A 115343-nucleotide genomic window follows, 5' to 3' on the forward strand; every position below is an offset into this window, starting at 1 on the left:
CGGGTTCTTCCGCCTGTTCCGCTGACTGTCCGTGCCTGAAGGGTGTCCATATCCCCATCAGGCTGCTGAGCTGGGTGTTTCCTGTGGATGGAGAAGTCGTTGGGGTGGCGTGGTGTGGGTCTTGCCGGTGTCAGGGTGCAGGTCTTCGGGCTGGCCCAGCCGAGGGTCTGTCAGAAGGGCGGACGGTGTGCTCGATGTCGAAGGGCCGCAGGTAGGCCTGCCGCAGCCGGTTGGCGTCGGCTTCCGTGGCGTCGGCGGCAGACCCCCAAGCCAGACCGGCTTGGGGGTGGCGCCGCTGGGCAGGTGGTCGATGTCCAGGCGAATCACGGTGCCCTCGATGATGGGGAGGATGCCGTCGGCCGCGGCCCAGGAGGATCGGTGGGTGCGCCTGGGGTTCGGGGGGCCGTAGAGGCGGGTGTCAGTGACGGTTTCGGTATCCGGGGTGCCCCAGGTGTCAGGCTGGCCGACGACGAACTCGCCGCCATGCCGGGGCGGGCAGCCCCAGGTCCCGGGTGGGCAGGGCGGGACGGCCCTGCGCAGGGCGCGGTAGAAGGCCGGGATCGACCCATCACCGCAACGCGCGGACCGCTCATGGGCTGCTTTCCTCAAAGCGCAGGCCTCCGCAATCGTGGCCACCGACCTCTTCCACATCGACACCGTCCCCTTGCGGCGCTGGTTCGTACTGTTCTTCATCGACCATGGCGCCCGCCGCATGCACATCGCCGGCATCACTCGACACCCGACCGGCCCCTGGATCACCCAGCAAGCGCGGACCTACCTCATGGACCTGGGCGACCGCGCAGAGTCGATCAAGTTCCTCATCCGGAACCGCAGCGCCTACTTCACCAACAGCTTTGACACCGTCTTCCAAGCAGCCGGCGTACGCGTCATCCCCACACTGCCCGCTGTGCCACGGATGAACGCGATCGCCGAACGCTGGATCGGATCATGCCGACGCGAGGCCACCGACCGCATCCTGATCACCGGAGAGCGCCACCTCCGCCTCGTCCTCGACGAGTGCACGGAGCACTACAACAGTCACCGGCCGCATCGGTCCCTCGGACAACGGGCGCCAGGCCGACTCACCGAGTCCGAACCAATTATCGCCACTGGCAAAACCCGCATCTCCCGACGCGATCGACTCAGCGACCTCATCCACGAATACTCGCAGGTCGCATAGGGGTGACATAGTTTCCGGCACGCACAGGCCGCAGCGTATGACAGCAGGCCGCAGCGCCCATATATGCGTCAGGTGACTGCTCCCGGATGTTCTGCAGCACGCAGATGGGAGTCCTGAAGCGGCTCACGGTGGCCTTGACGGAGAAACGAGACACAGCGTCCGTTGTCGGCGTCGGCGACCGCGCAGCGCCTGACAGGCCTGCACTCGTCAACGATGGTTTGCGGTTCCAAGAGGCTACGCAGTGCACGGACTTGGGACGGACAGCCGCCAGGTGCCCAGAAGGTCACACGACATTCGACGCATCTCGACACAGCTGTCGTCGAGCCGCAGGTTTCCGCGCACCGCGTGTTCGCTCGGCTCGTCCGCTCGCTCAAGAGCAGCCTCGTGGGCCTGCTCCCGATCGGCCATGCCGTCGACGAGGTAGAAGTGGCGTACGAGCCGACCGCACGGTGTACGGAACCCGAGTCCGACCAGCCACAAGCATCCAGTGGCCATGACAGCGCCTTCCGGTCTGGATGAGGTTCCCCGGAGCTTCCCCTTGATCGTGGACACCTGAAGAAGTGCGGGTCTGCGGCCGAGTTACGCGGAGCGGCCGAATCCTGGTCGGGCGAGAGGTTCGGGAAGACCTGTGATCCGAATGCCGGCGTGGGTCTTGTAACGCCTGTTGATCCCGATCAGCAGCGCGGTGATCCGCTCGCAGACACCGCTCATGTCCAGCAGGCCGCAGTCGACGGTGCGCAGCCCGGGGATACGGTCGATGAGATCCGCGGCCAGGACCTTGTCGGCCGTGTGATCGCCGCAGAGCAATACGTCCTCGTCCAGCCGGAGCTCGATGTCCTGCAAGGTGGCGGCGCTGACCGTCTGCAGAGCCGAGACCACGCTTGTGCCGTCCGGCAGCAGGGCCTGGGCCTGTTCGGCGGCAGAACCGGCCCAGGGGACGATGGGACGCAGGCCGCGGGGGCCGACGGGCAGAAGGGGCGCGGTCGTGTCGATGACCAGTTGTCCGGGCTGGATGGCTTTCGCAATGGAGCGCATCGTCTCGACGTGTGCGCTGAAGGGCACGGCGACGACCACTGCCGCCGCGCCTTCGATCATGGTGGTGTTGTCCCCGCCGACCGCTCCGGGGAGTTTGTCGGCGCAGCCCTGCGCCGCTTCTGCACGCCGGGATCCGATGCGGACGTTGACGCCGCTGTGGGCCCACCGGGTGGCGAGCCCAAGACCGAGGGCGCCGGTGCCGCCGACGATGGCGACGGTGTTCTCGTGGTGCGTTGTTGTGGCGGGGAGCGGGTCCGGCTGAGTGACTGTCATGGGTGATCGCCTTCGGTCGGCTGGTTCGGGAGAAGAGAATGCTGGTCATTCGCTGAGGGGGTGGCTCTGTGCGTTGTGTGCGGGGCCGATCCACACGCTCTTGACGTTGGTGAACTGACGGAGTCCGAAGGCGCCCAGCTCGCGTCCGTAGCCGCTGCGCTTGATGCCGCCGAACGGCAGCCGCGGATCGGAGGCGACGATCCCGTTGACGAACACCGCGCCGGCCTCGATGCCGGGAATCAGGCGATCGGCGCGCTCGAGGTCGGTTGTCCAGAGCGCGGCGCCGAGACCGAATTCGGTGGCGTTGGCGATGTCGACGGCCTGGGCCGGGTCCTTCGCGGAGACGACGGCGGCCACCGGCCCGAACGTCTCTTCCGCTGCGACAGCCATCGTCGGGGTGACCTGGTCGAGGACGGCAGGCACATAGAAGTACCCGGGACCGTCGGGGACCGTGCCGCCGGTGACGACGCGGGCGCCCGCCGCGGTGCTGCGCTCGACCTGGTCGACGAGGTCGGAGCGAAGACCGGACCGGGCGAGCGGGCCGATCGTCACGTCTCGGCGGAACGGGTCGCCCACGGTCAGGGCAGCGACACCGGCGGTAAACGCATCGGTGAATTCCTCGACGACCGTTTCCTCGACGATGAACCGTTTGGCGGAGATGCAGCTCTGCCCGGTGTTGTGCATGCGTGCGCTGACCGCCGCCGCGGCGGCGGCCGGGACGTCCGCGTCGGCGAGGACGATGAAGGGGTCCGAGCCGCCGAGTTCGAGGACCTGTGGCTTGAGGTGGTGCGCGGCCATAGCAGCGACGGCAGAGCCCACTTCGGTCGATCCGGTGAGGGTCACGGCGTGGATGCGGGGATCGGCTATGAGGTCCGGCACCGCGTCGGGGCCGACGAGCAGCGTGGTGAACAGACCGGGCGGGCAGCCGGCCCGGTTCCAGATGTCGGCGATGGCCAGGGCACAACGCGGCACGTTCGAGGCGTGTTTGAGCACGGCACCGTTGCCGGCCAGCAGCGCGGGCGGCGCGAAGCGGAACACCTGCCAGAGCGGATAGTTCCAGGGCATGACTGCCAGGACGAGGCCCAGCGGGTCGAAGGCGACGTGGCTGCGGGCGGCCCCGGTTGCCACGGGCTGGTGCATCAGTAGTTCCGGTCCCTGCGTCGCGTAGTACTCGCAAGCCCAGGCGGACTTGTCGACCTCGGCTTCCGCTTCGGCGATGGGCTTGCCCATCTCCTCGGTGATGAGTGCGGCGAGTTGGTCCCGTTCGGCGCGCAGTAGCGCGGCGGCCCGCTTGAGGTGCTCGGCCCGTGCCGGTACGGGTATCGTCCGCCACCTCCTGGCGGCGAGGGATGCCCGCTCGACTGCCGCGTCGACAGCTGTCGGCGAGTGGGGGGTGAACTGGGCGATGACTTCCTCGGTGGCCGGGTTGACGGAGTTGATCTGGTGAACGGCCATGGTGGCCTCACTCCTTGGGGGTTGACGTGATGGTCCGCGAAGGGCGGGCATGTCCGCCGGTCGGTGTCTCGGGGCGCTCCTCGCGTGGCCGGATCAGGCGACGGAAGTGCGGCCGACCAGCTCCGGATCGGGGCCGCTCCACAGCACGTCGTCGCCGGCGACCCGCTCGTGCGCGGCGGGCGAGGCAAGCGCTTCGAGGACTTCGCCGGCGACCTGCTCGTACCATCGCGCCACTTCGGCGGGATAGTCGGCGTAGCTGCCGTTCTCCCGCAGCACGGGCCCCTCGACGGTCGGGATGTCCGTGACGCCGTCGTAGGTGACGGTGTAGGGCTTGCCCAGACGGGTCGCTGTGGGCGCGTCGATGGTTGCGTCCAGCTTGATCCACCGGCCGTTGAGGAAGGCTTCGCCGAGCGAGTGCCAGGGCAGTGGCCGTCCGGCCGGCCCTCCCCACAGGGTGCGGACCTCTGGTGAGAGGAATTCCATCTTCGGGGCGTGGAGCGCCTGGAACGCGATGCGGGCAGGGATGCGGGCGGCCCTGGACAGGGCGACGAACGAACTCGCCTTGCCCATGCAGAAGGCGACGCCGTGGGCGAGGACGTCGCTGGCCGCCGATTCGCCCTCGGCGAGATAGCGGAACGAGGCGAGGATGTCGTAGGGCAGGTCGCGGACGTAGTGGTAGATGCGGCCCAGTCGTTCGCTGTCGGTGGTGGCACCGTCCGTCAGCTCTCGTGCGGTGGATACCACGAGCGGGTGGTCGGAATCGATGTAGGCGGTCGGCCTCAGGTACGCCTCGTCGATGGGGGCGAGCTCATTGTGTGCGGTCGTCTCGGAGGTCACGGAGTAGCCCTTCGTTGAGTCGTTGGCGTCGTGGTCGCGCGGCTGGGTCAGGTGGGTTGCGTGTGCCGTGCGGGCTTGATGTGGGGCAGGATCTGCTCCCCGACGACGTCGAGATAGCTCGAGTCCGCGACGTCCGGGATGGTGAACAGGAAGTGGTCGATGCCGGCATCCTGGTAGGCGCGGATGCGCTCGACACAGGCTTCCGGCGTCCCGGTGATCAGTCCGGTGTCGGGAATCGACTGGAAGCGGGTACGCAGCTCGTCCTGCTGTGCCGAGGAGTCGGTCGGTGCGAGCAGGGTGGTGATCGACAGGCGCAGGGTCGCCGGATCGCGGCCGATCGCCTCGCACTCACGGTCCAGGAACGCGCGGCGCTCCGCGCACTTCTCGGCGGGCCACCATCGGACGTTGATGCCGTTGGCGTGCCGGGCGGCGATGCGGTGGACCCGCAGCCCCTCGCCGCCCACCCACAGGGGCGGATGCGGCTGCTGGAGCGGGGGCGGATCGCAGACCGCCCCGTCGATGCTGTAGAAGTCGCCGTGGAAGGTCGGGTGCGGGTCGGTCCACACCTGGCGCATCACCTGGAGCGACTCGCCGAGCGCGGTGACCCGGTCCCCGGTCGGGGGGAACGGGATGCCGTAAGCCTCGTACTCCTGCTGGAACCAGCCCGCTCCCATGCCCAGGTCCAGTCGGCCGCCGGAGATGACATCGAGGGTGGCGGCCATCTTGGCGAGCACGGCGGGGTAGCGGTAGGAGTTGCACAGCACACTGGTGCCCAGGCGCACGGTGGTGGTGTCGCGGGACAGGGCCGACAGCGCGGTCCAGCATTCGAGCAGCGGGACCGACGACGAACGGCTCTGCTGGGCATCGCCGTCGCTCTCGGGTCCGGCGGTGATGCCCGCGTCCCGGACGTAGTCGTCGGGGCTGAGGGTCAGGAAGTGGTCGCACAGCCACACGGAGTCGAATCCGTAGGACTCGGCGGCCTGCGCGGCGCGGACCATGCCGGGATAGTTGCCCACGGCGAGGCCGCGGATGGTCAGGGCCAGGATCAGCCCGATGTGCGGCTCGGGCTCGTGGGCGGGACCCGCGCCGGAGGGATCGTCGTCGTTCATGGACGTCGCCTTTCTGTCATGTCGGTCATGCCGACCGGGGCACCGGAGACGGTGCGGGGAAGCGTCACGGTGAATCCGTAGCGTTCCGGGCGGTAGTGGAAGATCACGACTTCCAGTGGACGGTCGTCGTGGCCGAAGCTGACCCGCTCCAGGACGAGCACGGGTGCGGACTCGTCGATCTCCAGCGCCGCGGCGACGTCCGGAGAAGCCGCGGCCGCGTGGATCTGGTGCTGGGCCTGCGCGATCCGCACCCCCAGGCGCTGCTCCCACATCGTGTACGTGGTCTCGGTGGTGGGTTCGCCGGAGCGCAGCGGCCCGGCCGCCTCCAGCACCCGCGTCGGGAGGTGGATCGTGACGAGCGCGACCGGCTTCTCCCCGTCCCCGTACCGGCGCCGGATCGTCAGTACCTCGGACTCCCCGAGGACCTGCGCGACGTGGGGCGCAGCGGATTCGACGCCAAAGCCCAGGACGTCGATGTGCGGTGTGACGCCCTGTTCGAGCAGGACCTCGGTGATGGTGCGCACGCCGGAGGACAGCTCCTGGTCCACCGGTTCGGAGACGAAGGTGCCCAGTCCTTGCTTGCGTACCACCCAGCCCTGCGACTCCAGTGCACCCACGGCGGCACGGACCGTGATGCGGCTCAGACCGGTCTCAGCCATCAGCTCCCGTTCCGTGGGCAGCCGCGTTCCCGGCGGCAGCTGCTGCTTGAGGATCAGTGCTTTGATCTGCTCCGCCAGCTGCGTCGTCGCCGGTGTCCGGCCCCGTTCGATCCGGAATCCGGCGGCCGACAGGTCGAAGCGGGGCTCGTTGCCCATGTCAGATGTCATAAGTCGTATTGAACCCGGCAGCAGGCCCGGACGCGTAACAACCCCTTCGGGTGTCACGGCCGGCGGGGCCACCGAACCCTTGACGCATGTCATAAGACGTTTTATAACGTCTTACATCTGGTGGGCGCAAGTAGCCCCCGCCGGGAATCAAAGGAGTCCCCGTGTCAGACCAGAACCACGTAACCGTGATCGCCCGCTTCACCCCGGCCTCGGACCGCGCTCCGCAGCTGCAGGCCCTGCTCGAAGGAATGATCGCCCCGACCCGCTCCGAGCCGGGATGCCGCTCCTACGACCTCTACACCACCGAAACGGAAGCCCCGGACTTCGTCCTCCTGGAGCGCTACCAGGACACCGCAGCCCTGGAGGCGCACCGCACGACGGCCCACTACAAGGCCTACCGCGCCCAGCTGTCCGACCTCCTCGCCAAACCGGTCGAGGTTTCCGTCCTCAGGCCGGTCAACGTCATCGGCTGACCACGGGCACGTCACGCGTCGCGCGACCGCTCAAAGGAGAGCACCATGTCCGACCTGCAAAACGACGTGTCGCCCCCCAGAACTCCCGCCCCCTCCCCAGCCGTGCGCCACATCGACAAAAGCAGCCGCCGTGCGCTGTTCGCGTCCTGGCTGGGATGGACCTTCGACGGGTTCGAGACCTACGCCCTCGTCCTCGTCGGCCCCACGGCCGTCATGGCGGTGGGCACCCAAGCACAGCTGGCAGACCTTCCCACCTACGTCAGCGGCCTGCTTGCGGCCACCCTCGCCGGCTGGGCGCTCGGCGGGATCCTCGCCGGCTTCGCGGCCGACCGGCTCGGCCGACGCCGCACCCTCATCCTCTCCATCCTCTGGTACGCCCTCTTCACCGGTCTGACCGCACTCGCACCCGACTACTGGTGGCTGCTCACCCTGCGCTTCATCACCGGCATGGGACTGGGAGCGGAGTGGGGCAGTGCCACCGCCCTGATCGGCGAACTCTGGCCGGACCGTTCACGCGGACGAGCCGCCGCGGTACTCCAGTCGGGCTTCGGCGTCGGCGCAGTCATCGCCGCACTGGCCTGGTACCTGCTGGAGCCCGTGGGCGACAACGCCTGGCGCTACCTCTTCCTGATCGGCACGCTCCCGGCACTCATCGTCCTCTACGTACGGCGGGCCGTCCGCGACCCGGAGATGTGGACCTCGGTCCGCGACCGGCGGCGCAAGGCCAAAGCCGCCCAAGAAGCCGGCAACACCGTCGCAGCCGCAGACAGGGAACTCCTGCGCTCCCCCTTCACCGCCGTCTTCAGCCACGCCCGCCTACGCCGTCGCGGGCTGCGGCTGCTCGTGCTGACTGTCGTGTCGGTCATCGGCCTGTACGCCGTGTCGGCCTGGATCCCCGCATACACCGCCCAACTCGCCAAGGACACCGGCGAGACGGGCACCCGATGGGGTGCCAACGCCGGCCTGGTGTTCAACGGCGCCTCCGTACCCGGCTACCTCCTGCTCGGTTACCTGGCCGACCGCTGGGGCCGAAAACCCACCATGCTCCTCTACTACTCCGTATCCGCGGCCGTCGTCCCGGTCTTCTTCTTCGCCGTCCACACCCCGCAGGCGGCACTGGCCGTGGCAGCCGTGGCCGGGTTCTTCATCCTGGGCCAGTTCGCCTGGATGCCCATCTACATGCCCGAGCTGTTCCCCACCTCGGGTCGCGCCACAGCGATCTCCGCGGTGTTCAACTCCGCGCGCATCGCGGGCGCGCTGGTCACCCTCGGCACCGGAATGCTCATCAGCCTGCTCGGCGGGATCACTGCCGCTGCCACGGTCGTCGGAGTGGTGATGTACGTCATCGCCATCGCCACCGTCTGGTTCGTCGGACCGGAGACCAGAGGACAACCCCTCCCCCGGTGAACGAACTCCCGGTTCCCACCGGCCACGACCGCACAACGGCAGCCGGTGGGACCAACTGCGAACTCCACCTGGCCGGTCAAGCACCACCCCGCCCTGGGCCAGGAGCACCGAGCCGCATCACGGCCCCTGGACCCGCCGAGCGCAAGGCCGAGAAGGACGACTCGTCCGCGTCGTCCGCCGGCCACAAGCCGGACCGGGCACTGGTCTGATCCGCCCCACCACCAGGAAAACCCCCGCGAGGCGGAACCGCTCGCCCCGCGGACACGTACGAGATCTGGAGAACCGACCGTGGCCCCTACTGCGAACTCCCTGCGCCGGGCGCTGAAAAGAGCCAGGGACGGAGTGGCCCTCGACGTCGCCGAGGCGGCCGTGCTGCTCCAAGCGCGCGACGAGAACCTGGTCGACCTCGCCGCCTCCGCCGCCCGGGTGCGCGACGCGGGTCTCGAAGCGGCCGGCCGCCCAGGCGTGATCACGTACTCCAGGAGCGTCTTCATCCCTCTCACCCGCCTCTGCCGCGACACCTGCCACTACTGCACCTTCGTCACCATCCCCGGCAAGCTGCGCCGGGCCGACCACGGCATGTTCCTCTCCCCGGACGAGGTCCTGGACATCGCCCGCAAGGGCGCCACGCTGGGCTGCAAGGAAGCCCTCATCACCCTCGGCGACAAGCCGGAGGACCGCTGGCCCGAGGCCCGTGAATGGCTCGACGCGCACGGCTACGACGACACCCTCGCCTACGTACGGGCGATCTCCGTCCGCGTCCTGGAGGAGACCGGCCTGCTGCCGCACCTCAACCCCGGCGTGCTGACCTGGACCGACTTCCAGCGCCTGAAGCCGGTCGCGCCATCAATGGGCATGATGCTGGAGACGACGGCGACCCGGCTGTGGTCGGAGCCCGGCGGCCCGCACCACGGCTCCCCGGACAAGGAACCGGCGGTACGGCTGCGGGTCCTGGAGGACGCCGGCCGCTCCTCGGTGCCATTCACCTCGGGCATCCTCATCGGCATCGGCGAGACGTACGAGGAGCGCGCCGAGTCGCTGTTCGCACTGCGCCGGGTCGCCCGCGCCTACCGCGGCGTCCAGGAACTGATCATCCAGAACTTCCGTGCCAAGCCGGACACCGCGATGCGCGGCATGCCCGAGGCGGAACTGGACGAGCTGGTCGCCACGGTGGCCGTCGCCCGGCACATCATGGGCCTCGCCGCCTGCCTCCAGGCACCGCCCAACCTGGTGGACGACGAGTACGAGCGGCTGATCGGTGCCGGCATCGACGACTGGGGCGGCGTCTCCCCGCTCACCATCGACCACGTCAACCCCGAACGCCCCTGGCCGAAGATCGAGGAACTAGCCCGGCGTTCCCTCGCGGCCGGCTTCGAGTTGCGGGAACGTCTCTGCGTCTACCCGGAGTTCGTCCGGCGCGGCGAGCCCTGGCTGGACCCGCGCCTGCTCCCGCACGTCACCGCCCTCGCCGACCCGGAGACCGGACTCGTCCGCGAGGCCGCGGTGGTGGAGGGGCGGCCCTGGCAGGAGCCCGATGAGGCGTTCACCGCCTCCGGCCGCACCGACCTGCACCGCACCATCGACACTGAGGGCCGCACCGGCGACCGCCGCGACGACTTCGACGAGGTGTACGGCGACTGGGGCGCCCTGCGCGAGGCCGCCGCCCCCGGGATGGTCCCCCAGCGCATCGACACCGACGTCCGCCAGGCGCTGGCCACCGCCGCCGACGACCCGACCCGGCTCACCGACGCCGAGGCGCTGGCCCTGCTGCACGCCGACGGGCTCGCTCTGGACGCGCTGTGCCGGGTCGCCGACGACGTACGCAGCTCAGCGGTCGGCGACGACGTCACGTACATCGTCACCCGCAACATCAACTTCACCAACGTCTGCTACACCGGCTGCCGCTTCTGCGCCTTCGCCCAGCGCCGCACCGACGCCGATGCCTACACCCTCTCCCTGGACCAGGTCGCCGACCGCGCCCAGCAGCCTTGGGAGGTCGGCGCGGTCGAGGTGTGCATGCAGGGCGGCATCCACCCGGACCTGCCGGGCACCGCGTACTTCGACATCGCCCGAGCGGTGAAGAGCCGGGTGTCCGGGATGCACGTGCACGCCTTCTCACCGATGGAGGTCGTCAACGGCGCCACCCGCACCGGCCTGTCGATCCGGGAGTGGCTGACCGCCGCGAAGGAGGCCGGCCTGGACTCCGTCCCCGGCACGGCCGCCGAGATCCTCGACGACGAGGTCCGCTGGGTCCTCACCAAGGGCAAACTGCCCGCCGCCACCTGGATCGAGGTCATCACCACCGCCCACGAAGTGGGCATCCGCTCCTCGTCCACGATGATGTACGGCCACGTCGACCAGCCCCGCCACTGGCTCGGCCACCTGCGCACCCTGGCCCGCATCCAGGAACGGACCGGCGGCTTCACCGAGTTCGTCACCCTCCCCTTCGTCCACACCAACGCGCCCGTCTACCTGGCCGGCATCTCCCGCCCCGGCCCCACCGTCCGCGACAACTGCGCGGTGACCGCCATGGCCCGGCTGCTGCTCCACCCTCACATCCCCAACATCCAGACGAGCTGGGTCAAACTGGGCACAGAGGGCGCAGCCGATATGCTCCGGTCCGGCGCCAACGACCTGGGCGGCACCCTGATGGAGGAGACCATCTCCCGGATGGCGGGATCCTCCTACGGCTCCTGCACGTCGGTCCGGGACCTGGTCTCGGTGGCGGAGGCGGCGGGGCGCCCGGCCAGGCCGCGGACCACGCTGTACGGGGAGGTCCCGGAGGAGCGCAGGCGGGCCGCCGAGGCCTCCGACGGGCACCTCCCGGAGCTACTCCCGGTCCTGGACGCGTGATGATGTCCGGCTCACCAGGCAGCCGCTGGACCGTGCTGTTGCCGGTCAAGCCGCTCGCCCTGGGCACCGCGAGAGTGGCCGGCATGGGCGTGGCCGCGGCCACGCCCATGAGCGCACGCAGGACGATGATGCCCGGGGACGAATCGAGGAAGCCGGCCACCGACGTCGTCACGGCGAAGGCCCCCGTCCCTCAGGCCAGCATCCGCTTCAGGCCGAACCTGTCGCCGGTGCTCCCCGCCACCGGCAGGAATCCGGCGAAGGTGAGGGCGTAGGCGTTCAGGAACCACTGCTGTTGCGCGTTGCTCGCACCGAGGTCGCTCTGCATCGTGGGCAGTGCCACATTGCGGATCGTGCTGCCAACAGCACCGCCGAAACCGTCAGCGTCAGCGCGAACGGCGCCCGGACGGGACGGACGGTGGTCCGCTCGGTGCCGGTCATCGCTGGAACCCCTGCTTCCCGTCCGGCAGGGCGACCACGCACTCGACCTCGATCAGGAACTCCGGGGCGAACAGCTTCGCCACCCCCACCAGAGTCGACGAGGGCGGCGGGGAACCGTGCAGGGCACCGAGGATGCCCGGGACCAGATGCGGTTCGTGATCCACGACGTAGACGGTCTCCTTGACGATGTCCTGCCGCTGCGCGCCGAGGGCGTCGAGCAGGCGGTCGATGCGGCGGGCCACCTGCGCGGCCTGTGCCGTGTGATCGCCCTCCCCGACGACGCGGCCCTCCTCATCCCAGGCCACCTGTCCGCTGATGAACGCCAGACCGAGCCCGGCCGGGACCGATACCTGGCTGACCAGCTCCGGAAGGCCGAAGACACCGTCCGGTTCGATGCGGTGGATCATGCGTGCTTCCTTTCGGGCTGAGGAACGCCGAGCCGCGGATTCTCGGGCTGCGGATTCTGTGGCTGCGGATTCTCGGGCCGCGGGTGGTGCAGGGCGGCGACGGCGTTCCCGGCCTCGGCCGCGAGGGCGGCCGCGGCGGTCTCGTCCGAGGCCCACCCGACGTAACCGTCCGGCCTGATCAGGGCGGCGCTGACGCCGGCCCATGCCGCGCGGGACTGTTCCACCGGCCGCGGACAGCGGTACCGGTCGAGGCGGGCGGACGCGTCGTCGGAAGAGAGGCCGTCGACGCCGAAGCCGTCGACGCGAGCGAAATCGATCAGTACGGGGCGCCCGCCCTGGAGAAGGTCGAACAGGTGCTCCGTGTCCGACAGCCGCAGGTTCGGCGCCCGGTGGCCCGTCAGCGGATGGCGCCGGCCGGGCAGGGAGTACGTCACCGACAGTCCGGACAGACGCTGCGCGAGGGCGTCGTTGAGCTGCGGCTGTTCCGCGATCAGCTTGCCCAGCAGGGACCTCAGCGCGGTTCCCTGCGGCGAGAAGGCCGACATGATCGCGGTCTGCGCCTGGGTGTGCTCGATCGTGTCCTCCCCCACCGGATGCCGTTCTTGGTGGTAGGTGTCCAGCAGCTCTTCCGACGCCCGGCCGCTGACGGTCGCCGCCAGCTTCCAGCCGAGGTTCATCGCGTCCTGGACGCCCACGTTCAGCCCGACACCGCCCATCGGCATGTGCTGATGAGCCGCGTCACCCGCCAGCAGGACCCGGCCCTTGCGGTAGTGCCGGGCCACCCGGCTGGTGTTGCCGTAGCGGGACAGCCAGGAGGGGCTGTGCATCCCGTAGTCCGTGCCGGCGATGCGCGAGACCCGCTCGCGCAGTTCCTCCAGGGTGAGTTCGCCCGGCCGCCCGTCGCGAAGGTCCTCCGGCGAGTGCACCACGATCCGGTGCCGGCCACCGGACAGCGGGACGATCATGAACGTGCCCCGCGTCGTCCACTGGCTCGTGACCGGGCCGGGCGGCGGATCACTGAGCACCACGTCGCCGAGTGCCCCCAGCGCGGTGGCCCCGGTCCCCTCGAACTCGATCCCCGCGCACTGGCGCACCACGCTGCGCGTGCCGTCGCACCCGACCACATAGGCGGCGCCGAGCACGTACGCGCCGTCCGGCCCGTCGACCGACACGGTCACCGTGTCGCCGGCATCCACGCAGTCGGTCACCTTGTGTCCGCGACGGACGTCCGCGCCCATGGCCACGGCGCGCCGCTGGAGCAGTTCCGTCGTGCGCGCCTGCGGGACCGTGAGCGTGTACGGGAAGTCGGTGTCCAGCCGCCGGAAGTCGAGGCGGTCATCGAGGACCGCGAAATGCCCGCTGGGTATCCGGCCGCCTTCCGCCAACAGGTCCTGATGCGCGCCGCGGAGCGCGAAGGTCTCGATCGTGCGGGCGTGGAGCGTCAGCGCCCGGGAATTCTGGTCGATCTTTGGATCCTGCTCGAGGACCACCGTGCGGACCCCGGCCAGCCGCAGTTCGCACGCCAGCCACATGCCCGTCGGCCCGCCGCCGACGATGACGACGCTCTCATCCATGCCGCACCTCTCTCTATCACTGACCAAGTAACCGTCGACGTCAGATATACTCGATCAGTGACCAAGAGACAAGCTGCCGCCCGCACCAAGGTCGGGATCACCCTCGACCACGTGGTCGGCGCGGCGTTCGACGTACTCGACCGGGGCGGCGTCGCCAAGCTCTCCACCCGGGCCATCGCGGCCGAACTCGGGGTCAGCATGAACACCGTCATGTGGCACATCCGCACCAAGGACCGGCTCCTGGACACCATGGCCGAGGCCGTCCTCGGGGAAGTCGACCTGGACGGCCTGCCCGAGGACTGGCACGACCAGGCGGCCGAACTGCTGGGACGGCTGCGCCGGGCGATGCTCCGGCACCGGGACGGCGCCCTGCTCGTCGCGGGCACCTTCCCCGCGGAACCGCGGACCCTCGCCTTCACCGACCGGCTGCTGACCGCCCTTCTGCGCGGCTGCCCCACCCGCAAAACGGCCGCGTGGACGGCCTGGAACCTCTTCTACTTCACCCTGGGCCTGGTCCAGGAGGAACAGGCGGCACCCGCCGACAACCGCGACCGTCTGCGCGCACACGTGACCGAACGGCGCTTCCCCGGACTGAGCTCAGCACTGGACGACTTCACGTCCGTCGACTTCGCGGCACGCTTCCGGTTCGGCATCGAGCAGATCCTCCACTCCGCCTCGACCGGGGCAGCACCCGAGCACTGAACGATGAGCCCGCGCCCGACCCCCGGCACGGAGCGGACCCCCGCCGCTTCAAGGAACACCTCGCCACCCCCGGCGGAGTTCCCAGCCGACACGGTGGCACCGGCCCGTCCGCCGAGCCGACCCGCCTCGCGCGTTGCCACCGAACCGGGCATGCACCACCAGACGCCGCAGCAGCGGACCAAGACCACGCAGAGCGCGGAACGGCCCGAGGAGGCTGCGGCATCGGTGAAGGACGCGAAGAAGGCGGCCTTGCGCAAACAGGTCCACGAGCTGGAGACGGAACGTTGACGGCGCTCTTCGAAAGCGGCTGCATGCACGGCACCGTGCTGGTCGACGTCGAGGCCGGCAGGGACGTGGACGTGCTGCCCGACCGCACCTCCGAGACGTTCGCGGCCTGGCTCACCGAGCATCCCGGCGCCGAGATCATCTGCCGGGACCGGGCGAGCGCCTACACCAAGGCGGTCAGGGAAGCCGCCCCCAGTGCCCCCGAAGTCGCTGATCGCTGGCACCTGTTACAGAACCTCTGCGCCACAGTGGGGAAGACCTGCCACCAGCACCGCGACTGCCTGCGCAAACGCGCCGAGGAGGAGACGGTGACCGAAGTGCCGGAGCTGCCCCCAATGCTGTTGCCTGAAGGGTGTCAATATTCCGATCAGGCTGCTGAGCCGGGCGTTCCCTGTCGATGGTGAGGCAATCGGAGTGGCGTGGTGTGGTACTCGTTGAGCAGTCCACCGAGTACCTGGTGGCGCCTGATTGTGCCAGCAGGTAGGGGGATGATGTTCGGGTCGTCGTCCGGGGCTCGTAGGTCCAGGCTGCGGTGGGGCCGTCCCGCGTTGTAGTGCTCGGCATACGTGGTGAGGACGGTGCGCAGATGTCGTTCGCCGGTGATCAGGAGGCGGTCGGTGCACTCGGTGCGGGCTGTGCGTATCCATCGTTCGGCGAACGCGTTTGACCTGACGGCTGTGCCGCTGCCGGCGAAGACGGCGTCGAAGGCGGCGGTGAACTTGCTGTCCCGGTCACGGATGAGGAACCGGAAGCACCCGGCCCTGTCGCCGAGGTCCATGAGCAGATTGCGGGCGAGTTGAGTGGCCCATGCGCCGGTCGGGTGGGCGGTGACGCCCAGGACGTGAACGCGCCGGGTGGCGATCTCCATGACGAAGAAGACATGGAGACGTCGGAGGAAGACCGTCTCCACGTGCATGAAGTCGCAGGCAAGCAGCGTGTGGGCCTGGAAACGGAGGAAAGTACGCCAGCTCTGCTCGGAGGCGCGCTGCGGTGCGGGCGGCAGACCGGAGCGGCGCAGGACGCGCCGAACCGTGGCGGCGGCAACCCGATGGCCAAGCCGTCGAAGTTCACCCTGGATCCTGACGTACCCCCAGGTCGGGTTCTCTCTTGCCAGGCGCTGGATGAGCGCAACTGTCTCTTCCGGCAATGGTGGACGACCGGGTCCGACCGCCGTCTGGCGCCACTTCCAACGCACCAGACGATGGTGCCAGGCCAGCAGCGTGCCTGGAGTGACCAGCCGATGGCAGCGTAATGCGGGTGGCAGGCGCCGTGCGAGAGCGGAGAGCACGGCACGGTCAGCCCATGAGAGCCGCGGCCGCTCGACCTGCCGACGCAGCACAGCGACCTCATGGCGGAGAGCGAGGATCTCGGCGTTGTTCGCGGGGGCAGACCGGCCCAGTAAGAGCAGGCAACCAAGCAGTCGGCAGAAGATCAGGTAGAGCCGTCGCAGACCCACAATCACCGATCATGCCCATACTTGGACGATCGCAGGTCAACCACCGTACGCCAATAAAGACACCCTTCAGGGACGTCCACGGCCGACACGCCGACTTCGGGAACCGCTGGTCGGAACACGCCTCTGTTGAGTCAGACCGTGGCCGGACGCCGGGCCGGCGGCACACCCCGAGCGGGCCAGCCCCGGGGGCGGCAGGGAACCTCACGAGCCATCCAACCCAGCGTCCTACAGCACGCTACGAGCGGCCAACCCGACCGCGCACCGCTATAGCCAATACAAGTCGGGAACCTCACCGAGTCACAGGTCGCCCGCCCTGACCAGTCCCGAAGGCGTGGGAGCTGTCATGAAAAGGCCTCTGCGTCCTTCAATCCGGGATAGACGTCGACGGAGTGGAGCCAGGATCATCCCGGCTCCACTCCAGGTGCGGGCACTGTAGGTCTTCAGCGATTCACCCTGGGTTCGTGGCATGTCCCATCAGGTGCGGGTCCAGCGTTGGTTGCTGCCGTTCGAGCAGGAGTAGAGCTGGACCAGGGTGCCATTGGCGGTGCCGCCTGCGACGGCGTCGAGGCAGAGGCCGGACTGGACGCCGACGATGGATCCGTCGGAGTTGAGGCGCCACTTCTGGTTGTCGCCGCCCCAGCAGCCGTAGATCTGGACCTTGGCGCCGTTGCCGGTGCCGGCGGCGTCCAGGCACTTGTCGCCGTAGACCCTGAGCTCGCCGGCGTCGGTGTACGTCCACTGCTGGTTGGTGCCGCTGTGGCAGTCCCACAGGTTGACCTGGGTGCCGTCGGTGGTGCTGGTGCCGGGCACGTCCAGGCAGCGGCCCGAACCGACACCCTTGATCTGTCCGGAATCCGCAGGGGGCGTGGTGGAGCCGCCGTTGAGTGCGCCCAGGACGGCGGTGTAGGCGGGCTTCTTGCTGCCGTTACCGTTGAACAGCAGCGGCGTCTGCTCCGATCGCCAGGAGTCGGTGTCGCGCACCCCCCAGACGGTGATGCCGAGGCAGCGCGGGACGGCCAGGCAGTCGTTGGTCACGTTGGCGTAGGTCGTGGCCGGGGCGCCCTGGATGTCGAGTTCGGTGAGGGCCACGTCGACACCGAGGGCGGCGAAGCTCTGCAGGGTGGTACGGAAGTTGCTGTTGTACGAGCTGTCGTTGTTGAAGTGCGACTGGAAACCGACGCAGTCGATCGGCACGCCGCGCTGCTTGAAGTCTCGGACCATGGCGTACACGGCCTGGGTTTTGGCCCAGGTCCAGTTCTCGATGTTGTAGTCGTTGTAGCAGAGCTTGGCGGCCGGGTCGGCGGCGCGCGCGGTGCGGAAGGCGACCTCGATCCAGTCGTTGCCGGTGCGCTGCAGGTTGGAGTCGCGCCGGGCTCCCGAATTGCCGTCGGCGAACGCTTCGTTCACGACGTCCCACTGAGCGATCTTGCCCTTGTAGTGGGCCATGACGCCGTTGATGTGGTCGATCATCGCCTGGCGCAGTGTGCTGCCGCTGAGGCTCTGCATCCAGCCGGGCTGCTGGGAGTGCCAGGCCAGGGTGTGACCGCGCACCTTCTTGCCGTTCTGCACCGCCCAGTTGTAGACGCGGTCACCGGCGCTGAAGTTGAACTGGCCCCGCTGCGGTTCGGTGGCGTCGATCTTCATCTCGTTCTCGGCCGTCACCATGTTGAACTCACGGCCCGCGATCGTCGTGTACGCCGAGTCGCCCAGTCTGCCGGAGGCGATGGCCGTGCCGAAGTAGCGGCCGCTCTGTGCCGCAGCGGCGCCGAGCGTGCTCTCGGCGGCGTGTGCGGTCGGCGGCGTGACCAGTGCGGCGACCGTTGCGAGGACGCTGACGACCAGCGCCAACAGCAGGCCGCGGAACTTCCGGCGGCTAACCGGTCTGGGAAGGGCATACGAGCCCATGACTGTGCCTCCAAGTAGGAATCACGGAAGGAATGCAGGCGCAGGGGGGTGCCTCGTCCGCTCCCCCTCGGCGGACGGACACCGGAACGTGACGGGGGTGGCGCAGGCTTTGGTGCGCGGAACTGTCGTGCGGTACCGACACGGTTCGAGATCTCGAACTATGACCGGCTTCTCAAGCAGGGATGATTGAGGCATTGACGATGACTCGTCAACACTCCTCGCAGAAGAAGTTTCCGTTCCTCGTCCGAAAATTTCCGGACCCCGGCGAGCCCGACGGCGAACCCCCGTCGTCGCCGGAGGCGCTATTTGTGGACAGATCGGCGACAGGCCTTGACCAAAGGGCCCCACATTCCTAGCTTGTGGCGCCAGAGCATCCGGAATTTCTTCGAAATGTTCCGTGATTGCTCCTGCCCCCGGGCACGTCCGCTCCGCGGTTCATCGGGGTCACGTCACCACCGCCCCCAAAGGAGGCCCTCTGATGTGGTTTCGCCACCCGCCCCCGGCCCGTCCAAGACGCTTACTCGCCGTCCTTGCGCCTTTGCTGCTCGTGGCCACCTTCCTCGGTGCCCAGCCCGCCGACGCGGCGACCGTAGACCCCAACGCCTCGTATGTGCTGGTCAACCGCAACAGCGGCAAGGCCCTGGACGTCTACAACATGGCGACCGGCGACGGCGCCCGCATCACCCAGTGGACCAGGAACGATCAGAACCAGCAGCAGTGGCAGTTCGTCGATTCCGGGGGCGGCTACTACCGCATCAAGTCCCGCCACTCGGGCAAGGTGCTGGACGTCTCCAACCGGTCCACCGCGAACGGTGGTTCGATCGTCCAGTGGGCCGACCTGAACGGCACCAACCAGCAGTGGCGGCTGGCCGACAGCCCGGATGGCTACGTGAGGCTCATCGCGCGCCACAGCGACAAGGCCCTCGAAGTACAAGGTGCCTCCACCGCCGACAACGCGAACGTCGTCCAGTACGACGACTGGGGCGGCACCAACCAGCAGTGGCAGCTCGTCAAGGTCGGCGGCAACGACCCCGGCGCGTGCGATCTTCCATCGACCTACCGGTGGACATCAACGGGCGCGCTGGCGCAGCCCAAGCCGGGGTGGGTCTCGCTCAAGGACTTCACCGTCGTCCCCTACAACGGCAGGCAACTCGTCTACGCGACGACGCACGACACGGGGACGACATGGGGTTCGATGAACTTCGGCCTGTTCACCAACTGGTCGGAGATGGCATCGGCCGGCCAGAACACGATGTCGGCTTCCACCGTCGCGCCCACGCTCTTCTACTTCGCACCGAAGAACATCTGGGTGCTCGCCTACCAATGGGGTGGCACCGCCTTCTCCTACCGGACGTCGAGCGACCCCACCAACCCGAATGGCTGGTCGTCCCAGCAGGTGCTCTTCTCCGGAAGCATCTCCGGCTCCGGAACCGGGCCCATCGACCAGACGCTCATCGCCGACGGGACGAACATGTACCTGTTCTTCGCCGGTGACAACGGCAAGATCTACCGGGCCAGTATGCCGATCGGGAACTTCCCGGGCAGCTTCGGCACGAACTCGACAGTGGTCATGAGCGATACGACGAACAATCTGTTCGAAGCCCCGCAGGTCTACAAGCTCCAGGGCCAGAACCGCTACCTCATGATCGTCGAGGCGATCGGCTCGCAGGGCCGCTACTTCCGCTCGTTCACGGCCACCAGTCTGAACGGCTCGTGGACGCCCCAGGCCGCGACCGAGAGCAATCCCTTCGCCGGCAAGGCCAACAGTGGCGCCACCTGGACCAACGACATCAGCCATGGCGAACTGATCCGCACCAGCCCCGATCAGACCATGACCGTCGATCCCTGCCATCTGCAGTTGCTCTACCAGGGTCGCAGCCCCAACTCCGGCGGCGACTACGGCCTCCTGCCCTACCGTCCGGGTCTGCTGACTCTGCAGCGCTGACGGCGTGACACGAGCCGAGACGGTGGGGGTGAGCGGGGTCGGGGACCGGCGCGGTGGCTGATGCACCGATTCCGGTCCCCGGCCTCCTCAGGAGTGCCGTGTGCCCGGCATCGTGTCCCAGAACGCGCACTGGTGTTCCGTCGAGTACCGGTCGTCGTCGATCAGGGCACTTCTGCCCCCGGCCCGCAGCGACAGCATCAGGCCCTTGCCGCTGTGATAGCCGGGCCAGACCATCTGCCCGGCGGCCGGCCGGCCGGTCTTCGTGAAGGCGCCCCAGTACCGCGTCATCTCGTGGGCGAGTCGGCGCTCGTCGGCGTTGAACAGCGGGGCGATGGGTGTGCCGTTGTTGAAGCTGGGCCAGATGTAGGCGAGTTCCGCGGCGTGGCCGGCCCAGACGTAGCCGGGGATCTGCGTCAGGCCAGGGCCGGTCCGGTGGTCGAACTCGTACGCATAGGTGCGGGTGTACCGCTCAAGGGTCCGGGCGAGCGAGCGGAGCCCGCACCCGCCGATCCCCGCGACACTCCCCGAGTCCGTCATGATCCCGCCGACGAGGTACGCCGCGGTGTACCGGTCGGACGTATCGGGCCAGGGGTAACGGGCGAGGACCTCGTCGGCGCGGGCGCCGGCGAGGTTCTGGACGAAGGCGAGGTAGGCCTCCTTGCCCGCGCCCATGTAACCCGCGGCGAAGGTGCGGCGCTCGTCACGGTTGGCACCGACCACCACGGGCACGCGGGTGAACCTCCCGCTGTCCAGCGCCTCGCGCGGTCCGGTCGGGAACGTCGGGGTTCCGTCCACGAAGCCGGCCGAGAAGGTCCGGCTCGCGTCGAGGAGCGTACCCGCCGAAGCCGACCGCAGACAGTCGAGGACGGCCGCCTGAGCCGTGGCGTCGCAGCCCGCCTGCCGGGCGAACGCCGTCCCCGCGGCCTCCGCCCGGTCCTCCGGTCCGCTGCGACAGGAGCCGCTCTGGATCATGGCGCGGGCGAACAGCCCGCGCGAGCCGGGCGACACGAGATGACCGCAGACGGACCAGCCGCCCGCGGACTCTGCCCTTGCCGGAAATCTCATCCGCCCTGGTGGGGCCGCTTGTTGGGTCCCCGAGATCTTGGCCGCGGTCGCTCGATCCGACGCTCTGGCGCAGCTGCCGTCAGCGCGTCATGATGATCGATCGTGCTGCTCCGACTGGCTTACTTGGGTGTATCGAACGCGTTCGCGATGCTTCGTCTGCTGCCGATGACCCACCGGGACAAGGACGCGGAGATCCTCGCACTGCGCCACCAGATCACCGTGCTGGAACGCCAGCTCGGCAAGGACAAGATCCGGTTCACATCCAGCGATCGGGCGTACCTGGCGGCGCTGATGCACCGTCTGCCACCGCATGTCCTGCGACAGTTACGGCTGCTCGTGCACCCCGACACGGTACTGCGTTGGCACCGCGACCTCGTCGCACACCGCGATGCCTCCTCCTGCCGGCCCAAACGCCCGGGACGACCGCGCACCGTGCGCTCGATCCGCATCCTGGTGCTGCGGCTGGCGAAGGAGAACCCGAGCTGGGGTTACAGACGCCTGCACGGCGAGCTGCTCGTGCTGGAGGTGAAGGTGGGCGCGTCCACCGTCTGGGAGATCTTGAAGGAGGCCGGCATCGACCCGGCGCCCGAGCGGAACTCCAGTACCTGGGCCAGCTTCCTTCGTGGCCAGGCTGATGCCCTGCTGGCCTGCGACTTCATGGAAACAGTCACCCTGTCGGGGATGCGGATGTACGTGCTCGTGGTGATCGAACACGGCAGTCACCGGATCCGGATCCTGGGCGCCACCGCGCACCCGATCGCATCCTGGGTAGCACAAGCGGCGAAGAACTTGGTCATGGACCTCGAAGACCTCGGCTGCCGGGCACGGTTCATGATCCGGGACCGGGACGGGAAGTTCCCCGACCTGTTCAATGCCGTCCTCAACGACGCGGGGATCGACGTCGTGCTCACCGGCATCCAGATGCCAAGGATGAACTCGATCATGGAAAGATGGATACAGACCTGTCGCCGCGAGCTCCTGGACCGGACGTTGATCTGAACCAACGACATCTCCTCGCCACCCTGCGCGAGTTCGAGCAGTTCTACAACGGACACCGACCACACCAGGGCATTGCCAACGCCAGACCTCTGCACCCCCTGCCCCCACCGATCGACGATCCGGACACGTTAGCCCACCTCAACATACGTCGACACGATCGCCTCGGCGGCATCCTCCACGAGTACCGGCATGCTGCTTGACCTGCACGGATGAAGTTTCCGGCAAGGGCAGAGTTGAGTGGCCCATGCGCCGGTCGGGTGGGCGGTGACGCCCAGGACGTGAACGCGCCGGGTGGCGATCTCCATGACGAAGAAGACATAGAGACGTCACAGGAAGACGGTCTCCACGTGCATGAAATCGCAAGCGAGCAGCGTGTGGGCCTGTGAACGGAGGAAGGAGCGCCAGCTCTGCTCGGAGGCGCGCTGCGGTGCGGGCGGCAGACCGGAGCGGCGCAGAACGCGCCGAACCGTGGCGGCGGCGACCCGATGGCCAAGTCGTCGGAGTTCACCCTGCATCCTGACGTATCCCCAGGTCGGGTTCTCTCTCGCCAGGCGCTGGATGAGCGCGACTGTCCCTTCCGCCAGCGGTGGTCGGCCGGGCCCGACCGCCGTCTGGCGCCACTTCCAGCGCACCAGACGGTGGTGCCAGGTCAACAGTGTGCCCGGCGTGACCAGCCGATGGCGGCGTAAGGCAGGTGGCAGGCGCCGGGCGAGAGCGGAGAGCACGGCACGGTCAGCCCATGAAAGCCGCGGCCGCTCGACCTGCCGACGCAGCACAGCGACCTCATGCCGAAGGACAAGGATCTCGGCGTTGTTCGCGGCGGTCGATCGGCCCAGCAGGAGGAGGCAGCCCAGTAGTCGGCAGAAGATCAGGTAGAGCAGTCGCAGACCCACGATCAACGATCAGGCCCATATCCGGGCCATCGCAAAGCCCCAGGTCAACCACCGTACGGCAGTAATGACACCCTTCAGGGCCGTCCGAGGTGGTCAGCCCGCGGCCTCTCCCCTGTCGCATGGGGAGCACGACATCACGCTCCCATCTCGAAAGGGGGTCGAGAGCCGACAAGGGGTCCTTATGCCTCTCGATGCAGAGAGCACCTGAATCGATGGGGTGACCGCATGGGCCCGCGATTGACGACGGCACACTGGGGCGCGGTACGGCGCCGTAGGTCTACCGGATCGGACGACGCACGAATCGGGCACCGTTGACACGTCTGCGAGTTGGGAGCACGAGGGCTCCCAGAGGGCTCCCCATCGCTCCCAGCCCGGAAACGGTTAAGGCCGCCTCCGCTACCCGCGGAAACGGCCTTCGACCTGCGACCCCTCGACCCCCAGCCCAGCGATCACTCTGCACAACCACCCGTATCGCACCGTAGCAGACCGCCTCGGAGCCGCACACCGCCGTACAGAGAAGGAACGCCGCTCCCAGCCACCGGCTCCTGAGCACGCTCATTCTGCTACCACACTCCTATGACCTGGCTCCTGCCGATTCCGGCGCCCGAAGTCGCGAACGGCAAGTACGGCGAGGCATTCGACGCCGTCGTCGAGGCCGAAGAACTGAACGTGATCAAGAGCACGCCACGAGCACCGGCCCCACCAAGCGCGCACCCCAGCTACCACCCGATGCTCAGAATCAGTCTGCTGCAACGGACACCAGCGCTCCGTGCTTGCCGCGAACCCAGATCCTCCGCGGCCCCACCAGCGAGTACATACGCCGCGTGACGTGCAGCGACGACTTTTCGAGCGGCACAGGCTCTGCACCACACCACCATGGAGCTGCTGCGGTCCACGACCAGGGCCATGTCCATCCAGCGCTCGCGCGCCGGCACGCAACTGGACAGCCACAGCCCCTCGAGCGCCACCCGCTCGGCCGTGGCCTTCTCCTCGACCTCGTTCGCGACCGGCGAGGGCGAGGTGCGCCGCAGTAGCCGCAGCGCCCGGGACACGGCGCGCTCGGCGGTCGGCGGGGAGACAGCGCCAGGCGGGGGCGGGCTGAGCCTGCTCGGACAGTTCATTGAGTCGAGTCTGGCCGGACCGCCTCTCGCACATCGGTCGACATCCGCAGCGGGCTACGCGGGCTGCCCGGTGCCGCGGAGCAGAGGTGGGCTGAGCAGCCATGCGGCCCCCCGGCGGTAAAGGCCGGCCGGCCGGCCGGTGGGGGGCAGCCGCCGCTCTCCCGTGGGTTGTACAAAGCCCTCGGTGTTGAGCACTTTACGGCGGAAGTTGCTCGGGTCCAGACACTGCCCCCAGATCACTTCGTAGACGGTACGCAGCTCGCTCAGGGTGAACGTCTCTCCGCAGAAGGCCGTGGCGACCGCGGTGTACTCGAGCTTTCTGCGGATCTCCTCCAAGGCGTCCGCGAGGATGGCCGGATGGTCGAAGGCCAGCTCCTGCGCCCCGTTGATCACTTGTGACACGGGAGCCCAGTAGGCGCGCCTGGCATCGGTACCGCCCACAGGGGTGGGAAGTTCCGGCCCCAGCGCGAGATAGGCGATCGTGACCACCCTTCCTCTCGGGTCACGTCCAGGATCCCCGTAGGCGCCGAGCTGCTCCAGGTGCAGCCGGCTGCCATCGATCCCCGCCTCCTCCCAGAGCTCACGCAACGCCCCCTCGCGCAAGGTCTCGGTCTTCTGGACGTAGCCGCCGGGCAGCGCGGGCCGGCCGAGGAAGGGCGCCACCCCACGATCGATCAGGAGCACCATCAACTGATCGCCTCTGACGGTGAAGATCAACAGGTCCACGGTCACCCACGATGCCTCCACCTCAGTGGAGTCTTTCAGCCAGTCATCCACCAGAACCCCTAAAGGTCATATTGACTTAAACCCCTTCGCCACTTATGGTCTCATGCACCATAACTCTCCGAGGCAGAGGCCCAGCGTGATCACTTCCCATGCGCCACTCGCCGAGGCAGCGGCCGGTGAACCCACCGCTGTCACCCGCCACTTATGCACTGGCGTGTACGTGGACGAACAATTTCGCGACCTCGTGATCGACGAGGTGTGCACCGCGCCGTACCGCAGGGTCGCCCCGTCCTACGGATTCGACATCGTGCCTGTCATGCGCCACGCGTGGCGGGCCGCCGCGCTGAGCGCACTCCTGCGGGTGACGGTGGTGGGGGCAGTGATCACCCCGGCTTTTTCGGGCGCCTTGCCCACCACCCTCCTCATCATTTGCGGCCTCGCCCTCTTTTGGCTGCTCCGTCTCGCCACGCTGCTCCGGGGCGTCGAACGGGAGCCGAGGTCCAGACGGAGACCCAAACGCCGCGGCCTGGGGGCGGCACGAGGCCATCGCCGCCTCCTCAGGCTGCTCTTCCCCCGTAGGTATTCGGAGAAGGCGCGCGCGCTCAGACGCATCGGTCGCGCCGCTCTCTCCCTGACGCTGGCCGGCCTGGCCATCGCACTTGCCCAGCCGGACGACGCCAGGACGGCCCTCTACTTGACTGCCGGTATCACGCTCATGTGCCTCGGTGTCGGAGCCGCACGCCAGCTGATACTCAATCGCATCCTGCGCGCGTCAACTCTTCGACCCAGACGCCTGTCGGGCCGGCAACGGGTGGCGGATGTACAACAGCGACACGTCTGTGCCGTGTACCGCCGCCCCCGTCACGGCGAGGACGAGGGTGAGGACGATTTCACCACGTTCACGCTCTTCGGGGACGAGTCACCGTTCATCGGAGCCGGTGAACTCGTTTACCAGTGGAACCCGCCGATGAGCATCAAGTTGCTGCGACCCAGTGACGACGACAAAGCGCCGCTCCATGAACGCGAGCACCCCATACCGCCCTTTCAGCCACACGAACTGGTCGAGTACCTACGCGAGTCGGTGCAACTGCTGGACACAGACAGTCAGGACGTCCGGCTTCACGCACAGGTCCGCGACCGCGTCTACTTAGCTGAAACCGATGTGGCGGTGGACCGTTCCCTCCTTCCGCAGGAGTTCGGGGACGCCGACCTGCGCATGGCCATCAACACACCCGGCTCGAAGCAGCACCACTTCCTTGAAGTCACCATGCCCGCGGAGGGATCGGAGTTCGTCGCGACCGTCCTGTTGCATATCAGCCTTCAGGGACGCACCTTGAGCATCTCCACCGCAGCCTGCGTCCTCGCCCATACGCCGAGATCGTTCCAGCGCACTGAGGAATTCGGCCACCACGGCGCCGTAGCCGTCATCTGGGCGGCATTCCGCGAACTAACCACATTTCCGTCGGAGATCCTGCACTCATGGCGGATCGTCCGGTACCTCTACGCCTTGGGCAAGGCAGCCATACTCCCCCGCGACCTCACCTCCACGCCGATCCGCAACGTCCTGATCGGCAGTCGGGTAAGCATACGGGAAAGGTCCTCCCAGGCGTGGTCCAAGATCCAGCTGGAGAAGACCGACATCCTGGGCCGAATGAAGACGATTGAGCAGCGGCTGCTTCAGGCCGCCAGCGACTTTCTACGCGCCAAGGGAGTGGACATATCCGAGTTCAACGATCGCGCACTCAAAATCATCAACAGCGGCATCTTCAACTTCGGCGACAACAACAACTTCAACAATAACGCCGTCGGAGACGCAGCTCAGGTCGGTGCTTCCGCAAACCAATCAGCAGGCCCCAACAACCCCAGCGGTGGAGGAAGTCAGTGATCAACAATCGAGGCATCGTCAGCCACGGCGACAACAACAACTTCAGCAACAACGCCGTCGGAGAGCACGCCCATGTCTCCGTAGCCGCCCCCTCCCACGACACCGGCATCCCCACTGCCGCCAGGGCGGTCGACCAACGGACCGCCGGGTGGGACGTCGGTGTGGTCACGATCCTAAGTGAGGAACTGCGTTCTGTGGTGGATGAGTTAAAACTGGAGCGCCACAAGAAACCTGGCGGACTCTACTTCTATCATGGAAAGCACACCACTCCGGAGGCGACCGTCCGTATCGTGGCCACCCAGAGCCAGAGCCAGGGACAACGGTCGGCGATGGCTGCCCTGGAAAACCTACGTCGCCATTACGAACCGCGACTGTGGGCCCTGGTCGGTGTGGGCGGCGGCATCCATGACAAACACGCCCGCATCGGCAACGTCATCGTCTCCACCGACATCGTCTACTACGAGAATCGCAAGATCAATCCGCGTGGGGACATCCGCCGCCGTGGAGAGCACCGGCAGGCACCGGCACCGGTCGTCCATGCGGTGAACGCCTTTTTTGCCGATCACGGAACCCCAGCACGCCTGCACGGCCAGCTCTCCACACACGCCTCGGAGGAGTTCGAGGTCTACCCGGGTGTGATCGGGTCCGGCGAAGCCGTCATCGCCGATCGCGAGAGCGACATCCGCAGCTACCTCACGAACTACCACGAGAAAGTCCTGGCGGTGGACATGGAAGCCGGAGGGCTCAGCCAGTACTGGCAGGAAAACTCCGTCCACGGCGGAAACAACCCCGGTTGGATCGTCATCCGCGGCGTGTCCGACAACGCCGATGAGGAAAAGGGCCACGGATATCATGAACTCGCCGCCCGAAACGCCGCGCACATCCTGCGGCGGCTCCTGCCCTATCTCTGCTGACCGCGAAAGACCAGGCAATCGAGATCATCCAGATACAAGGAGATGGCTCGCATGACTGCTTTTCTCTTCGGGGTACTCAGCTCTCTGGCAGCCAGCGCGATCGTGCTCGTTCTCGGCCTCCTACGCGGCTCACGCCCACTGTGGTGGCTGGTCGCCGCCTGCTCCTGGTGCACCGGCACAGGCCTCGGCCGTGTGTACCGTCATCAGTCGTCCGCCGAGCAGGACATCGCACGCGACCTCAGCCGGGCCCGCTGGATCAAGGTCATGGCCGGACGCGGCAACGTGCTCACCCGTGAGGTCTTCTCTCCTCTGTGGTCGGGTGAGCTGTCCCCAGAGTCCGTCCAGGTCCTGCTGCCCGACCCTGGCACACGAGACGACTCCTGGCTTGACCGGCGCTCACGCGACGTGTGCCGGTTCGATCCCGGCTTCACCCCGGAGCTGCTGAGGAGGCAGGTCAGGACGAACATGGACTACTTGGCCCATGTGGCCGGCACACAACGCAACTTCGCGCTCCGCAGCTTCAACCTGCCGAACACCTGCCGCGTGATCGCAACAGACCGGGCTGCCTACATCACCTTCTACAGCAACTCCGCCCACGGAAGGAACTCCCCGTGCCTGTACGCCCGAGCGCCCGGGCTCCTGTACTCCATCGCCTTGCAGCAGTTCGACGCAGCCTGGACGGATAGCTCACCCGCACTTCCGGTGCCACAGCCCTGACGACCCTCCAAAGGGGTCGTTGCTGGCCAGCGTTCACGACGGGCTGCTAGTGATGGCAAGGTGATAGCAGTCGCCCTCGCTACGCCATGATCAGCCACCTGTTACGCCGGGCGACGGCACCTCCACGGTGGAGTCACGCACTCCCCCACCGGAGGTGAACCAAGTGACTTCTCAGTCTCCTGAACGCGACCGGGTGTACCAGCTGTGCCGTAGCGGATTCGCCACGCGCAAGGCCGCCGAGACAGCGCTCGACCGCGCCCTGAAGTCTGAGCACACCGGCCTGGACTGCACTGAGGATCTCACCCTCGCCACGTACCTGGCCGAGTGGCTGCATCTCAAGGAAAAGACGCTCAAGCCCACCACCTTCGCCCGCTACCGCGACCACATGCACGCGGACCTCATCCCGTCCTTCGGACGGCTGCTCCTGACCGACCTGCGGGCCCGGCACATCACCGCCTGGAGTGAAGCCGAACTCGCCCGCGGACGCGGGCGCACCGCCGTCTACCGGATCGGAGCCACCTTCTCCAGAGCGCTTGGCCATGCCGTGCGCACGCGTGTGATCGCGGTCAACCCGTGCCGGTACGTTCTGCTGCCCCGTCCGGTCGCGCCGGAGCGCATCTGCTGGAATCCCACCCAGGCCGCGGGCGTTTCTGCGACACAGCCACGCTCACTACGGCGATCAGATGGCCGATCTGTTCGAGCTCCTGCTGGGCACCGGTATGCGGCGAGGTGAGTCCCTGGGCCTGTACTGGAGCGACGTCCACCTGGCCGAGCGGATGCTGCTGGTGCGCTGGAGACTGACGGCCGTGAACAACAGCCACCTCTACCTCGGCCACCCCAAAACCAAAGCCAGCCGGAACTGGGTGAGCCTGGCCCCGCGCGTGGTCGCCGCCCTCGAGCGCCACGCCGCGCTCGCCCGGGCCGGCCAGCCCAAAGGCACACCGCTGGAGGGGCTGGTCTTCTGCCGCCCCGACGACTCGCCGCTGCGCCCGCAGGGTGTGCTGGTCGAGGTGCGGCGGCGCGCCGCCGAGCTCGGCCTGCCGCGGATCGGCGTGCACGACCTGCGGCACACCGCCGCCACCATCATGATCAGCTCGCGGGTACCGCTGGCTGTGGTCTCCAAGACGCTGCGCCACTCGACACTGGCCACCACCGTCAACCTCTGCGGCCGCCTACTCCCCCACGCCGCCCGCGACGCCGTCACCGCCAGGGCAATCAGAAAAGCGCGCAGCCTGAAGGCTCAGAAAGCTCTGCGCTCACCGCGGGTCTCTCCCCGTCTCGGCGCCCCTGGCCAGGGGCGCCGTCACGGCACCACCCCAGCATTCACCGGGTGTCATCACGTCGCCATTACCTGTCACACGAACGCAAACAGCGGGCCTGCCATCACCGGCAACCCGCTGGTCACACCGTCGGGACGACAGGATGTGAACCTGCGACCCCTTGCCCCCCAGCAACTCTCCGCGACGATCCGTATCACGCTGTAGCAGTTCATTCAGGGCCATACGCCGCCACACGAAGCCCAAGAAGTACGCCCCCCGCACACTACGCGCCAGTCGGCGTCGCCCGGGGCGCAGTCGGGCGACGTATCCCTCCTTCGAATGACGCGGACCACGGTCCGGCGACTTCGACCGCGTGGACCCGAGCTTCCCTCCCCCGCCCATGGGAGCCGACGCGGGGCATTCCAGCCGAGGCGCCTTGACGTCGACCGCGCGACACCTGCGCCAGCCTCGCCGATAAGGGATTTGTTATCATTGCGAAGGTGCCCAGGCATTCAGGGAGGACATGATGGCCAAGATCACCATTGAGATCGACGAGGAGCGCCTCGCCGAGGCCAAGCAACTCCTGCACACCGAGGATGACACCGAGGTCGTGGCCAAGGCGGTGGATATTGCGGTCGGTGCGATCTACCAGCGTCGCGCGGCCCGGCGGCGGCTGAGCGAGCTCGCGGGTGAGGGCGGCGCCTTCGGCGAGGCCCGCCCGGCGTGAGCGAGTCCTATCTGATCGACACCAGCGCCTGCAATCGCCTGTTCCGCAGCCCCGCCGTGGAACGACACTGGGCGGGCATCCTGGACGAGGGCCGAGTGTCCGTGTGCGAGATCACCGAACTCGAACTGGTCCGCGCCACCGGCGGCCGCGACGAGCGGGCCGTACTGGAGCGCTACCTCCACGACGCCTTCGGCTGGATCCCCGTACCCGACCGTGTACTCACCCGGGCCCGGCAGGTGCAAGATCTCCTCGTCGCCACAAGCTGGCACCAGGGACCAGGAGCAGTCGACCTGATGACCTCCGCCACCGCAGAACTATGCGGACTGACCTTGCTGCACTACGACGCGGACTTCGAAACCATCGCCAAAGTGACCGGACAACCCCACCAGTGGATCGCCCCACGCGGCAGCGTCGACTGACAAGGACAACGGCCACCATGGACCACGCCACACACCCGGCCAAGCACACCGACGGGGCACCGCCTGACAAGACCACCACCCACATCTGGGGGGCATTCCTGAAAAAGGCCCGGCGCAGCCGGGGGATGAGCCAGCGGGCGCTGGCCCGGGAACTGGGAGTCAGCCAGGCCCGGATCGCACAGATCGAAAACGGAGCCAGCACCCCGCAGATCGACACCATGGCCGCTTACATCACCGCCCTCGGCGGCAAACTGACCCTGCGAGCCGACTTCCACGACCACACCACCCACACCACATGGCCCCAACCACACGCCACAGAAAGCTGACACGAACACAGGCCGACTTCACGTGGTGACGCTGCGCTTGCCGAGAATGTCATCCGCCCTGGTCGGACGCCCGCACCCGGGCTGGCGGTCGTCGGTCCCGTCGCTCGAGTCGGCGCTCTCGCGTAGCGGGTAGTCCACGCATCATGATGATCGACCGTGCTGCTGCGACTGGCTTACCTGGGAGTGACCAACACGTTCGCGCTGCTGCGTCTGCTGCCGATGAGCGACCGGGACAAAGATGCGGAGATCCTGGCCCTCCGCCATCAGATCACAGTGCTCGAGCGCCAACTCGGTAGTGATCGAGTACGGTTCACGCCGAGCGATCGGGCGTTCCTGGCGGCGCTGCTGCACTGGATGCCGTTGCCCGCCCTGCGGCGTCTGCGATTGCTCGTGCGTCCTGACACGGTGCTGCGTGGCATCGCGACCTCGTCAGGCGCCGTCATGCCGCCTTATCGCGGCCCAAGCGACCCGGTCGGCCTCGTACCGTGCGGTCCATCCGGATTCTGGTGCTGCGTCTGGCGAGGGAGAATCCGCAGTGGGGGTACAGACGGCTGCACGGTGAGTTGCTCGTGCTGGGGGTGAAGGTGGCCGCCTCGACCGTCTGGAAGATCCTGCAGGATGCCGGCGTTGATCCGGCGCCCGACCGGAGCTCCAGCACGTCGGCCGACTTCCTGCGTTCCCAAGCCGACGCCTGAAGGGTGTCAATATTCCAATCAGGCTGCTGAGCTGGGCGTTGCCTGTGGATGGTGAGGCGGTCGGGGTGGCGTGGTGTGGTACTCATTGAGCAGTCCGCCGAGTACCTGGCGGCGCCTGACCGTGGCGGCGGGCAGTGGGATGACGTTCGGGTCGTCGTCTGGAGCACGTAGGTACAGGCTGCGGTGAGCCCGTCCGGAGTTGTAGTGCTCGGCGTACCTGGTCAGGACCGTACGCAGATGTCGCTCGCCGATGATGAGGAGTCGGCCGGTGCATTCGGCGCGGGCTGTGCGTATCCATCGTTCGGCGAACGCGTTGGACCGTGGGCTCTGCGGCGGTGTCGGGATGACGGCTGTGCCATTGCCGGCGAAGACGGCGTCGAATGCCGTGGTGAACTTGCTGTCCCGGTCACGGACGAGGAACCGGAAGCACCCAGCCTCTCCTGATGTCCATGAGCAAGTTGCGGGCGAGTTGGGCGACCCATGCGCCGGTCGGGTGGGCAGTGACACCCAGGACGTGAACGCGCCGGGTGGCGATCTCCATGACGAAGAAGACATAGAGACGTCACAGGAAGACGGTCTCCACGTGCATGAAATCGCAAGCGAGCAGCGTGTGGGCCTGTGAACGGAGGAAGGAGCGCCAGCTCTGCTCGGAGGCGCGCTGCGGCGCGGGCGGCAGACCGGAGCGGCGCAGAACGCGCCGAACCGTGGCGGCGGCGACCCGATGGCCAAGTCGTCGGAGTTCACCCTGCATCCTGACGTATCCCCAGGTCGGGTTCTCTCTCGCCAGGCGCTGGATGAGCGCGACTGTCCCTTCCGCCAGCGGTGGTCGGCCGGGCCCGACCGCCGTCTGGCGCCACTTCCAGCGCACCAGACGGTGGTGCCAGGTCAACAGTGTGCCCGGCGTGACCAGCCGATGGCGGCGTAAGGCAGGTGGCAGGCGCCGGGCGAGAGCGGAGAGCACGGCACGGTCAGCCCATGAAAGCCGCGGCCGCTCGACCTGCCGACGCAGCACAGCGACCTCATGCCGAAGGACAAGGATCTCGGCGTTGTTCGCGGCGGTCGATCGGCCCAGCAGGAGGAGGCAGCCCAGTAGTCGGCAGAAGATCAGGTAGAGCAGTCGCAGACCCACGATCAACGATCAGGCCCATATCCGGGCCATCGCAAAGCCCCAGGTCAACCACCGTACGGCAATAAAGACACCCTTCAGGGTGCAGACCTGCCGACACGAGCTCCTGGACCGGACCCTGATCCGGCACCAGCGCCACCTCCTCCACGCCCTACGGGAGTTCGAGGAGTTCTACAACTCCCATCGCCACACCAGGGCATCGCGAACGCCCGACCGCTACACCCACTGCCCACACCAATCGACGATCCGGACAAGTTAAGCAACCTCGACATACGACGCCGCGCCCGCCTTGGCGGCATCCTCCACGCATACAGACATGCCGCGTGACCTGCACGGACGAGATATTCGGCAAACGCACCCTCCCTGTCGCATGGGGAGCGCGACATCGTGCTCCCACCGCGAAAAGGGGGCCGAGAGCCGACAAGGGGTCCTTATGCCTCTCGCTGCAGAGAGCATCAGAAGCGATGGAGTGACCCCAGGGACCTACGGTTGACGACTGCGCACAGGGGCGCGGTACGGCGCTGTAGGTCTACCGGATCGGGTGACAGACGAATCGGGCACCGTTGACACGTCTGCGAGCTGGTAGCACGAGGGCTCCCCATTGCTCCCAGCCCGGAACCGGTTAAGGCCGCCTCCGCTACCTGCGGAAACGGCCTCCGACCTGCGATGATGCTGGTCGGGACGACAGGATTTGACCCCCAGTCAACCCTCCTCAGCCCTCACCTGATTTCCACTTACGATAATCCTGCAACGCTCCCCAAACTCCCCGACTCCCACCACTTCGCCATTCAGGGTGTGATTGAATGTAAATTCCAGAAATTCAGGTGCATAGTATCTGTTTTTTATCGGTGCCGCCATCTCATCAGCCAGAGCGGCCCCAGGCTTAAGGAATTGGTCAATTATATAAGACATCCACTCCGTTGCAAACGGAAATTTACTGCGCCGACTCCACTCCAGGGAAGCACCCGATTCGCCGGGAATCCATTGGCAATACAGGCCAGGCTGCCCGACGGGGGGCTCATTAATGTCCAGAATATCACCATCCGGCACAACAAGACGTCCAGTTGCAACGGTGGAGTAAGGACCAGAGGTACGCGCCATCCTGCGAGTATTCGAGAACCTTTGCAGGTAGAGGACTTCGCTCTCATTCAGCGGCGGCTCAATCGACACAGATCCAATGAAGTTCGTAAACTCACTCACGCTATTTCCTATTCCAATTACAGAGGGAGTCGTCAACAGCAGTCGAGCCAATTCAACTACTGTTGACGCCTTCCGTAAGATCTAAAATAACTGCCACCACCTGCTGAACAGTATTGGCCCTCCATGCCCTCTCTGCCCCTGAAAGCTTGACATTCCACCCCAGGGGAGCCAGGGCTCTTACGGAGTCGCAGCACCGCCAGTCAAAATGGTGAGAGCGATACCTGCAGCTGTTGCAGTCCCATAGGCAATACCTTTTTTGATGTTTTTCACCGCGCTCGGGCTGGGATCCCAGTCCCAGACTCTGGCCGGGACGGTTCTGGGATAGGGTTTCAACGAGGGATCCTTGGGGCCGGAACTCCTGCGTGTCCACCAGCTTATTGCCCCGTCGTGCTTACCCTTACCCACGAGGTCGGCACGCTTCTTGTTCGTCGAAACAGTCACCAGGACTCGGTCTTTTTGCACAACATCAGGGGTCACAAGTTGAGGGATGTCGAAACCTGCCTTAACTTGTAAATGTTGCCCTCCTGGGCCGGTTTGGAGAATTCTCTCCATTTTAACATAGTGCGCCACCTCTGCTGCAGCCACCTTCTCATCCTTACCGCGTCGCCCGGACTTTACTTCCCATATGTACAGAACTCCGTCTTTGAGCATCACAATGTCGGCCGAGCCATCGGTTGCACCATTCTTCCCTGCCCCGAAAATCTCGTACTCAGCCTGCACCGTGGCCCCAGGGTTAGTTAGACGTAAATACTCGATAGCGACACGCTGAGCTTCATTGTGCCGCTTGTTGGCTTCAGAACTATTTATCAGTTCACCTGTACTGCTCGACTGAGCAGTACCCGAGCCTGAACTGCGGCCGGTGCCGTTACTGCTGCCCCGAGGGTAGTGGTTCTCCGGTGGGGCGTTTTTGCCTGCGTCTCCGCCGTTGGTCGGCATGCAGTGTCCGTTGCCGGGGTCTACACACAGGCCGGTAGGGTCGGAGTCGGTGGCCGGGTTCTGGTTGGCGTAGCTGTAGCCGTTGAGGGATTGGGCCTGGTCGGGGGCAAGGACGGGGTCGACGCTGAGGAATTGGCCGAGGGTGGGGTCGTATTCGCGGGCGCCGATGTGGGTGAGTCCGGTGGTGGTGTCGGAGGGTTTGCCGAGGAAGGATTTGTCGTCGGGCCAGGCTTGTGGTGTTTGGCCGCGTGGGGCGCCGAAGGGGGTGGTGTGGCGCTTGGTGATGGCGTAGGTGGTGGCGTCCAGGGCGATGCTGGAGGTGCCGTGGTGGTCGGCGGCCAGGAAGGACAGTTTGGTGCCGGTGGTCGCGGTGCTGGCGGTGCGGACGGCGATGGTCTGGCCGTTGGCCGTGTAGTAGCGGGTGCCGGACAGGGTCTTGGTGCCGCCCTTGACTGTGAGGCGTACTTCGGTGGCGCCGAGGTAGAGGACGGTGTCGCCGTCGGTGGTGGTGGCGCGGCGGATGAGGAGTTCGCCGTCGGCGTCGTAGAGGTAGCCGGTGGCGGTGGCGGGTTTGCTGCCGGCGGCGGGTTCGGTGGTGGTGGCGAGTTTGCCTTCGGGGTTCCAGGTCAGGGTCTGGGTGGCCTGGATGCCCGGGCGGCCGGTGGTGTTGCCGGTCTTGTCGTAGGTGTAGGTGCGGGGTGTGCCGCCGTTGATTTCGGTTTTGGTGAGGGGGTGGGGCTGGCCGGTCTGCGTGCCGTAGGTGTAGGTGGTTTTGGTGTCGCCGGCTGTGGTGTGTTCGGTCTGCTCGTCCCGCTGGCCTGCGGTGTTGTAGTGGTAGCTGGTCCAGTAGGGGGCGGCGCCGGCGAGGTTGGCGGTGGTGCGGCCGGTGGTGGCGCAGTTCGCGGTGGCCGGGGTCCAGGCCTCGGTCATGCGGCGGTAGCCGTCGTATGCGAAGCACTGATAGTCGGCCTTGCCGGTGCCGCCGAGTGTCGTACTGTCGAAGACGGAAGTGACGTTGCCCGCGTCGTCCTGGGTGAACTTCAGCTCCTGCGGCATGTAGCCGTGGACGTCGTCGGTGACGTAGGAGCGGGTCAGGCGGCGGGTGCCGGGCTCGTAGTCGTAGTTGAGGTAGGCCTTCTTCGCCGAGCTGGTCCCGGACATGCCCACGGTCAACTGACGCAGATCACCTTGCGGAGAGAAGGTGACGCCTTGGAGGTACCCGGTGGTGCCCAGGGAAGTGAGCTGCTGGCCGGTGGCGTTGTAGGTGTAGGAGACGGTCTCGGCGGCGAGTCCGCCTACAGCCGGTTCACGACTCTGGCTGATGGTGCCGTCGAGGCGGTAGCCGGTGGTGAAGGCCAGGGTCTTGGGCACTCCCGCCTTGACGAGCGGATCCTCGTCGGGGAGCGTGAGCTCGTTGCTCTTGACCTGGTAGAGGCTGTCGTACTCGGTCACTTTCCGCGTGTACGCCTTGCCCGCCAGGCCTCCGTCATAGCGGACAGCGGTGTCCTGCTGCCCCTTGGCCAGAGTGTCGAAGGCCCAGGCGGCGAGCTTGTTGGCATCCGTCTTGGTGCCACTCCACATGCCCGTCTTGCGGCCGAGTTCGTCATAGTCGTAGACGAGGGTCTGTTTCTCGGCGTTGGTGCTGCTGGTGACCTGGTCGAGGGCGTTGTAGCTGGTGGTGGTCTTGCCCTTGTCCGGGTCGTCTGCCTCGACCTGCCGTCCGGCCAGGTCATAGGAGTAGGACCAGGTGGCCTTGTCCGGACCGGTGATGGTCTTCTGCAGACCGCCGGGGGTGTAGGTGAAGCCGGTGGTGGCGAATTCGGAGCCGGTCGGCTTGGGGCCGGCGTATTCGCGGCGCTCGGTGGTCTGCCCGCGGACATCGGTGACCTCGGCGACACCCTGACCGCCGGCGGGGGCGCTGGTGGTGACGGTGTCGCCGGTGTAGGTGCTCTCGGTAGTCCAGCGGGTGACACCGTAGTTCTTGGTGACCGTCTTGGTGGCCCGCCCGGCGCCGTCATAGGTGGTGTCGGTCTGGACGGGGGCTTGGCTGCCCTCGGTTTGCACGGGTGTGCCCGAGGGGGACGCGGTCTCGTCCCAGATGTCTGCCTGAGAGCTGACCGCCAGTCCCCGGTCGTCATACAGGGTCAGGCCGATCAGCCGGCCTCCGACGGGTGTGGGTGACTGGACCTGGCGGGTGCGCAGGAGCGAGTCGTAGATCTCGTAAGTGGTGTTGTACCCGGAGCCATCGCCCCTGAGTGCGCTGGTGGAGATCCAGGGCAGTGAGGTGTTGTTGAGGTGGTAGCCGTAGGTGTAGTTCGGTGTGGTCGGCCACAGGACCTTGGTGTGGTTCGGCAGCCAGACTTTGGTGACCCGACCGAGCGCGTCGTACTCGTTCTCGGTGATCTTGTTATTCGGATCGGTGACCTTGAGCGTGGCTCCGGTGGCGAAGTCGAGGGTTGTGGTGGTCTTGAAGCTCTTGGCGTCAGCCAGGGTGGTCGACGTCAAGGGGCCGGTGCCGGTCGGTGTGTAGGTGGTGGTGGCGGTGGTGTTGTCCTGCGCGTCCTTCACCACGGTGGGCCGGCCCAGCGTGTCGTAGGCGGTGGTACTGGTCTGCTGCCACGCGGGGGCGTTGTCGGTCCCGTAACCCTTGGCCCGCCCGGTCCACTGGGCCTCGCCCTTGGTGGGCTTCTGTGATGCGCTCCAGGTGGTGGTGTCGTAGGCGGTGGCGGTGTCGGAGATGATGTCGCCCTGCCGGCTGGAGTCCGCGGGCAGGTCGAGGTCCGCGTCGGGTGTGTCGCAGGGCTGTGAGGTGGTGCGGGTGCGGGAGACCAGCGCGTTGATGCCCTTGTCGTCATTTCGCGCGTACCACGTGCGGGTGCAGGTCTCGTCCTTGGGTTTGGCGTCGTCGCCGCGGTCCTCGACCGTCTGGGCCATGCCGTAGTCGTCGTACGTGGTGGCGGTGGTCCGCACACGGTCCACGGGGGTGAGGCCGCTGGTGATGCGGGTACGGGTGTGGGTGGCGGCGGTGCGGACGTAGTAGGCCTCGGTGTCGGCGTACGACTTGTGCTGGGTGGCGGTGCGCTTGGACCACGGGTCGTTGACCGTGCCCGTCACCTCGGTGTCCCCGTTGTAGGTGACGGTCTCGCGGGTGAACCCGGCGTACTGGTCCGAGTCGGTGATGGCCTCGCCCTTGATGCCGGTGACCTTGGCCTGCCTGCGCTTGTCCGGGTCGGGCGTCTTGCCGTCCGTGCCCAGTACGCGGTCGCCGTTCATCCCGCGCAGATAGACGGTGACGGTCTTCAGCTGCGTGTTGTCACGGTCCCCGGTGAGGTGGGTGACCTTCCCGAAGCCGCGCCAGGTGGACCAGGTGCGTTCCTTGGCCGGGGTCATCGGGTCGTCGTTGTAGTGCCATGCACCCCCGCCCTCATAGCTGTAGGTGTTCTGCACTGCCTCCGAGCCGCCGTACGGGTCGGTGGTGGACACTGCGGTGACCGGGTACTTCTGGAACCAGTCCAGGACCGGGTTCTTCTCCCCGTTCGGCGACCAGTACACCGGGTAGCAGCGGCGGGTGTTCTCGTCGGCCTTGGGCATCGTCTGCCCGGCCACGCAGTCGGCCTCCGCATAGCTGACGATGGTCTGGGCCCCGGCCTCGGAGGTGACCGTCTTCAGGCGCGGCTTGTCGAGGGAGAGGATGTCGTCGCTCGCCCCGTCGACGCGGTTGGGCAGGAAGACGTGGGTGAACTTCACCGGGTCGAGGGTCAGATCACTGCCGTGTTTGCCGGTGTGTTTGATCTCGTCCAGCCACAGGGACTGGTCGCTGGTGTCGCCGGTGTCGCCCGGGTCGAGATAGAGCTGCTTCAGTGTCCAGGTGTCGACGGCGGCGTAGCCGGGGGTGGAGGCTGCGGCGTCCCACGCGTAGGTGGTAATGCCGGTCATCCGCTTGCGGGTGAAGAAGAAGGGGCTGACCGTACCCGTGCACTTGTCGTTGTCCTTGCACACCGCGTCGAAGGGAACATCCGGCCAGTTGTCGCGGGTGTCCTTGGTGAGCGAGTCGCAGCCGGTGCCGGAGGCCAGACAGCGCTCGGCGTATTCGAAGACGACCTTGTTGGAGGCGGCGGGGGTGGCGGAGAACAGGGCATCCTTGCGCTGGCCGTAGCGGATTTCCTTCAGGTAGCCGCCGCGGGTGTAGCCGGTGCCGGTGTTGTCGTCGCCGAGCTTGTCGTAGTTGTTCTCCTCGGCCTTGTACCAGTAGGTCATGGCGTTGCCATGAGTGTCCTCGACCAGGTCGAGGTTCCACCGCCAGGCCTGCTTCTTGTCCCGGCCGGAGAAGCTGCTGCCGTCCGCGTAGCCGGGTTCCCCCTCGTCGTCTCCAAAGACCGGCACGGTCCACACCGATGCGGTGCGGTCGTCCGCGCCGGCCCCGTCGAGCTTGTTGAGGCCGAAGGTGTAGACGGTGCCGTCGCCGGTGGTGACGGTCCAGTACTCGCCGTTGTCGTCACCGTTCTCGGCGCCGGTGTGGTGCTCGACGGTGGAGGCGTCGTCGTTCTTCAGCCGCCACCGGCCACTGGTGTCGTCCTTGACCAGCTCGGTGGCCTTGCCGTTCAGGACGAGGGAGGCGTTGTCGTACTTCCAGCACAGATCGAACTTGTCGTCCTGCCCGTCGTCGTCACAGGAGCCGTACTTGCGCTCGATGAAGGACGAAGTGAGGTCAAAACCCTCACCGATCGCGGTCCCCTGGTTGTTCGTGGACGCGGTGCGCCCGTCCACGCTGCCCGAGTCGTAGGAGATCGACAGGTCCGGGGTCGGCCCCGCCGCGGCGGGCGGGGTCCGCAAGGGGTACGACCAAGTGAAGCTGCCTGACGAGCCGCCGGCCTCCCAGGTCGATGAGGCCGCGAGCGGAGTGGCCTTGTAGTCGCCGGACCCCGACTTGGTCCCGGCTGCCAGGGCCAGCACCACTGACTGACCGGCAGGCGCGGAGGCGAAGGACAACGTGGTCTCGAGACGCCGGCCGGCCCGGTCATTGGTGAAAGGCACGGTCTCGCGGCTTCGGCAGTGCGCTTGTGCGGGGTCTTTCAGAGCGCAGTCCGGAAGCTTCACGATCTGGAGCCGCCCGGCCCAGTCACCTCCGTAAGCGGAAGCGAACGTCGAGTAGTCAACGCTGAGCCGGGCCCTGCCCCCGTCCCTGGGGCCCGTGGCGGTGAGCACGACGCCCTTGACACCGAGCTCGCTGGCCGCCTTCTGGTCGAGGACCTTGACGGTGACGGTGCGGGCGACGTGTCCCTTCTTCCCGTCCCTGCCGACCGTGGGAGGGGTCAACGTCAGCGGGAGGGCGCCTGGTTCTGCCTTGGCGGTTTCCTTGGCGCCGAGTGTGAGTGTTTCCTGGCCCTGCCGGGGCCAGGAAACCGACCCTTTCTGATCCGCCTTCGCCCGCCTGGCCGCGGTCAGATCGGCGGCTTCGGAGGCTTTGACCACGCGGGCGTTCTTGTCATTCGCCCTCTTGGTCAGCGGAGAGACCGTTGAGGACCGGGGTGCCTTCAGCTTGGGCTTTCCGAGCGGGTCCGGCGCGTCAGCGAAAGCGACCGGAGACAGCAGCCCCGGCACCAGGGCGAACCCCGCTAAGACGGCGAACCGTCTCTCCCAGGATCGTCTCCTGCGTGCCGTGCCGCCTATCCGGGGCATGCCGGACCCGAACTGGTTCATGGCAAGTCTCCTCGTATGCGGGCGTCGCCGCGCCCGCACACCGCTAAAGGTTTACGAACAGGTGGAGTAAGAAGGCCGAGGCGGCTATGTCGAAGGTTGCGCGATCTGCGAAGCCACTTGTTCGGGCGTCATCGCGCCGGTCCACACACGTACCTTTGCCAGATCGCCCGGAAGGTAGTGGCCCGTGCTGCCCTCGGCCGAGCCCCTGCCCGCGGATAGAGCTCCACCGCCCTGCTGAGGCACCTCAAGGCCGACGTCTGATGGGCTTTGCTGAGCGAACTGACCGATGAACAACTGCGTTACGCCGAATCGCTGATCGCCGTCACCATCGGTGAACGGGAGCCCCGCGTCGAAGACCCCGGTCACATCGACCCAGGTGTCCCATTCCTTCTCGCCCACGGTCTCCTGGGCGGCGGCCAGAGCGGTGTCGGTCACTTTCCCGCTGCTGTCGACTGCTGTCCGGCCGAACTTCCACTGGTAGGTGTCCTCCGCGGGCTTCTCCACCCACAACGCCCACGACGACTCCTTGCCGACCGGTGTGGCCTGCGCGGCAACCAGTCCTCGGTAGCCGACCGGCTTGACCGCGAGCAGCGCCTTGTTCAGTCGCACCCGCGCCGACACCGTGAACGAGCCGGTCTCATCAACCACGGGACCCGTCGTCGAGGCGTAACCGGAGCTGCCGTTGAGTACCAGCGCGGTGGCGTCCTCGCCGGTGAGTGCAGCGCCTGATCCCGACAGTGTCATGGGGCCGTGCCGGTAGGGGAATGTGGTGCTGGCCGGGTCATCCGGATCCTCCGGGCTCTCCACCACTTGACTGCCCTGGGAGATGGTGGCGTCCCAGTGCGCCACCAGTTCGTTCGTCGGCGCTCCGTCCTTGTCCAGCCGGTCTTCTTCCCGGATCTGCTCAGGGGTGCGGGCGTCCTGCCAGAGGGCGATCTCATCGACACGGCCCAGGAAGTACTCGCCGTACGCTCCTGCCACCTTGGATCGGCCGATCATCAGGTTGCGGTCGGCCGTCCACGGCTCGTACGTGGGCGCCACGTCGGCCAGGACGATCGGGTCGCCCTGGGGACGTCCGTTGATGAACAACTGGATCGTGTCGTTGCTCTTGTCGGCGTCGTTCTGTGTGTCGAAGACGCCGGTCAGGTGTGTCCACACCCGCAAGGGAGGACTTTCCGCATCCGCCATCGAGCGGATGTACACCGGATCGTTCTTGTCCCGGTCAGTACGGTTGAAGACCCACTTCTTGTATGCGGACGAGTAGTACAGGGTGAACGCCGAGCCGTACTCCCCCGGTGCCGACAGCACCACGTGATTCGTCGACGCGTCGGTGAGATACGCCCAGGCGGAGACGGTGAACGAATCCTGCGTGTTCACGGCCGCACCATCCGTCGAGGCATAGCCCACCTGCCGGGATGGATCGCTCAGGTTGTCGTTCAGACGCAGCGAATAGTCGCCGGCACCTCGCCTGGCGAGGGTCGACCAGCCAGTGCCGGCCTCGTCCCGCAGTACGAGGTCGTGGCGGGAGCCCACCTCGCCGGTGTCCTTCGCCACCGTCAGCCCCGAGCCGGGGCCGCCGTCGTCGAAGCGCCACCGCCCGGTCGGCCCGGGAGCAGCCCCCACCTTGAAAGCCAGTTCGGCAGGGGGTCCCCAGCGCACCCGCCCTTCCTTGTCCAGCTTCAGATCACTGGCCTCCACCGACAGCGTCTGCGTGCCAGGCAAACCAGGCTTGACGTCCTTGACTTGCACCGAAGCATTCGTGGTCGGGGCAGTCACCCGCTTGGTCGCATCGGCATCCGAGGTCAGCAGCCGCCACCGGTAGGCCTTCACGTCCTTGTCGGCAGCGTTCGGTTTGAAGGTGAAGGTCCCCGGCTTGCCTGGGCCACCGTGTGCTGCGCAGTCGTTGGCCGTGCACTCGGTGTACGGGGCGCCGGGAACGATGACCGGCACCTTGGGCGCGGTGGAGTCGATCCGCAGATAACACCATGACGAGTAGGGCGAGAACAGATCGCCCGATTTGCCGTTGTACGCCCAGTGCGACTGGGTCCGTGCCCGGAACCGGTACAGCCCGCCATCGGCCCGCTTGTCCGTCGTCGTCTTCTCCAGCGTGCCGTCTGGGTCCCAGCCACTGTCCGGCTTGTAATCGCTCCACACCTGCGACCATGTTCCCGAGTTCGTGTCAGTGCTGCTTCGCTGCATCACGAACTCGGCTTGCAGGGATCCTTCTTCATCGCCCTCATGGGCTTCGACCTTCGTCTGCACACGCGCCTGGACCGTTGGCGTGTCCACCGTCACCGTCAGCGGATCCGATGAGGAACGGCACTGCGCTTTGGTGCCCGTGCCCGGGATGGCCCCGACCGACGTCGGCACGCCGGGCTTGTGCGCGTACCACACCTTCAGTTCCGCGTTGGAGTCGAACCGCTTCCAGGCCCGCGGCTCGGCCTCGTCCTTGGCCCGCAGCATCAGCGTCAGCCGGGATATCTTGCCGTCCGCCAATGACCGCACCGTGGAGGTGAGGTTCTCATCCGGCTCGTCCGGGTTGTCGTTGAACTCGATCCACTTGTTCGGCTGCTCCGGGCTGCACAGATCCCCCCGGCCGGCCGATACATAGCGGTCGCCCATCTGATCCAATTGCTTCGGACCCGGCCAGCGCGTCCCCTCGGAAATGTTGTCGGTCCGCTCGAGGTCCACCCAGTACGGGTTGCAGTTGAACGACCACGTCTCATAGGCCCGGAACGTCGCGTCCAGGACATGCTTACCCGCCAGCTTCGACGCGCCGAACTCGAAGTACATCCGGTCCCGGTAGCCCGATCCGCAGTAGTAGCCATCGGCGCTGCCGCACAAGCCGACACCCTTCGGCTCGTCGAACTTCCAGAACCTGTCCCCGTCGGACGACAGCTTCGTCCACTCCGACGCCCCCAGACCCACGGACGGGTCGATGAACACTGGGTACGCGGTCTTCTCCCCGCGCAGCAACTCCAGGTCCGGCTCCACCGAAACACTGCCGTTCCCGACGGTCACCGGCAATTCAGCGGTCGCATCACCCTCGCCCGGCTGAGCCAATTGGTCTTTGGTGTCGCTCAAGCTCCGCTGCTTACCGAACGGTACCGTCCGGAACTGGCTGCGCGAGCCCGTGGCGTCTTCACCTGCGGAATCCCACATCCGCCCTGCTGGTCCACGGAACACGGCGTTGCCATCCGCGTCAACCGCCCGCACCCCACCGCTGGCACCCGGCACCACGCTCAGGCCGTCCCCAGTGGCGGTGAGCTTGATCTTCTCCAGCTCCGGGTTGGCCGCCGCCTCAGCCGTCTTGACCACCAGCACCTCGCGGTAGCCCTCGGCCGTCGCCGTGAGCTGCAGATCCACCCCCACCGCCCGAACCGCGCTGCGGCGCATGCTCGAAGGTGAGGCCGGCGGGTTCACCGCCGATCCCAACCAGACCGTCGCCGACTACCTCATCACCTGACTCGAAGGGAAATCGTACGTACTCAAGCCGACAACCGTGGCCCGCTACCGGGATTACGTCACCCACGACCTCATCCCCACGCTGGGCACATTGACGCTGGACGAGCTCGGTCACCGCCACATCGCGGGATTCGCGCACTCTCAACTCGACGCCGGCCGCGGCCGGGTCACCGTGTACCGGTGCCCGGCCACGCTCTCCAGCGCCCTGGGCGACGCGGTGCGCCAGCATCGCCTCGCCCACAATCCCGCACGCCCCGCCGTCATTCCCCGCCCCGCTGCACCCGAACGCCATGTGTGGACACCCCAGGAGACGGTCCGGTTCCTGGACTACTGCCACGACGCCGACCCTCTCATCGCCAATCTGTGCGAGCTCCTCATCGGCACCGGCATGCGCATGGGCGAGGCCCTCGGCCTGCACTGGGCCGACGTCCACACCGACGAACAGGTGCTCTACGTCCGCTACACCCTCTCCGCCATCAACAACTCCCGCCTGGTCATCACCCCACCCGAAACCCGCGCCAGCAAGAACTGGGTCAAAGCTCTCGAACAGCGCGCCACAGCCACCCGCACCCATATCAATGACCCATCAGATCTGTTCACCGATCTCGTCTTCTGCCGACCCGACGGACAACCGCTCCGGCCCCATACCGTCCTGGACCGATTCCGCAAACGCACCAGAGAAGCCAACATGCCCCGCATCACCCTGCACGATCTGCGTCACCTCGCCGCCACGCTCACCCTCACCGCAGGCGTCCCCCTCGCCATCGTCTCCAAGACTCTGCGCCACTCCACCCTCTCCACCACCGCCAACATCTACAGCCACCTCACCCAGCAAGCCGCACACGACGCCGTCAACGCCATCGACACCACCCTCACCCAAGCCGACGCCCGCAGCAGCCGCCATCCACACTGGCCCGCCTGGCTGCGACCACACCGCGACCACACCAACCAGCACCACAGCCCGCTCAGAGCGCTCTACTCCCCCGCCCTGGCACCCACTTCACCCCTCCGCGTCCCAGCCCCAGGGAACGCATGCGACCACCATGCGACCACCACGCCGAAACACACGGAAAGAGGCCGCCTCCGCTACCCGCGGAAACGGCCTCCGACCTGCGATGATGCTGGTCGGGACCACAGGATTTGAACCTGCGACCCCTTGACCCCCACCGGGCGTCAGCCGACTACGCTGAAGTCCTGACCGAAGAGGGCGCGGTGGTATGCGACTTCCGGTTTGCGCACTCCATCCCGATGTTGTTGCCGGTGGGGTCTCCGTTGTTGCGCTGTGGGACCATCCGGTTGGTTTCCGCTGCGCTCTTCGAGATGCACGACGAATGGATCGCCTTACCTCGCCAGCACCTACCCGAAGGCGATATGGGTGATATCTGTCGCAAACTCTCTTTTGGTTCTCCGCGCTACCCAACGTACCGAAATGCAACGTCCAGTTGATCCCCAACAGCATGACGAGGGACACTACCTGGCGGACCGAGTGGCACTCGCTTCGGCATCCTCCCGCGCAGGTCATCGGAAGCCATCTACCCATGCATTACTGGGCAGTTGACCTCAGGGTTTCGTGGTAGCGTCCTTGATCGGAGGGACAGTGCAACCTGGAAGGGAATTCGTGAACACGGAGAAGATCACCGCTCGCCGCCTCTCGCTGGAAGAGGTGACGAAGCTCAGCATGAAGGACAGGCTGTTCATTTCCGCCGACACGGCACAACTCAAGCTTCCCGACTGCTATGTCCCTGCTTTTCTGACCAAGTCCGGTGAGGATTTCGAGGGCGGCTCGATCACGGCGAGAACCGTATTCCAGGAAGAGGTCTCCTGCCTTCCCGACGACGAGAATGACGCCGGAGTCTACTTGGCTGACGAGAACGGCTCGGTGACCATCGAGGTCCTCCAGTCCGCCGGTGTCGTACTGGACCTGGCACTTTTCGTCCCTGGTGGGGACAAGGGCGCCCTCACGGCCCTTTACGCCGCGGCCCGGCAGGCCTTCGGCGCCGACACCGTACAAATCTGGCGCCAGGGCCTCAAGGAGGTTCCCGACGTGAAGGTCGACATCTTCGAGGAGCAGATTCCCCGGGGGCGCAAGGGGACCGACAACCCCAAACGTGACCGTCGCGCGTTCGACACCTACCCCACCCGTGCAGACTTCATCGAGTTCTCCGCGGGGTGGAAGCCGGTCATTGAAATTCACAGGCCGATTGTTGACGACACCCCGACCATCTGAGGCGGCGTTACTGATTTCGGCTCGTTAGGGTGATGTGGGGGTGTCCAGGGGCAGGCCAGTCGCACCTGGGTGACATACTTTCCGGCACCGACAGGAAGCCGCCTGGCCCTATACCCTCAGCGGGCGGACGCCAGCAAGGCGCCCGCCCGTCCGCATTCCTGTCAGGGGAAGCAGCCGGGCGGGCTCCGTGCATCACACGCTACCGGCCTCCGCAGGCCACCGTCCGTACTTGATCGCCTCCACCCCAGGACACCCGCGAAACGTCACCCGATCGAGGGGGCGGCGCCACTTCATACCGTTCCTCTCCAGCACCGCCCCGACCCATCACCCACACGGCCCAAAAGTGGGGCCAGGCGAAACCGTTCCAGTGGGGCCAACACACGCCGTCGAAAACGTGAAGCGGGCCAGGGCGTCGGCCCCTCGCCAGCAGGCGTGGTTCGCCGAGCGGTGGGCCCGAGCAGTGCGCTCCCCGGCCCGCCTTGATCCCGGGCTCGCCCTTCGTGCCCTTCTTCGCGCTGCGAAACAGCTCGTACGCCGTCCGGGCCGTCACGTCCTCCTCATCTAGATCGACCTCGCGCAGAGCTGCTGCGGACCCACCAGGTTGCTGGTGCCGCTCAGGCGCTGCTGTTCGGCACGGAGCAGCGCCACCAGGATCCGTGCCTCGCGGCGGGCCAGCTCATCCAGCGGATGCCGCCAGGCCGACAGGTAAATGAGTTTGCACGGGTCCGAGTCCAAAGACCTACCCGTGCGTCGCATTGACCTTCGTAGCGACGCTGCCGAGCCTGCGGCTCAGCGTGACGCCCCAGTTCTGAGCGACCTTTCCGAGCCGTTGGTGGCCGACCGCGTGCAGCTGGTGTCCATGGCGCCCTTCCTCGGTGAGGCTGTCGCCCAGCTTGTACGCCACCTCGATGGTGCGGTTGGAGCCTTCGGGCGCGAGCGTGGCGGATCCGTACCTCGGCAGGAGCGGGAAGCAGGAACCGGAATGAGCGAGGTGGAACGCATCCGTGAGGGTCGTCTTTCCGGCGCCGTTGGCACCGATCAGCACGCCGAAACGGCCGGGCAAGTGGCTAACCATCTCCCCCTCCGTACTCTCCCGGAACCCGCTCTGTCCTTGCCGGAAACTTCATCCGTGCAGGTCAAGCAGCATGCCGGTACTTGTGGAAGATGCCGCCGAGGCGATCGCGTCGACGTATGTCGAGGCGGGTTAACGTGTTGGGATCGTCGATCGGTGGGGGCAAGGGGTGCAGAGGTCTGGCGTTCGCGATGCCCTGGTGTGGTCGGTGTCCGTTGTAGAACTGCTCGAACTCGCGCAGGGTGTGGAGGAGGTGCCGCTGGTTCCAGATCAACGTCCGGTCCAGGAGCTCGCGGCGACAGGTCTGTATCCACCTTTCAGCGATCGAGTTCATCCTTGGCATCTGGATGCCGCTGAGCACGACGTCGATCCCCGCGTCCTTGAGGACGGCATCGAACAGGTCGGGGAACTTCCCGTCCCGGCCGGATCATGAACCGTGCCCGGCAGCCGAGGTCTTCGAGGTCCATGACGAGGTTCTTCGCCGCTTGCGCTACCCAGGAGGCGATCGGATGCGTCGTGGCGCCCAGGACGCGGATCCGGCGACTGCCGTGTTCGATCATCACGAGCACGTATATCCGTACCCCCGACAGGGTGACTGTTTCCATGAAGTCGCAGGCCAGAAGCGCCTCAGCCTGGGAACGCAGAAAACTGGCCCAGGTACTGGAGTTCCGCTCGGGCGCAGGATCGATGCCGGCCTCCTTCAGGATTTCCCAGACGGTGGACGCGCCCACCCTCACCCCCAGCACGAGCAACTCGCCGTGCAGGCGCCTGTACCCCCAGCTCGGGTTCTCCTTCGCCAGCCGCAGCACCAGGATGCGGATCGAGCGCACGGTGCGCGGTCGTCCCGGGCGTTTGGGCCGGCAAGAGACGGCATGGCGGCGTGCGACGAGGTCGCGGTGCCAACGCAGTACCGTGTCGGGGCGTACGAGCAGCCGTAACTGTCGCAGGACGTGCGGTGGCAGACGGTGCAACAGCGCCGCCAGGAACGCCCGATCGCTCGGCGTGAACCGGATCTTGTCTTTGCCAAGTTGTCGTTCCAGCACGGTGATCTGGTGGCGCAGAGCGAGGATCTCCGCGTCCTTGTCCCGATCGGCCATCGGCAGCAGACGCGCTGACGGCAACTGCGCGAGAGCGCGAGCTCGAGCGACCGCGGCCAGATTTCGGGAAACCCGAAGGACCGCCCCCACCAGGGCGGATGAGGTTTCCCGGCAAGGGCAACCACCAGCACGGACAAGGGCCAGTCTTCGACGGTCCAACTCAGTTCTCGTCATCCCGGGAGCCGAACTGCTGACGACCGATTTCCGGGCTGGCTCCGCCCATGGCCCGGTCCTTGACCTGCAGCTTCAGCGTCAGCTTGTGCCCGCGGACCGAGGAGTGCGATCCGCCCACTCCCACGGTCGCCACCCCGAACCATCGAGGACCACCGCGGCGCCTTCGGCGTCAAGCGGCTCTGCGAAGTCCTGGAGGTCGCCCGCTCCTGTCCAGCCGCGAGACGCCCCCTCACTCGCTCCAGCGATCTGAAAACGACCGCGCGTTCAGGGTGTCGAGGTGGTCGCGTCCCAGGACGCGTGCCCGGTCGGCGGCGACCTCGGCCAGCAACCGTGCCGCCTCCGCATGCTCCCCCGCCTTGCCAAGGTTGATAGCGCCGACGGCGCGGGCGTTCAGGGTGTCGCGGTGGTCAGGCCCGAGGACACGCGCCGAGTCGGAGGCCAGCTCGGCGTACAGACGTGCCGACTCCGCATGTTCCCCCGCCTCTCCGACTTCCCAGGCGTGGTGATGGCGGGTGAGCAGGGTGCTGTAGTGATCAGGTCCCAGGACGCGTGCTCGGTCGGCGGCCAGCTCGGCGTGCAGACGTGCCGCCTCGGCGTGTTCTCCTGTCCCACCGACATTGCTGGCGTGGTCCCCGCGCGCGTTCAGGGTGTCGGGGTGGTCGGGTCCCAGAACGCGTGCCCGGTCGGCGGCGACCTCGGCCAGCAACCGTGCCGCCTCCGCATGCTCCCCCGCCTTGCCAAGGTTGATAGCGCCGACGGCGCGGGCGTTCAGGGTGTCGCGGTGGTCAGGCCCGAGGACACGCGCCGAGTCGGAGGCCAGCTCGGCGTACAGACGTGCCGACTCCGCATGTTCCCCCGCCTCTCCGACTTCCCAGGCGTGGTGATGGCGGGTGAGCAGGGTGCTGTAGTGATCAGGTCCCAGGACGCGTGCTCGGTCGGCGGCCAGCTCGGCGTGCAGACGTGCCGCCTCGGCGTGTTCTCCTGTCCCACCGACATTGCTGGCGTGGTCCCCGCGCGCGTTCAGGGTGTCGGGGTGGTCGGGTCCCAGAACGCGTGCCCGGTCGGCGGCGACCTCGGCCAGCAACCGTGCCGCCTCCGCATGCTCCCCCGCCTTGCCGAGGTTGATAGCGCCGACGGCGCGGGCGTTCAGGGTGTCGCGGTGGTCGGGTCCCAGGACACGCGCCCGGTCAGTGGCTAGTGGCCAGACAGTGAGCTTTCTGGTCGCGCTGGCGAGGAACGCACCGTCCGGGCTGAAGGCGAGGGAACTGACGGCGCTGTTGGTGCCGGTGGTGAGGACCGCGATGCTCCTGCTGCTGACCGTGTTCCAAAGGGTGACGGTGCCATCGAGGAAACCGCCCGCTAGGACCCCGTTGTGCCCGAACGCGACGCAGGTCACGCCGGCGCTGGGTCCGGTGATGGTCGCGGACGTCTTGCGAGCTGCGATGTCCCAAAGTGTGATCCGCCCATCGCTGCGGAGGCTCGCCAGCGTCTTCCCATCGGAGCTGAAGGCCAGGGGTTGCCCTGCGGGGGAGTTTGTTTCGGTCAGGGTGGCTATCTCTGCTCCGGACGACGTGTCCCATAGCTGAAGCAGGCCGTCGTTCACCGTGTTGTTCGGGTTGCCGTTCCCACTGGCGCTGGCCAGAACCTGCCCGCAGGGGCTGAACGCCACCTGCGCGACCCAGTGTGCGTCGCCGGTGGCCAGGGTGGCCATGCTGGTGCGGGTGGCCACGTCCCACAGCCTGATGGCTGGCGCGTCATAGGTTCCCGCCAGCATTGCGTCGGTTGGGGAGAAGCACACGGAAGCGACCGACCCGTTCCACTGGGTCCCGTCGAGGTAGGGCAGGACGGTCTCTGAGCCATCCGCCACATCCCAGAGACTGATGGTCCCGTCACCGTTGCCAACGGCCAGGTCGGTTCCGTCCGGGCTGAACGCCACGGACAGGGCGGCGGAAAAGCGAGGGTTGAACGCGAGGACCTCAGCGAGGGGTTTTGCCCACGGGTTGACAACCTGGTGGGACAAGGACCTGACACACTTCTGGGTGGCCAGCTCCCATAGTCTGACCGTGCCATCCTCGCTGGCGCTGGCCAGCAGCGTGCCGGATGGATTGAAGGCCACCGAGTGCAGAGGAGCGTCACGGCTATCGAAGAGGGTCGCCGGGGCCCCCGGAACGCAGAGACGGCTCGAACGCCGCTCGTGGCCGGGCTGCTTAGGGGTTCGGGTGGTCGTCGGGTCCGGGCTCGGCGGCCTTTGGGCGTCGACCGTCGCCTGCCACGTGACGGTCAGGTCGGTGCCGCCGCTGTCCCAGGAGTCCGGGCCAGGGGCCTGTTGGGACGAGGTCTCCGGTTCGTCCGCCGGTTCCGGTCCGAACGGGACGGCGCGATTGCGGAGGTGGAGATGGTGAGTGACAGCGTTCTGTGCGAACTGCTGTGGTTCTGGGCTGCCGCGTCGGCGCATGCGGTTATGGACTCTTCGCCATGTCGTCTCCAGGCTTACGGTGACGTCCGCCCCAGGGATTCCGGTTTCCAGGATGTCGATCAGCTCGCCCGTGAATTCCGGAAAGCGCGCACCCTGCAGGACGAACGATCGTCTCGTCGGCGGGGCGGAGGTCAGGACGCAGTCCCCGTAGCGGTCCTCGGTCCCCTCCTGATCGTCCCCCTCACCGCTGGAGTCCTCGGGTTCTTCCAGGGCACGGGCCAATTCCGTGCGGGTGGGGGCAGCATCGCTGGACATGCCGCCAGCTATGCCGCTGTAGCAGCAGTCCAGCACCGTGACGCGGTGTTTAGCCCGATAGCCGCTCTGCCGGATCACGTCGCGTAACTGAAGGTAGGGCAGGGTGCCGATCTGTGGGTAGTCGGCGTCAGCGGCTGTCAGTGCCAGGTACAGCCGCTCGCTGCGGTCCCGGAGTCCGTGTCCGGCGAAGTACACCACCAATGTGTCCTCGGCGCCCAGCGCGGCATCCCTGACCGCTCCCAGCACCTGTTCGACCGGGGCCGTGGAGCCGATCACCGTGACGTGCTCCTCGGCCAGGCCCCAAACCGACGGATCGCGCAGCAAGCCAGCCAGGTGACGTGCTCCGGCTGCCGCCGCCGGCATCGCCGGCAGGTCAGCGTGTGCATAGTCATCGATCCCGATCAGCACCGCCCGACTCTTGCGCGGATCAGGAATCGTCACCGTCCCCCGCCCCTGCTTCGCCGTCGGTATCTCCCTCACCGTCTCCGAGGACACGGTCGATCGTCAGGTGGGGTCCCACGCTGCGGTCCTGGGTCAGCCAGTCCGCGAAACGACCGGTCAGCTCCGTGACCTCGTCACCGGAGTCCGACACGGACGACCCGCCACCACCTATCCGCACGCGCACCATATCGCCCCAGTTTCCCCGGAAGGCGATCTCCCCGTTACGCAACCCGCACCACTCCCGTCATCCGAACAGGACCGGACTCGCCCCCGTTCATCCACGGCAGCGATGCTAACCAGATTCAGCACCAACTGTTACAGAGCGCGCTGAGGGGCTTACGCAGCTTCTGAGGTTTTCGTTTCGGGGTGACGTCATGGCAGCGTCCAGGTAAGGCCGGTCTGGGCGATGAAGCCGTCGAGGAGGCCGGGCCGGTGCTGCATCTTCTTCAGCCGGGTGCGGGTGAAAGCCGCGAGGGCGTCGACGGTGCAGGCCGCAAGGTTGCCCAGTTCGTTCTTCAAGTTCGCCACACACCTCCAGCCGGGTTCAGGTCCGGCGCGTAGGTCGGCAGGCGGAAGACGGTCAGCCACTGCTCCCGGGCGGCCAGTAACTCTGTGCTTGCCGAAAATGTCGTCCGCCCTGGTAGGAGGGGGTGTGCGCGGTGCGCCGGAGATCGACCGGCGAAGTCGCCAAAGCAGGCGCTCTCGCGAGGCTGGCGCTCACCGCGGCAAGATGATCGACCGTGCTGCTGCGACTGGCTTACCTAGGCGTGACGAACGCGTTCGCGATGCTTCGCCTGCTGCCGATGACCGACCGGGACAAGGACGCCGAGATCCTCGCCTTGCGCCACCAGATCACCGTGCTGGAACGCCAACTCGGCAAGGACAAGATCCGGTTCACGCCCAACGATCGAGCGTACCTGTCGGCGCTGCTGCACCGGCTGCCACTGCACGTCCTACGGCAGTTACGGCTGCTCGTGCGCCCCGACACGGTGCTGCGTTGGCACCGTACCCTCATCGCGCGCCGCCATGCCGCCTCCTGCCGGCCCAAACGCCCAGGACGACCGCACACCGTGCGCTCGATCCGCGTCCTGGTACTGCGCCTGGCGAAGGAGAACCCCAGCTGGGGATACCCGACGCCTGCACGGCGAGCTGCTCGTGCTGGGGGTGAAAGTGGGCGCGTCCACCGTCTGGGAAATCTTGAAAGAGGCCGGCATCGACCCAGCACCCGAGCGGAACCCCAGTACCTGGGCCACCTTCCTTCGCAGCCAGGCTGATGCCCTGCTGGCCTGCGACTTCATGGAAACAGTCACCCTGTCGGGGATGCGGATGTACGTGCTCGTGGTGATCGAACACGGCAGTCGCCGGATCCGCGTCCTAGGCGCCACCACGCATCCCACCGCCTCCTGGGTGGCGCAAGCGGCAAAAACCTCGTCATGGACCTCGAAGACCTTGGCTACCGGGCACGGTTCATGATCCGGGACCGGGACGGGAAGTTCCCCGAACTCTTCGATGCCGTCCTCAAGGACGCGGGGATCAAAGTCGTCCTCAGCGGCATCCAGATGCCAAGGATGAACTCGATCGCTGAAAGGTGGATACAGACCTGTCGCCGCGAGCTCCTGGACCGGACCTTGATCTGGAACCAGCGACACCTCCTCCACACCCTGCGCGAGTTCGAGCAGTTCTACAACAGACACCGACCACACCAGGGCATCGCCAACGCCAGACCGCTGCACCCCTTGCCCCCGCCGATCGATGACCCGGACACGTTAGCCCGCCTCAACATACGTCGACGCGATCGCCTCGGCGGCATCCTCCACGAGTACCGGCATGCGGCGTGACCTGCACGGATGAGGTTTCCGGCAAGGGCAGAGTCCCAGCGCCCGTGCGACGGCGGCCTTGAGGTTGTCGTAGCGGACCTTGCTCCGCGGGACGCCGCCCAGCGTCCGCACAGCGCGTGGACGTGGCCTTCGAAGAAGGCTTCCTGGCCGCAAGAGGCGAACACTCGGTGGACGGCCTTGTCCGAATACGACAGGCGGAAGGAGAACAAATAGCAGGTCACCAGCTCGCCGGCGAGACGGATCGTCACGTCGCCGAAGTCGACTTCCGCCTCGTGCCCAGGCTGGTAGGTCTGCGGGACGAACGCCTCCAGCGGGGCCTTGCCGGACTCGACCAGGATCTCCGGCTTCCGGGCGGCAACGTAGTAGCGGACCATCCCGTAGGAGACGTCCGCCCCGTGCTCGTCGACCAGGCGGTGAAAGATGCGGGTGACGCTGTGCCGCTGCTGGCGCGGCGCATCCAGATCCCCGCGGAGGATGCCGTCACTCACCGGCTTGTACGGGTCCAGAGCGGTCGCCCGGGGCGGCAGCTTCTTCCGAGGCTCCGGCCAGGCCGAATCCAGTGCCTTGCGAACCGTACGCCACGTCACACCGTGCTTGCGCTCGAGCTCCCGCATCGACATGCCACCGCGATGGTCACGCCGGATCGCCTCGTACAGCTCGACCCTCGACATCTGCGGCATGACCAGCACCTTTCACCAGGAGCACCCCGATGCTGCCCTGGCAACAGACCCAGTGAGCTTTTTCCAACCTCAGGTTGAGGCGTGACGAGGGGCGGGGATGGTCTTCACGATGGCAGTGACTCGGTTGGTGCTACAACGGAGTTTCCGCGGGAGGCGCCAGCCCTTCAGGGCGGCCATGGCTTGCTCGCCGAGGCAACGGATTCCGGCGTGGGTGCTGTTGTGCCGACGTTGCCGCAGCTTGAGAGGCCAGCCGCGGACGGGCGCCCGGGTGGTGCCGCCGGCGCCTCGATACGCCTTGTCCGCCCAGCACTTCACCTCCGCGTCGCCGGGGGGGGCGTAGTCACTGGCAGCACCCATGTCGTGGCGAGCGCCCGGAATGGTGGGTGAGGCCGCCAGCAGACGACCTGCCGCGTCGGCGATGACCTGCCACGCCGAGCCGGGCTCGTCGGACATGGTGGCGGCGCCGACCCGGCTGTGAGCTACCGCGGAGCTGCGCACCGACCGGTGACCGGTCGGTGCGGACCCGGTCTACCGGTTCGCGGCTTCGCGAGAGGCGATCCGGTTCGTGCGACCGACCGCGCGGCCCACGGTGTTGCGCACCGCGAGGCCCGGCCTGGTGCGGGGCACCATGAGCCTGGAGAGCAGACCGACGCGTCGCTGCCGCGGGCCTACCTCACGGCGGAGGCGCGACTCGTAGGCGGCGAAGGCGCGGGCGTGATCACCGGGATGGGCGGCGAGCTCTTCTGCGAGGGCGTACGCGCCCGCCATCGCCATGCTGGACCCGTCGCCCAGCAGGGCTGTCGCCGCCGCCGCGTCCCCGAGCAGTACGACCCGTCCGCGGGACCACGAGGGCATCCGGACGGTGGTCAGGGGGTCGAAGAACGGAGCCGGGTGGTCGAGGAACGCCGCCACGAGTTCCGGTGCCCGCCACCGCACGTCGGCGTAGGCGTCAGCCACGGTCTGCTTGTGAAGGGCAGTGTTCTTGCGGTCGTGGGGCGCTAGCTGTGCGGCCCGGAAGGTGAAGATCGCGAGCGGAGTGGTCCGCGAGGGGTGGAGGACCAGCATCCGGTTCGGCACGGTCAGCATCGTCATCTCGTTCGGGTCCTCGATGGCGTCGGGTTCCAACGGGACGGTCGCGCCGTACAGGCCCAGGTCGTTCGCGAACTGCCGCTCGGGGCCGAATACCAGGCGCCGTACGGTGGAGTGAATCCCGTCGGCACCGACTACCAAGTCGAAGCGCCGTGGCGCGGACCGCCGGAAGGTGACGTCGACCCCGCCTCCGTCCTGGTCGAGAGCGGTGACCGTGTCGTCGAACAAGAACTCGGCCTCGGTCTGCGCCGACCGGTGGAGCACCTCGGACAGGTCGGCTCGGGTCACCTCGACCGTCGGAGCCTTGCCCGAGGTGAGCGGGAGTTGCAGGATTCGCCTGCCGCCGGGGTCGAGCAGGGTCAGTGACCGATTGCGGGTGGCGAGTCCGCGGAGCTGCGGGAGGATGCCCATGCGGTCGGCGACCGGGATCGCGGGCCCCTTCACGACGATCGCGCTACCACCGGAGCGCAGCTGCCGGGCATGTTCGACGACCGTCGGCCGGTATCCATTCCGGGAGAGCCAGTACGCGAGTGCGGGCCCTGCGATTCCGGCACCGACTATCAGCACCTCGGGCTTCTTCATGACGATGACCTCTCGGAGTGTCGATGAACAGGTTCCCCGGCGAGTGCCGGGCTGGGTCTCAGGGAGCGGCGGCACGGGGCAGCGCAACCGGCCAGGTACCATCGATTTCGTACCTCAGTGGAGCACAACCTTCAGGTACGATTCAAGTCGTACCTGAAGGGGGTGCCGCGTGGCCGGGAAGAACCTGGTCGGCCCGGAGGCCGATGCGCTCGATCTGGGTGCGGTGTTCCGCGCCCTCGCCGACGAGCACCGTCGTTCGGTGATGACGGAGTTGGCCGCCGACCGCAGCGACAGCGAGCGGGGCTGCAACTCGTTCAATCTTCCGATCTCGAAGCAGACCCAGACCCACCACTTCCGGGTCCTGCGCGAGGCAGGTCTCATTGACGAGATCGACTACGGCAACCGCAAGGGCATCCGACTACGACGCGCGGACATCGAGAAGAGATTCCCCGGGCTGCTCACGCTCCTGGGCGCAGAGTCCCCGGGCGCTACTGCTCCTCGCTGAACACAGCGGAGCACACCGGAAGGAGTCCGAGTCGGCCCTGAGCCGCGAGTTCGACCGGATCCAGCTCGCGCCCGGCTCGCAGGTAGCCGAGCACGACGCGGACACGAATGGATCGGTGTCGCTTCGACCACCGTCCCGCGCTCGTGATCGGCGCCGAGCACTTCCGCGCGCGCTCCCTCACGCCAACACCCACTGAGGTTTCCTCAACCTGCGTGCGGAGCAGGGCCACTGGGGGTGAGGGCGGGGTCCGGGCGTGGAGAAGCTCCTGTTAGACGGGTGCGTGTCGAGTCCGAGCCGTCCTGCCAGGAGCTTTCCGCATGCTTGTCTACCCAGCCGGGGTCGATCCGTCCACCTCAACTCTGCGCTTCCTCGCCCGTGAGTTGACCGCACATCGTCTTGCGCAAGGGACACGATGGCGCCGGCTGGCCGCCGGACGGCAGGCGCTGCTCGTGCTGGCTCATCTACGATGCGGCCATACCTACGCCCAGCTCGCCGCCGGATTCGGTGTGGGCACCACCACCGCCTACCGGTACATCGCCGAGGCCGTCGACATCCTGGCCGCTCTGGCTCCAACCCTCGCCGAGGCGGTGAGGACAGCCTCCGGCAAGGCCTTCGTGATCCTGGACGGCACGTTGCTGCCGATCGACCGGATCGCCGCCGACCGACCCTTCTACTCCGGGAAACATAAGAAGCACGGCATGAACGTGCAGGTGATCGCCGACCCGGCGGGACGGTTGCTGTGGGCCTCGCCCGCGCTGCCGGGATCTGTGCACGACATCAAGGCCGCGCGGACCCACGGCATCATCGGTGCCCTGGCGGGGCCGGGGTGGAATGCTGGGCCGACAAGGGCTACCGGGGCGCCGCCGGCACCGTGCGAGTTCCCTACTGGGGGCGCTGGGAGACTCTCTCCCCTGGTCAGCGGGCCGTCAACTGCTCACACGCGAAGATCCGTGCACTCGTCGAACAGGCCATGGCCACCCTCAAAACCTGGCGGCTCATGCGCAAACTGCGATGCTCTACCAGCCGTATCACCAGCCTCGTCCAGGCCGTCCTCCCGCTGCACCTGACATGCTCAAACTGAGGTTGGAAAGGGCTCAAGGTCTTTGGGCGGGATGTCGAGCTACGGTTTTGCCATCGATGAGGCCTCTGCGGACTGCTCGCCACCGCGCACCACAGCCGGATACGGCGCTCACGCCCTGGGAGTGCCCTATCTACCGGGGGACGCCAAGGGGCTTTGCCTCGCCTTGACGCTGCGGGCATCCCGCGACCGGGACTCCCAAGCGCCGACTGCCCGCGGAGACGGGCCGTCCGAGGTCGTCAGACCGCGACCTCTCCCCTGTCGCATGGGGAGCACGACATCACGCTCCCCCCTCGAAAGGGGGTCGAGAGCCGACAAGGGGTCCTTATGCCTCTCGATGCAGAGAGCACCTTAATCGATGGGATGACCGCATGGGCCCACGGTCGACGACGGCGGGCAGGGGCGCGGTACGGCGCTGTACATCTACCGGATCGGGTGACGGACGAATCGGGCACCGTTGACACGTCTGCGAGTTGGGAGCACGAGGGCTCCCAGAGGGCTCCCCATTGCTCCCAGCCCGGAAACGGTTAAGGCCGCCTCCGCTACCCGCGGAAACGGCCTTCGACCTGCGAAAACGCTGGTCGGGACGACAGGATTTGAACCTGCGACCCCTTGACCCCCAGCCGCGCGGCAATTCTCCCTTTATGCTCCACTTTAAGACTCTCGCAGATCTGCCGCGCCGTCAAGGTCTGTACGACGCCGTACACGACTCGTCACTTCTCAACGCAGTGCTCCCACAAGCACAGCCACAGGCCCTCGCTGAGGGGCACCCCCACACACACCCGCAGATCCGAGCCTTGGCGACCCTGACGGGAACTGCACGGAGCGGTGGCCGATGGGCTCTATCGGTCAGCGTCTTGCGCCTGCCAGACGCCGCCTCGACAGCACAGATCGCTTTCGGTTGCCTGCCCCGCCAGAGCTTCCCCCCTGGCCCTGTGACAGCTGGCGTCTCTAGCCTCTCCCCATGGAATGGACAACACTGGCCGCAACTCTGCTTGGTGCCTTCATTGCCATGGCCTCGACCCTGCTGGTGGAACGCAGTCGCGCAAGTCGCGAGCGGGCCGCGAACATATCGGCTGTGCGCCGCGAGCTATACAGCGAGTACCTGACCGCACTCAATCATGCGCGACATACGTTCGGCCGGCACACCAGCAAACGTCGTTCCGACCCCAATCGAGGCGTCGAATCACACGACGCCTTCGCCCCGTGCTATGCCCTGCGTCATCAGCTGGCTATCACCGCGCCTGCCGGAACCGTCACCCGTTCCGAAGCGGCCTTCCAGTCCTTGCGCACGCTGCGAGATCTCACCGTTGCTGGATCAGCCAGGGAAACACCCGCGTACGCAGAAGCCACGACTCGATTCATGAATGATCTTGATGAGCTGCGTGCCTCCATGCGGGCAGACCTGGGAATTGCCGACGGGTGAGCGACGGAGCCACCGGACCACCTTGCCCCGAGCCAACCAGCTGACGACGCAGGAGCAGCAACTCATCCGCAGAGCGAGACGCCAGGACCAGCAGGCCCGCGGTGAGTTGCAGGCCCTCCAGGGCTGATAAGGACACAGCGGATGGGACGGCGCGGCATCTCCCGCAGCACCCAGTTGCCAGCCCTCCAGGGCTGATGAGGACACAGTTCCGCCGGTCACGCCGTACGAGCTGCCCGCGAGTTGCCAGCCCTCCAGGGCTGATGAGGACGGGTCTTGGTCGCGTCCGCAACCTTGGGGAGGCTGTGTTGCCAGCCCTCCAGGGCCGATGAGGACCCGCCTGCCTGCTCCAAGAGGCCATGCGGATGACGAAGTTGCCAGCCCTCCAGGGCTGATGAAGACCGGGATCCCGAGGCGCACTGCCTTCTCGATGTTGGCCGTTGCCAGCCCTCCAGGGCTGATGAGGACCGGACGATGACCACTTCGACCAGCCCGAGCGGCCCGTGTTGCCAGCCCTCCAGGGCTGATGAGGACACGCGGCGCGGTCCGTCATCCCGTCTCCCTGGTGACGTTGCCAGCCCTCCAGGGCTGATGAGGACGGGACCTGGCGTGCTGGTGCCCACTGCCGGAGCCCGGGTTGCCAGCCCTCCAGGGCTGATGAGGACGCGAACCCCTCGAAACCGACTTCGACGTCATCGTCATGTTGCCAGCCCTCCAAGGCTGATGAGGACCGCAGGCCGACGGGTCCCTCGCGGTCCACTCCGGGCGTTGCCCGCCCCTCCAGGGCTGATGAGGACTGGGTCAAGGGCGTGGAGGGCGTGAAGGCCAAGTCGCTGCCAGCCCTCCAGGGCTGATGAGGACTGGTCTCGCTGTCGCTCGAATAGACAGGAACCTGCGTGTTGCCAGCCCTCCAGGGCTGATGAGGACCCGTGCCACGTCGAGAGCGTGTACACCATCAGCGCATGTTGCCAGCCCTCCAAGGCTGATGAGGACGCGGCACCCTGCTGGGCATGCACCGGCTCCCCCACGCATTGCCAGCCCTCCAGGGCTGATGAGGACACCCGCACTGCGCGCTGAGCTGTCCTCCGTCATGGCGTTGCCAGCCCTCCGTGGCTGATGAGGACCGGTCACTGCTGGCGCTCACCCCCGGCCCGGCCGCGTTGCCAGCCCTCCAGGGCTGATGAGGACGGCGTGTGAGCGGGTGACGTCCGGCGCAGCGTCGCGGTTGCCAGCCCTCCAGGGCTGATGAGGATCACGGTGCTCACCGCCGCGCGGTCGATCACCTCTTGTTGTCAGCCCTCCAGGGATGATGAGGACTCGAGGGGGTCGATCTACCATGTCGCTCATGAGCAAGTTGCCATCCCTTCAGAGCTGATGAGTACTCGTCACCGCTGGGTACGCCCTGCTCGCCCGGGCCGCGTTGCCAGCCCTCCAGGGCTGATGAGGACGGCGTGTGAGCGGGTGACGTCCGGCGCAGCGTCGCGGTTGCCAGCCCTCCAGGGCTGATGAGGACACTCCTGGATCTCCCCTGTGCCATCGGTACACCATCGAGTTGCCAGCCCTCCAGGGCTGATGAGGACACCCGGTGCGCGGCGGCGGTGGTCTTCTCGGCTTCCTTGTTGCCAGCCCTCCAGGGCTGATGAGGACGAGGGAAGAAGACGTCGTGACGACCCATGAGGTGCCGTTGCCAGCCCTCCAGGGCTGATGAGGACGCCCGGCCCCGCATCACCGCCGTGCCCGCCACCGCGTTGCCAGCCCTCCAGGGCTGATGAGGACCAGCCCCGCGAAATCGGGCGCGCAATGTCGTTCGCGTTGCGAGCCCTCCAGGGCTGATGAGGACGGAGGCTCAGCACCTCAAGGTGAAGGAAGTGCTCAGGTTGCCAACCCTCCAGGGCTGATGAGGACCGCGGGTCCATGGCCCGGTGCCCACGGCACCGACCGAGTTGCCAACCCACCGGGGCTGATGAGGACATGCTCCACATCGCCTAGGCGGCCCATCATGTCGCGCTGCGATGAGGATGTGGGCGATAGACCCCAAACCGGTCATTGTCGGCGCGTTGCGAACCTTCCTCGGCTGAAGAGGTCGCGGGCCAGCCGCATGGATAACAGGTGAATGCGCCGTTGGTTCCCCATACAGGGGTAATGAGTGGTGTGAGGTTGTCAAGTCGCCATGCGCTCGCAGGCTCCCCTAGGGCGACGACCCTGACGCTACCCCACTCCTCCGACAGCCTGTCCCAACTTGACTGTGCGGGACTGCTTTTGGCGTCTACCTGATCGATACCGACCGTTGTCAGTGGCTACTGGTAGATCCTCACCTATGGCTACCGCATGCGTGGTTTGGAGTGTGATAGACATACCGCCTCAGTCAGGAATTTAAGGGAAAGCTCGTACCGAAACCAGCTCTCTTCGCGGACACACATGTGCCCGCTGACCAGCAGAAAGGAGGAGACGTGCGCTTACGCGTCCATGTCAGTACCAGGGCGAAGGAGATCCCGTGGGATCAGGTCATCGCGCCGGGGCGGGCGATCGTCTACGCCGCGCTGACCCGTCAGGCGCCGCAGCTCGGGGCCAAGGTCCACGAGACCGGATGGGGTCCACACCGCATGGCGCCCTTCGGTCACAGCGCCCCGGTCTTTCCCAAGCCTGTTCGTGCTCGCGGCACGTATGTCGCCGGAGGTACCGGCACGCTCGAGTTCGGCAGCCCGGTCGAGGAGATCGTCGAGGCCCTCGCCAAGGACTTCGCGATGATCCCCATCCTGGACTGGGGCGGTGTGGCATTGAACATCGAGGGTGTCACGCGAGTCGAGCCGCCTGCCTTCGCCTCCGGCAGGGCGCGGTTCCGGACCGCCAACCCCATCACGGTCCAGAGCGAGTCCCTGCGGTCGCCAGACGGTCAGCGGATCCGAAGGACGTGGCTTCTCCCAGGCGATACCGGGTTCGACGTCGCGCTGGGCCACAGCCTGCGCCGGAAGGCAGAGACTTTCGGGCACGGCACGGTCACTCTTGAGGCGATCACCTGGATCGGGCCTCAGCGGTCCTTCTCCGTGGTCGGTCACGGCGGTGATGCGTCCGGTACGGTCCATCGGGGCAAGAAGACCGGGGCGCCGGTGGAGATTGATGTCTCGGGTGCACCGGCGGCGCTTCAGGCGCTGTGGTCCGCGGGTATCGGTGGCGCCACATCCGCTGGTTTTGGCTGGGTGCTGCCCTGATGACAGACCACCTCACGCAGAACGAGCTCCGGCTCACCCCGCATCCCCTCCAGCGAGCCGGCGCCTACGCGATCGCCGCCATCGCGAAAGCCGCTCACCCGGAGAAGGTCACCGGGGAGCAGTTCGACCAGGTCGTCCAGCGCATGATCCGCGACCTTGTCGCCACCAGCACGGTGGCGAAGGGCCAGGCCGGGTGGTACCTCCTGGGCCTCTCGTACACCTTGTGGCCCAACTGCGCGCTCCACTACAAGAGCAAGCGCACCCCTGAGGGAATCGCCGCCTGGCGCAGTGTGCCGCCTGCGCAGGCGTGGCCGGGTGTTCCCTGTTCGCTGTGCGGGCGCCCCGCCTGCGACTGGTACGGGAACGTCGACATCCCTCTCGGCGCCAGTGTCGAGCACCGCAACACCACGGCCCCGGATCATCAGGGGACCCCGCTCTGCTTTCCCTGTGTCACGAGCTTCCACGCTCTGCCTTACGCCTTCACCGCGGGCGGAGGTGTCCTGTACGGGCTCCATTCCTGGGACGAGAGGTTCATGGCCCGCGCCACCTCCGCCGCCGTCCCCAACAACCAGCGGCACATGATGGTCCGCGGTGACCTGAAGAAGGGCGGAGGGGCCTTCCCTGTCGAGTTCGCCGCCTTGAGGGCGCTGCGCTGGTGGGACAAGCGCATCACCGCCGGTGTGCAGGCCATCCAGTTCAGCAACAGCACCCGGGACATGAAGTTCCGGGTGGAGGACATGGGCCAGCCGCTCGCCGAGTGGCTGCGTTCCACCGCTTCGGACACCCACCGCCGCACCGGTTTCCGCTTCCTTGCCCGTGCCCAGGCCACCGCCAAGGTCTCCGGACTGCGCATGCTCGCCTGGCGCGCGTTCAACCGGCCCGATCAGATCCCGTCCCGGGCGAGCGGGTGGCTGCGCGACCAGATCACCGAAACGGGCCGCATCCCGGCGGCGGTGCCGCACCTGGCTCCCTTGATCCGCACCTATCTCACGGAGGTCCTGCACGTGCTGGAAAAGGATGTCGGACACGTCACCACCATCGCCCGCCGCATCGCCGACGTCGTTACCGCCGACGACGACAAGCGGCTGAAGAAGTTCGTCGTGGCCACGCGCCGGCCCAACGATCTCAAGGGCTGGCTGCGGAGCCAGATCGCCGACTGGGCCAAGAAGCGCCCCGCCGAGGCCGCGAACGAACCCTTCATCACCGTTCCCCAGTGGCGCGTGCTCTTCGACTCCGGCAACACCTCCTGGAGCGCCCGCGAACTGCTCTTCGTCGCCGTCTTCGAAGAACTGTGCGCCCGCGGTGCCACGGTCACCGCCACCGACGAGACCACCACCGACGAGGACTTCACGACCCTCGACACCAACGACCAGGAAGAGAGCGACTGACTGTGAGCATCTACCTCACCGGCAAGGCCGTCCTCGACATCCAGGCTGGCGCTCCCAACAACGGACGCGGCACCGCCGACCAGGGCAACGTCACCCCCGTCAAGCAGCACCGCACCGGTGGCAAGACCTACCCCTACGGCTCCGCCCAGTGGTGGCGCCGCATGCTCAGGGACAGCCTCCCCGAAACCGAGACCCCCTCGCCGGTCCTCGTCAACGGCAAGGACGCCAAGCAGCAGGCCTACACCTCCGGCCGCCCCGACCGGTACACCGACGACGACCTCTTCGGCTACATGGCCGCCACCAAGACCGGCACCCACATGCGGGATACCGTCCTGTCCACGGGCACCTTCGTCTCGATCGCGCCCGAACGGCCCACCCGCGACTTCGGCACCATGAACCGCGGTCTGCCCACCGGCGCCAACCCCATCCTCCACGAGCACGAGTTCTACACCGCCGCCCTGCAAGGGGATCTCCGCCTCGATCTCGCCCGCGTCGGGTTCTTCGAGCAGGACGGCGGCGTCCGCAAGGCCGCCCTGTCGGACGAGGCCGTGCAGGAAGCTCTCCAGGCGGGATGCACCGAGACCACCCGCCGGGGAACCTCCGGCCTCCTGCTGCCCCTCCCAGAACGCCGCCGCCGTGTCGCCGTTCTCCTGCGCACCATCGCCGCCATGCACGGCGGCGCGAGCCAGGCCGCGCACTACGGAGACCGCACGCCGGCCTTGATCCTCCTCGCCCCGATCCAGGGCGGCAACCAGCCCTTCACCCGGATCCTGGCACCTGTCGAGGGTGAGATCCGGTTCTTCACCGACACGCTCCGCGAAGAGATCGACGCCTGGTCCGACCTCATCGACGGCACGGTCTACCTGGGGTGGGCTCCGGGCTTCCTCGGTGATCAGCGCGAGACCGCTCGCGCCGACCTGGACGACCTCATCAAGAGTGACCGCCTGGTCATCGACCACCCCCGCGTGGTCCTCGAGAACCTCGCCACCGCGATCGAGACCGGACAGCACGACGCCTGGTACCAGGACTGAGCCAGGCAACCACTCATGCGCCCGCAAGGGATCAGCACGGGAACGGCATTCCCCGAAGCCTGTTCCACCAGCCGCATCCCGGCCGTCAGGAGATACCGGTGACCCGTATCGAGGCCCTTGAAGTTACCGTCAACGCCCCCATCGTCAGCTTCCGCAACCCTCTCTACCAAGGCATCCAAGTCGGCCTGCCCTGTCCGCCGCCCAGCACCGTGGGCGGCATGCTCGCCGCCACAGCGGGCGCCTGGGACCAGGTCCCTGAGAACACCCGCTTCGCCATGACCTTCACCGCCCAAGGCTCCGGCGCCGACCTGGAGACCTACCACCCCGCCGCCGCAAAGGCCGCCTACCGCAACGCCACCATCAAGGACCGCGAGTTCCTCACCAACGTCACCCTCACCGTGTGGCTGACCACCGACCTGGAGATGTGGGAATCCGCCATCCGCACACCCGTCTGGCCCCTGCGCCTGGGCCGGTCTCAGGACCTGGCCACCGCCCGCACCCGCCGCGTCCCTCTCACCCACGGCGGCACCGGCACTCAAGGCCACGCGCTCATCCCGCACACCACCGCCCCCGACCCACGCACCCTCCACAACGGCGATCAGCTGCAACTGCCCACCGCCACCACCCTCGACCGCTCCCGCACCACCTGGGACACCTACCGCTACGCCCGCACCGGCACCGACGCCACCCTCACCGCCGACTACACCACCGACGCCGGCCAGGCCCTCATCCTGCTCCCTCCAGTGCACCCCACGCACGCGGCCGCGAAGGACACGCATGTATGACGGCCGGCCCCTGCGTGCGAAGAGCGCCCGCTACGGCGAAACCGAGGGCGAACTGCTCACGGCTCATTCCCTGACCACACTCCGGCGGGCGGACACCATTACGGCACGCATCGGGTGCATCCCCGGCCTGCCCCCGCGGTTCCCCCTCTGGTTACGGGCCGCCAGCTTCCTCCATGACACTGGCAAGGCCGCAGAAGGTCTCCAACGCCAGATCGGCAACACCAACGATCCCCCAAAAATATGGGGCGAACGGCACGAAGTTCTTTCCCTCGGTTTCCTTCCCACAGTCCTCGCCGCACTCCCGGAGGAAGAGATTCTGTGGATCGCCACCGGAGTCGTTACCCACCACCTGCCTCTCACCGGCGAAAGGGGCCGCCGCCACGCACTGCTGCCGATCTACAACCGCGCCACTGCGGAGGACTTCGCCAAGAAGTTCGGTCCCATCGACGCGGACACGGTTCAAGACCTCACCGACTGGCTGCACACCACCGCTGTTAATACCGGTCTCATCCCCGCCGGGCCATGCCCCACCCTCACCCCCGAAACACTCGTGAAGGACGCACACACACTCTTCGGTGAACTCCTCGACCAGTGGGAATGGCCACTCCTGGAGCCTGACGCCGAAATCCACGGCATCACCGCTGTCCTCCTGCAAGGCGGAGTCACCATGGCCGACCGCATGGCCTCCGCCCACACACCCGTCCACCAGAACCACCCCCTCACCCCCGCATACCGTGACCGCCTCGAAAACCGCCTCACCTCCCAAGGGCACCGGCTCCGCCCCCACCAGGCTCAGGCAGCGCGCATCAGTGGACACGTCTTCATCCGCGCCTGGACCGGCTCCGGCAAAACCGAGGCCGCACTCCTATGGGCCTTGCGAAACCTCCAGGAGATGACCGCCACCGGGCAAGGCACACCCCGGATCTTCTATCTCCTGCCCTACCTCGCCGCGATCAACGCCATGGTCCGCCGCCTCGAGAGCGACCTCCACGCCCAGGGAGAAATCGGTGTCTCCCACTCGCACGCGGCCTCCTACTACCTAAGCCGGGCACTGGAAGACGAATGCCCCACTGACGCCCAGGCCCTGGCCGCCGCCCGCAAGTCACTGGCCCAGGAGAACGCCACCCGCCTCTTCCGCGAACTGATCCGGGTCGGCACCCCCTACCAGCCCCTGCGCGGCACCCTCGCAGGCCCCGCCCACTCCAGCGTCCTCCTCGACACCGCCAACTCCCTGTTCATCCTCGACGAACTCCACGCCTACGACCCACGACGCCTCGGCATGATCCTGGCCATGATGCGCTTCTGGGAACGCCTCGGCGGCCGATTCGCCATCGTCTCCGCCACCCTCCCCGACGCACTCCAAGAAGCCATCCACACAGCCCTCACACACCAGGTGCACCTAATCGAGCCGCCGCAAGGAACCGTCTTCCCCCGCCGGCACCGCCTCTCCACCCGCCCCCACACCCTCCGCTCACCCGAAGCCATCGCCGAGATGACCGGCCGACTCCAAGCAGGCGAAGCCCTTCTCGTGGTCGCCAACAACCGGCCCACCGCACGCGCCCTCTACCGCGAACTCGGCCCCATCGCCCGCCACATCCACAACGACCCGGACGCGGCCATCATGCTCCACTCCCGATACCGACGCGATCACCGCGCCGACATCGAAGACCGCATCCGCCGCCGCTACAAAAACGGCCACCAGCACCGCAAAGGCGGCATCCTCGTCGCCACACAGACCGTCGAGGTCTCCCTCGACGTCGACTTCGACAGCATCCACACCGCCTGCGCCCCCATGGACGCCCTGTGCCAACGCTTCGGCCGCGTCAACCGCAGCGGCGCCCGCCCACCGGCCGACGTCACCGTCCACACCCCCCAGTACATGCCTCGCCGCGGTGAACCCGGCTTCTTCGCCGACGGCGTCTACCCTAAACAACCCGTCGCCCTGGCCTGGAACATCCTCCAGCGCCACCACGGTCACATCATCGACGAAGCCATGATCACCACATGGCTCAATGAGATCTACGCCAACACCGACGGCTCATGGGGCGCGAGCTGGCGCACCGAGCTCGAACACTTCAAAGAACGGTTCACCGAAGCCTTCCTGACCTGGACCGAACCCTTCCGCGACCGCTCCGACCTCAAAGACGACTTCGACGCCATGTTCGACGGCAAGGAAGCCATCCTCACAACAGACCGCGACGAATACGCCCGACGCCTGGCCACCGACAACGGCCGACGCCCAGGCCGCCTCCTCGCAGAAGACCTCCTCATCCCCATCGCAGGCAACACCCAGACCACCTGGGACGACAAGCTCAAGGTCCACATCATCAACGCTGAATACGACAAGGAAAACGGCCTCGGCACAGTCCGCCGCTGAACCCGCCGCTAGAATCAGCGCCCATCAGGGCACGCAGCTTGAAACCTTCATACCCTTCATTACCCCATCAAGGGGTCACAACGTACGCGCTTTGCCTTGCGCGCGCTGCGCCCCATCGCCCCTGAAGAGGGCCGCCAACACACAGCGACAACCACCTTCAAGGTGGGTTCGTAACCGCATGCCGCTGTACCAAGGCCCCTGCGGGTCACCTTGTCCTCATCACCCCTCGTAGGTTGGTGAGACGAGCTCTGTAGCCTGGCCGCCAGTCACCGCGCGCACTGCCTTGACCTGCGCAGATGCACTATCGTTGGATCGCTGCAAAATGGCCCTCTAGGCTGCGAACCATCAGGGCAATGACCTGCGGCTTTACCGTCGGGTCATCATCCACCCAAGAGGGTTCGCAACGTGTCCATGCGGACGAGGTCGAGCGCCGCACTGGTCATCATCCACCCAAGAGGGTTCGCAACTCGTGCAGGAAGACGCTCCACCCGGTGGGAGCGCCGTCCTCATCAACCCTGGAGGGTTCGCAACGCGCCCTCGTGGCCCATCAGTATCTCGTCGGCGTACTGGTCCTCACGAGCCCTGTAGGGACTGCAACTCGAGGCGATGGGCGTCACCCGAGGGCGGATCGGCGGGTCGTCATCCACCCTAGAGGGGTCGCAACATGCGCATGCGCTCCGCGTCGATCAGGATCACCTCGGCCGTCGTCACCCCTGGAGAGGTCGCAACCCGTGGCCGTTTTCGGGGACGTGCTGGTGCCCGCAGGCTGTCATCACCCCTGGAGGGGTCGCAACGCCCACCCGACGTACCGGGACCACGCCAGGGCCCAGGGCCGTCATCACCCCTGGAGGGGTCGCAACCCGGTGGTGCCGGATGACGACCCCCGTCCTGTCCCTGGCCGTCATCACTCTGGGGGGTCACAACACCAGTACGGACAGACCCGCGCGAGGGCGGGCTGGGGGCCGTCATCACTGCCCTTGCCGGAAATCTCATCCGCCCTGGTGGGGACCGCTTCTTCGGGTTCCCGAAATCTTGGCCGCGGTCGCTCGGTCCGACGCTCTGGCGCAGCTGCTGTCAGCGCGTCATGATGATCGATCGTGCTGCTGCGACTGGCTTACCTGGGTGTGTCGAACGCGTTCGCGATGCTTCGCCTGCTGCCGATGACCGACCGGGACAAGGACGCGGAGATCCTCACCCTGCGCCACCAGATCACCGTGCTGGAACGCCAACTCGGCAAGGACAAGATCCGGTTCACACCCAGCGATCGGGCGTACCTGGCAGCGCTGCTGCACCGGCTGCCCCTGCACGTCCTGCGACGGTTACGGCTGCTCGTACGCCCCGACACGGTACTGCGTTGGCACCGCGACCTCGTCGCACGCCGCCATGCCTCCTCCTGCCAACCCAAACGCCCTGGCCGACCGCGTACCGTGCGCTCGATCCGCATCCTGGTGCTGCGGCTGGCGAAGGAGAACCCGAGCTGGGGGTACCGGCGCCTGCACGGTGAGCTGCTCGTGCTGGGGGTGGAAGTGGGCGCGTCCACTGTCTGGGAGATCTTGAAGGAGGCCGGCATCGCCCCAGCACCCGCGCGGAACTCCAGTACCTGGGCCACCTTCCTTCGCGCACAGGCTGATGCCCTGCTGGCCTGTGACTTCATGGAAACAGTCACGCTGTCGGGGATGCGGATGTACGTGCTCGTGGTGATCGAACACGGCAGTCGCCGGATCCGCGTCCTGGGCGCCACCGCGCATCCGAGCGCATCCTGGGTAGCGCAAGCGGCGAAAAACCTCGTCATGGACCTCGAAGACCTCGGCCGCCGCGCACGGTTCATGATCCGGGACCGGGACGGGAAGTTCCCCGCCCTCTTCGATGCCGTCCTCAACGACGCGGGGATCGACGTCGTGCTCAGCGGCATCCAGATGCCACGAATGAACTCGATCACGGAGCGCTGGATACAGACCTGTCGTCGCGAGCTCCTGGACAGGACATTGATCTGGAACCAGCGACACCTACTCCATACCCTGCGCGAGTTCGAGCAGTTCTACAACGGACACCGACCGCACCAAGGCATTGCCAACGCCAGACCTCTGCACCCCCTGCCCCCACCGATCGACGATCCGGACACGTTAGCCCACCTCAACATACGTCGACACGATCGCCTCGGCGGCATCCTCCACGAGTACCGGCATGCTGCTTGACCTGCACGGATGAGGTTTCCGGCAAGGGCAGGGTCCAGGCGCGCCGCGTGCCACGCGTGCGCCGACTCGGCGTGCAACTCCCCCGGCCGGGTGCCGGGTCGGACGGACTTCGCGTCGCCCTCATCACCGACACCCACACCTCGTCCGCATCGACCAGCCCGCCCTCGCCGGCCTCAGCCACCACGGCCCCCGCACCCTCCTCTCCACCAGCCGCGGCACCGGCTTCCGGGGCCCGCCGTCCCGCGTCTTCGGCCCCGGTGAAATCACCCTGCTCGTGCTCCGCTCGCCGCACCCACCGACCTCGACATAGCACTCGACGGGCCGACACGTCACGTCGCCGCGCATGGCGCTGGGCGTGCGGGGTGACCGTGTCGGGACCGGCAACTGCGAGGTGACGTCGGGGTGTCAGGTCTGCCGGTGCCCGCTCAGAACAGTGCCAGGCCCTCGCCGCTGGTGTCCGCGATGACTGGCCGGAACTGGGCGGGGAGTCCGTCCAAGCGGTCCGGACCGGCCGCGGCGGCCACAGCGGGAGCCGCCTCGGCCAACCAGACACCGAACCGCTCGGCGGCTTCGCGGTAGGGGACTCGCGCCAGGACACGGTGCTCGCCGGAGGGACAGAAATCGACGGCGACAGTGAGCAGGCAGGAACGGGGCGCGTTCTGACTGCCCGTCCAGGACACGCGCAGGACACCGCAGGGCTTGCGCCCGCCGGGGGCGCGGTGGGTCGGGCGCAGCGATCGGCAGGCTATGTGGGCGGTCCATGCGGCGAGGTGCGGCAGGGGCAGGGTGGTGGTGCGCGGCAGCCGGGGCAGCGGTGCCAGTGGCGGAGCCAGTCGTCGGCGCCGGTGCCGAAGAGGCGTGTGTAGCGGTTCGCCACGCGGATGTCGTTGCGGTACAGGTGGTCGGGGCGTTCCTGTGTGTTGCAGGACTGGCAGACGGGGGCGCGGACGTAGCCGTGTTCGTGGCAGTGGTCGAGGACGGCGGCGGGCGCGGTGCGACAGACGGCGCACGCCCAACCGGCCACCCTGCGGGAGGTACTGGGCTTCCTGCTGAGCACCGAGTACAGCTGGCCTTCCAGCTCTCCGCCGTACGGGCGCGGTGAGGCGGTGTGGCCCTCGGGGCTCGTCGTGTGCCGACCGTCGGCGTCACGGGCCTGCCGGGGGCGGAGGGGCGGCTCGGTGGCGGCTGTGCCTGCCTGGCGGGCCCGCGCGGCGTGCACCCACTGCCTTTCGGCGTGCTCGGCCGCGTCGAGCAGCCTGACCACGGCACGCGGCAGCCACCACGTCCGCGTCCCGTCGCGGATCCGCTCCACGAGGATCTGTCGCCAGTCGATCCCCGCCAGATGGTACGGCCGGCCGACTTCACCTCCTGCCGCCCGCCCGGGGCCGCCCGACTCCTGCAGTTCCCGCGTGACGCGCCGGCGCCAACGCAGCGGCGTCTCCTCGTCGGACCCCTGCCTGGGCGCCGCACGAAACGGACCGATACGGACCAGATCCCGCCGATCCATCCCCACCGCGTTCAGTTCCGCGGCCGCCCGGCACACCTCGGCCTCCGGAACACTCCACTGCCCCCGGTTCGCCCTCACCGTCGCCACCACGTGGCCACCGAGCAGGACGTACCCCGCCCGGGCATGGGCAGGAGAGCAGGTAAATGCCCCGGAAGTCGTCGGCACGGCGCTGTCGGCCGTCAGGGCGACCCACAGAGCGTCCGCGGCACCCAGAGTGAGCAGGCCGTCCGTACGACCGGGCATGACACGCTCTGACATACCCACAGGCTAACTTCGCGATGTCATGAAGCCGGCTGTCCCACGGGCGGTCAGGTAAGCGAAAGGTGCGCTGCGCCGCTGCGCCACGCGCCCCCTCGCAGTCCCTCCCCCTCCCCCTCCCAGGAACCGCCCGTGTCGTCCAACCTGTCGACGACCGTTCCACGCGTCCCGGCCCGCTGATCAGAGGCTTGAGCACCGATTCACCCGGGCTGGATGAGCGGGAGCGGAGAACTCGCGCGCATGGACGGTGCCACCTGCTCAACCGTCCTCGCTCGGGCCGCCACCGCCTTCGCCGCGTTCCTCACTCTCGCCGCCGCGCTGGCGGGCGCCCCGCCGCCCACTCCATCCGCACCAGTCCACCGGCCACACGCCGGCAGTCCCAAGCCCCGCGACGGTGCGGCATGTCCGGGATGACGCCGCACTGGCCGGCGGGCCGTCAGATGTCGTACGGCTTCTTGGTGCTCCAGTTCAGCACGTCGGCCTCGTTCCAGCTGAACTGCTGCTTCTCACCCTTCATGACGACGGAGTAGAAGGGGTTCTCGTGGCCGTCCGCGCCGCGCAGCGCGATGGCGAGCCCGTCCGCCGTCTGGTTCTCCGAGCCGTAGTCGAACAGGTTCACCGCGCTGTACACGTTGCCGCCGGGCTGGAGCGTGATGCGCTGGTCGCCGCCCGGGTTGTCCTTCGTCGAGTGCGGCAGTGCGGTGTTGTCGTCGCCGAGCTTCACGGCGGGGTAGGAGGTGACCCAGCACGGCGCGGTGCCCTCGTTCGAGGCGGTGATCAGCAGGTGGTCGCCCTGCTGCCCGGCGAACCGGTGCACCGCGGTGACCAGCAGCTCATCGCCGCGGCACTCCTGGGCGTCGGCCGCTGTGTCCTTGCTCGCGACCTGGTCCGACCCGCCCGGGGCGGTCGTGTCCGCCTTGGTGTCACCGCCGCTGTCGGCCTGCTCCGCGCCGCCCTTGCCGTCCCCGTTGGACGCGGACCGGCTCTGCGTGGTGCCGGTGGTGTTGTCGCCGCCTGCCGCCTTGGAGTCGCCGTCGGCGCCGCCGCAGGCGGTCAGGCCCAGCGCCAGCGCGGCGGTGACGGCGGCCAGGGCGGTGGTACGGATCCGGGACGTACGCATGATCGGACTCTCCCTTGAGCTTCGTGCGGGAGTTCTCTTGGGCGGTTCCCGCGGTGTGGACACCACTTTTCCCGGGGCCACTGACGTTCTGGAAACGTTTCACTCACGTCCCGCGAACGAACCGCTGGCGAACGGGTGAGGCCGAGCCGCGGGCGTCCTGGAGTTCCGCACCGCGCATCGGGCGCACGCACGCCGCCCGGACAGTAGCGCCTGTGCCGGCGACTTCGCCGACCGACCTCCGCTACACCGCACGCGCCGCCCCCACCGGGGCGGATGACATTCTCGGCAAGCGCAGGGGCACCTTGCTGGTCAGTCCGCCCCGGGCAGGGCGTGCGTCTTGAGCGGACGGCCGTCAGGGGTGAAGGACGACCTTGATGGCTCCGGAGGCCCGGTCACCGGCCACGCGGAAGGCCTCTGCGGCTTCGTCGAGGGGGAAGCGGTGGGTGATGACGGTCTGCGCGATCGTGGGGTTGCCGGCGAGCAGCGCTGCGGCCTGTTCGGCGTCGCGGATGCCGTCGTGCCGGCTGTAGGCGATGGAGTGGACGTAGGTGAGTTCCTTCACCAGGCTGACGACGCCTGGAATGGGGACGGTGTGCTGGTATACGCCCAGCAGCACGACGCGCCCCCCGCGGCGGGTCAGCTCGGCGCACCGGGCGAGCCCGGCCTCGCTGCCTGCGGCGTCGATCACGACATCGTAGGCGCCTTCGGCCGAACCGACTTCGAGGCGTTCCGCCGCGATCCTCTGGTGCTTGTGGCGCACCTCGATATCCACGTCAAAGCCGCGCTGCCGGATCGCGGCCGCGGCCAGCAGCCCGATGCTGCCGCCGCCGACGACCGCCACCCGCTCCCCCGGCGTGAGCGCCGCGCTGCGGACACCGTGCCAGGCCACCGACGCCGGCTCCACAAGGCAGGCGTCGCGTACGTCCAGGCCGTCCGGAAGCGGGACAAGCATGTTCTCGGGAACCGTCACGGCATCGCTCATGCCGCCGTCCCGGAAGATCCCGAGCGTTCCGTGCTCCGGGGCGATGCACCGCTGGACGTGGCCGGCGCGGCATTGGTCGCACTCTCCGCAGTAAACCGTGGGCTCGACGGCGTAGCACCGGCCGTCGGCCGCGGTGCCGGCGAACTCGTGACCGTAGGTGTAGCCCTGGACGCCACCGGCCGCGAAGTTCACGTCGGTCCCGCAGATGCCCGCCGAGGCGACGGTGAGGCGCACCCCGGGCGCTTCCGGTTCGTCGGCCTCGACCACGAGGATGCCCTGATCGGTGTTGCGTACTGCGCGCATGGTGACCTTTCGACCTTCCGTTATGCGAACGCCGTTAGCTTATGTTAAGTGAAAGACGTTCGCCTAACGCCTATCCTTGTCCGGTGCATGAACCAATGACGACAGCCACGGCAGGCGAGCCGCCGCCAGCGGACCCGGAGAAGGGCCAGCGGACCGAACCGAGGCCGGGCACGGCGGCCTGGTGGCTTGCCCGGGAGAGCGAACCCGCCCGGCAGCGGCGGCGCAGGTCACTGACGCTCGATGCCGTCCTCGACGCGGCCATGGACCTGCTCGACACGCGTGGGGCAGCCGCGCTGACGATGCGCAACATCGCCGATGCGCTCGGCTGCACGCAGGCGTCCCTCTACCGCCACGTGCGCAACCGTGAGGAACTGGTGACCCTGCTGGTCGACCGGGCAGTCGGCCTGGCGAGTGCGGCCCCGCCCGACGACCTGGACTGGGCCGAGAAGGCGGCGTGGTCCTCACGCAGGTTCCGCGAGCACCTGCTCCGGCACCCCGGCGTGGCCTCGCTCCTTCGCGGGACCGAGCGGCTCGGTCCCAACTCGCTGGCCGGGGTGCAGTACTCCCTCGAACTGTTCATCGGCGCCGGCCTCAGCCCCCGGCTCGCGTCCGCCGCCGCATCGTCGCTGGCCACCTTCGTCATCGGCTCAGTGCACCTCAACCTGGGCCTGGACATGTCGAATCCCGAGGAGAGCCGTCACCGACGCCTGCTGTACCGCTCCCGAGACGCCGCGGCCTTCCCGCTGCTCGTCCAGCACGCCGACACCCTCGCGGAGGTGAGCAGCGACGACGAGTTCGAGGTCGGCCTCACCGCATTGCTGACCGGCTTCCGCTCCCTGCTTGCCAACGGCCTCCTCGAACCCCCCAGCGACGTCCAATAGCTCGCCCCACTGTCGGTCTCGGGGTTCTCCCCGGTACGGCCGGATACTTCCCCGCCTTCGGCCGGTTCGGTCAGCTGAGAACTTCACCCCCTGTCCGCTGGTGGCCCGGGTGAGCCGGTAGCTGTCACCCTGGGTGACGACATGTGAGCGTGGTGCACGAGCCGGTCGACCGTCGCGGTGGCCGGGATCTTGGGCATCCGCATGCGGAGCGGTGGAGATTGCTGCTGACCGCGGTCGGGCGTCGCTCGCAGGGGGCGTCGACCAGGCGGCAGAAGCCCTCGGCGGCGTCCGGGGAGGCGGGCAGGCGCCCGATGCCGTCGATGATGATCAGGTCGGAGCGGACAACCTTCGCGAGAGCTCGGGCGATGGAGTCGGGCGCGTTCCCACCAGGAGCGAAGGAAGCCCCGTCGGGGCAGGGTGACCAAATGGGTCCCCTGCCCCGACGGAGCTCGGCCGGCCGGGCGGCGGGTTACCGGCGCCCGGCGGAGACCGGTGCCGTGTGCGGCGCTCCCCTGCTCAGCCGAAGTTCACGTCGCTGCACCACATGTAGGCCTGGTCGGTGTGCGAGGCCTGCCAGATCACGAACAGGATGTGGTGTCCGGTGTAGCCGGAGGTGCTGACGTTGAACGTGTAGTCCGTCGCCGGGCCGAAGCGGCCGGTCTGCGTGATGAAGTCGAGGTTGCCCCAGCCCAGGGTCTGGGTCTTGGGGTCGAAGCCCTGCTTGCTCACGTAGGCCTTGAAGTAGTCGGCACCGTGGGACGCCTGGTCGTGCACGTGCACCGAGAAGTTGTTGCCGACGGTGGTCGTCTTCCACTGCCCGGGCTTGTCCAGGCTGGCGTTCCTCGAGAGGTTGTTGCTGCAGAGCGTCCCGTTGGGGGTCTGCGACTCGAACTGGCCACCGAGGCCGTCGCGGAGCGCGCTCATCCAGTTCCACATGGTGTCGGAGTTGGCCTGGAAGGCCTGCCAACACATGGGGTCCTCGGTCTGCATGGCCGGGTTCATGTGGTCGCCACCCCACTTTTCCCAGCAGTGGTACGCGCGGGAGGCGGGGCCGACGACGGAGCCGTGAGCCTGGGCGGGGGCCGACCAGCTCAGTGCGCCGACAACCACGGCGAACAGCATGGCGAGCGCCTGGAAAGGCCGGCGGAGGGCCGACCGGGAACGCCCGGTTAATGGGCTCTGTTTGCGCACGTGGGGGAACTCCTTCCAGTTGAAAGACACCATGGGAGCGCTCCCAACGTACGACTTCTGAGTGAAATGTCAATGAAACGAACGGAGTCCCTCTCCGCCGACGCGAAGGTCCTCGTCGCGGGCTCCTCTGCGGAGGCCAACTTCTCCGTCAGTCTCACCTGGCACAGCAGCCCCGCCGGTTCGGACGCGGTGCCGGAAACCGTACCCGGCCCGGATTCCGCGGGCCGAGGTCCGGCGGGCGGCCCCGACTCCAGTGGCTGAGTCCCGCGGGACAGACCGAGGCCCGCCTTCGCACTGCCAGCACCCTCCCGCTCCCGTTACCGCTCCGAGGAGGCCCCGTGTACGACGAGAACGAATCCGGCCGAACTGCGGCCGGAGCCGGGCGCGGCGAACACGAGGACGCCGACACCGTCCTCGCCGCCGGGACGGTCCGCCTCCGGGACGGGCACGGCGACTCTGCCGGTACCGGATTCCTCGTCGGCGACGGGCCCGTCCTCACCTGCGCCCATGTGGTGTGCGACGCGCTCGGGAAACCCCGCGACACCGAGGTGCTTGCCGGGGCCCGTGTCACCCTCGATATGCCGCTCCTCGCAGGGCCGGGAGCCCCGGGGCATGACATCGCAGCAGAGGTGGCGCACTGGGTACCGATCCGGGAGGACCGGAGCGGCGATGTGGCCGTGCTTCGGCTGCTCGCACCGGCACCGGGGGCGCGGCCGCTGCCGACCAGCCTGTCCCGGCGTCTGTGGGAACACGGGTCCCGCATCGTCGGCTTCACCGGGCGCTCCGACCGGCCCGTGTGGCAGCGGGGCAGTCTCCTCGGCCCTGCTGGGGAGAGGCTGGGTCCAGCTGTCCCGGGCCGACGGGCAGACGGTCCGTGTCACCGGCGGTTTCAGCGGCAGCCCGGTCTGGGACAACGCCCTCGGCGCCGTCGTCGGCATGATCGTGGCCGCGGAGCCGGTTCGGGACGACCAGCAGGCGTACATGCTGCACCTCGGGGCGCTCGCCGACGAGATCCCTGCTCTCGCCGAGGCGTTCCCGGTCCCAACGCCCTTCCGTGGTCTGGAGCCCTTCCGCGAGGAGGACGCCGACGTCTTCTTCGGCCGCGAGGAGGACACGGAGACCGTGGTCAGGGCATTGCGCGGGGAGCGTGCAGCGGTGACGTTGTGCGGACCCTCGGGGTGCGGCAAGTCCTCCCTCGCCCTCGCGGGAGTGGCGCCCGTCATGCGCCGTGCCGGCCACGAGGTGGTGGTCGTCCACTGCGGCCGGACCTCCCGTCCGGTGGGCGCCCTGGCGGTCGAGCTCCTCGAACTGGCACGCCAGGAACGGTTCGGGCCCCCGCGCGCCATCGCTGTCGAGCGGGTCGTCACCTGGCTGACCGGGGCAGGCCTCGCGGACACGGTCCACCGGCTCACCGGCAGTGCCACCACCGACCTCCTCGTCGTACTGGACCAGGCCGAGGCTCTGCTCGACCTGCCCGAGGGGGACCTCACGGCCCTCTTGTCGGTGCTTTTCCCCGCCCGGCGCACCGCCGGGATGCGGGTGCTGCTCACCTTGCGCGCCGACTTCATTGACGCTGCCCTCAGCCACGAGCATCTCGGCCCGGTGCTGAAACGGGGAGCCGTCCTGCCGCTGACCCCGATGACCCAGGAGCAGCTCCACGCCGTCATCACCCGCCCCGTGGACCGCGTCCCCGGTGTCTCCTACGAACCGGGGCTGGCCCGCCGCATCCTCGAGGACGCCGGCAGTGAGCCCGGCGCTCCGCAACGCATTGTTGCGCCGGTACGCCTCGGTCAAGGAAAAGGCATGGATCCTGTCGGGCGTCGAAGGAAAGATCGACAGCGTCGCCATGAGCGCGAACGGCGCGGTGACTCTGGCGACCTCCGATACCCGGCGCGCGACCCTGTTCCTGCGTACGAAGCAGGGCAAGGTGCGCCAGGTCAACCTTTGCCTTCGTCCCAACGTCCTGAAACCCACGGTCAGTCTGGACGGCCAGCGCATCGCCTATGTGCGCGACGAGGACCGAGCTGTTGTCTGGCACGATGTCACACCCACGGCGCCGTACCCGGTCGGGCCTGCGCATCTGCTCAAAGGCCCGCCGGTAAAGGCCAAGCCGGATGACGGGGGCAACCTGCGCAAGCTGATCGACTTCTCGCGCACGTCCCGCTACCTCGTCGAAGCAGCGGCCGATTCCGCGACGTTCCCAGTACGTGTCTGGGATCCGAAGACGGGGCGCCGGCACGACCTGCCGAAGAACATCCCCGGGATCAAGTCCATCTGGTTCGGCCCGGACGACACCACACTGGTGGCCATGGGGGCCACCGCGTCCCAAACCGATGCGATGGACACGGTCGACATCCGAACCGGTACGCGGCGGCGCCTCGTCAGGGATGGCCGGGAAAGCGGTGTGTCGGGGGACGGAAGCGTGGCCGTCACCTGCCACCAGGGGGACGGCGAGTCCTCGGCCAACGCCCTGTACCAGACGGTGCGAGTGGCGGACCGACGGGTTCTGCGCAGTTACCGAGCCGACACCACCTCGTGCGGACCTGCGGTTCTTGACGCCATGGGCGACCGGTTCGTCCTGCCCGATTACGGAGACACCTGGGAAGTCGTCAGCGTCGACGGCGACGACAGACCACGAGAAGTCATCGCTCCTTCACGCGTGTCCACAGACATCACCCCTGAACGATTCCTGCTCGGCTCCGAGAAAGAGCCTGTCCTGGCCTTCAAGGGCGACAGTTCGATCTCCGGGCAAACCCTGGTGAGCGCCGACGGAGACACAGCCTACGGCGTGCCGAGACTGCTCGGGGACGGACGCACGGTGCTCGTCCGCCTCGGAGAGAAGGGCGACTCGCTGCGCGTCATGGAGACCGAGGGCGACAACCGAGACCTGGCCACAGTGTCCGTCAAGGCCAAGACACCGCCTGCCAAGGAACAGGTCATCGCGATCAACAAGGCCGAGACGCTGATGGCGGACGTGATCCACCCCTAGACGAGTAGTTCCGAATGCGGGGTTCACGAACGCGGGGAGGGTGTCCAACATCGGGTTGTGACGACCGAGTTAGACACCCTCTTGACCGCACTGTATGTGCACATCGACGACCGCTTGAAGACCTCGCGGTGGCGTGGTCGGCCGCCCCGGCTGACCGACGCAGAACTGATCACCCTGGCCGTGGCCCAGGCCATGCTGGGCTTTCACTGCGAGGCTCGCTGGCTGCGCTTCGCCCACGCCCACCTGCACGGGCTGTTCCCCTACCTGCCACAGCGGCCCGCCTACAACAAGCGTCTGCGGGCCGCCCTGGGTCTGGTCAAGCAGGCCATCCGGTCCCTGGCCAGCGACTGCGACCTGTGGCTGGACCCGGTGTGGATCGTGGACTCCACGCCCGTTGAGTGCGCTCGCTCGCGTGAGACCGTGAAACGCTCCGACCTGGCTGGATGGGCCAACTACGGCTACTGCCGATCCCACTCACGCTTCTACTGGGGCCTGAAGCTGCACCTGGTGTGCACCCCGGCCGGTCTGCCCGTCGCGTGGGCTCTGGCTGACCCCAAGATCGACGAGCGGCAGGTGCTGGCCGCGCTGATCGACAATGAACCGCACCTGGCCGCTGACCGTCCGGGCCTGCTGATCCTGGCTGACAAGGGCTACATCGCCGCCGAACTGGACCGCTTCCTGGCCGCCCGCGGCATCCAGCTGCTACGGCCCTCCTACCGCAACCGCGGCACCCCGCGGCCGGGAGAGGGCCTGCTCAAGACGGTGCGCCAGCTGATCGAGTCGGTCAACGACACCCTCAAGGGCCAGCTCGACCTGGAACAGCATGGCGGCCGGACCATCGAAGGCGTCGGCGTCCGCGTGGCTCAGCGGATCCTAGCGATGACCTGCGCGATATGGCAGAACCGCAGCATCGGCGCACCCATCACCCGCTCACTGATCGCCTACGACCACTGAGCCATATCGGAACTACTCGTCTAGGGCAGCCGACCGGTCTCCCGCAGGTGGCTGACCTCGTGGACCGGTGTGCCCGTAGTGCGAAAGCCCCGCACGTCACCGCTTGAGTTCTAGATGATCGATCTGCGCCAGAGCGTCGGATCGAGCGACCGCGGCCAAGATCTCGGGGACCCGAACAAGCGGTCCCCACCAGGGCGGATGAGATTTCCGGCAAGGGCAGTGCTTCCGGTTCCTCATCCGTGACCGGGACAGCAAGTTCACCGCCGCGTTTGACGCCGTCTTCGCCGGCAACAGTACAGCTGTCATCCCGACCCCGCCGCTTCCAAGAGACCGGTTACGCGCATGCCATTCGGCGCGGGCTGTGCGTATCCATTGTTCGGCGAACGCGTTGGACCGTGGGCTCTGTCCTGGAACGGGGTTTCGATGCGGTGACGGTGCGTGAGATCGCGGACCGGGCCGGCGTGACGCCCAAGACGGTCTTCACGCACTTCCCGCACAAGAAAGCGCTCGTCTTCGCGGACGAGAAGGAGCGGCACGACCGGTTGGTGGCGGCCGTCCGGGACCGCCGCCGGGGTGACCGGCCTTCGGCTTGGGAGCCCTGTGTGGTGCAGAGTGCCCGGTTGCGGCACCGCCTTGTTCTCGGGGCGGCGCCGCGGCCTGTGCGCAGGGGATGCCGTGGGCTCTACCGGTTCATGGCGCCGAACCAGCGTGCGGCCGCGTTCTCGAACTCTGCAGGGGGCGGAACGTGTTCGCGGGCCCAGGCCACGACGCCGTCCGGGCGCACGAGCAGGGCGGTGAAGCCGAGGCTGTTGCGCACCGGGCCGGTGGCGTACTGGATCCGGCCCTGCCACTGCTGCGCCGTAGGGCGCAGTGCCTGATCCGCGGTGAAGTCCAGCACGACGCCGTGGCCCGTCTGCAGGAGCTCACCGAGCCGGGTGCCGTCCTCGAAGCAGAAGTCCGGGCCGCTGCTGCCGACCAGCGGGTGGCTTTCGCCCAGGTCGTAGTGGTGGAACAGGCCGGAGGTGCGGCGGTAGACGTGCGTGGTGCCGTCGGTGGTGCGCAACAGGTCGTGGACCAGCCGGCGCAGGGCGGGGGCGTTGGGGCCCGGGTCCATGGTCGCCACCTGAGCGCGGGACCAGTCCAGGATGGCGGCGCCGATGGGGTGGCGCTCGGTGGTGTAGGTGTCGAGGAGGCCCTCGGGCGCGGTGCCGTGCAGGGTGGCGGCGAGCTTCCAGCCGAGGTTCATGGCGTCGCCGATACCGAGGTTGAGTCCCTGGCCGCCCAGCGGAGAGTGGATGTGGGCGGCGTCGCCGGCGAGCAGGACGCGGCCGTTGCGGTAGGTCGTCACCTGCATGGCCCGGTCGGTGAAGCCGGAGGCGAGGTGCACTTCGTCCAGGGTCACGTCGGTGCCGGAGACGCGGCGCAGCACGCTCTGCAGGTGTTCGCGGGTCAGCGGCTTGGAGCGGTCGAAGGTGCCGCCGTCGAAGTCCATCATGCCCAGGTGCCCTTCGAGGGGCGTGCGCAGGAACATGCCGGTCTCGGTCAGGTTGAAGCCCATGGGCAGCCGGTCGGGGTCGGCGAAGGTGACCTTGGCGACGTAGCCGGTGAACAGGGGGTCGGTGCCGACGAAGTCGAACCCGGCCAGCTGGCGCACCGCGCTGCGGCCGCCGTCGCAGCCCACGAGGTACTGCGCGCGGTACTGCTGCCCGCCCGCGGTGACGACGACGCTCTCGTCGTCCTGGCCCACCGCGGTGACCGGGGCATCCCGGACGATCTCCACACCGAGTGCGGAAGCCTGCTCGGCCAGCACGGTGGTGACCGCGTCCAGGCTCGTCATGAAACCTTCCATCGCGGGGCTGGGCAGCCGGTAGGGCAGGACGGCGGTGTCGACATCGGCCGCGTCCAGCGTCATGCCCGCGAAGTGGCTCAGTTCCCGCGGATCGGGCGCCTCGACCGCTTCCGGTTCCGCGCCGACCTTTTGCGGATCGGCGCCGGACGCCTTCATGGCCGCTTGGAGCAGGCCGCGCCGGTAGAACGTCTCGGCGGATCCGGCGTTCAGGCCCCGCAGCCCCAGCGGAAGCTCCTTCAGCGGCGGGTGCGGGTCCTGGTCCCGCTCGAGGACGAGGACGGAACAGCCGGCCAGGGCCAGCTCGTTGGCGGTGAACAGCCCGACCGGGCCGGCCCCCGCGACGATGACGTCATGCATGCACGGTGTCCTTTCTCACAACCCTGGCTGGGACTGCCCGGCCAGGGCGTCAGTGCAGACGGGTGAGGCCGTCGAGGATGACGGCGATGCCCGTGAGGAACTGCTCGCGGTCGTCGTGATCCCTCATCTGGCCGGCGATGGCGTGCATGAACGGAAAGTTCTCGGACGCGAGTTGCTGCCAGCCCGCCGAGGCCGCGCCGAAGTACTCCTCGCGGTCGACGTCGCTGTCGACGCCGGAGGTGTCCCCTTGGATGCGGGCGTTCTGGCTGACCGCGCCGAGGATGTAGTGCACGAGCGTGGAGGCCGCGTCGAACCAGCGCTCCTGCGGCACACCCAGGACCTGCACCTGCCGGCCGATCCGCTCGAAGATGCCGACCGTGACCGGCCCGACGGGGTTGCGGACGATCTGCAGGGTCAGCCGCGTGGCCAGCCACGCGTGAGCGGTGATCGCATCGAACAGGGCCAGGGCGGCCACGCGGATCTCCTCGGCCGGCGTGGACGCCGCGGGAGCGGGCGCCGCGGCCAGCGCCGCCGTCACGACCGTCTCCGTCGCCGCGTCCAGCAGATCGTCCCGCTTGCCCACGTGGTACGCGATCGCCCCGGCCCCCGTCGACAGGCGCTCGCTGAGCGCCCGCACGGTCAACGCAGCTTCCCCGCCCCCGTCGAGCAGCTCGATGGCGGCGGCAAGGATCTGCTCCCTGGAGAGCACCTGATTACGCCGCCCAGGGCGGCGCGCTGGCGTTGGCATGCCTCCATGGTGACACATTGGTACGCTGTGCCACTTTGGTGCAACGCACCACTGTGGTGTAGCGTCCCATTTTGGCACGCCGCACCAAACGGGGTGTGCGGCTGCATCCATCCAGTTCAGAGGGGATCGTCATGAAAACTGTCACGATCATCGGCGCCGGGCTCGGCGGCCTCACCCTGGCCCGCGTCCTGCACGTGCACGGCATACCGGTCCAGGTCTACGAAGCCGAAGCCTCGCCCGATGCGCGGGCACAGGGCGGCATGCTCGACATCCACGACTACAACGGCCAGCTCGCCATCGAAGCCGCCGGGCTCGGTGACGCCTTCCGCGCCATCGTGCTGGAGGGCCGCCAGGCGATGCGGGCACTGAGCCCGGACGGAGCCGTGCTGTTCGAGAAGGCCGACGACGGGCAGGGCGGCAGGCCCGAAGCCCAGCGCGCGGACCTGCGGCGGATGCTGCTCGACGCACTCCCCACTGGCACGGTGAGCTGGGGCGCCAAGGTCACCGGTGCCCGCAGCCTCGACGAGGGCCACCACGAGGTCACCTTCGCTGACGGCCGCACCCTCGTCACCGGGCTGCTCGTCGGTGCCGACGGCGCCTGGTCGAAGATCCGCCCGCTGCTGTCGGCGGCAACACCGGCGTACGCCGGCACGTCGTTCGTCGAGACCTACCTGTACGAGGCCGACACGCGACACCCGGGCGCCGCGCAGGCGGTCGGCGGCGGCTCGATGTTCGTCCCCGCACCCGACCGGGCCATCACCGCGCACCGCGAACGCGGCGACACCCTGCACGCCTACATATCCCTCACCAGGCCGCTGGACTGGTTCGACCAGATCGACTTCACCGACCCCGCCGCGGCCGCCGCCCGCGTCGCCGCCGAATTCGACGGCTGGGCCCCAGAGGTCACCGCACTGATCACCGACAGCGACACCCCGCCGGTCCTGCGCCCGCACTTCGCCCTGCCCGACGGGCACCGCTGGCAGCGCACGCCAGGGGTGACCCTGATCGGCGACGCCGCACACCTGCAGGCCCCCAACGGCGAGGGAGCCAACTGGGCCATGTGCGACGGCGCCGAACTCGCCGACGCCCTCGCCGCTCACCCCGACGACTTCGAAGCCGGCCTCGAAGCCTACGAACAGGCCCTGTTCACCCGCATGAGCCAGGCCGACGACGTGATGAACCAACACCTCGAGGAGACCTTCAGCGATGACATCCCGGAAACCCTGCGGGCGCTGATGCCCGAACGCCAGCAGGACAACTGAGCAGGACCAGGCTGATGGGGCCGCGTCTTCGCCACCGACGTGGCGCTGACCGGCGTCGGGCTCGCCTCCAGTCTCACCGAGCGGTGGCGACGGTGAGCCCGAGGCCGATCAGCGCGATGCCGCCCGCACCGCCGATCATCGACAGGCGCCGGTCACAGCCGGCGAACCAGGCGCGGGCCGCCGAGGCGCCCAGGCCCCAGACGGTGTCGCAGACCAGGCCGATCTCCGCCGGGATCAGGCCAAGGACCATCATCTGCAGCGGGACGTTCCCCGCGTCGTGGTACACGAACCGCGGCAGGACCGCGGCGAAGAAGACCAGGCCCTTGGGGTTCGTGGCACCGACCAGCAGGCCGTCCAGGACGGTACGCAGATCACCGCGCCGCTCGTCCTCCCCGGTCGTCAGGTCGGCGCGCAGCCGGCCGCGGTGACGCAACGCGTGGACGCCGAGGTAGACGAGGTAGGCGGCGCCGGCCAGCTTCACGGCGGTGCCCACGGTGGCCGAGCTCTGGACCAGGGCGCCGATGCCGAGGGCGACGGCGAGGACGAGGGCGTAGCAGCCCAGTGCCCTCAGAGGTCATCTACGGCAGCCCGTCGGATATCGAGGACCTGGCGGTCACGCTGCGCGCGTACGCCGGCGCGTTCAAGGACGGGCAGGACAAGCTGGACGTCCTCTCCCCGATGGACTGGACCGGGCGAAGGGTTTCCAGCACGCGCCCCGCAAGCTTCCCAGGGAACTGGAATCCGCCCAGACCTACTTCGAAGCAGCCGCGAACGCCCTGGACGGCTACGCCGAAAAGCTGCGCTCGGTCCACAACCGCGTCAAGCCGATCACCGAGGACGCGGACGATGCGCGGGCCGCCTCCAAGCGCTACTGGAACAAGGTCACGGACCACAACGCCGCCGTCGACCGGAAGGACGATCCGCTGCCGGAACGTCCACCGGAGGACGACCCGGGCCTGTCGGCACTGGAGAGCTGCTACAGCCGGCTGGACACGCTGGAGAGCGAGGTCCAACTCGTCATCGACGCGGCCAAACGCAAACTCGACAAGGCCGCCAAGGAAGCCCCGGACAAACCCCCGGCCCCCAAGGGCTGGGACAAGTCGAAACAAACGCTCGGGGACTACGCCGGCGGCACCGCCGACACCTTGGGCGGCTGGTACGGAGACTTCGACGACCACCACCCCGAATGGCCAGGAGTGGACCTACACCTACGACCCGCTCGGCCGCCGCACATCAAAGAGCAGCCAGAGTGGAACCACCGTCACCGTCACCTTCACCTGGGACACCAGCCGCCTTGCCGAACAGACCACCGCCGACGGCCTGACCCACACCTGGGACTACTCCCCCGGTACCCACCGCCCCCTGACCCAGACCAACCAGGAACTGGGCTCCACCCGCTTCCACACCGTCATCACCGACCCCATCGGCACCCCCACCGAACTCATCACCCCCGACGGCCACCTGGCCTGGCAGCACCGCACCACCCTCTGGGGCACACCCCTCCCCACCCCACCCGATGCCACCGCCTGCCCCCTCCGCTTCCCCGGGCAGTACGCTGATCCCGAAACTGGCCTAAACTCTAACTATCACCGTTATTACGACCCCGAAACCGCCCACTACCTCACCCCCGCCCCCTCCGCCTCGCCCCAGCACCAAATCCCCAGGCTTACGTGCGCAACCCTCACACCCGGCAGGACCCTCTCGGCCTTGAAGGCTGCGACGGCCTCCCGGCGAAAACCTACACGATCGTTCGTGATGACATAGATGGAGAATTGATCACCATGCATCCAGGACTCCCGCGTGATTTGGACCCCTGGTGATTAAGGTCGACGTAAGGTCAGGCAAAGGAGATGTCGTGGCATCCGTTGCCGCAGACTCGGAGTTTGATCCAGTTCTCAGCGGTGTGGATCGTAAAAGGTATCCGATCCTCGGCCACTTGGATCCGTATGGGGATACGGTGCTGAACCGGCTCCAAGTGCAATCCTTGCTGGAAGAGCTTTCCGAAGTGAGGTCCAATCCGGAAATCGTGTCAGCGGAATTCGCGGACACGCTAGTGATGCTGTGTCACGAGTGTCTGCTGCGACCCCATCGATTTCTGCGGTTTGTGGGAGAGTAGGAATCAGAGATCGCGACGTGCAGCAGCCCGTAGGACTCTCTTGGTCGATGTGATGGTCCACCTGAAATGACCTTCGGGTGCGGTGGACACTGCTCGTTGTCGGGTCTGTTTCCTGGGGGCGAGGGGGAGATCATGTCGGTGCGTCCGTTGCCTGCGCCTGCGGTGTCTGAGTCCACGGCGAGGGTCGCCCGTGCTGCGTTCCCGCGCGGGTGTCTGGCCATGCGGATCAGGGACGAGTTCGGGGCGGTGTTTGAAAGCGAGCGGTTCGTGGCGGCGTTCGCACATCGAGGTGGTCCGTCCGTGTCTCCGGGGATGCTGGCGCTGGTGAGCGTGTTGCAGTACGCCGAGCGGCTGACCGGCCGGCAGGCCGCTGATGCCGTGCGTGGCCGGATCGACTGGAAGTACGCCCTCGGCCTCCGACTGGCCGATCCTGGCTTTGATTTCTCGGTGCTCAGCGAGTTCCGTGACCGGCTGATCGCCCACGGCCTGGAGCAGCAGATCCTGGACACCATCCTCGCGCAGTGCAGCAAGCGGGGCCTGCTGCGGGCCGGCGGCCGGGCCCGCACCGACTCCATTCATGTCATCGCCTGCATCCGTGACCTGAACCGGCTGGAGTTCGTCACCGAGACCATGCGCTGCGCCCTGGAGACTCTGGCGGTGGCCGCTCCCGCCCGGCTGGCCGGCACCGACGCGGTCAACGCGGACTGGCTCGCGCGCTACCGGCAACGCGCCGACTCCTACCGGCTGCCCAAGGGAGAAGCCGAGCGCACCGCGTTCGCCGAGAACGTCGGGGGCGACGGCTACGAACTCCTCGACATTCTCGACGATCCCACGACCCCCGCCCACCTCTCCGACCTCGAGGCGGTCGTGCTCCTGCGCACCGTGTGGGCCCAGGAGTACCAGCGCGACGCCCGCGGGGTGCGCTGGCGCGGACACAAACAACGCCCTCCGGGAGCGGCACGCATCGTCTCCCCGCACGATCCGGAGGCGCGCTGCGGGGTGAAGCGGGGATCCGCCTGGGACGGCCACAAAACGCATCTCACCGAGAGCTGCGACGACGGCCTCCCACACCTGATCACGTACACGGCCACCACACCGGCCACCACGGACGATCACCAGCTCACCGCCGCTGTCCACGATGCCCTGACCGAGCGGGGCCTGAAGCCGGCCGAACAATACGTGGACGGCGGCTACACCAGCGCGAAGATCATCCTTCGGGCTCGTGCACTGGGCGTCGAGGTCATCGGGCCGGTCAGGCAGGCCGGCGGCCGACCGGCCCTGCAGGGCAGCGGCTACGCCGCCACCGACTCCCGCATCGACTGGCAGACCCGGCAGGCGACCTGCCCGCAGGGCCAGATCAGCACCCGCTGGAGCGACACCGTCATCGGCGGCGAACCCCGCGTCCACATCGACTTCTCCGGCGCCGGATGCACCAGCGGCCCGGCCAAAGACACCTGCACCACGGCCGCCTACCGCGTCCTGACACTGCTCCCGCGTGAAGAGCACGAACTCCTTCAACAACGTCGGGCAGAACAGCAGACCGAGGAAGGGAAGAAGCGCTACCACACCAGGGCCGGGGTGGAGGGCACCGTCTCGCAGGCAGTGCGGCGCGCCGGCACCCGGCGTACTCGCTACCGCGGCCTCGCCAAAACCTCTCTGGCCCAGGTCCTGACCGCAGCCGCACTCAACCTCTACCGACTCGACGCCTGGTGGACCGGAACCCCGCCGGGCACGACAGAGGGCGCGGCGTCCTGATCGTCCAGACAGCGTACCGAATTCACGCATACCACTATTCAGAAGAGTCTTTCACACCGGAGAGATACAGGCCAAAATGAGAGCAAGGATTCGAATCAAGTCATGTGACCCAGGAAGCCTGTCGTTGAAGCTTACGCCTGCACAGGCAGCCCTGTTCCGAGAGTGCATTGTGCTCACCATGGAGGCCCATGACGGAGACGCCATGACAGAGCTCTGCACGGGCAGCCCGAGGAGGGAACTGTTGCCTACACTCGGAACCGTAATGAGATGGTAGCCTGCACTGTTTGGAAACTGGGGCCGAGAAGTCATCCGCACTGTTCAGCCCGCGCGCTGGTACTTGTGGAGCTCACGCGCTCGCAGCGACAAGCGGTGGAACACTGCAAGACGGAGATCAGGAAAGCTGTCAGGAAGCTCGGCAGGCGAAATCAGGCGGAGGAGCAGACTGAACGGGAGCGGCGCGAGGACGCCAAGAACCAAACTTGCCGCAAGGAATGAAGCGATGACATTGCATTCCGATGTGGCCGAGCTGCTAGCGGGGGCCGGCATCATCGATGTGGACGTCGACGATGCCGTCGCGGACGAGCACGTCCGATCGTCCGCGTACCAACGCGTCGTCTCGGTAACCGCCTCCTCGCGGAGCCGCGACCGAGACCGCACGATCGTGGCCACGATCCTGCGCGACCCCATCGAGATGGTGTCCAAGACGGCGGTGGTCGACCTCTTGGACAGGATTGCGATGAAGGTGACCGGTCCTGCCGAGTTCCGGCAGTGGGCGGCCGAACTACTGCCGGAGATCTACCAGCTCAAGACGGAAGGGAACCGCGAGTTCATCCGCCGCCGCATCCACGACTGGCTGTTCTACCTGTCCATCGAGGATGGTCATATGCCGACACCGGCCGAGTTGGCGGAGATCACGGAGTGGATGCAGCGCTTCCTCGCCGAGCATTCGACGTCGCCGGCGGTACTCGCCCTGGTCGCCGAGTCAGGCAGCAGAAAGAAGATCCGAAACATCGCGAAGAACCGAGCCGGGAGCCGCAAACTGAGAACCCAATGAGCCGGTAGCGGCAATTGGTAGGCGAACCGACTGCCTTGACCCCAACCCCGCCCACCTCGCCTCCTTCCCGCCCCTCGTCCCTCTGAGGGAGTCCCCATGTCGTTGTCGCACCACCACATCCGCACCGCCGTCGGTACCTACCTCGCCCGTCACCCTCACGAGCGCGCAGATCATCGAGCAGGCCAGCCGGGGACGGGGATGTGCTGGTCCATGCCCCGCCCGTAGGTGTGGCACAGGATCCGCCGGGTTAGGTGTGGGCATTGGGCCGCAGCTAGCAGGTGATGTCGATGGCCAGGGCCAGCCAGCCGTTGGCAGCCCGCGCGGAGTTCACTCCGATGCCTTCACCGCCCAGAGACCGGGCAGCCTCCTCGTCCCATGGACCATCTGGGCCGACCCCAGCATCGACCAGCCCATCTGGACCCTCCACGCCTCGCCCAGCACTCCTGCCTCGTTGATCACCGACCTGGCCAACGAACTCGCCCACAACAGCACCAGCAAAGTCGTCCGGCTGGAGCCTGCGACCATCGCGGACAGCACCGTGGCTCCGTTGTCGTTCTGCGGACGGGCCTAGCAGCGAGCCCTCCGACCCGCAGCACCAGCACCTGCGTCGAGCAGCGGAGGCTGGCGGCGACTCAGCGTTGGCGCTGCACCGCTTCGGCGAATTCTTCCTGAATACAACGTCCAGGGAATCGCCATCCTACGCCCCCTCCGCCACCGGTTCATCTCCAGCCATTCTCCGCCTTAAATCGAGACCTCAAGCCCCCACCGTTCGTCATATAAACAGTTTTCCAGCTCGATGAGTGCGTCCATTCGAGGGACACCGCGAGGAGATCGACAGCGCTAAGCTTCAGATATGTTTCACCGTCCCGTGAAAATTTCAGAGGCGGCTGCAATCGGGACTGCGGGGAAGTGGGAACCGACCGGCACCGGTGAGAGTGCGGTACTGGTCAGACACAAAGGACAGGTGCGAACATGATCATGATCATCAACGGCACACCGGCCAGCGCGATCACCGGCGCACGGTGGACGAAGGCGTCGGCGAGCGACGGAATCGGCGACTGCGTCGAGCTTGCACGCGTGAATGAAACCGAAGTCGCGGTCCGTAACTCACGATTCCCTGACGGCCCCGCACTGGTATTCACCCGCGCGGAGATCATCGCCTTCCTCGACGGCGCGAGTCACGGGGAGTTCACCTCCCTGACTGTCTAAAACACGTCGGCCACAGGTTGCCCGTGAGGCAGAGAGCTGTTCATTCTTGGCGCGGGCGGGAAAGTCCCGCCCGCGCCAAGGAGTGCACATGTCGGGTCGGATTCTGGCCTTGGTCGGGCGGCAGGGAGAGCCACCACCAGCCACACCGAAAGCAGCGGAGAAGCTCATCGGCGCTCTGCTGCAGTATCTGCGCCAGGAGCGCGGAATGATCCAGAGCGAGGTCGTGCGGGCCGTCCCCGAGGTCGGGTCCGGGCCCACGCTCAGCCGCTACGAGAACGCCGTCGTCAAACTCAAGGCGGAACACGTCTTCGCGCTGCTGCGCTTCTACCGGGCGCCGGAGGACTGCGTCAGGGAAGCGGAGATGCTCCTGCAGTGGCCGCATGAGCGGACCTGGTGGTCCTCCTTCGCGGATGTCGCGAACTCCACGCTCATGTCGCTGTACGCCCTGGAGTCCACCTCGAAGGTGGTCCAGGTGTACCAGGAGAACAACGTCCCCGGGATGCTCCAGACCGCAGGCTACGCCCGCGCCCTGATGGCGGACTTCGCCCGGGCACAGTACGACCCCGAGACACGGCGCAAGTACCTCGCGGCCATCGAACGCCGCCTGGAGATGCGGCTCCGGCGACAGCATCTGCTCGACCAGCCCAACGCTCCCATGTTCAGGGCCGTCATCGCGGAATCCGTGCTGGACAAGGAACTGGGCGGGGTCCCGGTCATGCGAGAGCAGCTGCGCCACTTGTTCACCATCGCGGAGAACAAGCCCAACGTACACCTGCGGATCCTGCCCGGGTCGGCCATGCGACAGGGCTCCCCGCTGCACCCCGCCATAACCCTGTGCAAGCCCCACGAAGGGACCGCCGGCCGAGCCGTCTACCTGGAGGACAAGAACGTCGGCGGTCAGCTCCTCACCGACAGCGCGCAGATCGAGACCTTCATGGCGTCGATGGACGACTGGTGGCGACACGCCCTGTCGAAGACGGAGACCATGGATCGGCTCCAGTACTACATCAACCGGCTCACCGACGAGACCCCGCAGTAGCCCCAATCACCCGATACGCGCGACCCCGCCGTACTCGATCCACTCCTCGCTCCGCTGCCGCGGAGCGAGTTCACTGTCCGGCAGCCAACGCGAGACCTCGACCGGCTCGGGGGTCACCAGGACGTCGTGGCCCTCGAAGAACCGGTTGACCTCGCTGTAGGAGCGAACCGTTCCCCAGGAGTTGTTGGTGATCTCCTGCATGAAATCGGTGATGCTCCGGCGGAGTTCCGGATCATCACTGGCCAGCTGCGAGATCACCAGGTAGCTGCCGCGCGGCAACTGTTGGCAGACCCGGCGGACCAGCTCCCAGGGGTCGTCGTCATCGGGGATGCAGTGAAGAACGGAGACGAACAGGGCGGCGACCGGCTGGTCGTCGCGCAGCAGCCGTCGTACCGCGCCGCTGTCGAAGATCTTCGTGGTGTCGCGGATGTCGGCGTTGAGGACGGAGGTAGTCCTCGGGTCCTCGGCCAGCATGATCTCCCCATGCGCGAGGACTACGGGGTCATTGTCGATGTAGACGACTTCACTGGCCGGATCGACGTCCTGGGCGACCTGATGCACGTTGGGCCGTGTCGGAAGTCCGGACCCGTGGTCGAGAAATCTGCGGACACCTTGCTCCCGGGCGAGGTATCGCACAGTCCTGCCGAGGAAGGCCCGGTTGACCAGTGCTAATTCACGGCTGCTAGGAGCCAGGCGGAGTAATTTCTCGCACGCTTCCCGATCAACCTGATAATTGTCCGTGCCGCCCAGGAGGTGGTCGTACATTCTGGCGACACTTGGCCTGCTGACATCAATGATGACCCGCTCCCCACACTCTCGGAAGGCATACGTCCCCCCTGAGACGTTGCCGGTACCCGAAGGCAGAGGTCCCATGCTAGGAGGACACGCCGGGACAGGGCTACCCGCACCCCCTAATGCAGCACCTATTTTGATGGCATTTCAGCCGCCGACTTGACCATCACACTCCGGCGCACACCAGCCGTCTCATCAGGAATACGACACAGGCATATTTCAAAACGCTCGGGCAGGAAGCAGATCCCGCAGAGCCCGGTGACGCAGCAGCTCGAAGTCGGCCTCGGACAAGCCCATCGCATAGCCGGCCTGGCAGGGCGACAGACCGAGCTTGTAACGCAGGACCAGCGCGTCCGCCTCATCACGGCCGAGCAGATGATGAAGCCCCCGCAACGACGCGGTCCGGCGCTCCGAAGCTCTGCGGGAGAGCAAGCCCCAGGCATGTGCCGCCGGCGAGGAACTACGAAGCGCCCTCTCCCACTGCTCACCGAGATCACGCAGGGCAGCCCGGGCAATACCCGTACCACCGTGGATGGAGCCCGCGACAGCCGTGCCGAAGCGCCGATAGACCATCCAGCGGTCGCAGCAGAAAACGGCGTAGGAGACCGGGAATCGCTGGATGACCATCGGGTCCATCCAGGCGGCGAGATACCGGTCGTCGAATTCGGAATCAGCGCGCAGCCCCGACGGACTGGAGCGCATCAGCATGACGTTTCACCTCACAAGGGGGCGCAGGGCAGGACGGAGCGGAACCCAGCTCGCAAGTGAGAAGCCGCAGTGGGCCAAGAGAGCATCTCGACTGCCACGACGCGCGGAGGGGTTCAAGACCGCTGCTCGCTCGGCTACTGCGCCATCGTGGCGGCGGTGCCGCCCTCGCCCGCTAGGCAGGCGAGGACTCCTTCACGCAGGGCCGCATCGTCAGACGGTACGGCGGACCTTCAGATAGCTGACACAACTGCGGTCGGACACGGAGGCAGCCGTCATGCCCGCCAGCACTTCCACCGGGAACGGCTCCTTACGGACAGCCGCTGCCGCAAGGACGCCGATCAAGAGCAGAGAGCTGAGGCGCAGCGTGAGCATCAAGACGCTCAAACCAGCGGTTTGCCGGAGGACCGACAGCGGAATGCTAATCTCTGGCGCTGCCGGAAGGACGCTTGCGAGCTTCCGGCGGACGTGCTGAATCAATGTTTCGCGCTCCTCGGTGCGTAGTTGAGATGGCACGAGGGAGGGGTCCCGAGTTGGTTGACGTCGCCTCGGGACCCTTTTCCGTGCCCAGTCGGACGTTAGTCGCATTACCCGCTTGCGGTGGCCCTCTGATCCACATGAAAACGGAACCGGGCACTCCCGATAGAGCGATAGCGCACGGCCAACGTTGACCACTTCCCGACTCAATAGACCATTCGCATGAACAACGAGCGAACCATACTCGCCAATTACGGATGGGCATGGTCAGGTGGGCCTGAAAATCCCTCTCGCGTCGCCCGAGCCTCGCCACTCTTTCGGGTGAACCGACGGCCTCAGCCACTTCGATCCCTGCAAACAGCGGGTCCACCACCGGAGATCATGCTCCCCCGGGCGGCCCTCTTCAGGGCCGCGCTTGCCGAGAACTCCTCGACCCCACGCCCACCTGAAGCCCGAGGGACTTGCACGTCGGCTCCGGGTTGCCGGCCCAGCCCCATGCGAAGCTTCCGCGGCAGCATTAGCGAGCCCTCCTCCGGAGGTGGCCGTACTCCTCCCTGAAGGGTGTCAATATTCCAATCAGGCTGCTGAGCTGGGCGTAGCCTGTGGATGGTGAGGCGGTCTGGGTGGCGTGGTGTGGTACTCATTGAGCAGTCCGCCGAGTACCTGCTTGCGCCTGACCGTGGCGGCGGGCAGTGGGATGACGTTCGGGTCGTCGTCTGGAGCATGTAGGTCCAGGCTGCGGTGAGCCCGCCCGGAGTTGTAGTGCTCGGCGTACCTGGTCAGGACCGTACGCAGATGTCGCTCGCCGATGATGAGGAGTCGGTCGGTGCATTCGGCGCGGGCTGTGCGTATCCATCGTTCGGCGAACGCGTTGGACCGTGGGCTCTGCGGCGGTGTCGGGATGACGGCTGTGCCGTTGCCGGCGAAGACGGCATCGAATGCCGTGGTGAACTTGCTGTCCCGGTCACGGATGAGGAACCGGAAGCACCCAGCCCTCTCCTCGATGTCCATGAGCAAGTTGCGGGCGAGTTGGGCGACCCATGCGCCGGTCGGGTGGGCAGTGATACCCAGGACGTGAACGCGCCGGGTGGCGATCTCCATGACGAAGAAAACATAGAGACGTCGGAGGAAGACGGTCTCCACGTGCATGAAATCGCAAGCGAGCAGCATGTGGGCCTGTGAACGGAGGAAGGAGCGCCGGCTCTGCTCGGAGGCGCGCTGCGGTGCGGGCGGCAGACCGGAGCGGCGCAGAACGCGCCGAACCGTGGCGGCGGCGACCCGATGGCCAAGCCGTCGAAGCTCACCCTGGATCCTGACGTACCCCCAACGTCGGATTCTCCCTTGCCAGGCGCTGGATGAGCGCGACTGTCTCTTCCGGCAACGGTGGCCGGCCGGGCCTGACCGGCGCCTGGCGCCACTTCCGCGCACCAGACCGCGGTGCCAGGTCAACAGGGTGCCCGGCGTAACCAGCCGATGGCGGCGTAAGACGGATGGCAGGCGCCGGGCGAGAGCGAAGAGCACGGCACGATCAGCCCATGAAAGCCGCGGCCGCTCGACCTGCCGACGCAGCACAGCGACCTCATGACGAAGGACAAGGATCTCGGCGTTGTTCGCGGCGGTCGAGCGGCCCAGCAAGAGCAAGCAGCCCAGCAGGCGGCAGAAGATCAGGTAGAGAAGTCGCAGACCCACGATCACTGATCATGCCCATACGTAGGCGATCGCAAAGCCCCAGGTCAACCACCGTACGCCAACCAATAAAGACACCCTTCAGGCACGAATGCCCCATGGCACATGCGTCACGCACCCAACGACGCGTGACGATCGGTTCAAGGCTTGGGGCGGAGGCCGTGCATCAGGGTGTCCAGTAGGCGATCGGCTCTGGCACGGTGCTCCGGCAGAGGGGCTACGGTGAAAATGCCGATCAGGTGGGCGGCGAGGTCTTCGGCGGTGACGTCGGTACGTAGCTCTCCGGTCGCGTGTCCGACGCGGAGGATGTCGTCGATCGCGGCGATTAGGTCGGTGTGGGTCTGGTCGTGGGCGAGCTCGTTGGACTCGATCATTGCGAGCAGCGTGTTCAGCATGCCGTCTTTGGTCGCGATCCAATCCCCAAAGAGGTTCATCCAGCGCCGCAGCGCCTGGGCTGGGGGGAGCGCTGTGATGAGCTCGCGGGCGCCTTCGGTGAGTCGGGCCACTTGGTCGGCGTAGACCGCGGCGACCAAGGCTTCTCGGGTGGGGAAGTGCCGATAAAGCGTGGCGATGCCGACTCCGGCTTCGCGCGCGATTTCGCGCAGTGAGGGTTCGGTGCCTGCGGACATGAAGACGCGGGTGGCGACTTCGAGGAGGTGCTTGCGGTTGCGTGCGGCGTCCGCCCGGGGCGCGGGTGGTGAGGGTGTCACTTTCAAAGCGGATCACGCTCCGGTTGTGTTATGGTCCTGCGAAACGGATCTTAGTCCGTTTCTCCGTCCTAGGCTTCTCGAGGAGTCAGACCAGCATGAGCATGTCGGCCAACACCAGCAGGGCGGTCCAGTTCGTCGAGTCGTTCGGAGGGCCTGAAGCCCTCGACCTGCGCGAGGTGCCCGTCCCAGACGTCGGCCCTGGCCAGATCCGCGTGCGGGTCATCGCGGCCGGGCTGAACCCTATGGACTGGTTCATGACCTCCGACGCAGACACTGCCGCCCGCTTCGGGCTGAGCCTGCCGTGCGGATTCGGGAACGACTACGCGGGCGTCGTGGACGAGGTCGGCGACGGGGTCAGCGAGTTCAACGTTGGAGACCGTGTGTTCGGCGGTGCCTTCTCACGAAGCGTCGCCGATTACGTGGTCGTGGACGCCCCCGGTCACATCGGCAAGGGCGGCGACGCGCACCACACGCCCGATGGCCTCGACGACCGCATCGCCGGCGCCCTGGCCATCGCGGGATGCACGGCCGCCGCGGCACTCGCCATCGTCAACCCCGGCCCGTCCGACACGCTGCTGATCGGTGGTGCTGGAGGCGGGGTCGGCGTGTTCGCCGTCCAACTCGCTCGCCTCGCCGGCGCGCGAGTCATCGGGACCGGATCGGCCGCCTCAGCCGACGCCCTGCGGGCACTGGGAGCCGAGCCGGTAACCTACGGCGAGGGCCTGGCCGACCGACTCCGCGAGCTGGCTCCCGACGGCATCACCGCGGCCATGGACCTGCACGGCACCGACATGATCGCGGTGGCACGCGAGCTCGGCGTACCGGACGCCCGCATGACCACGATCGCCGCCGCTGTGGACGGCGTCACGCCGGCCAACGGCGCCAACGCCGCCCCCGGCGCCATCGAGAGGATCGCCCGTCTGGCCGCGAAGGGCCGACTCCGAGTGCCGATCGCCGCGACCTTCCCCGTCAACGAGGTCCGCGCCGCCGTCGAGCGGCAGGCGGGTCGGCACGTGCACGGCAAGGTCGTCATCGACCTCGCATGAGAAGCAGGACCAGAGCCGCGACCACCCCGGGTGATCCAGACCACATCAACCCAACCGTCTGGGTGACGGCCTTCACCATCATCGTCGGCGCGATGGCGGTCGATCGTCGATCGGGCTGAGCGCGGGCAGCGTGGTGACCGAAGGAGGGCCGCCAGGTAGTCCCAGGTCAGATCCCGCAGCCAACGCTGAGGGATCCCGGTCAAGTCGATGTGGCTCATTCGGTACGGGAACAGCACTCCGAAGTGCTCGGTCTCCAGGAAACCGGCCTCCTTGGCCTCCTGCGGGGTGAAGCAGACCAATCGCAGCTCGTGCAGGATCTGAGTGGGCCGCACGGATCCGCGGGCGATACCCCGTAGCTCAGATTCCGCCCCGCGCCTTGTGGCGCCGTTCTCAGAAAGGCCCTCCCGCATGGGTTTAGTCCCCCTCGCCCCTGCCGCACGGCGCCGCTCCGTGTCCTACGTGCGCAGGATGTGCGCTGTGCTGGTCGTCGCCGGTGCTCTGGCGACCGGCTGTTCCAATGCCTCTGCCGCAACGCCGAGTTCACCGCCCACCGAAGGCACCGGTGACCGGTTACGACGGGCTGATGGGGCTCCCGTTGTCCGCCTACAGCACCTCCGAGCAGGAGGACGTCCTGCTGTACCGCGTGAACGAGGCGCTGGTCGCCCGCTGCATGCGCAAGCGCGGGTACGAGGACTACGCGGAGCCGAAGGAGACGGCAGCGGCAGCGAAGACGCGAGCGGAGCGGGAAGCTGTGCATCCGGCCGGGGCCTGGGGCTACATCGGGCGCACGACGGCGAAGCGGCTCGGCTTCCACGTAGCCGTGGAGGTGCCGCCCTCGAAGAAGCTGACGGGCAAGGAGCGCACGGACTACAACGCCTGCTGGGAGAAGGCAGGCAAGCAGGTGCCCTCACTCGCCGGCACCAAGGGCTGGAAGTTGACGCAGACCCTGTTCAGTGAGTCCTTCGAGGCAGCGGCCGAGGACAGCCGTGTGGTTGCTGCGCGGAAACGCTGGTCGTGAACAAGGCGGGACACCCCGCCGACGACCCTGACAAGCTGGCCCAGAGGTATCTGAGGGCCGAGAAGAAGACGTCCGCCGAGATTGGCGCGGCCCTGGCCGACGAGTCCTGCACGCAGTCCTCGAACCTGGCCGCCGGCTACTTCACCGTGCCCGCCAGCAACGGCTCATCGCCGACCACTCCGAAACGCTGGCGAGCTACCGCAAGCAGCTGAGGGCGCGCATCGACACGGCGAAGCGTCTGCTGAACGCGCCCGACGCGCGCTGAGGCACGAACCCTCACCCAGACCCCGGACGGGACCGGCCACGCCCGTCTCCGTCCTGCCCAGGCGATGAATCCGTCGGGGCGGACGAGGAGTAGCCAGAGGGGCACGTCCGCGGTCCCTTCCAGCAGCGGCCCGATTGCCGCAGGAGCGCACCGTCCGGCGGGCGAGCCGCGCTGGCCACCGATGCCACCGCAATGCCTAGGGAATAAATCGGAGGCAGACAATGTACAAGATCGCATTCACCGGACCCACCGGCTCCGGAAAGACAACCGCACGCGCGGCCCTCCTCCACGAGTGTGAGCAACATCAGGTACGCGCCGCGTCCCTGCGGCTGGCGGAGCCCCTCTACCAGCTCCAGAACATCGTCTACACGTACGCGGGGCGCCCGCTCGCAGTCCCGGGCATGCAGGACGGGGCCCTGCTGGCAAGCCTGGCAGGGCACCTGCGCCGTATCGCCCCGGATGCGATCACCGACAACTTCGCGGCACGCCTTGCCAATCTGGAGGCGTCCGGTGCGGTTGACCTGGTGATCTGTGAGGACTTGCGCCGCCCGGACCTTCCTGCCATGAGGCGGCTCGGATTCGTGGTGGCGGAGATCGCGACCCCGCAGGAGCAACGGCACGAGCGCCTTGCGCACCGCGGCGACATCACCCCCGTCGACGAGGCGCACGAATACGAACGCCCGCTCGGGGACCGCGCGGACTACCACATCGACAACACCGGATCCCAAGACGCGCTGCGCCGCAAGATCGCACAGCTTCTCATCGACCTTTCCAGCCTCTCAAGGAGATGAACCAAGCTTGATCCTCACAGGAAACGAAATCCAGCGACAGATCTCAGACGGAAACATCACTATTTCGCCCTTCAGCCCGGGCAACATCAACCCCAATAGCTACAACTTCACACTCGGCGACACGCTAATCTGGTACCCCGAGGAGATCCTCCACGTCACCCGACCGAACCGTGTTGTGGAGGAGAAAATCGACGAATCCGGATTCGTGCTGGAGCCGGACCGCATATACCTGGGCCATACCGTCGAGGTAATGGGCAGCGATCGCTACGTACCCATCATTCGAGCCAGATCCAGCATCGCCAGGCTCGGCCTGTTCATCCACGTTACCGCCGATCTCATTGATATCGGCTCCATCAACCAGTGGACTCTGCAACTCCACGCCGTACAGCCGATACGCGTTTACCCGGGCATGCTCATCGGCCAGGTCACCTTCTGGTGCGTCGAGGGGGACATCGAGCTGTACCGCGGAAAGTACCAGGGCAGCAAGGGGCCTTACCCATCCATGATCCATCTCGATGGACCGTCCACGGAGTAGAAGCCGAACGTGTCACACAACCTGTATATGCGGGCGCAGGAACTGTATACCGAAACCACGGATGCGATAACCAGGCACTACCGCCACAAGCGGCATCAAATCGCGGCCGGCATCGCCACTGCCTCCGGACGCAAGACCTTCGGTCTCCATATCGAGGCGATGGTTGGACGGGCTTCAAGCTGTGCCGAGACCGCTGCACTCGCACAAACACTGATACTCGACGCCGAAGATCCCGTCGAACTCGTGGTGGCCGTAAGGCATCCGGCACCCGACGAGGAACACATGGCATGCCGCATCGTTCCCCCGTGTGGTCTCTGCAGGGAACTCCTGAGCGACTACGCACCCGGCGCATTGGTGATCCTGCCGAACGGAGCCGATTTCGACCTCAGAACGCTCACCGACCTGCTGCCAGCGAAGTATGTCGGGACCAAGTGGAACAAATTGGGTTGACCATGATACAACGCCGACATCTGCACAGCGGGGTCCTGTTCTACCCGCGAGGCGGGTCCGCACAGGTCATCAGATATCTTCTGCCACGTCTCGCACAGACCCGTTGGATTCCCCGGCACTTCGCGGGTTCACTCGGCCAGGCCGGTTCCACCTCCCATGCCAGGACCTTCTACGAGGGCATCGACGTGGTCGGCGTCGACTACAACGCGGCTGTGCAGTCGACTGAGACCGGCAACGACCCCATCGCTGCGCCCACGCCGATGCACCCGTCCTACGAGGACCGTATAGGCGCCCCGGACCGCATCTTCGCCGCGGTGTCACCCTCTCTGTACGCAGGGCTCGAAGCGCGTTGGCAGGCCAGCTTCGCGGCCGGCGGAATGGGTAAGGCCGGGACGGTCCACCTGCACCACCTCACACCTCTGCAAGCGGCTGCCCGCGCCGTAGCACCCCGGTCCCGGATGGTGACCACGCTGCACGGCACGGAACTCAAGATGCTCGTAGGGATGAAAGAGCGGGTGCGCATCTCCCGCCGACTCGGTGTTCCCATGGCGCAGCTAGCGCGGGACCTCCGGGACTTCCGCCCCCTGGAGGCACAGGTCGCGAGACTTTACCCCCGGTACCGCAGCCTTTCGGAAGACGAGCAGAAAACAGTGCTCTCGACCCGATGGTCGCATTGGGAACACTCGGAGTTCTGGATCGAGGAGCTGCACCGATACCACAGCGCCAGTGACACAATCGTAACGATCTCGGACCATGACACCAAGGTGGCCGCCGAAGTCTTCGGCGAATCCACGCGGGAGCCCGTCCAGATACCCAACGCCGTTGACGTGGACCACTTCCGCCCCGCTGCGCCCGACACCAGCCGGAAGCTGGAATTGCTTAACACCTGGCTCGTGGACGACGCACAGGGGTGGAAGCCGGGCGGTGCTCCCGGCAGTATCCGGTACACGCAGGCCGATGTGCAGAGGCTGGTCGGGCCCGATGGCCGCCTGCGGCCGATACTGATGTTCGTCGGTAGGTTCCTCGAATTCAAAAACGTGCCGACGTTGATAAGGGCGTTCGCCGATGCGAGTCGCGGGAGGGAACAAAGGCCAGCTCTGCTGGTATGGGGAGGGTACCCAGGCGAATGGGAGAACGAGCACCCCTATGACGTGGCCGTGGAATGCGAAATCACGGAAGACGTCTACTTCGTCGGATGGAGGGGGCACCAGGACCTTCCCGACGGGCTGGCAGTGGCCGACATCATGGTGGCCCCATCGACCGAGGAGCCGTTCGGACTCGTCTATCTGGAAGCCATGGCCACGAAGACGCCCGTCATAGCGACTCGGACAGGCGGCCCGAGGCGATTCGTGGTCGACGGGGGCGAAAACTCGAACGGCTGGTTCGCCGAACCAGGAAATGTCCCCGACCTCGTCGACACGATCATCCGCAGCCTTTCGCACCAGGGCGATATACGACGACGCGCGGAGAACGGATACCGCCTTGTCCACGAGCACTACACCTGGGACCGGATCGCAGCACAGTACGACTCTGTACTGGGCGACTGAACAGACACAAGAGGAAGGCCACCATGCGCATCAGCGTCATCGGCACGGGTTACTTGGGTGCAGTCCACGCCGCCGGACTCGCAGAAATCGGCCATGAAGTACTGGGTATGGACATCGATCAGGACAAGATCGCCGCCCTCTCCTCCGGGAACGCTCCCTTCTACGAGGACGACTTCGAGGATATGCTGGTCCGCAACGCGCGGGACGGGCGCATCCGTTTCACAACCTCACTCGACGAGGCAGCAGCCTTCGCCGATGTCCACTTCCTGTGCGTCGGCACACCGCAGAGCGAGGAAGGGAACTCCGCAGACCTCCGCCAGCTGAAAGGCGTGATCCGCGACTTCGTGCCCCGAATTCGCAAGGACTCGCTGCTCATCGGAAAGTCGACAGTTCCGGTCGGCACAAGCGACACCATCCGCCAGTTGATCAGCGAACACGGCGCGAGCGGTGTGGCCATCGAGCTGGCGTGGAACCCGGAGTTCCTGCGCGAAGGGCAGGCCGTGCACGACACGATGGCCCCGGACCGCATCGTCGCAGGGGTGGGATCCGGGACGGCGGAGAAGCGCCTCCGGGACATATACGATCCGTTGATCAGGAAGGGCGTCCCCTTCTTCGTCACCAATATAGCGACCGCCGAACTGGTGAAAATGGCGTCGAACTCTTTCCTGGCGACCAAGCTCTCGTTCATCAACGCGATGTCGGAGATATGCGATCTCACCGGCGCGGACGTGGTGCACCTCGCTGAGGCCGTGGGCGAGGATCGGCGTATCGGACGGTCGTACTTCAAGGCCGGGCTAGGTTTCGGCGGAGGATGCCTGCCGAAAGACATCAGGGCCCTCTACTCATACGGCCAGCAGGCCAACGTGGGGAAGGCGCTCGACTTCCTCCCGGTCGTCGACGAGATCAATCTCCGCTGTCGGGAGCGCACCGTCGCCGCGGCCAGGCGACTCTGCGGCGGATCTCTTGCCGGCGCTGCTGTGGCAGTTCTCGGCGCGGCTTTCGTGCCCAACAGCGACGACATCCGCGACTCCCCGGCGCTTGCCGTCGCCACTGCCTGCGCGGCGGAAGGGGCTCTCGTCCGGGTCCACGACGTCCGCGCACTCCAGCGCGCCAGCCAGGCGATCCCCACGCTCACCTACGACGACGAGGTCCTCGGCGTCTGCGAGGGCGCAGACGTCGTGCTCCACCTCACCGACTGGAGGGAGTACCAGGACCTCGACCCGGCAGAAGTGAAGTCCGTGGTGGCCCGGACCCGCATCTTCGACGCGCGGAACGCGCTGCCCGCGGATCGCTGGCGGGCTGCCGGGTGGACGTTCGAGGGGATCGGCCGCCCCAACGGGGGAAGTCTCGCCGGGATCGCATGAGTCCGCGGTCCGCGCGGGACCGGCTCGTCAGGCCGCTGACCGGGTCCCAGCAGCCGAAACCCACGACGGGATTCCCACCGATCAGGGAGAACAATCGTGATTCTTACGGGATCGCGGATTACGCAGGCGGTAGCCGACGGCGACATCGTCATCGATCCATTCGACGAGAGTGCCGTGAACCCCAATAGCTACAACTACCGCATCGGCCCCACGATCCGCACCTACGACGAAAAGGTGGTCGACGCGCACTCGCCCCCTGCCACCGAGGAACAAACCATCCCCGCGGGCGGGTTAGTCCTCCAACCCTCGCGGGTCTACCTGGCCACAACCAAAGAGGTCATCGGAAGCGACCGATTCGTGCCGAGCCTCATCGGGCGTTCCTCGCTCGGCCGACTCGGGGTCTTCCTCCAGATATCGGCGGACCTCGGGAACCTGGGCGCCGTGCATCGCTGGACGCTGGAAATCACCGTCTGTCAACCGGTGCACATTGTGCCCGACATGATCATGGGCCAGGTGTCCTTCTGGGTCCCCCGAGGTGAAAGGACCCCCTACAAGGGATATTTTGGAAACTTTTCGACTGCGGTTCTGCCTGAGGCGAACCACTTCGCATGAATACGGCAGGCAAAGGAACCCACGTGCCACACACCTCTCAGGCCCTCACGATCGCCGACTGCATCGACGAATGGGGGCGCGCACCCGAAGACCGACGCGGATTCGATGTCTTCTCCTACCCTGACGGAACGCCTGATATACAGAGCCTGACCGCTCGGGAGCTGGCCGGCCGTGTCCGCGCCCATGCCGTCCGAATGGCGCCTCATATCAACAGCGGATCACGCGTCGCCATTCTGCTGCCGCAGAGTATGGACTACGTCGTCAGCATGCTGGCGACCATCTACGCGGGCGGTATAGCGGTGCCGTTGTTCGAGCCGGACCGCCAGGAACGCTCCGGGCGTCTGCGATCCGTCCTGGCCGACGCGGAGGCCGACGTCTGGATCGCCCATACGGATGCCCGTGACTACATCTGGGACATGGCCGCCGATCCGGCGGTCAAGCGCCCGCGGAACGTCGTGTGGGCGGACGAACCCGTGGCACTCGACGTCCCCTGGGACCCCGTGCCCACGGCCGCCGACGACCCCGCCTACCTGCAGTACACATCGGGGTCGACCAGCAGTCCGTCCGGGGTGGTGGTCAGCCACGCCAACGTGCTGTCCAACGTCGGGCAGTTCGCCTCCGCCTTCGAGGTATCCGGCGAGGCGAACTTCGTGAGCTGGCTCCCGCTCTTCCACGACATGGGACTGATAGCGGCGGTGATGGCGCCGCTGGTCCTCGGCCGACCGTCCGCCATCATGAGTCCGGAGTCCTTCCTCCGGGATCCGGTCCGTTGGCTCCGCCTGATGTCCGCGTGGCCGGACACCTACACGGCGAGCCCGAACTTCGGATACGAGCGCGTGGTCGACCGGATGAAGGGCAAGGTCCTCCCCGACCTCTCCCTGGCATCCGCGCGGGTCTGGGTGACGGGCAGCGAGCCCGTCAAGCCCTCCACCCTGGAGCGGTTCGGCGAAGTACTGCGCAATCACGGCGGCAGCCCCGAGCAGCAGCGACCCGCGTACGGCCTCGCCGAAGCCACGCTGCTGGTCACCACGGCGGCACCGCGGCAGATGCCGAGGACCGTATCCGTCGATCGGCACCGCCTCCGGGAGGGGGTGGCGAAACCTGTCGGCCGGACGGCGGACGACGGAGTGCTCTTGGTGTCGTGCGGCACGCCCTGCGGCCAGGACATTGTCGCGGTCGACCCGGACACCCGGACCGTCGTGCCCGACGGCGCTTTGGGCGAGATCTGGGTCAGTGGGCCCAACGTCGCCCGCACGTACTGGAGGAAGCCGGAGCGCACGCGCAGGGTCCTCAACGCGCAGCTGGCGGACACCGAAGGCGCACACGGGCCCGACAAGCGCTGGCTGCGCACCGGGGACACCGGGCTGGTGCTAGACGGTGAGCTGTACTTCGGCACGCGGATCGACGACATGATCGTGAGCGGCGGCCGGAACATCTTCCCGCACGACGTAGAGGCGACGGTCGAGTCGCTGTCGGACCGCTTCGTGCGCAACCGGTCAGTCGCGTTCCACTACGAGGACAGCTCCACGCAGGGACTCATCGTGGTCGCTGAGTTCCGAGGCAGCTCCGAGTCGCTGAGCGAGGACCGGAGGAAGCTCAGGGAGGTTGTGCGGTCGGCCGTCGTCGCGGCACACGACATCGCCGTACTGGCCGTGGTCCTGGTCCGGCCCGGCACCATTCCGTTGACGACGAGCGGGAAGGTGGCCCGCAGCGCGTGCCGGGCGGCCTACGCGGAGTCCCGGCTGGCGGAGATCGATCCGTCCGCGGAGCCGGCCGAACCACATGCCGCGGACGACCATGACGGGCCGCTGGAAGCCCTGGTGCGGGCGTGCGGCATCCTGCTGCGCCGTTCGGATGTCGACCCCGCTCGCAGCTTCTCGGACCTCGGCGGGGACTCGGTCCTCGCTCTGCGGGCATCCGCCATGTGCGCGCAGGCGGGCGCGGATGTGGACCTGGGGGCGCTGACGAGCGGGAAACCCCTCAGTGAGGCGGTCAGTGCCGCACCAGTGCGGCGGCAGCCAGAGCCACTGCCTGCGGACACGGCGACGGACCTGCCCGTGCCCATCAGCCCGCAGCAGAAGCAGTTCCTTAGCCTGCCAGCGGCCAATCTCGGAAACTGGGACATCTCCATCCACCTCGAAACCTTACGGGACATCGATTTCCCCAAACTCGCCGCCGCGGTCGAACTGGTGGCCAAGCGGCATGACGTTCTGCGCATGCGCTTCACCTGCGACGAGAGCGGCCGGTGGGAGCAACTCCGGGACCAAGGGGACGGAAACCTGATCGAGGTCGAGTACGCGGAGATCGAGGCGGACTCCGCCGCGGAGCTCGACCAGTTGGTCGACCACCATGCCCGAGTCGTCGAGCAGCGCCGCGACATCGCCAACGGGCCTCTCATTTCGCTACTGGCACTGGAGGAGCCGCGCAACGACGTATGGCACCTGGTGTTGAGCACGCACCATCTCTGCGCCGATGCGTACACCCTGTCGATGCTTCTCCACGAGATACAGGATATGTACGGGCAGATCGGGGCACCGACCCCACCGAAGTTCGTGCCCATCACCACGCCGTACACGACGTGGGCCCACGAGCTGCCAGCCCGGGCCGTGAGCGATGCCGTCCAGCGACAGCGGCCCTTCTGGGCGGCCCAGGTGCAAGGTCACAAGTCGCCTTTGCGGCCCGAGCACGGGGAGTCCTCGACCATCCTGTCCTCCAGACAGTCCCAGCAGGTCCGCCTGTCGCCAGCGGACACCGCGCTGATCACCAACGCGGCCTTCCACGGCCTCGGCGGTGTCGACGAACTGACTATGGCCGCGCTGGCGAACGCGCTCGGGGGTCTGAGCGACTCCGGGGAGCTTCTCTTCATGGTGCGCAACCACGGACGGCAGCTGCGAGAAAGCGGAATGGATCTGTCCTGGACCGCAGGCTGGTTCACCAACGCGTTTCCGCTGCGGTTCCCTGTCAGCCCCGGCTCCGACATGCGCGAGGTTCTGAGCGCGGTGCGCAACAAGCTGTCCTCGGTGCCGGGCAGCGGTGAGGGCTACGGACTGCTGCGCTACCTCGACGGCGAGCGGGGTGCAGAACTTGAGGCGACTCCGGACGTCTCGTTCAACTACCTCGGCCAGCTGGACGCGGGATTGTCGGACATCGGCTTCGGCACGCGCTTCGCCCAGCGGCAGCCCGCGCTGCCGCGCGACCCGAACCTGCCGGTCTCCTGGAAGTTCAACGTGAAGGCCGGAATCCTGGGCGGTTCGCTGACATTGCAGGTTGCCTACCTGCAATCCCGATATTCACGGGACACGGTGCGTCGACTTCTCAGCCGTACAGTCGACGACCTCATGGGAATTGTCCGTCCGTAATCCAGGTGGGTGCAGAGTGAACGGTAAGAAAATTTCAGGTCTGCTGTTGGACATGAACGGTGTCATCAGGCATTTCGATGACAGCGGGGCAGCTGCCGGTGAGGCCTTGGCCGGGCTGCCCTCCGGCACCATTCGGGAGTACGCCTACCAACACCCCAGCTACGAGCTGGCAAAGGTGGGCGTTATGGACAACCGGCAGTGGGTTTCGGATGTGAGGCGCCGGTTGGTTGCCGATTTCGGCCACCACGCCGAGAACGCAGTCGAGGCTTGGTGCGAGGACCGCGGAACGGTGGACGGTGACGCCCTCGCCACGATCCGGCGGATACGGAGGGAAGTGCCGGTCGGCGTCCTATCCAATTTCACCGACGCGTTGCACGCTGATATGGTGTTCCACGGCATGGTGGACGAGTTCGACTACGTGTTCCCCTCGCATGACATCCGGGTCCAAAAACCGTCGCCGCTCGCCTATCTTACGGCGGTGGAGCGCATGTCGTTGGAGGTCGGTGACGTGATCTTCTTCGACGACCAGCCGGCGTATGTGGCGGGTGCCCGCGCCGCCGGGCTATCCGCCTTTCTCTTCACAAGTTGGGACCGGGTGGTCGAGGAGTTGGACCGGCACGGCGTACACGTCTCGCACTGAAAGGGCCATGTGGTGGGGGTGCCGCAGCCGGATAGCCGTGAAACCGTCGGTGAGTCACGTCTTCTCGCAATGAGGAGCAAGAATGCCAGTCAACGCCTACGAAGTACGTGGTCTAACGAAGGTGTACGCAGGCAGAAAACAGCCCGCCAACATCGATGTCTCTCTCGACATCCGGTCTGCGGAGCTGTTCTGCTTGCTGGGGAACAACGGGTCAGGAAAGAGCACGCTCATACGCCAACTGGCCTGTCTCGTCAAGCCCTCCGCCGGCCGCATCTTCTTTTTCGGCAAAGACGCGGTACGCCACGCCCAGGAAGTGCACGAGCGGGCGGGATACATGCCGCAGACGGGCTTTTCGCTTGGGCATCTCACGGTGAGCGAGGCCGTCTACTTCTCGGGGCGTCTCCGCGGCCTGACGCGGCGGGACGCACGCCGGGACCGTGACGAGATCGTCGAGCGGTTCGGCATGGGCCGCGTCGTGAAGGATGTCTCCCAGCGGCTGTCCGGTGGCCAGCGGCGACTGGTCCAGTTCGCGCTCTGTATCGCGGGTCGACCCGACGTGGTCATCCTGGATGAGCCGACGAACGACCTGGACGCGGGCCGGCGGCGGCTGATCTGGGACGTGTGCGCGGACCTCAAGCACGACACCGGCTCCACCATCGTCCTGGTGACGCACGACGTCGCGGAAGCCGAGCGCGTCATAGACCGGGTGGCGATAATGCGCGAGGGCAGGGTGGCGGGCGTCGGGACCCCGGCGGAACTTCGGAGGAACGTGGAAGAGAGGCTGTGCGTCCGCGTCATGGCAGAGGCCCGTCCGGCTAGCACGTGGGAGTGGAGCGAGCCGGAACGTGGAAGCTGGCTCACGTATGTCCACCCTTGTGAATTGCCCGACTTTATGGCGAGCCTGACGCCTGAACAGTTGGGCAACGTGCGCGTCGAGCCGGTCGGGCTCCGCTATCTGGTTAACAAGTGGCAGGCTGCGGACCAGGGCCGGGTGTTAGGGGGTGTTGTCTCGTGACGGTTTCACCCCCCGACCGGAGGAAGTTCGTGTACGTCGGCCAGCTGGCTGACTTGATCGCCATTCAGCTGCTCAACTGGCGGTGGTCGTGGACCTCAACGATCGCCACGGGCATGGTCGCGCCCCTGATCAGCTTGATCGGCCTGTCGCGCGTGTCCGAGCGCGGCGGCTCCGATGACCTGCTGCACCTGTTGGTAGGCGCCCTCGTCCTGGGTATCTGCTTCGAGAACCAGAACAAGTTGGCGTCGCATTTCGCCTACATGCGGGCGACCGGCGCGCTGAGCCAGTTCGCGGCGCTCCCCGTACGACCCGCACTGTTGGTCCTGGCCTCCGCCACCGCCTTCTTCTTACTGTCGCTGCCCTCGCTGTTCGTCACCGCGGTACTCGGGTCCCTGTTCCTCCAAGTCGGTTTCCACCTACACTTGTTGATCGTCATCGTGGTGCCAATGGTGACGCTCCCCATGGCGGGGCTGGGGGTGGTGATCGGCAGCTGGGCCAGGAACATCAACCAGGCAGGGGCCATCAGCGTGGCCTCCACCATGGTGATGGTCCTGATCGGCGGGATCCTCGTACCGCCGGGCTCTCTTCCCGCGGGAGCCTCGATCGTCGGCAAGATCAGCCCGGCCACCTATGCCGCATCCGCCATGAACCAGGTCATAGCTGGCCCCGTCACCTCGCGTCTACTCAGCGACGCGTGCTTCCTCATCGCCTTCACGGTGGTGACGTTCGTGCTGGCGACCCGGCGGATCCGCTGGCGTTCGGGCGAGGAGTGACGGGCGCCGCTGCCAGCGGCAGTAAGTGGTGGCGCCGGTCGGCCCACGGGGCCCTGAAGGGTGTCAATATTCCAATTCGGCTGCTGAGTTGGCCGTTGCCTGTGGATGGTGAGGCGGTCTGGGTGGCGTGGTGTGGTACTCATTGAGCAGTTCGCCGAGTACCTGCTTGCGCCTGACCGTGGCGGCGGGCAGTGGGATGACGTTCGGGTCGTCGTCTGGAGCACGTAGGTCCAGGCTGCGGTGAGCCCGCCCGGAGTTGTAGTGCTCGGCGTACCTGGTCAGGACCGTACGCAGATGTCGCTCGCCGATGATGAGGAGTCGGTCGGTGCATTCGGCGCGGCCTGTGCGTCTCCTGTGCCGTTAAGAAACGCGTCACTGCTGGTCATGCTGCGTATCTGTAGTCATTGATCAGGCCACCAAGGACACGGGTCTGGAGTAGCCGCCGTGGGGTCTTCAAGTCGGACCTCGGCGCAGGGCGGTGGTCGGCGAGTGGAGGTAGTTGCTCTCGGGCCTGATGCGGTCGATGCCCGTTGTAGTGTCCGGCGTAGGTGCTGAGAACGTGGAGAGCGTGGCGCTCGCTCCAGAGCAACAGGTGGTCGAGGGCCTCGCGCCGTAGCGTCCCGATAACCCTCTCGCAGTGTGCGTTCATCCGCGGGGCCCGCGGGGCAGTCTTGAGGGTTTTGATGCCCTCAGCTCCGAAAACCGCGTCGAAGGACTCGGTGAATTTGCCGTCCCGGTCGCGGATCACAAAGCGCAACGACTCCAGGCGTACGCCCGCCTCAAGCGCGAGGTTGCGGGCCTGTTGGGTCGTCCACTGTGCGGTCGGATGCGCGGTCACTCCGGCGATGTGGAGGCGGCGTGTGCCGTGCTCGAGGAAGATCAGTGCGTAGACACTGCCCTTGCCGGAAATCTCATCCGCCCTGGTGGGGACCGCTTCTTCGGGTTCCCGAAATCTTGGCCGCGGTCGCTCGGTCCGACGCTCTGGCGCAGCTGCTGTCAGCGCGTCATGATGATCGATCGTGCTGCTGCGACTGGCTTACCTGGGTGTGTCGAACGCGTTCGCGATGCTTCGCCTGCTGCCGATGACCGACCGGGACAAGGACGCGGAGATCCTCACCCTGCGCCACCAGATCACCGTGCTGGAACGCCAACTCGGCAAGGACAAGATCCGGTTCACACCCAGCGATCGGGCGTACCTGGCAGCGCTGCTGCACCGGCTGCCCCTGCACGTCCTGCGACGGTTACGGCTGCTCGTACGCCCCGACACGGTACTGCGTTGGCACCGCGACCTCGTCGCACGCCGCCATGCCTCCTCCTGCCAACCCAAACGCCCTGGCCGACCGCGTACCGTGCGCTCGATCCGCATCCTGGTGCTGCGGCTGGCGAAGGAGAACCCGAGCTGGGGGTACCGGCGCCTGCACGGTGAGCTGCTCGTGCTGGGGGTGGAAGTGGGCGCGTCCACTGTCTGGGAGATCTTGAAGGAGGCCGGCATCGCCCCAGCACCCGCGCGGAACTCCAGTACCTGGGCCACCTTCCTTCGCGCACAGGCTGATGCCCTGCTGGCCTGTGACTTCATGGAAACAGTCACGCTGTCGGGGATGCGGATGTACGTGCTCGTGGTGATCGAACACGGCAGTCGCCGGATCCGCGTCCTGGGCGCCACCGCGCATCCGAGCGCATCCTGGGTAGCGCAAGCGGCGAAAAACCTCGTCATGGACCTCGAAGACCTCGGCCGCCGCGCACGGTTCATGATCCGGGACCGGGACGGGAAGTTCCCCGCCCTCTTCGATGCCGTCCTCAACGACGCGGGGATCGACGTCGTGCTCAGCGGCATCCAGATGCCACGAATGAACTCGATCACGGAGCGCTGGATACAGACCTGTCGTCGCGAGCTCCTGGACAGGACATTGATCTGGAACCAGCGACACCTACTCCATACCCTGCGCGAGTTCGAGCAGTTCTACAACGGACACCGACCGCACCAAGGCATTGCCAACGCCAGACCTCTGCACCCCCTGCCCCCACCGATCGACGATCCGGACACGTTAGCCCACCTCAACATACGTCGACACGATCGCCTCGGCGGCATCCTCCACGAGTACCGGCATGCTGCTTGACCTGCACGGATGAGGTTTCCGGCAAGGGCAAGGGTGGCGGCTCTGCGTGGTCGCCTGAGCCCGTGGGCGGCCGCGGACATCAAGTGCCTGAATGCGGTCATCAACCCATGACATGATCTGACCGGCAGATCCACCGCCGCCTCCTACATGATCCGCAACGAGCCGCAGATACCGCAGGAAGGTTGCCGCGTCTCGCGGCTTAGCGCCCTCATACAGCAGTCCGTGGCCGTCACGCCAGCACAGAAGATCAGGGGTGACGTCGGCCCATTCCCAGCCAGCTGCAGCTTTACGTGCAAGGCTCACCACGGTGGCCGGATCGGACGGCTGCGGCAGGTCGGCCAACAGATGCAGCGCGGTTCGTCGGTCATGCGGCATCCACTGGTCTCCGCCGACGGCCCCGCCGAGGATTGTACTGGCGATATATTGTTGCTCGTCAATCCAGTTGCGGACACTACCGCTCAGCGGACGGGTACCGTGCCAGCGGTCATGCGCGGTCATCAGGCTCTGGTATGCAGGGCCGAACCTGCGTAGCAGGGCAATCGCGACGCCCAACCCGCCGCCACTGTTACCGATTCTTCCCTTGAGCATGCCGACGACTCCACCCGTGACCGTGTCTACCACGGGCCCTCCGGAGGAACCGGCCGGAATCAATGGCGATGAGGCGAAGATGATGCCGTGCCATCCATCGCGCGCATTGACCTCAAGCCGTGCCTGCCACGGTCGGTGCGGCTCCCGGTTGCCTCTTGAGTGGTAGGAGTACCCGGCCACATACCGGCCGTACCAAGAGGCACTGTCTGTAAGCCAAACGCATTCGTGCTCAACCGACTCATCCAGTACCTCCACTAGAGCGAGGTCCTGGTCGATCGGCGCATACTCAGCCTCTGGATCCACTTCGGTCAGGAGGGATTGCTTCAGGCGGGCCTGGACCGGCGTGCCACCGTTGAACAAATCGCCGCGGATGGCGAAAAGGCAATCAGTGACCTCCGTGCCGGTCCTCAGGACGTGCGCAGCCGTCAGCACAGTCCTCGGAGCGACGAAAAAACCGCTGCCCAGTGGACGGCCATCGTCCGCCTGCAACGTAACCGTCGCCGCCCGAGCTAGAGCGTCGAGGCCAGGTTGCTCAAGCACCGCGTTCCCCCGTACGTCGCAAGCAGCCCCGAACCATGGTTCGCGTCCCCGGCCCAATCACGGAGTAAGCGTAGCTCGCCGCGATCAAACTCGTTGAGAGAAGGAGAAGATCCACTCGGCTGGCAAGCCCAACCCTGATATCCGTGCGGTTCCCGCCCATTTAGCGGCTTGACCTGGAGTTTCACCAGATCGCTGACAGAACCAATCTCAACGATCCCTATCAGCCCGCGCCAGCGGGTGGTTCGACCCAGCTGATGGGCCTGCACGACGCGGCCGAGTCGGCCCCGCGCCAGCGGGGGGTGGTTCGAGCCCCCCAGGTCGGCGACGAGGCCGAGCAGGCAAGAACGCGGGCGCGTTCTGACTGCCCGGCCAGGAAACGCGCAGGACACCGCAAGGCTTGCGCCCGCCGGGGCGCGGTGAGTCGGGCCCAGCGATCGGCAGGCTATGTGGCGGTCCATCCGGCGAGGTGCGGCAGGGGCAGGGTGGTGCGTGCGCGGAGCCGGGGCAGCGGAAGGCCCTCGCCCGGCCCAGGGGCGCGGGCGAGGGGTGCGCAGGGCGTCAGCGGGCGAGTACGACCGTGATCTCCTCATCCGGACACCCGGCCGCGACCCGCTCCAGCGCCGACACCTCCACGGGGTCCGCCGAAAGACCCCATCGGGTCTTCACCCCGACCCAGTCCTCGACATACCGGCAATGGACCCCGGCGTCCGCAGGCAGCCACTCAGCGACATCCTTGTCCGCCTTCTGGCGGTTCTGCTGCGCACTCACCGCGTCCAGCGCCCTAGGATCGCCTAGGTCGTTGGCGTAGTCCTGCCGCTCCTGCGCAGACCACACCGACGCGCCGCTATCCCATGCCTCAGCGAGCGGCACCTTGTGGTCGATGTCCAGACCCGCGGGGCCGTCGATCGTCCCACCGTCGTACCAGGAGTCCCACTCTCCCCAGCTCAGTCTGCATCCTGAGCCGACCGTCGGCGGCACGATCGCCTCTTCCAGAAGGACCTCTGCCCGCGTATTACAGCCGTTCCGGTCCGCGTCCACCCAGTGCCGGAACTTGGTGCGCTCGTACCCGGTCCGGGACTCGTCCGCGACCGGCAGATCCGCGATCGCCTGCGTAAGCGTCCTCGTCACCGTGTCGCCCGGCGCCGCGGGCACCGCCGAGGCCGGTGTCGCTGAGAGGCCCAGCGCAGCGCCGACAGCGACCACAACGGCAACCGCCTTGATCTTTCCCATGCCACTCCTTCGGTAGGGGTGGCATGGGCATACCGAAGCTGCCGCTGCTCATGCTGATACCGACGCAAGATCACCCAGATGTGCGGCTTATCATCCAAGACGTGGACATTCCGGCCTGCGAGGATGGGGAAGGCACCGCTCGGGGGTCTGATCCAATCCCCGATTGACGCTCCGGCTGTCCCCAGTCTGAATCGTCGACCTTCCGAGCGGTGCTGTCGCGCGCACCGGCTCACCGGTCGTTAGGTTGCCGAGCCAGCAGCGACGGACTCCAGTCAGCCTATGGAGTGATAAGAAGTCAACTGCCGTAATCTCTAGACAACGGTTCCGTTGAGCCGACCATGAAGAAGATGATCTGTGCAGCCGCTGCGACAGCATTCCTTCTGGGCGGCGCCACCTGGCCTGCGCACGCCGACGCCACCGTAAAGAAAGGCAAGGTGGGGCTGGTAGTTAAGGGCAAGAAACTCTCGGTGAAGCAGGCCGGTGGCTGGATGGATGGTCACGGCACTGGTGTCAAGGCACGGCTCTACAGCGTATACAAGGGGGTACGAGCTGATATCACTCGGTGGAAGGACGCAACCTCCACATCTGCAGGAATGACGAATTTTTCGAACGTGAACTGGAAGCTCAAAGGGCGCAAATTCGCGAGCGGCACCTGGTTGTGCATCGAGTTCAACAAGACCGACGTCACCCCATGCGCGAAAATCCACCGTTGAGCTCAGCGCTGGGTCAGGCGTCGGGTAGGCCTTGCCCAGTTGATCACATTGGTTCTGTCCGGAGGACCTGATGTCGCAAGGTCGGCGAGTGCCATTGGGTGGGGTACACCATTCCGAAGGTATGCGGCAAACAGGTTCGCAGTCTCCTCCTATCGGGAGAGCGGCCGACTTGCCCCCGGTGCGTGAACACCGGGGGACGCCTCCGGTTCTATCCAGCACCGGGTGCCCGGACGTGGGTGACGACCGTGGAACCGACCAGCCTGGTGGCCTGGTAGCCGTGGAGGCCCGGTGCCGAATCTGTCGGGCGGAACTCGCCATGCCCTCCAGCAGCACGGTGAGGGCCAGGTGCAGTTCGGCTCTCGGTCAGTCCGACCGGTTGACAGCGTCTGCCGTCTGTCGGCTGCAGCGGGCGGGGAGTGTGCCATTGTTCGTTCTGCTCATACGTCACGGCAGTGGCCCTGTCGGTGAGCTGGACCCCGCAGGAGCCGGTCGGCGGGAGTGATCGCCGCATGGTGGGCTGACCATTTCGCTGTTACAACC

87 protein-coding genes, 1 tRNA gene and 23 pseudogenes (1 of these 111 cut by a window edge) are annotated in these 115343 nt (G+C 67.0%); 64 read left to right on the plus strand and 47 right to left on the minus strand.

Annotation, left to right across the window (positions count from 1 at the left end; genetic code table 11):
• Positions 1-25 carry the final stretch of an alpha/beta fold hydrolase gene (locus PS467_RS08685; RefSeq protein ID WP_311034768.1) on the plus strand. 1097 nt of this gene lie to the left of the window's left edge, so 25 of the gene's 1122 nt are visible here — the last part of the coding sequence; its start codon lies beyond the left edge, outside the window; the stop codon is at positions 23-25.
• Between the two features lie 109 nt (positions 26-134).
• On the opposite strand, the pseudogene PS467_RS08690 reads toward PS467_RS08685, so the two are convergent.
• A pseudogene (locus PS467_RS08690) lies at positions 135-546 on the minus strand (NF041680 family putative transposase); the annotation flags it as partial.
• An 82-nt stretch (positions 547-628) separates the two neighbouring features.
• Between PS467_RS08690 and PS467_RS08695 the strand changes: the two are divergent.
• Positions 629-1180 carry an integrase core domain-containing protein gene (locus PS467_RS08695; protein ID WP_311034769.1) on the plus strand — a complete coding sequence of 184 codons (552 nt, stop codon included), beginning with the start codon at positions 629-631 and terminating at the stop codon, positions 1178-1180.
• A gap of 579 nt (positions 1181-1759) precedes the next feature.
• On the opposite strand, the gene npdG is transcribed toward PS467_RS08695, so the two are convergent.
• The 5 genes from npdG to PS467_RS08720 form a co-directional block, all read right to left on the minus strand.
• Positions 1760-2488, minus strand: a complete 729-nt coding sequence (npdG, locus tag PS467_RS08700) for an NADPH-dependent F420 reductase (protein ID WP_311034770.1) — start codon at positions 2486-2488, stop codon at positions 1760-1762.
• A gap of 45 nt (positions 2489-2533) precedes the next feature.
• Positions 2534-3943 (minus strand): NAD-dependent succinate-semialdehyde dehydrogenase, encoded by a 1410-nt coding sequence (locus PS467_RS08705; protein WP_311034771.1) that lies wholly within the window; start codon positions 3941-3943, stop codon positions 2534-2536.
• Positions 3944-4036: 93 nt separating this feature from the next.
• Positions 4037-4780 (minus strand): transglutaminase-like domain-containing protein, encoded by a 744-nt coding sequence (locus PS467_RS08710; RefSeq protein ID WP_311034772.1) that lies wholly within the window; start codon positions 4778-4780, stop codon positions 4037-4039.
• A gap of 47 nt (positions 4781-4827) precedes the next feature.
• Positions 4828-5889, minus strand: a complete 1062-nt coding sequence (locus tag PS467_RS08715; RefSeq protein WP_311034773.1) for a TIGR03619 family F420-dependent LLM class oxidoreductase — start codon at positions 5887-5889, stop codon at positions 4828-4830.
• Positions 5886-6716: an Rv0792c family HTH-type transcriptional regulator gene (locus tag PS467_RS08720; protein ID WP_311034774.1), complete on the minus strand. Its 831-nt coding sequence runs from the start codon at positions 6714-6716 to the stop codon at positions 5886-5888. Before PS467_RS08720 ends, PS467_RS08715 begins: the two co-directional genes overlap by 4 nt.
• A gap of 161 nt (positions 6717-6877) precedes the next feature.
• Here PS467_RS08720 and PS467_RS08725 point away from each other — a divergent pair, with 161 nt between their 5' ends.
• The 3 genes from PS467_RS08725 to PS467_RS08735 all read left to right on the plus strand — a co-directional run bounded on the left by PS467_RS08725 (position 6878) and on the right by PS467_RS08735 (position 11449).
• Positions 6878-7189, plus strand: a complete 312-nt coding sequence (locus PS467_RS08725) for a putative quinol monooxygenase (protein ID WP_311034775.1) — start codon at positions 6878-6880, stop codon at positions 7187-7189.
• Between the two features lie 45 nt (positions 7190-7234).
• Positions 7235-8596: an MFS transporter gene (locus PS467_RS08730; protein ID WP_311034776.1), complete on the plus strand. Its 1362-nt coding sequence runs from the start codon at positions 7235-7237 to the stop codon at positions 8594-8596.
• 288 nt (positions 8597-8884) lie between these two features.
• A complete protein-coding gene (locus PS467_RS08735; protein ID WP_311034777.1) occupies positions 8885-11449 on the plus strand; it encodes a bifunctional FO biosynthesis protein CofGH in 2565 nt (854 codons plus the stop codon).
• 190 nt (positions 11450-11639) lie between these two features.
• Here PS467_RS08735 and PS467_RS08740 read toward each other — a convergent pair.
• The 3 genes and pseudogenes from PS467_RS08740 to PS467_RS08750 all read right to left on the minus strand — a co-directional run.
• Positions 11640-11801 (minus strand): annotated as a pseudogene (locus PS467_RS08740) (MFS transporter); the annotation flags it as partial.
• A gap of 82 nt (positions 11802-11883) precedes the next feature.
• Entirely contained in the window at positions 11884-12294 is a 411-nt protein-coding gene (locus PS467_RS08745) for a RidA family protein (protein WP_311034778.1), read from the minus strand.
• Complete coding sequence (locus PS467_RS08750; RefSeq protein ID WP_311034779.1) at positions 12291-13868, minus strand: FAD-dependent monooxygenase; 1578 nt, start codon at positions 13866-13868, stop codon at positions 12291-12293. Before PS467_RS08750 ends, PS467_RS08745 begins: the two co-directional genes overlap by 4 nt.
• Before the next feature lie 57 nt (positions 13869-13925).
• Between PS467_RS08750 and PS467_RS08755 the strand changes: the two genes are divergently transcribed.
• The 3 genes from PS467_RS08755 to PS467_RS08765 all read left to right on the plus strand — a co-directional run bounded on the left by PS467_RS08755 (position 13926) and on the right by PS467_RS08765 (position 15259).
• Entirely contained in the window at positions 13926-14570 is a 645-nt protein-coding gene (locus tag PS467_RS08755; RefSeq protein WP_311034780.1) for a TetR/AcrR family transcriptional regulator C-terminal domain-containing protein, read from the plus strand.
• Between the two features lie 150 nt (positions 14571-14720).
• On the plus strand, positions 14721-14858 hold the full coding sequence (locus PS467_RS08760; protein ID WP_311034781.1) for a hypothetical protein: 138 nt from the start codon (positions 14721-14723) through the stop codon (positions 14856-14858).
• Positions 14855-15259, plus strand: coding sequence for a transposase (locus tag PS467_RS08765; RefSeq protein WP_311034782.1), 405 nt, complete (start codon positions 14855-14857; stop codon positions 15257-15259). The genes PS467_RS08760 and PS467_RS08765 overlap by 4 nt, the downstream gene beginning before the upstream one ends.
• Here the strand turns inward: PS467_RS08765 and PS467_RS08770 are convergent.
• Complete coding sequence (locus tag PS467_RS08770) at positions 15223-16311, minus strand: integrase core domain-containing protein (protein WP_311034783.1); 1089 nt, start codon at positions 16309-16311, stop codon at positions 15223-15225. The genes PS467_RS08765 and PS467_RS08770 overlap by 37 nt on opposite strands.
• A 474-nt stretch (positions 16312-16785) precedes the next feature.
• On the minus strand, positions 16786-18216 hold the full coding sequence (locus PS467_RS08775) for an endo-1,4-beta-xylanase (protein ID WP_311034784.1): 1431 nt from the start codon (positions 18214-18216) through the stop codon (positions 16786-16788).
• A 478-nt stretch (positions 18217-18694) separates the two neighbouring features.
• Here PS467_RS08775 and PS467_RS08780 point away from each other — a divergent pair, with 478 nt between their 5' ends.
• Positions 18695-20161: a non-reducing end alpha-L-arabinofuranosidase family hydrolase gene (locus PS467_RS08780; protein WP_182470180.1), complete on the plus strand. Its 1467-nt coding sequence runs from the start codon at positions 18695-18697 to the stop codon at positions 20159-20161.
• 87 nt (positions 20162-20248) lie between these two features.
• Here the strand turns inward: PS467_RS08780 and PS467_RS08785 are convergent, their stop codons facing one another.
• Positions 20249-21226: a carboxylesterase family protein gene (locus PS467_RS08785; RefSeq protein ID WP_311034785.1), complete on the minus strand. Its 978-nt coding sequence runs from the start codon at positions 21224-21226 to the stop codon at positions 20249-20251.
• A gap of 102 nt (positions 21227-21328) precedes the next feature.
• Here PS467_RS08785 and PS467_RS08790 point away from each other — a divergent pair.
• Positions 21329-22425, plus strand: a pseudogene (locus PS467_RS08790) (integrase core domain-containing protein).
• 30 nt (positions 22426-22455) lie between these two features.
• Here PS467_RS08790 and PS467_RS08795 read toward each other — a convergent pair.
• Positions 22456-23118: pseudogene (locus PS467_RS08795) on the minus strand (IS3 family transposase); the annotation flags it as partial.
• Between the two features lie 576 nt (positions 23119-23694).
• Between PS467_RS08795 and PS467_RS08800 the strand changes: the two are divergent.
• Positions 23695-23946 (plus strand): hypothetical protein, encoded by a 252-nt coding sequence (locus PS467_RS08800; protein ID WP_311034786.1) that lies wholly within the window; start codon positions 23695-23697, stop codon positions 23944-23946.
• Positions 23947-24293: 347 nt separating this feature from the next.
• Here PS467_RS08800 and PS467_RS08805 read toward each other — a convergent pair whose 3' ends face one another.
• Positions 24294-25016: an NrtR DNA-binding winged helix domain-containing protein gene (locus PS467_RS08805; RefSeq protein ID WP_311034787.1), complete on the minus strand. Its 723-nt coding sequence runs from the start codon at positions 25014-25016 to the stop codon at positions 24294-24296.
• A gap of 85 nt (positions 25017-25101) precedes the next feature.
• On the opposite strand from PS467_RS08805, the gene PS467_RS08810 reads away from it, so the two are divergent.
• From PS467_RS08810 to PS467_RS08850, 9 genes and pseudogenes are all read left to right on the plus strand, one after another.
• On the plus strand, positions 25102-26850 hold the full coding sequence (locus PS467_RS08810; RefSeq protein WP_311034788.1) for an AbeC-like domain-containing protein: 1749 nt from the start codon (positions 25102-25104) through the stop codon (positions 26848-26850).
• Positions 26847-27764: a 5'-methylthioadenosine/S-adenosylhomocysteine nucleosidase family protein gene (locus PS467_RS08815; protein WP_311034789.1), complete on the plus strand. Its 918-nt coding sequence runs from the start codon at positions 26847-26849 to the stop codon at positions 27762-27764. The genes PS467_RS08810 and PS467_RS08815 overlap by 4 nt, the downstream gene beginning before the upstream one ends.
• A 51-nt stretch (positions 27765-27815) precedes the next feature.
• The gene (locus PS467_RS08820; RefSeq protein WP_311034790.1) at positions 27816-28481 is read left to right on the plus strand and encodes a hypothetical protein; all 666 of its coding nucleotides are present in this window, start codon (positions 27816-27818) and stop codon (positions 28479-28481) included.
• A 154-nt stretch (positions 28482-28635) separates the two neighbouring features.
• Positions 28636-29214 (plus strand): tyrosine-type recombinase/integrase, encoded by a 579-nt coding sequence (locus PS467_RS08825; protein ID WP_311034791.1) that lies wholly within the window; start codon positions 28636-28638, stop codon positions 29212-29214.
• Positions 29165-29965, plus strand: a complete 801-nt coding sequence (locus tag PS467_RS08830; protein ID WP_311034792.1) for a site-specific integrase — start codon at positions 29165-29167, stop codon at positions 29963-29965. Before PS467_RS08825 ends, PS467_RS08830 begins: the two co-directional genes overlap by 50 nt.
• A 301-nt stretch (positions 29966-30266) precedes the next feature.
• The gene (locus PS467_RS08835; protein ID WP_311034793.1) at positions 30267-30467 is read left to right on the plus strand and encodes a hypothetical protein; all 201 of its coding nucleotides are present in this window, start codon (positions 30267-30269) and stop codon (positions 30465-30467) included.
• Positions 30464-30886 carry a PIN domain nuclease gene (locus PS467_RS08840; protein WP_311034794.1) on the plus strand — a complete coding sequence of 141 codons (423 nt, stop codon included), beginning with the start codon at positions 30464-30466 and terminating at the stop codon, positions 30884-30886. Before PS467_RS08835 ends, PS467_RS08840 begins: the two co-directional genes overlap by 4 nt.
• A gap of 17 nt (positions 30887-30903) precedes the next feature.
• Entirely contained in the window at positions 30904-31212 is a 309-nt protein-coding gene (locus PS467_RS08845) for a helix-turn-helix domain-containing protein (protein WP_311034795.1), read from the plus strand.
• 156 nt (positions 31213-31368) lie between these two features.
• A pseudogene (locus PS467_RS08850) lies at positions 31369-31904 on the plus strand (helix-turn-helix domain-containing protein); the annotation flags it as partial.
• A gap of 21 nt (positions 31905-31925) precedes the next feature.
• On the opposite strand, the pseudogene PS467_RS08855 reads toward PS467_RS08850, so the two are convergent.
• Positions 31926-33036, minus strand: a pseudogene (locus PS467_RS08855) (integrase core domain-containing protein).
• Positions 33037-33115: 79 nt separating this feature from the next.
• Here PS467_RS08855 and PS467_RS08860 point away from each other — a divergent pair.
• Positions 33116-33360 (plus strand): annotated as a pseudogene (locus PS467_RS08860) (integrase); the annotation flags it as partial.
• 375 nt (positions 33361-33735) lie between these two features.
• On the opposite strand, the gene PS467_RS08865 reads toward PS467_RS08860, so the two are convergent.
• From PS467_RS08865 to PS467_RS08875, 3 genes are all read right to left on the minus strand, one after another.
• Positions 33736-34233 carry a hypothetical protein gene (locus PS467_RS08865; RefSeq protein WP_311034796.1) on the minus strand — a complete coding sequence of 166 codons (498 nt, stop codon included), beginning with the start codon at positions 34231-34233 and terminating at the stop codon, positions 33736-33738.
• 177 nt (positions 34234-34410) lie between these two features.
• Positions 34411-40869, minus strand: a complete 6459-nt coding sequence (locus tag PS467_RS08870) for an RHS repeat-associated core domain-containing protein (protein WP_311034797.1) — start codon at positions 40867-40869, stop codon at positions 34411-34413.
• A gap of 84 nt (positions 40870-40953) precedes the next feature.
• Positions 40954-44265: a LamG-like jellyroll fold domain-containing protein gene (locus PS467_RS08875; protein ID WP_311034798.1), complete on the minus strand. Its 3312-nt coding sequence runs from the start codon at positions 44263-44265 to the stop codon at positions 40954-40956.
• A gap of 106 nt (positions 44266-44371) precedes the next feature.
• Here PS467_RS08875 and PS467_RS08880 point away from each other — a divergent pair, with 106 nt between their 5' ends.
• Positions 44372-45478 carry a tyrosine-type recombinase/integrase gene (locus PS467_RS08880; RefSeq protein ID WP_311034799.1) on the plus strand — a complete coding sequence of 369 codons (1107 nt, stop codon included), beginning with the start codon at positions 44372-44374 and terminating at the stop codon, positions 45476-45478.
• Here PS467_RS08880 and PS467_RS08885 read toward each other — a convergent pair.
• Positions 45457-45531 (minus strand) — tRNA-OTHER (locus tag PS467_RS08885). The genes PS467_RS08880 and PS467_RS08885 overlap by 22 nt on opposite strands.
• A 421-nt stretch (positions 45532-45952) precedes the next feature.
• On the opposite strand from PS467_RS08885, the gene PS467_RS08890 reads away from it, so the two are divergent.
• Complete coding sequence (locus tag PS467_RS08890; protein ID WP_065968476.1) at positions 45953-46561, plus strand: hypothetical protein; 609 nt, start codon at positions 45953-45955, stop codon at positions 46559-46561.
• Positions 46562-47122: 561 nt separating this feature from the next.
• Here PS467_RS08890 and PS467_RS08895 read toward each other — a convergent pair.
• The 7 genes and pseudogenes from PS467_RS08895 to PS467_RS08925 form a co-directional block, all read right to left on the minus strand.
• Positions 47123-47296 (minus strand): hypothetical protein, encoded by a 174-nt coding sequence (locus PS467_RS08895; RefSeq protein WP_311034800.1) that lies wholly within the window; start codon positions 47294-47296, stop codon positions 47123-47125.
• Positions 47297-47300: 4 nt separating this feature from the next.
• On the minus strand, positions 47301-47636 hold the full coding sequence (locus PS467_RS08900; RefSeq protein WP_311034801.1) for a hypothetical protein: 336 nt from the start codon (positions 47634-47636) through the stop codon (positions 47301-47303).
• Between the two features lie 61 nt (positions 47637-47697).
• Positions 47698-48730 (minus strand): annotated as a pseudogene (locus PS467_RS08905) (integrase core domain-containing protein).
• Positions 48731-48890: 160 nt separating this feature from the next.
• Entirely contained in the window at positions 48891-49037 is a 147-nt protein-coding gene (locus tag PS467_RS08910; RefSeq protein ID WP_311034802.1) for a hypothetical protein, read from the minus strand.
• Between the two features lie 96 nt (positions 49038-49133).
• Positions 49134-52076: a caspase, EACC1-associated type gene (locus tag PS467_RS08915; protein ID WP_311034803.1), complete on the minus strand. Its 2943-nt coding sequence runs from the start codon at positions 52074-52076 to the stop codon at positions 49134-49136.
• Positions 52063-52227, minus strand: coding sequence for a hypothetical protein (locus tag PS467_RS08920; protein WP_311034804.1), 165 nt, complete (start codon positions 52225-52227; stop codon positions 52063-52065). The genes PS467_RS08915 and PS467_RS08920 overlap by 14 nt, the downstream gene beginning before the upstream one ends.
• Before the next feature lie 221 nt (positions 52228-52448).
• Positions 52449-52666 (minus strand): annotated as a pseudogene (locus PS467_RS08925) (IS630 family transposase); the annotation flags it as partial.
• A 150-nt stretch (positions 52667-52816) separates the two neighbouring features.
• On the opposite strand from PS467_RS08925, the pseudogene PS467_RS08930 reads away from it, so the two are divergent.
• Positions 52817-53914, plus strand: a pseudogene (locus tag PS467_RS08930) (integrase core domain-containing protein).
• 749 nt (positions 53915-54663) lie between these two features.
• Here the strand turns inward: PS467_RS08930 and PS467_RS08935 are convergent.
• Together PS467_RS08935 and PS467_RS08940 are read right to left on the minus strand one after the other, a co-directional pair.
• On the minus strand, positions 54664-55047 hold the full coding sequence (locus PS467_RS08935; RefSeq protein WP_311034806.1) for a transposase family protein: 384 nt from the start codon (positions 55045-55047) through the stop codon (positions 54664-54666).
• Positions 55048-55122: 75 nt separating this feature from the next.
• Positions 55123-56265 (minus strand): FAD-dependent monooxygenase, encoded by a 1143-nt coding sequence (locus tag PS467_RS08940; RefSeq protein ID WP_311034807.1) that lies wholly within the window; start codon positions 56263-56265, stop codon positions 55123-55125.
• A 169-nt stretch (positions 56266-56434) separates the two neighbouring features.
• On the opposite strand from PS467_RS08940, the gene PS467_RS08945 reads away from it, so the two are divergent.
• The 10 genes and pseudogenes from PS467_RS08945 to PS467_RS08990 form a co-directional block, all read left to right on the plus strand.
• Positions 56435-56770 (plus strand): ArsR/SmtB family transcription factor, encoded by a 336-nt coding sequence (locus PS467_RS08945; protein WP_311034808.1) that lies wholly within the window; start codon positions 56435-56437, stop codon positions 56768-56770.
• 317 nt (positions 56771-57087) lie between these two features.
• Positions 57088-57851 (plus strand): annotated as a pseudogene (locus tag PS467_RS08950) (transposase family protein).
• A 961-nt stretch (positions 57852-58812) separates the two neighbouring features.
• Positions 58813-59274, plus strand: coding sequence for a hypothetical protein (locus tag PS467_RS08955; protein WP_311034809.1), 462 nt, complete (start codon positions 58813-58815; stop codon positions 59272-59274).
• Positions 59275-61721: 2447 nt separating this feature from the next.
• A complete protein-coding gene (locus PS467_RS08960; RefSeq protein ID WP_311034810.1) occupies positions 61722-62480 on the plus strand; it encodes a CRISPR-associated endoribonuclease Cas6 in 759 nt (252 codons plus the stop codon).
• A complete protein-coding gene (locus PS467_RS08965) occupies positions 62480-63868 on the plus strand; it encodes a hypothetical protein (protein ID WP_311034811.1) in 1389 nt (462 codons plus the stop codon). The genes PS467_RS08960 and PS467_RS08965 overlap by 1 nt, the downstream gene beginning before the upstream one ends.
• Before the next feature lie 2 nt (positions 63869-63870).
• Positions 63871-64899, plus strand: coding sequence for a type I-B CRISPR-associated protein Cas7/Cst2/DevR (cas7i, locus tag PS467_RS08970; RefSeq protein ID WP_311034812.1), 1029 nt, complete (start codon positions 63871-63873; stop codon positions 64897-64899).
• A 98-nt stretch (positions 64900-64997) separates the two neighbouring features.
• Positions 64998-65684 (plus strand): CRISPR-associated protein Cas5, encoded by a 687-nt coding sequence (gene cas5 / locus PS467_RS08975; RefSeq protein WP_311034813.1) that lies wholly within the window; start codon positions 64998-65000, stop codon positions 65682-65684.
• Positions 65677-68061: a CRISPR-associated helicase Cas3' gene (cas3, locus tag PS467_RS08980; RefSeq protein ID WP_311034814.1), complete on the plus strand. Its 2385-nt coding sequence runs from the start codon at positions 65677-65679 to the stop codon at positions 68059-68061. The genes cas5 and cas3 overlap by 8 nt, the downstream gene beginning before the upstream one ends.
• A gap of 1097 nt (positions 68062-69158) precedes the next feature.
• Positions 69159-70256 (plus strand): integrase core domain-containing protein, encoded by a 1098-nt coding sequence (locus tag PS467_RS08985; RefSeq protein WP_311034815.1) that lies wholly within the window; start codon positions 69159-69161, stop codon positions 70254-70256.
• A gap of 136 nt (positions 70257-70392) precedes the next feature.
• Positions 70393-70566: pseudogene (locus PS467_RS08990) on the plus strand (metallophosphoesterase); the annotation flags it as partial.
• A gap of 115 nt (positions 70567-70681) precedes the next feature.
• Here PS467_RS08990 and PS467_RS08995 read toward each other — a convergent pair.
• From PS467_RS08995 to PS467_RS09010, 4 genes are all read right to left on the minus strand, one after another.
• Entirely contained in the window at positions 70682-70936 is a 255-nt protein-coding gene (locus PS467_RS08995) for a hypothetical protein (protein WP_311034816.1), read from the minus strand.
• A 65-nt stretch (positions 70937-71001) separates the two neighbouring features.
• Positions 71002-72021 (minus strand): endonuclease domain-containing protein, encoded by a 1020-nt coding sequence (locus tag PS467_RS09000; protein ID WP_311034817.1) that lies wholly within the window; start codon positions 72019-72021, stop codon positions 71002-71004.
• Positions 72022-72457: 436 nt separating this feature from the next.
• On the minus strand, positions 72458-73141 hold the full coding sequence (locus PS467_RS09005; protein WP_311034818.1) for a DUF4232 domain-containing protein: 684 nt from the start codon (positions 73139-73141) through the stop codon (positions 72458-72460).
• A gap of 352 nt (positions 73142-73493) precedes the next feature.
• Complete coding sequence (locus PS467_RS09010) at positions 73494-74426, minus strand: zinc-dependent alcohol dehydrogenase (RefSeq protein ID WP_311034819.1); 933 nt, start codon at positions 74424-74426, stop codon at positions 73494-73496.
• Positions 74427-74509: 83 nt separating this feature from the next.
• On the opposite strand from PS467_RS09010, the gene PS467_RS09015 reads away from it, so the two are divergent.
• Positions 74510-75307, plus strand: coding sequence for a TetR/AcrR family transcriptional regulator (locus tag PS467_RS09015; protein ID WP_311034820.1), 798 nt, complete (start codon positions 74510-74512; stop codon positions 75305-75307).
• A gap of 81 nt (positions 75308-75388) precedes the next feature.
• On the opposite strand, the pseudogene PS467_RS42035 reads toward PS467_RS09015, so the two are convergent.
• Positions 75389-75686, minus strand: a pseudogene (locus PS467_RS42035) (ATP-binding protein); the annotation flags it as partial.
• Between the two features lie 137 nt (positions 75687-75823).
• Positions 75824-76498, minus strand: a complete 675-nt coding sequence (locus PS467_RS09020; protein WP_498076479.1) for a lytic polysaccharide monooxygenase auxiliary activity family 9 protein — start codon at positions 76496-76498, stop codon at positions 75824-75826.
• A gap of 72 nt (positions 76499-76570) precedes the next feature.
• Here PS467_RS09020 and PS467_RS09025 point away from each other — a divergent pair, with 72 nt between their 5' ends.
• Entirely contained in the window at positions 76571-76759 is a 189-nt protein-coding gene (locus PS467_RS09025) for a hypothetical protein (protein ID WP_311034821.1), read from the plus strand.
• 56 nt (positions 76760-76815) lie between these two features.
• Here PS467_RS09025 and PS467_RS09030 read toward each other — a convergent pair whose 3' ends face one another.
• Positions 76816-77112 (minus strand): hypothetical protein, encoded by a 297-nt coding sequence (locus PS467_RS09030; RefSeq protein ID WP_311034822.1) that lies wholly within the window; start codon positions 77110-77112, stop codon positions 76816-76818.
• On the opposite strand from PS467_RS09030, the pseudogene PS467_RS42040 reads away from it, so the two are divergent.
• From PS467_RS42040 to PS467_RS42050, 5 genes and pseudogenes are all read left to right on the plus strand, one after another.
• Positions 77011-77259: pseudogene (locus PS467_RS42040) on the plus strand (hypothetical protein); the annotation flags it as partial. The gene PS467_RS09030 and the pseudogene PS467_RS42040 overlap by 102 nt on opposite strands.
• A 220-nt stretch (positions 77260-77479) precedes the next feature.
• Positions 77480-78196 (plus strand): annotated as a pseudogene (locus PS467_RS42045) (nSTAND1 domain-containing NTPase); the annotation flags it as partial.
• Between the two features lie 46 nt (positions 78197-78242).
• Entirely contained in the window at positions 78243-79487 is a 1245-nt protein-coding gene (locus PS467_RS09040) for a WD40 repeat domain-containing protein (protein ID WP_432280556.1), read from the plus strand.
• 57 nt (positions 79488-79544) lie between these two features.
• Entirely contained in the window at positions 79545-80441 is an 897-nt protein-coding gene (locus tag PS467_RS09045; protein ID WP_311034129.1) for an IS982 family transposase, read from the plus strand.
• Positions 80442-80836: 395 nt separating this feature from the next.
• Positions 80837-80947: pseudogene (locus tag PS467_RS42050) on the plus strand (helix-turn-helix domain-containing protein); the annotation flags it as partial.
• Between the two features lie 176 nt (positions 80948-81123).
• Here PS467_RS42050 and PS467_RS09050 read toward each other — a convergent pair.
• Positions 81124-82647, minus strand: coding sequence for an FAD-dependent oxidoreductase (locus PS467_RS09050; RefSeq protein WP_311034825.1), 1524 nt, complete (start codon positions 82645-82647; stop codon positions 81124-81126).
• A gap of 49 nt (positions 82648-82696) precedes the next feature.
• Positions 82697-83395 carry a TetR/AcrR family transcriptional regulator gene (locus PS467_RS09055; RefSeq protein ID WP_311034826.1) on the minus strand — a complete coding sequence of 233 codons (699 nt, stop codon included), beginning with the start codon at positions 83393-83395 and terminating at the stop codon, positions 82697-82699.
• Positions 83396-83526: 131 nt separating this feature from the next.
• Here PS467_RS09055 and PS467_RS09060 point away from each other — a divergent pair, with 131 nt between their 5' ends.
• Positions 83527-84657, plus strand: coding sequence for an FAD-dependent oxidoreductase (locus PS467_RS09060; protein WP_311034827.1), 1131 nt, complete (start codon positions 83527-83529; stop codon positions 84655-84657).
• A gap of 73 nt (positions 84658-84730) precedes the next feature.
• On the opposite strand, the pseudogene PS467_RS09065 reads toward PS467_RS09060, so the two are convergent.
• Positions 84731-85216: pseudogene (locus PS467_RS09065) on the minus strand (LysE family translocator); the annotation flags it as partial.
• 175 nt (positions 85217-85391) lie between these two features.
• Between PS467_RS09065 and PS467_RS41920 the strand changes: the two are divergent.
• From PS467_RS41920 to PS467_RS09080, 4 genes and pseudogenes are all read left to right on the plus strand, one after another.
• Positions 85392-85673, plus strand: a pseudogene (locus PS467_RS41920) (hypothetical protein); the annotation flags it as partial.
• A 172-nt stretch (positions 85674-85845) separates the two neighbouring features.
• Positions 85846-86477 (plus strand): annotated as a pseudogene (locus PS467_RS09070) (RHS repeat-associated core domain-containing protein); the annotation flags it as partial.
• A 428-nt stretch (positions 86478-86905) separates the two neighbouring features.
• A complete protein-coding gene (locus PS467_RS09075) occupies positions 86906-88528 on the plus strand; it encodes an IS1182 family transposase (protein ID WP_311034829.1) in 1623 nt (540 codons plus the stop codon).
• Positions 88529-89045: 517 nt separating this feature from the next.
• On the plus strand, positions 89046-89582 hold the full coding sequence (locus PS467_RS09080; protein WP_311034830.1) for a hypothetical protein: 537 nt from the start codon (positions 89046-89048) through the stop codon (positions 89580-89582).
• A gap of 159 nt (positions 89583-89741) precedes the next feature.
• On the opposite strand, the pseudogene PS467_RS42055 reads toward PS467_RS09080, so the two are convergent.
• Positions 89742-89901, minus strand: a pseudogene (locus tag PS467_RS42055) (NF041680 family putative transposase); the annotation flags it as partial.
• Between the two features lie 48 nt (positions 89902-89949).
• On the opposite strand from PS467_RS42055, the pseudogene PS467_RS42060 reads away from it, so the two are divergent.
• From PS467_RS42060 to PS467_RS09095, 3 genes and pseudogenes are all read left to right on the plus strand, one after another.
• Positions 89950-90153, plus strand: a pseudogene (locus PS467_RS42060) (SPDY domain-containing protein); the annotation flags it as partial.
• A 401-nt stretch (positions 90154-90554) separates the two neighbouring features.
• A complete protein-coding gene (locus PS467_RS09090; RefSeq protein ID WP_311034832.1) occupies positions 90555-90791 on the plus strand; it encodes a DUF397 domain-containing protein in 237 nt (78 codons plus the stop codon).
• A gap of 88 nt (positions 90792-90879) precedes the next feature.
• On the plus strand, positions 90880-91830 hold the full coding sequence (locus PS467_RS09095; RefSeq protein ID WP_311034833.1) for a helix-turn-helix domain-containing protein: 951 nt from the start codon (positions 90880-90882) through the stop codon (positions 91828-91830).
• Positions 91831-91836: 6 nt separating this feature from the next.
• Here PS467_RS09095 and PS467_RS09100 read toward each other — a convergent pair whose 3' ends face one another.
• The 5 genes and pseudogenes from PS467_RS09100 to PS467_RS09120 form a co-directional block, all read right to left on the minus strand.
• Positions 91837-92625: an SAM-dependent methyltransferase gene (locus PS467_RS09100; RefSeq protein WP_311039795.1), complete on the minus strand. Its 789-nt coding sequence runs from the start codon at positions 92623-92625 to the stop codon at positions 91837-91839.
• Between the two features lie 216 nt (positions 92626-92841).
• Entirely contained in the window at positions 92842-93330 is a 489-nt protein-coding gene (locus PS467_RS09105; RefSeq protein WP_311034834.1) for a hypothetical protein, read from the minus strand.
• A 210-nt stretch (positions 93331-93540) separates the two neighbouring features.
• Positions 93541-93807, minus strand: coding sequence for a hypothetical protein (locus tag PS467_RS09110; protein ID WP_164426383.1), 267 nt, complete (start codon positions 93805-93807; stop codon positions 93541-93543).
• A 573-nt stretch (positions 93808-94380) separates the two neighbouring features.
• Positions 94381-95439 (minus strand): annotated as a pseudogene (locus tag PS467_RS09115) (integrase core domain-containing protein).
• 191 nt (positions 95440-95630) lie between these two features.
• Positions 95631-96200: a TetR/AcrR family transcriptional regulator gene (locus PS467_RS09120; RefSeq protein WP_311034835.1), complete on the minus strand. Its 570-nt coding sequence runs from the start codon at positions 96198-96200 to the stop codon at positions 95631-95633.
• Between the two features lie 95 nt (positions 96201-96295).
• On the opposite strand from PS467_RS09120, the gene PS467_RS09125 reads away from it, so the two are divergent.
• From PS467_RS09125 to PS467_RS09185, 13 genes are all read left to right on the plus strand, one after another.
• A complete protein-coding gene (locus PS467_RS09125; protein ID WP_311034836.1) occupies positions 96296-97246 on the plus strand; it encodes an NADP-dependent oxidoreductase in 951 nt (316 codons plus the stop codon).
• A gap of 562 nt (positions 97247-97808) precedes the next feature.
• Positions 97809-98264, plus strand: coding sequence for a hypothetical protein (locus PS467_RS09130; RefSeq protein WP_311034837.1), 456 nt, complete (start codon positions 97809-97811; stop codon positions 98262-98264).
• The gene (locus PS467_RS09135; protein WP_311034838.1) at positions 98261-98476 is read left to right on the plus strand and encodes a hypothetical protein; all 216 of its coding nucleotides are present in this window, start codon (positions 98261-98263) and stop codon (positions 98474-98476) included. The genes PS467_RS09130 and PS467_RS09135 overlap by 4 nt, the downstream gene beginning before the upstream one ends.
• 274 nt (positions 98477-98750) lie before the next feature.
• Entirely contained in the window at positions 98751-99320 is a 570-nt protein-coding gene (locus PS467_RS09140; protein ID WP_311034839.1) for a nucleoside/nucleotide kinase family protein, read from the plus strand.
• Between the two features lie 7 nt (positions 99321-99327).
• On the plus strand, positions 99328-99855 hold the full coding sequence (locus PS467_RS09145) for a dCTP deaminase (RefSeq protein WP_311034840.1): 528 nt from the start codon (positions 99328-99330) through the stop codon (positions 99853-99855).
• A 9-nt stretch (positions 99856-99864) separates the two neighbouring features.
• Positions 99865-100305: a cytidine/deoxycytidylate deaminase family protein gene (locus PS467_RS09150; protein WP_311034841.1), complete on the plus strand. Its 441-nt coding sequence runs from the start codon at positions 99865-99867 to the stop codon at positions 100303-100305.
• A gap of 2 nt (positions 100306-100307) precedes the next feature.
• Complete coding sequence (locus PS467_RS09155; RefSeq protein ID WP_311039796.1) at positions 100308-101852, plus strand: glycosyltransferase family 4 protein; 1545 nt, start codon at positions 100308-100310, stop codon at positions 101850-101852.
• A gap of 23 nt (positions 101853-101875) precedes the next feature.
• Positions 101876-103216: a UDP-glucose dehydrogenase family protein gene (locus PS467_RS09160; protein ID WP_311034842.1), complete on the plus strand. Its 1341-nt coding sequence runs from the start codon at positions 101876-101878 to the stop codon at positions 103214-103216.
• Positions 103217-103312: 96 nt separating this feature from the next.
• Entirely contained in the window at positions 103313-103828 is a 516-nt protein-coding gene (locus PS467_RS09165; RefSeq protein WP_311034843.1) for a dCTP deaminase, read from the plus strand.
• A gap of 23 nt (positions 103829-103851) precedes the next feature.
• A complete protein-coding gene (locus PS467_RS09170; RefSeq protein WP_311034844.1) occupies positions 103852-107187 on the plus strand; it encodes an AMP-binding protein in 3336 nt (1111 codons plus the stop codon).
• Between the two features lie 16 nt (positions 107188-107203).
• On the plus strand, positions 107204-107827 hold the full coding sequence (locus tag PS467_RS09175; protein ID WP_311034845.1) for an HAD family hydrolase: 624 nt from the start codon (positions 107204-107206) through the stop codon (positions 107825-107827).
• An 82-nt stretch (positions 107828-107909) separates the two neighbouring features.
• On the plus strand, positions 107910-108842 hold the full coding sequence (locus PS467_RS09180) for an ABC transporter ATP-binding protein (protein WP_311034846.1): 933 nt from the start codon (positions 107910-107912) through the stop codon (positions 108840-108842).
• A gap of 29 nt (positions 108843-108871) precedes the next feature.
• The gene (locus PS467_RS09185) at positions 108872-109615 is read left to right on the plus strand and encodes an ABC transporter permease (RefSeq protein ID WP_311034847.1); all 744 of its coding nucleotides are present in this window, start codon (positions 108872-108874) and stop codon (positions 109613-109615) included.
• Between the two features lie 382 nt (positions 109616-109997).
• Here PS467_RS09185 and PS467_RS09190 read toward each other — a convergent pair.
• Positions 109998-110507, minus strand: a pseudogene (locus PS467_RS09190) (integrase core domain-containing protein); the annotation flags it as partial.
• Between the two features lie 127 nt (positions 110508-110634).
• On the opposite strand from PS467_RS09190, the gene PS467_RS09195 reads away from it, so the two are divergent.
• The gene (locus PS467_RS09195) at positions 110635-111732 is read left to right on the plus strand and encodes an integrase core domain-containing protein (RefSeq protein ID WP_311034815.1); all 1098 of its coding nucleotides are present in this window, start codon (positions 110635-110637) and stop codon (positions 111730-111732) included.
• Here PS467_RS09195 and PS467_RS09200 read toward each other — a convergent pair.
• Both PS467_RS09200 and PS467_RS09205 read right to left on the minus strand, forming a co-directional pair.
• A complete protein-coding gene (locus PS467_RS09200) occupies positions 111661-112860 on the minus strand; it encodes a S1 family peptidase (protein WP_311034848.1) in 1200 nt (399 codons plus the stop codon). The genes PS467_RS09195 and PS467_RS09200 overlap by 72 nt on opposite strands.
• A 558-nt stretch (positions 112861-113418) precedes the next feature.
• Positions 113419-114090, minus strand: coding sequence for an HNH endonuclease family protein (locus PS467_RS09205; RefSeq protein WP_311034849.1), 672 nt, complete (start codon positions 114088-114090; stop codon positions 113419-113421).
• Between the two features lie 338 nt (positions 114091-114428).
• Here PS467_RS09205 and PS467_RS09210 point away from each other — a divergent pair, with 338 nt between their 5' ends.
• Positions 114429-114803 (plus strand): hypothetical protein, encoded by a 375-nt coding sequence (locus tag PS467_RS09210; protein ID WP_311034850.1) that lies wholly within the window; start codon positions 114429-114431, stop codon positions 114801-114803.
• Positions 114804-115343 lie beyond the last annotated feature (540 nt).

Origin of the sequence: Streptomyces luomodiensis (genome assembly GCF_031679605.1) — a bacterium.
GTDB lineage: Bacteria > Actinomycetota > Actinomycetes > Streptomycetales > Streptomycetaceae > Streptomyces > Streptomyces luomodiensis.

What these genes read in the sequence shown, in the direction of transcription:
- PS467_RS08750 (WP_311034779.1), bottom strand. Translation starts at nt 13,868, where the DNA reads ATGGATGAGAGCGTCGTCATCGTCGGCGGCGGGCCGACGGGCATGTGG.
- PS467_RS08935 (WP_311034806.1), bottom strand. Translation starts at nt 55,047, where the DNA reads ATGTCCGACGAGCCCGGCTCGGCGTGGCAGGTCATCGCCGACGCGGCA.
- PS467_RS08715 (WP_311034773.1), bottom strand. Translation starts at nt 5,889, where the DNA reads ATGAACGACGACGATCCCTCCGGCGCGGGTCCCGCCCACGAGCCCGAG.
- PS467_RS09000 (WP_311034817.1), bottom strand. Translation starts at nt 72,021, where the DNA reads ATGTCAGAGCGTGTCATGCCCGGTCGTACGGACGGCCTGCTCACTCTG.
- PS467_RS09050 (WP_311034825.1), bottom strand. Translation starts at nt 82,647, where the DNA reads ATGCATGACGTCATCGTCGCGGGGGCCGGCCCGGTCGGGCTGTTCACC.
- PS467_RS08760 (WP_311034781.1), top strand. Translation starts at nt 14,721, where the DNA reads ATGCACCACCAGACGCCGCAGCAGCGGACCAAGACCACGCAGAGCGCG.
- PS467_RS09025 (WP_311034821.1), top strand. Translation starts at nt 76,571, where the DNA reads ATGAAACGAACGGAGTCCCTCTCCGCCGACGCGAAGGTCCTCGTCGCG.
- PS467_RS09140 (WP_311034839.1), top strand. Translation starts at nt 98,751, where the DNA reads ATGTACAAGATCGCATTCACCGGACCCACCGGCTCCGGAAAGACAACC.
- PS467_RS08830 (WP_311034792.1), top strand. Translation starts at nt 29,165, where the DNA reads ATGGCCGATCTGTTCGAGCTCCTGCTGGGCACCGGTATGCGGCGAGGT.
- PS467_RS09030 (WP_311034822.1), bottom strand. Translation starts at nt 77,112, where the DNA reads ATGCCCCGGGGCTCCCGGCCCTGCGAGGAGCGGCATATCGAGGGTGAC.
- PS467_RS08845 (WP_311034795.1), top strand. Translation starts at nt 30,904, where the DNA reads ATGGACCACGCCACACACCCGGCCAAGCACACCGACGGGGCACCGCCT.
- PS467_RS08705 (WP_311034771.1), bottom strand. Translation starts at nt 3,943, where the DNA reads ATGGCCGTTCACCAGATCAACTCCGTCAACCCGGCCACCGAGGAAGTC.
- PS467_RS08800 (WP_311034786.1), top strand. Translation starts at nt 23,695, where the DNA reads ATGACCTGGCTCCTGCCGATTCCGGCGCCCGAAGTCGCGAACGGCAAG.
- PS467_RS09105 (WP_311034834.1), bottom strand. Translation starts at nt 93,330, where the DNA reads ATGCTGATGCGCTCCAGTCCGTCGGGGCTGCGCGCTGATTCCGAATTC.
- npdG (WP_311034770.1), bottom strand. Translation starts at nt 2,488, where the DNA reads ATGACAGTCACTCAGCCGGACCCGCTCCCCGCCACAACAACGCACCAC.
- cas3 (WP_311034814.1), top strand. Translation starts at nt 65,677, where the DNA reads ATGTATGACGGCCGGCCCCTGCGTGCGAAGAGCGCCCGCTACGGCGAA.
- PS467_RS09060 (WP_311034827.1), top strand. Translation starts at nt 83,527, where the DNA reads ATGAAAACTGTCACGATCATCGGCGCCGGGCTCGGCGGCCTCACCCTG.
- PS467_RS08900 (WP_311034801.1), bottom strand. Translation starts at nt 47,636, where the DNA reads ATGGTTAGCCACTTGCCCGGCCGTTTCGGCGTGCTGATCGGTGCCAAC.
- PS467_RS09160 (WP_311034842.1), top strand. Translation starts at nt 101,876, where the DNA reads ATGCGCATCAGCGTCATCGGCACGGGTTACTTGGGTGCAGTCCACGCC.
- PS467_RS09055 (WP_311034826.1), bottom strand. Translation starts at nt 83,395, where the DNA reads ATGCCAACGCCAGCGCGCCGCCCTGGGCGGCGTAATCAGGTGCTCTCC.
- PS467_RS08875 (WP_311034798.1), bottom strand. Translation starts at nt 44,265, where the DNA reads ATGCGCCGCAGCGCGGTTCGGGCGGTGGGGGTGGATCTGCAGCTCACG.
- PS467_RS09095 (WP_311034833.1), top strand. Translation starts at nt 90,880, where the DNA reads ATGTCGGGTCGGATTCTGGCCTTGGTCGGGCGGCAGGGAGAGCCACCA.
- PS467_RS09180 (WP_311034846.1), top strand. Translation starts at nt 107,910, where the DNA reads ATGCCAGTCAACGCCTACGAAGTACGTGGTCTAACGAAGGTGTACGCA.
- PS467_RS08780 (WP_182470180.1), top strand. Translation starts at nt 18,695, where the DNA reads ATGTGGTTTCGCCACCCGCCCCCGGCCCGTCCAAGACGCTTACTCGCC.
- PS467_RS09205 (WP_311034849.1), bottom strand. Translation starts at nt 114,090, where the DNA reads ATGGGAAAGATCAAGGCGGTTGCCGTTGTGGTCGCTGTCGGCGCTGCG.
- PS467_RS09075 (WP_311034829.1), top strand. Translation starts at nt 86,906, where the DNA reads ATGTCGGTGCGTCCGTTGCCTGCGCCTGCGGTGTCTGAGTCCACGGCG.
- PS467_RS09005 (WP_311034818.1), bottom strand. Translation starts at nt 73,141, where the DNA reads ATGCGTACGTCCCGGATCCGTACCACCGCCCTGGCCGCCGTCACCGCC.
- PS467_RS08775 (WP_311034784.1), bottom strand. Translation starts at nt 18,216, where the DNA reads ATGGGCTCGTATGCCCTTCCCAGACCGGTTAGCCGCCGGAAGTTCCGC.
- PS467_RS08965 (WP_311034811.1), top strand. Translation starts at nt 62,480, where the DNA reads ATGACAGACCACCTCACGCAGAACGAGCTCCGGCTCACCCCGCATCCC.
- PS467_RS08730 (WP_311034776.1), top strand. Translation starts at nt 7,235, where the DNA reads ATGTCCGACCTGCAAAACGACGTGTCGCCCCCCAGAACTCCCGCCCCC.
- PS467_RS08720 (WP_311034774.1), bottom strand. Translation starts at nt 6,716, where the DNA reads ATGACATCTGACATGGGCAACGAGCCCCGCTTCGACCTGTCGGCCGCC.
- PS467_RS08940 (WP_311034807.1), bottom strand. Translation starts at nt 56,265, where the DNA reads ATGAAGAAGCCCGAGGTGCTGATAGTCGGTGCCGGAATCGCAGGGCCC.
- PS467_RS08870 (WP_311034797.1), bottom strand. Translation starts at nt 40,869, where the DNA reads ATGAACCAGTTCGGGTCCGGCATGCCCCGGATAGGCGGCACGGCACGC.
- PS467_RS08835 (WP_311034793.1), top strand. Translation starts at nt 30,267, where the DNA reads ATGGCCAAGATCACCATTGAGATCGACGAGGAGCGCCTCGCCGAGGCC.
- PS467_RS09090 (WP_311034832.1), top strand. Translation starts at nt 90,555, where the DNA reads ATGATCATGATCATCAACGGCACACCGGCCAGCGCGATCACCGGCGCA.
- PS467_RS09210 (WP_311034850.1), top strand. Translation starts at nt 114,429, where the DNA reads ATGAAGAAGATGATCTGTGCAGCCGCTGCGACAGCATTCCTTCTGGGC.
- PS467_RS09155 (WP_311039796.1), top strand. Translation starts at nt 100,308, where the DNA reads ATGATACAACGCCGACATCTGCACAGCGGGGTCCTGTTCTACCCGCGA.
- PS467_RS09125 (WP_311034836.1), top strand. Translation starts at nt 96,296, where the DNA reads ATGAGCATGTCGGCCAACACCAGCAGGGCGGTCCAGTTCGTCGAGTCG.
- PS467_RS08820 (WP_311034790.1), top strand. Translation starts at nt 27,816, where the DNA reads ATGACTGCTTTTCTCTTCGGGGTACTCAGCTCTCTGGCAGCCAGCGCG.
- PS467_RS08785 (WP_311034785.1), bottom strand. Translation starts at nt 21,226, where the DNA reads ATGAGATTTCCGGCAAGGGCAGAGTCCGCGGGCGGCTGGTCCGTCTGC.
- PS467_RS09010 (WP_311034819.1), bottom strand. Translation starts at nt 74,426, where the DNA reads ATGCGCGCAGTACGCAACACCGATCAGGGCATCCTCGTGGTCGAGGCC.
- PS467_RS08955 (WP_311034809.1), top strand. Translation starts at nt 58,813, where the DNA reads ATGGAATGGACAACACTGGCCGCAACTCTGCTTGGTGCCTTCATTGCC.
- PS467_RS08745 (WP_311034778.1), bottom strand. Translation starts at nt 12,294, where the DNA reads ATGATCCACCGCATCGAACCGGACGGTGTCTTCGGCCTTCCGGAGCTG.